The following is a 98,061-nucleotide window of genomic DNA, read 5'->3' as shown; positions in this document are numbered from 1 at the left end:
GTAACCGCCGCCGCCGCCACGGCCGCCGCCGCCGCCGCCGCCGAAGCCGCCGCCGCCGCCGCCGAACCCACGGCCACCGCCACCGCCGCCACCCTCACGCGGGGGACGCTCCTGGGCCTCGTTGACCTTGAGCGTGCGGCCGTCGAGCATCACGCCGTTGAGCTGCGAGATGGCGTTCGTCGCCGCGCTCGCAGAGCCCATCGTGACGAACGCGAAGCCGCGCGGCTGACCGGTCTCACGGTCGGTCGGCATCGCAATCTCGCGAACTTCACCGGCAGCCGAGAACGCCTGCTCGAGGGTCTCGCGGGTGGTGCTGTAGGAGAGGTTGCCTACGTAGAGACGATTTCCCATGACATGATGCTTTTCACGGCTTCCTTCGCGCGCTGGAGCGCCATCTCTGCCGACCATTCGACGAAGCCGTAGCGATCGAACGGGGACGTGCCGCGCGGGTCAGTCCGCGCCAGCACACGCTGCGTCTTCCAGTCGTTCGAGGCGAGCCACGTCCCCCTCCGAGTGGAGGGAGGAAAGAAAGCGTCGTGTCGAGGGCCAGTGACGTTCGTGAGGCGCCTACCGTACCCCGACGCGCCCAAGGTCGCAAGCCTGTCGCAGGCTTTTCTCTGGGACGCCGGAGGCCCCGTTCGGACGGAGAACGCAGAAGACGCGGAAAACCGCGGGGGGCGCCGAGGTGACGACGCCGCCTCGGAGGCGCGGGCCCGGGTTCGTCCCGGAACAGCGTTCGTCAAGCCAACCCCAGCCGCTCCCGGGCCCCCTTCACGCCGAAGATCGTGCCCCCACCCGGCGGCACGATCGGAGCGAGCAGGATCGACGCGAGGATCGCCGCGAGCGCGAGCGGCGCGTCGGGATCGTCCCCCTCGGCGACCTCGCTCGACACCTGCCAGACCCGAAGGCCGCGCTGGACGAGCACATCCATGCCCGCGCCGCCGATCGCCGCCGCGCCCGCCTCCGCGCAGAGGCGCGCCTCGGGCGCCTCCTCCACGGGCACGGTGACCACGTGCACGCGCGACGCGGCGCGGTGTCCCTTGCGCTGCACCAGCATGACGGCCGCGTCCGCCGCAGGCGTCTCGCCGTTCGGATAGGCCTTCGGCTGCTCGATCTCGAGCGTCACGCCGAAGAACGTGCGGGCCTTGTGCGCCCAGAGCGCCATGTCGACGCGGGCCGATGGCTCTTGCGCGAGGAGCGTGTACGCGCGCGAGACGGGGAGCGGCTCGACCCGGAAGCTCGCCCAGCCATTGCGGTCGACATCCTCGACATCCATGCCCGCACGATACGCCGTCCGCGACGGCCCGGGTATCGGCATTACGAACGCAACGTCGCTTCGTCCGATCGCGTCCGCGCGAGGTGGCGCTCGATCCGGGGCGTCATGACGTTCGGCAGGGTCCGCCCGATTTCGAGCGCGCGCTCGAAATGGCGCCGCGCCTCGGCCGTGCGCCCGCGGCGGAGCGCCGACAACCCCCGGGCCTCCATCACCTCCAGGCGCTCTTGCCCCACGGAAAACTCGCGCGAGCGAGCTTCGAGCGCGTCCCAGGTCGCGTCGTCCGTGTCCCGCGTGGCGAGCTCCAGCATGACGCAGAGCACGTCCTCCGCCGGCACCGGGAGCGCCGGGCCCGTCTGCGTCCGGATGCGCGCCGCCGCCTCGCGCGCGCCCTCGAGGTCACCACGAAAATGCCGCAGACGACCGTCGAGCAGGGCGATCACAGGTCGCGGCGCGCCGCCCGTATGCCGCACCTCGAGCGCGAGCGCGCGCGCCGCGTGAGGCTCGGCTGCGTCGAGGTCGTCCCATAGATACAGGTACTCGCCGAGGTTGTGGTACGCGAGGATCTCCAGCCAGTCCTGGCCGAGCTCGCGGCCGAGCCAGGCGACGCGTTCGAAGTCGGCGACCATGCGCGCCTTGTCCCCGACGAGCGCCGCGAGCAGCGCACGCGCGTTGATCACGCTGGCGAGGTGGAGGTCGTCACCGTGCGACTCGCAAAGCTCGATCGCGCGCTCGATCGCGCGCTCGGCCTCGGCGAGGCGGCCGAGCGCCGGCAGCACGAAGCCGAGCATGGTGAGCGAGACGATCCGCGGCTCGTACGCTTCGTCCCCGATCACGTCCGCCACCTCGATCACGTGCTCGAAGAGCGGGACGGCCTCGGCCTCGCGGCTGAAGCGGAGGAGCGACAACCCCTGGCCGAGCAGGAGGCGCGCGAGGAGCGCAGGCGGCCGCGCTTCCGGGAGGATCCCGACCGCCGCGACGACACGCGCGCGTGACGCCTCGTAGTCGGCCATCCAGTCGAGGACCGTGGCCTCATCGAGCAGGATCTCCGCCTCCGCGAGGGGATCACCTGCCGCGGCCTCCCGCGCGAGGGCGAGGTCGTCGAGCGCGTCCGGGTAGCGGCCGAGCCGATAGCGCATGAGGCCGCGTCCTCGGAGGGCGCCCTGGCGCAGATCGAGGGGTTTGCCCGGGGCCCCCGCGCTCGTGGTCGATGCCTCCAGGGCGCGCGTGTAGCAGCGCTCCGCGTCGAGCCAGTCGTGCCGCGCCCGCGCCGCTTCGGCGAGCACGAGATAGGCCCGCTCGCCGAGCGCGCGCTCGCCTGCGTTCGTCGCGTGGTGCGCGAGCTGCGCGAGGGGGCGCTCGTCGCCGCTCGGGGGCGATCGGCCGTCCCAGCCAGAGGCTTGCTGGAAATACGCCATGGCCGCGAGGTGGATCCGAGCGCGCTGGGTCTCCGGCACCGAGCGCGCGATCGCCTCGCGCACGAGCGCATGCCGGAACGCGTACCGGCCTGCGCCGTGGCGCGCGAGCAGCCCCGCGGCGACGAGCCGATCCGAGCCGATCCGCGCGTCGAGCGGGAAGTCTCCGCCGGCGCTCATCCGATCGAGCCGCCCGAGCACGCCGTGCATCTCGGCGACCGTCACCTCCGCGCCGAGGACCGCGGCCAGGCAGGCATGCGCGCGCGCCGCGGGCGGCAGCGCGTCGAGCTCACGGTGCGCGAGCCACTCGATGAGCGGAAGATCCGGCAGATCATCGAGCTCGTCGGTCGCGAGGAAATACCCGCTGCCCGAGGGGTGCTTCCGGACAATCCCTTGGGCCTTGAGCCCCCGCACGAGCTCGACGAGCAGGAGCGGCACGCCTTCGGCCCGCGCCGCGATCCGCGCGACCGCCGACTCGGGCACGTTCTCCGCGGGCCGTAGAAGCTCGCGGCAGAGCGCGGCGGCGCTCGTGGGATCGAGCGGGCCGAGCCGATGCACGGCGCGGCGATGCGCCCGCGCGCCCCACGACGGGTGATCCTCCTCGAACGACGGCCTGCCGAGCAGGCACACGAAGAGCGGCGCGCGCGCCTCGGCCCGCGCGGCGAGATCCAGGATCGCGAGCGTCGCATCGTCGGCGAAATGCGCGTCGTCGAGGATCACGCAGAGCGGCGCCTCGAGCGCCCTGCGCCGCAGCGCCTCGCCCACGCTCACCGTGAGCAGCGTGCGCAACGCGCCCGGCGCGGCCTCGATCGCATGCAGCGCGGAAGGGCGCGTGCTCGGCGCGCCGCTGCCCTTCGAGATCCACCCGAGCGAACGCGCCACGGTCGCGCCGGCCTCGACATGGCGCGCAGGCCCGAGCCTCGCCGCGAGCAGCTCCCGCCCGCCGTCCTCGGGGGCCTCGGCGGGCAAACCGAGAGCGCGTTGCAAGAGATCGCGCACGCTCCCCGCCGCGCCATGCACCGGCTCGTGCGCCGAGAACACGATGAGCCGCGTCCCCGGTAACACCTGCACGAGACGCTCCACGAGGGCGCGCTTGAGAAAACTCTTTCCGCAGCCCGCTTCGGCGAGCACGACGGCGACCGAAGGCAGCGCACCTTCGATGGCCTGCCGCCCGAGCTCCGTGAGCGCGTCGAGCACGCGCTCGCGCCCGGAGAGCGGGATCGCGGTGCGCGATGACGTGACGTCCGTGATCTCGCCCGATGACGTCGGCGGCGTCTCCTCGCCGCTGCCGTCGAGATAGCCGGGCAGCGGATCCGGCGCGACGCCCGAGGCTTCGAGCACCGCGCGGGCAGCCGCCGAGAGGGAGACGCCGCGCGGCGACGAGGGCTTCGGGAACCGGTCTTCGCGGGCGATCCGCGGCGCCAGGATGCGGCGGGATCCCTCGGGGCCGAGGTGAACCGCGACGGCCGCGAGATCGAGCCCGACACGCTCGCAGGCGCCCTGCTCCGTGAGCGAGCGCGCGGCTTCGAGGGCGCGCCGCGCGGGGTTCTCGTCGACCTCGTGACCGAAGGCCGCGACGTATCGGCCTGCGGAGGCGTGGACGATCTGCGCGCCGAACGGCTCGAGCGCGCGCCGCAGGGCGATCGCGTCGAGGCTCGACTCGAAACAGGCGATGCACACGACGCGCCGCTCGGCGCTCTTCGGCGCCTTCGCTCCGGGCGGCGGATCGAGCGTGGGCACCGAGAGCACGAGGTGCTCCTCGTTCGGCAGCGCGAGCGCGGCGGCGAGGCTCGCGCGCAGGTAGGCGGCCGACGGAGGGCGATCGGCGGGGGCCTTGGCGAGGCACCGCAGCACGATGTCCTCTACCGAAGACGGGATCGATCGCCCGAACGGCGGCGGCGCGACGGCTGAAGGGGGCGGCGGCCTCTGGCTCACGTGGCCCTCGCGCACGAGCGGCGCGGGACCGAAGAACGGCGGGCGCCCCGTGAGCATCTCATAGAGCAAGATGCCCATCGCGTAGATGTCGGCGCGCGTGTCCTCGCCGCGGTGTCCCTCGCACGACTCGGGGGCCATGTACTCGCTCGTGCCCACGATCGCGCCCGCCGCCGTGAGCGCGGGGGCCGCGGGCCAGACGCCGCACGTGATGCCGAAATCGAGCAGCACCGCGCGTTTGCCCTCGGCGTCGACGAGGATGTTTTCCGGCTTCAGATCGCGGTGCACGAAGCCCCGCGCGTGGAGGGCCTCGAGCGCGCGCAGCACCGCGAGCCCGAGCAGGATCGCCTCGCGGGCCGGCAGCGGCCCCGCGCGGGCGAGCAGGTGATCGGCGAGCGTCCTCTCGGCGACGAGCTCCATGACCACGTACGTGCCTGTGGAGGCGAGCTCCTCGCGCGCCAAAAAGGCCGGCACGTGGGGCGGGCCGACCGCGCGCATCACCTCCACCTCGCGCACGAGGCGCGGCGCGGCCTCGGGCACGTCCGGATGCGCGAGCTTGATGGCGACGCGCGCTCCGTCCTCGATGCGCCGCGCCGCATACACCACGCCAAACCCTCCGCGACCGAGCGTGCCGGACACCTCGTAGCCTGGAAACACCGGCGCGGGCGGCTCCGGTGGCTCGGGCGTGATCGTGTCCGGCGGGCCTGTGCCGTGCTCGGGACAACCGTCCACGGGTACGCGCCGCCCGCACGCGAGGCATCGAATGCCTCGCCGTGGGCCCAGGGAGACCGGGCCCTCGTCGAGCGGCGCGCCGTGAACAAACGTCATGGCAAGAACACCGTCACGACCTCCGTCGTCTTGCGAGGCGGGTTCACCGCCGCATCGTAGACGCATTTTGGACGAAATCCATTGTTCGTATCGAGCGGATCACATACGGCCTCGCAGGAGCCGCGCCGCTCGATGATCCCGCAGTTCTCGATTCCGTCGGGGCCGACGTGCCCCGCGGCGCAGTCGCGCTGGACGCTGCGCGCGTAATCTGTGTTCGGGACATATACACAGGAATGCAGGAACGGCGTCGGCGCGAACAGGTTCCCCCAGAAAGCCCCTTCCTCTCGAGGAAAGATGAATTTTTCGAGGGTCCCTGCATGCTTGATTGCGCTGTGGGAGGCTCGCATCGAGATCAGGACCGTCACACCATACCAATTCGTCCGGGCCGCGAGGCACGCCGAGACCCACCGTTGCCCCGTCTCGTCGAGGGGCCCGGTCGCCCAGGAAGGCGCGAGGCCGAGCTGGCCGACGTAGATCTCCGTCCGCTCGACGCCCTGGAGGTCGATCCATGTCACCGCGAACGATTGGGACGGATCGAGCGCACACCCCACGGCATAACGGAGGAACATCCGCGACCCATGCCCGGTCTCGCCCGGATCCTGCAGCGCAGCGAGCGTGTCCGGGCTGAAGGCCGACGGCGTGAGGGCGTTCGGCTGAATCGCGTTCGGCTGGATTGCGTTCGGCTGGATTGCGTTCGGCTGAATTGCGTTCGGCTGAATTGCGTTCGGCTGAATTGCATTCGGCTGAATCGCGTTCTCCTCGACGAGGCCCATCACCGCGACCCCCTCGACGGCCCCTTCCTTCTCTTCCAAGAACGCGTCCTCTGCGTCCCCACAGCCCACGAGCGTCCCCAACGAAATCGCCAGCCAAGCGAGCGTGTTGCTTCGCATATTGTCTTCCCCCACCCCTGCGCGAACATGAAAAATACGAAATCGAGAAGAAAGTCGGCAGTACTCTAGCACCCGGAAAGCACACACGAACCGAAAACGCAGCGGGTCGAAAAAGAATGACCCTGCGCGAGTCGTTCGAATCTGTCCGCGACGCGCGCCGCAGCGAAATCCGTCACGCGTGGACCTGCGAAAACGTTCGTTCACGGACGCGCGGCGACGCACGGGACGTGCTATCGTAGAAATATCTACGATTGATTGGTTTCCGCGGAGTCCGCCCCTTCGGGGCAGGACGGAAAGCAGGGGGCAGGCCATGGGGGGAATCAACGACATGACCACGCGGCCACACGTCAAGGCCAAGGAGAACGGGCGCGCGGGGGAGCTACGCGCGGGGACGAGCGTCGGCGATTATGTGATCGAGGATCTCTCCTCGTCGGGCGGGCACGGGTCGGTGTATCGCGCGCGCCACCGCGTCGACGGCGGCCGCGTCGCCATCAAGGTGATGCACCCGGCGCTCACGGCGCTGCCGCGCATGGCCGAGCGATTCGTGCGGGAGGTCGAGGTCATTCTGCGGCTCCACCACCCGAACATCGTCGATGTCCACGAGCTCGGCACGTTGTCCGACGGCACCCCGTATTACGTGATGGAATACCTCGAAGGCACGACGCTGCGCAATTATCTCGGCGCGCGCGGGAGGCTCGCGCCGGACGAGGTTCTCTCGATCCTCGAACCCGTCTGCGCCGCGCTCGCCTCCGCGCACGAGGCCGGCATCGTCCACAGGGACGTGAAGGCGAGCAACATCATGATCGGCGAGGGACCGCCGCGCATTGTAAAACTCCTCGATTTCGGGATTGCCAAGCTCCTCGCGCCCGAGCCGGGCCGGGGCGGGCTCACCTCGATCGGCCAGCAGCTCGGCACGCCCTCGATCATGGCGCCCGAGCAGATCCTTTGTGGTCCCATCGATGCGCGCACCGACATTTACGCGCTCGGCGCGCTCCTGCACGTCCTCTTCACGGGGCGCCCGCCCTTCGAATCGAGCATGCACGAGGGCCTCGTCGAGCAGCACCTGGCAGCGCCTCCGCCGCGCCCGAGCCAGCGCGCCCCCGTGAGCCCCGCCCTGGACGCCATCGTGCTCCGGTGCCTCGAAAAGAAGCCCGAGCGGCGATTCGAATCCGTCAGTGCATTCTTCGATGCGCTGCGCGAGGCCGTGCGCGACGGCCGCTCCGAGGAGACGGCCCGCGCCGAGGCGGAGCGGCGCGCGGTCGGCATCCACGTGGACCTGCGTTTCCCCGAGGGCGCGGACGAGGCCGACGAATCCCTCGTCACGGCGCTCGCGCAGACCCTCGAACGCGCCGAGGAGTGCATGCGCTCGGGCGGCTTCGTGCTCGCCACGGTCACGAGCACGCAGCTCCTCGGGGTCAAGTTGCTCTCGGCCGATCCGGTGCACGCGAAGACCGAACGCCGCTCCGCCGTGCAGTTTGCCCTGACGCTCCACGCCGCCCTGCAGCAGGACGAAGGGAGCGCGGTGCACGCGAACGTGGCCCTCCACGTGGACGCGGTGAACGTGCGCGTCGCCGCGGAGGTGGACATCGCCTCGGGTGACCTCGCGCGCACGGAGGCGTGGGCGCCTCGGGGCAACGTGGACGGGCTCGCGGCGACGGACGCCGCCATCGAGGGCTTGAACGGCAGCGCGGGCGGCTTCTTCCTCGAACCGGGCCCGTTGGGCACGACGATCGTCCGCCGGGCCGCGACACGCCACTCCAAACCCTCCCACACGATGGTCTCGGGTCAGGGCAGGCCGGGGACCTGAGCACCTTCCGGCGGGTCAGGATACCGCGCGCCGTCGCGCGACCTTCCATCGCTTCCCGCGCTCGACCGAGACGACGACGCCAACGGCGGCGAGGCCATCGAGCAGATCGGCTACGTCGGCCTTCTTCGCTCCCTTGAAACTTGCGGCGATGTCGTCTGCGCTGAACGCTCCGCGGAACGTGCCGAGGCGATCCCGGACCGCAGCGATCTGCTCGGGGAGCTTCTTCGGCCAGGCCTTCGCTTTCTGAGCCTCGACGGCCGGCGCTTCCTCGTCGTCGGGCGTCTCTTCAGCAGTGGCGATCGTTGTCTGTGTGGCGGCCTGCGCGCCGCTCGGGTTCTGGAACTCGGGGCGCAGCCAGCGAATGATCCCGCGCGCCTCCTCGGCGGCCCGCTCGGCGTTCAGGGCGACGAGCTTCTCCAGGATCTGCTCGTCGGGGAGGTCAGCGGGCCAGCCGTAGGCCTCGAAGACCGCGGCGTCGAGATCTTCATGCAGGCTCAGCAGCGTCGCCCCGAGGCCGGCCTCCCACACATTCTTGTCGCTCTCATTGAGGGTCCCCCCAGCGCGCACGACGTCGAGCGCCTTATAGAGCTTCGTCAACGTCAACGATGGATGCGACGCCTGCTGCTGCTTGCGGTGCGAATCCAACCGCTCGGCGAGATGCGCGATGCGCTTGCGGATCCGGGGCGATGCTTCGGGGAAGGGAAAGGGGTCGAAACAACGAGTCTTGTTGTACCGCGGGTCATGCCGGATCCCCAGGCGCCCCCCGGCAGCAAGAGCCCAGCACACGTGAACACGGCTGGACAGAACGCCCAAGAAGTAGGCATCGTCCACCGCGACTGCGACCACCATGTTGTCCGGAAGGATCTCACCATCAAGAAATAGAAAATAACGCCGCCGGGCGCTCTCGGGAGTTGCTATGTACCGCGAGAGTCCCCGGAGAGCTGCGCGCAACTCCGTATTCCTCCGGCCAAAGAGCCACCAGTTTTCGCGCCGGTAACGCTCGTTGTTGTGGTCCCGTTCCGGCTTCACCCGCTCGACGATCCGGTGGTACACCGCGGGGAACTGCGCCCTCACTTGCTCGGCGGTCAGTCCGTCGAGATCGAGCACGTACAACCCCCGCGAATGAGCGGCGAGATCGTTACCATTGCGGTACGGTCTGATATGCCGCTCGATGCCCCGAATCGAGCCCATGCCGAGCTTCTGTAGGTCCTTGGGCTCGACGAGGAAACCTGCACCATGGAGCTTCACGCCAGGCGAGCTCAATCCGAGATTCGAGCGTAGCGCAGACACGCCCGCAACATTCGCGCCAATGGTAAGATCGGTGTTGATCCGGCCGCTACACCAATCCAAATCGACCCGCACCTCGCCATTTTCGGCGTGAAACTCTCGGACCACTCGCCCCCTGAGCCCGTCCTGTTGTCCCGGAGCGAGAACCGTCATCGCGGTCCGCACTTCGGCGCCACCCGATGCCTGGTCGTACTTCGCGGTCGTCCAAGGGTGATCCGCAATCGCAAAAACCAGAGAAGCGGGGTTCTCCTCCTCCAGGTGCGCCTGCACGATCCGGCGATTGCGGGTCTGCGTTATGCTCGTTGTCGTGATGAGCCCGGCCCTCGAGACTGCCCCCCTGCGAACGAGCGCAGCGGCATGATGCCACCAATACATTACAAAATCAGCGGAGTCCGGCACTTCAGGATAGCTAGCGCGTAGCGCCTCGGTATAGCCGTTCCCCAGTTCAGTACGCATCCGCCAATTTCCTAGGAACGGCGGATTTCCGATAATGTACCCAGCCTGAGGCCATGCAGCCTCCCGTGGGTTTACGTACCGATACTCGGGCACCGTCGCCTTCTCATCCGGCACCATCTCCCCCGTGACGGGGTGCTTCTTCATCGTCTCTCCGTCCCATCGGGTCACGGGCTTGCCTTTCTCGTCGCGGACCAGCTCCTCCCGCTCCCACGCGAGCACAGCATCCCGGCATTCGATGTTCCGGAAGTCCTGGAGAACGGGCTCCGGCGGCGGCGTCAGCTTCCCATACGTGCGGAAGTGCCATTGGAGGTAACCGATCCAGAGCACGAGCTCCGCGATCTCCTTCGCCCACGGCTTCACCTCGATCCCGAGGAACTGCCCGGGCGACACGCGGATCCCCTCCGCATGCAAGAGCTCCTGACGCTCGCCAAGGTCATTGAGCAGGGCAAGAACCTCGCTCTCCAGCCGCTTGAAGAGGTCAAGCGTCACGTAGAGGAAGTTGCCCGACCCGCAGGCCGGATCGAGGACGCGCGTCTGCGTGAGCTTCGCGTGATAGGCGCGGATGGCCGCGCGTGCGTCCTTCTCCTTGCCGCTCTGGTAAAGCTTCCGTGCCGCCGTCTGCACGTTCTCCCATTCCTCGCGCAGCGGCTCCTCGATCGTCGGACGGATCAGCCGCTCGACGTAGGCGCGGGGCGTGTAGTGGGCCCCGAGCTTGTGCCGCTCCTTCGGGTTCAAGGCGCGCTCGAGGAGCGTGCCGAAGATGGCCGGGTCCACCTCGGACCAGTCGCGCCGCGCGGCCTCGAGCAGGAGCGCGAGCGATTCCTTGGAGAGCGGCAGGCCAGTCGGTTGCTTGAAGAGCCCGCCGTTGAACCGCAGGAGCTTGCCAAAATAAGAGAACGAGGTGCCCTCGTTCATCGCCGTCCAGAGCCCTTCAATGGCGGCGGGGAAGGCGCGAGGGTTCGTGATCCAGTGGTGCTCCAGCCCTTCCGTGAAAAGCCGCGACGGCAAGAGCGCCACATCCTCGGCGAACATCGTGAAGATGCAGCGCATGAGGAACTTGGCCACGGCCTCGGGCGGGTTCTTTTCAACCTCCAGCTTCTTCGCGAGCTCCGCGAGCTGCGCGGCGACCTCCCGCGTCACCCGCTCGGCGCGGCGCGAGGGGTCGAGGGAGAGCGGATCCGTGAAGACCGCGCGCAGGGTGTCCACGTGTTTCGCCAGATCGCGGAGGTAGATCCGCCGGTTCTGCGCGTTCGGGAAGGCCGGCCAGCGCCGCGTGCCGTCGAAGTCGGCATAGAGCTCGAACACGTACCCGATGTCGCAGACGATGAGGAACGGCGGAGGCTCGTCGAGCGCGCTCGCGTAGCCGAGGGCCTGCCCGCGTGCGTCGACCATCGCGAGATCCCAGGAGTCCGTCCCGCGCTGCGTCTTGCCGCTCTTTTTCGTCCCGACCGCGGCGGCCTGCTTCGCTTCGAGGAGGAAGCAGCCATGCTTGGAGAGGTCCGCGCGCTTGGTCGTGACCTTGCCGCCCTCCTGCGTCATCGGGATCGGCTTCTCGAACACGTACCGATCGCGGGCCGGGTCGCCCGTGGCCGGCTCAGGCCGGGGGACGCCCAGCACGTCGCAGAGCTCCGCGAGGAAAAGGTCCTTGTTGGCGCGCTCGGAGGCGCCGGAGGCGCTCCACTTTTCGACGAAGGCAGCGACGTCCATGGCGGGGGCGCGAGGCTAGCCCACGGACGCGCCTGGCGGGAGGGTCGATCGCGGCAGCGACGCGCGTACCAAATCCACCCAGCGCCCCCCGTTTGGGCCCCCTCCACCGACCGAAGCGCTCGATGAGGGCCTCCCCTGGGCGCGCCCCCTCATGCATCATCCTCCACGGGCCCCGCCCGCGGGCGCGCCCCCTCTTCGCCTGGCCTCCCCCCGCCCCTTGCATGACCGCTGGAGGTCATCGCTCCCCCGGGCGGCGGCTCGCCCTCACGCGCGGCGCTCGAGCCTTCGAGGTGTCGCAGGGGCTCTCCCGCGCGTGCCCTCCCGCGTGGAGGCCTGAAGGTGGGCCTCGCGGAGTCGCTCGCCGTCGCGACGAGACCACCGTGCGCCCCTGGGTCGCGCATCCTTGCCCGCGCCGAGCCCTCCCGGGCGTTTCCGCACGCAAGATTTCAACGTCGAAGGCCCTCCCCGAGGGCCACGTTCGCCTTGACGCGCCCGCCGTCTCCCAGCGACCATGCCGGCCATGCTCGCCAATCTCACGGATTTCTTCAATTTGGTGCGATTTCCAACCGGCCGCCGTGTCTACACGTTTCATCGCGTGTACGACATCGCGAAGGCCCTCCCCGCGCCTGCCATCGACGCGCTCGTCGCGGAGGCCATCGCGGCCGACGAGAAGACCTTCGCGCTCGAGCAGCGCTGGGCCACGAAGCGGCGGACCGGCAAGCCTTCGGCGAAGCAGGTTCGTGCTCAAAAAGCACTCCAGCGGCTCGACATTCAGCTCGACAACGCGCTTTCCGGCTTCCGCGGCGCGGGGGAGGCGCTCCTCAAGGGCGCCGACGAGGACGAGGACAAGGAGCTCATCGCCGATGTGGAGACGCTCCTCCACGCCGTCTTCCCCAATGGCGTCGCCGCGATCACGAACGCCCCCTACGACGTCGAGCTCATCGCCGTGCATGCGATCGTGGGGAAACTCCAGGGCGAGCTCGCGCCGCTCGTTCAGAAGCTCGGCCTCGGCGTCAATGCCGCGCGTATCACGAAGCTCGTCATGAAGTACGACGAGGCCTTGAAGTCCACCGACGACCTCGATTTTGGCATGGTGAAGGCCGCGCGCGAGGCCGGGCAGAATTACCTTTTGCGGATCGTGGCCAAGATCCTCGGCACGTACGACGAGCCGACGGGCGATCACGCGCAGAAGCGCGCCGCGCTGCTCGCGCCCGTGGTGAAGCAAAACGAGGCGATCCGGAGCCACATCCGCGCGCGCAGGAGCGCGCCCGATATCGATCCGAAGACGGGCGAGGAGCAGCTCCCGGAGGAGGCGACGGGCGGCTGAGCCGAGCGCAGGACGGCCGTGAAAGGCCAGCGCTTTCTCTTGACGAGGGCGCTGGCCGTTGGGGGGACCGGGCGGAGGCCCCTCGGCGGCGCAAAGGGGACGCCCAGCGCCCCATCGAAAGAAGGATTCCCATCGCCTTGCCCCGATGCACAGGCCCCCAGAAAGACGAAGAGCCTGGAGGCGCACGAGGTTGCGCGAACGCTCGCACGACGGGTCAAGCACGAAGGTGCGTACGTGCCATCTCCGTCCCTCTACGGGGAGTGATCCTGGCCAACCAACCCCGCGCCGAGCTCCCGCCGCGGGGGCAACCTCCAATCGATCTCGGGTTTTCCCAGCGAGCGAAGCGCCGCGTTGATGGCGGAGAACGGCCTCGTCCCGGAAAAACTCCGCACCGAGAGCGGCGAGGGGTGGCCTGTCTTGACGATGGGGTTCCTCGACGTATCGACGAGGCGCGCCTTTTTCTGCGCGTGCGCCCCGAAGAGCGCAAAAACGACCGGCTCCTTTCGCGCCGACAGGGCCGAAATCACGCCGTCCGTGAACGTCTCCCAGCCCTTGCCGCGGTGCGACCCCGCCTCGCCGGCCCGCACCGTCAGGATCGTATTCAAGAGAAAAACCCCCTGCGCCGCCCAGGGTTCGAGGCAGCCGTGGTCGGGCACCTCGAAGCCGGGGATGTCCTCGCGCAGCTCGCGGAACATGTTCGCGAGCGAGGGCGGGATTCGCTGGGCGTGACAAACCGAAAAGCAGAGCCCGTGCGCCTGCCCTGGGCCCACGTAAGGATCCTGGCCGAGCAGGGCCACGCGGACCTTCTCGTACGGGGTCTCCTTGAACGCATTCCACACCTCGTCCTCGGGCGGAAACACCAGGTGGTTTTTCCGCTCCTCGTCGACGAACGCGCCGAGCTCGGCGAACGAGGGGCGCGAGAGCTCGGCCGCGAGGACCTTTTGCCAGGAACGGGGGATATCGATCTTCATGGCTCGGACACGCCCCATCGTAGGGCGCCGGGATCGGTTTGGCCAGGTGGAACCGATGCAAACGCGCAAAACGCGTCGCCCTGGGGACCCGCCGCAGGGCGCGCCCGGACGAACCCGACCCTTTTTCTCGGAATGCCGGCGATCAAGCCCGCCTGCCGGGCGCGGTCTGGGTGATGAGCCACAGGATCCCGAACGCGTGTTCCATCGCGATCTGCGGCGATGGTTTCGCGGACGGCGCCGTCCTTGCCGAAACATCGACCCCTCCGTTACGATGCCCCTCCCCCGCGCTCCGCCAAGCGATGCCCCAGCTCAAAGCCCTGCTCGAGAACCTCCTCCGCCCCGACGTCACCGAGGTCGCCCTCGCCACGGGCCGAAATCCCTGCGTCAAGATCGGCGGCACCTACGAGATCGTCGACCGGAAGATCCTCTCGACCGACGACATCCTAGGGCTCCTCACCACGGCCGGCGGAGGCCGCCACCTCGAAAACCTCGGCCCGAAGCCCGTGCAGTGGGGCTGCCGCGTGGACGGCATCGGCGCGGTCGCCATCGCGGCCGTGCGAAACGCGAACGCCGTGCAAGCCCGGCTCATGCGGCTCGCCCAGGATCCGCGCAAAGACGCGTCCGCCGCGACCGCAGGTGGTGCCGTCCCGCCGCCGAAACCCACGCCGCGAAAGCCCGCGCCATCCGCGGGCGTCACGAAGCCGGGCGCGCCGCCGCCGGAGCTCATGTGGGGCGACCTCAACGAGGACGCGCCTCCCCAGGCGCCCGCCCCGCCGCCGCAGGCCACGCTGCCGTCCGCCGACAAGATCGCAGTGGCCCCTGGGATCGCCGCGTCGCCCTCGTTCGAGCTCGATCTCGACGAGCACCGCGCCCCGCCCGCGCGGAAGGACACGCCACGCCCGCGGAACTTCTCCATCACGCTCGACGATCCGGCCGATCCCACGCTCCTCGCGGCCGCGGCGAGCGCCGCCCATTTCGCCACGCTCGCGCTCGACGACGTCCTGCTCCGGGCGCGCGCGGAGGGCGCGAGTGATCTGCACCTCGTCGCGGATCGTCCGCCGCTCCTCCGCGTCTCGGGCAAGCTCGTCCCGCAGGGCCCGGTGGTCGAGCCGCAAGCCCTCGAGCGAATGCTGGAGTCGCGCATCCCCGAGCGCCTGCGCACCCAGCTCGCGCTCGACGGCTCGTGCGATTTCGCGCTCGACGACCCGCGCATCGGCCGCGCGCGCGTCAACGTCACGCGCCAGCGCACCGGGCTCAAGGCCTCGTTCCGCCTCGTCTCGCGGGAGATCCCGACCCTCGCCGAGCTCGGCCTGCCCGACGCCATCGCGCTCGCGACGCGCCACCACCAGGGCCTCATCGTGATCACCGGGCCCACGGGGCACGGCAAAACCACGACGCTCGCCGCGCTCGTCGACATCATCAACCGCGAGACCTCGCACCACGTCATCACGGTCGAGGACCCGATCGAGTACGTCCACCCGCGCAAGAAGGCCATGATGAGCCAGCGCGAGGTCGGTTCGCACACGCGGACGTTTCCCTCGGCCCTCAAAGCATCTCTCCGCGAGGATCCGGACGTCATCGTCGTGGGCGAGCTGCGCGACACGGAGACCGTGCGCATGGCGCTCTCCGCGAGCGAGACCGGGCACCTCGTGCTCGGCACGATGAACACGCCGAGCGCGGCGAAGACCATCGATCGGCTCATCGACCTCTTCCCGCCCGGCGATCAGCAGCAGGTGCGCGTGACGCTCGCCGGTGGCCTGCGGCTCGTCGTGAGCCAGCGCCTCCTGCCGCGGAAGGACGGCCCCGGCATGATCGCCGCCGCCGAGATGCTCCCCGGATCCGTGCCGCTCTGGAACCTCATCCGCGAGAGCAAGACCTGGCAGATCCCGAGCTTGCAGCAGCGCGGCAAGGGCTTCGGCATCGTGCGGCTCGACGACTCGCTCGCCGAGCTTGTCCGCGTGGGCAAGACCTCGCTCGAAGACGCGCTCCTCGTCGCCGAGGCCCCGGACGAGCTCGAAGCCACGATCGCGGGCAAGCGCGCACCGGCTTTGCCGCAGGCCCCGCCCGGCGAGCCCCCGAAGCCAGCCGAGCCCGAGGCGAACAAGGGCCTGCTCGGGCGCGCCGGCGCGCTCTTCGGCAAGAAGGGAGGCGCGTGATGGCCCGCATCGACCGGCTCTTCGACGAGCTGCTCGCGAAGAAGGGCAGCGACCTGCACCTCGGCGTCGGCTACCCGCCGCTCCTCCGCGCGCGTGGAGAGCTCGTGCCGCTGCGCGACGCGCCGATCGACGAGGCCGAGATGGAGGAGTTGCTCTTCGAGATCACCTCGCCCGAGGAGCGCACCAAGATCACGACCGAGCTCGACCTCGATTTCGCCTACCAGTACGAGGACAAGGCGCGCTTCCGGGCGAACTATTTCTACAAGATCACAGGGCTCGCCGCGGTCTTCCGCATCATCCCCACGAAGATCCTCACGCTCGACGATCTCGGCTGCCCGCCGGTCGTGCGCAAGCTCGCGGACAAACGCGCCGGGCTCTTGCTCGTCACGGGCCCGACGGGCAGCGGCAAGTCGACGACGCTCGCGGCGATGATCGATCACATCAACACGACGCGGCCTTGCCACATCCTGACGATCGAGGATCCGGTCGAGTTCGTGCACCCGCCGAAGATGTCGCAGGTCACGCACCGCGAGGTCGGGCCACACGCGTCGAGCTTCGCGACCGCGATTCGCAGCGCGGGCCGCGAGAACGCGGACGTGATCCTCATCGGCGAGCTCCGCACGAACGAGACCATGAAGCTCGCGCTCCAGCTCGCGAGCTTCGGCGTCCTCGTCTTCGGCACCGTGCACACGAACAGCGCGGCGGCGACGATCGACCGCATCATCAACGCCTTCCCCGCGGACGAACAACCGCAGGTGCGGGGCATGCTCGCGGAGAGCCTCGTGGCCATCGTGGCCCAGCAGCTCCTCAAGACGGCGGACGGCAAGGGGCGCGTCGCCGCGCACGAGATCCTCGTGGGCTCGTCGGCGCTCGCGGCGATGGTCCGCGAGGGCAAGACGTTCCAGATCCCGAACATCATGCAGGCGGGCCAGGCGCAAGGGATGCAGACGATGGATATGGCGCTCGAGCGGCTCATGCAAAAAGGGACGATCTCGCCCGAGGTCGCGCTCGAAAAGGCGATCGACAAGGAGAGCTTCCAGAAGGTCGTCGCGCAGCGGCTCGCGGGGGGATGATGCGCATCTCGAAAGCCGCCTTCGCCTGCGCGCTCACGGGCGCGTTGGTGTGGCCCGCGGCGTCCCACGCGCAGCAAGTCGCGCCCGCGCCCGTGCCCATGCCGACGGGGCCGTCGCAGGCCACGTACACGCGGTACCGCGGGCGGGAGGTCTATTGGGGCACGCTCGGGGTCGGCCCGCGGTTCGCGACGCTCTACAACATCCCGCGCGGGACGTTCGCGATGGGCGGGGGCGCGGTGATCCGCATGCACCCGCTCTCGTATCCGTCGAGACCAGCAAGCTACATGCCGCTCGAATTCGAGTTCGACATCGGCTACGACCGCTATCTCGGGGAGAACCATTACGAGCTCAGTTATGGCGGTTCGTTCCTTCTCCACCTCGCGTCGGGGAAGTGGCAGCCGTACATCCTCGCCGCGGCGGGCCGCTCGCTCGGTCAGGTGGACGCGGGGCGCGACACGCGGTGGCACATGGGTGGTGGATTCGGCGTCGGGTATCGGACGAGGACGTTTTTCCTGGGCGCCCAGGTGAAAGGCGGCGGGTACGTCGCGCCGGGAGGAGGCCCCCTCGGGGCCGAAGGGATCGTCGAGGCGAAGCTCGTGGGGGTCGTGTATGTCTTCTGAGCGCCGCCCTGGAAGCTTTTGTGTTCGCCTCTTGCCGGCGGTGATTGTCGTCTCGGTCGCGGCGACGAACCTGATGATCTCGGTGCCCGACGTGTATGCGACGGGGCCGATGGGCACGGGGATGAAGCCGCCTCCGCCCCCGCCTCCTCCGCCGGTCTATACACCGCCTCCTCCGCCGGTCTATACGCCGCCGCCTCCTCCGCCGGTCTATACGCCGCCGCCTCCTCCGGTCTTTACGCCGCCGCCTCCGCCTCCGCCTCCGCCTCCGCCTCCGCCTCCGGTCTATACGCCGCCGGTGACGCCTACCACGCCTGCGAAGAGTGGCCCTTCGCCGATCGGCGGGCCTGGGCCGGAGTTCGCCATGTCCGGGCGGTTCTCGTCGCTCTGGATCGTCAACCGCAATGAATTTGGAATCGGCGGCGGGGGCGGGCTCCGTATGTACGGCGGGTATCTCGAACTCGAGCTCGAAGCCGGGTACAACAGCTATTTCGAGATCGATCGCAAGGACATACCGATCCTCTTCAACGCCTTCATTTTTTATCGCGAAAACAAACGCCTCCAGCCCTACCTGACGCTGGTGACGATCGGCGTGAACATCTCGGAGGAGAACCAGAAACGGAACGTGCTCTTCCAGGGCGGCCTCGGGTTCGGGCTCGCCTGGCGGCCCAGGAACTGGATCGCCTTGAACGGGGAGATGCGCTTCAGCCTCGCCGATTCCGCGGAGCCGACCGTCGCCGGCGACGGGATCGCGGAGTTTCGGCTGTATTCGGTCCTCTATCCATTCTGACGAGCCCCCGCGCGGGAAGGCGTCACGTCACGGCTTTGCGGAAGCGGCCGGCGCGGGCGCCGGTGCAAGCAAACGCTCGCCGCGCACCGGCATGCTGAGCGTCGGGAGCTGGAACTCGACGCGGAAGATCGGGACGACGTCACTCCACACGGCGCCCTGGCCCTGCGTGGAGTCGAGCGAGACCTGCGTGCGAGGCCCCGAGCGCGCGCCCGTATCGCTGTAGCGTACGGCATACCGGAACGTGCCCAGGGCCTTGCCTCCCTCCTCGCCGAGGCCGTATCCGTTCATGCTCATTCCTTCGAGCTTGTCCTTCGAGTCATACACGGGGCGCCCGCCGCACGTCACCGCGAGATCCACGACGCGGCCGGTGTCGCCATTTCCTTCGAGGGTCGAATGCACGACACAGGAGGCGCCGGGCGCGAGCGGCAAGCCATTCGCGCGGGTGACCTTGCCCTCCCAGCGCGCGGCCACCTGACGCGCGGCCGCGGGCGGCGGCGCGGGGGACGTCTCCGGGCGAGGCGGCTCCACGACGGGGACGGGCGCGGTGGCGACGGCGGGGGATTCGACGGGCTCGTGCGGGGGCGGCAGCGGCTCCCTGGCGACCAGGAGCACGACGCCGCCGGTCATCGCGAGCAGAATCGTGCCGCCAAGGAGGAGGAAGGGCACCACGAGGGGGCTCTTTTTCGGCTGCGGCGGCGCGCCCCGGAGCGAGGCGAGCTCGCTCCGGAGGGCTTGCAGGTCCTGCTCCGCCTCGCGCATGCGGCCCTCGATCTGCTCGATGCGCGCGCGTTTCTCTTCGGCCGACTGCTGGGAACTCCGGGCGTCCTGGAGATCCTGCTCGAGGCCCTGGATCCGCCCGCGGAGGGCGTCTCTTTCATCGCGGTAAGTCATGCCTTCGTTCCTCGGAGGACGAGAGTGTACGCTTTGCAGCGCGGCTCGTCATCCGAGGAGCACGAGGGCAGCCACGCTCAGGGGCACTTGCCGGCTTCGTAATAATTCGGGCCGGTCTTGCGGATCCAGGTCGGCAGGACGTTGTTCAGGCCCAGGTTCTGATTCGATCCGACGGCGCACGCATAACTGTTGAATGCGCCGCACACCACCGCGCGCCCCTTCTGCACGTGGTAGTAGTTTCCTTCGTAAAACTCCTCGCAGACCGGGGTGGGGCTGCCGCCGCTGCCGCCGCTGCCGCCGCTGCCGCCGCTGCCGCCGCTGCCGCCGCTGCCGCCGCTTCCGCCGCTGGCGCCTGCGCCCCCGGTCCCGCCCGTCCCGCCCGTCCCGCCCGTGCCACCCGTCCCGCCCGTGCCGCCGGTCCCGCCACTCCCGTCCCCGGGCACGCCCTGGTCGAGGCCGAAGAATTGCCCAATGCGGTACGCCGAGCAGAGATTGACGTCGAGGATGTACGCACCCGCGGTTCCGCAGCCGCCCGCCGCCGCGAATCCGGGGTCGACCGGGGCCCCGTGGCCCATGTTCGGGATCGACCAATACTCCACGATGGTCTCCCCGTTCGCGTCGCGATACTCCTTCCGCGTCGCGCCGTCGATCGTCCACGTCGCGTCGGCCGTCGCGTCGGCGCCGTGCACGTTCGTCCATTGCTCGACGAGCTCGGTCGCGTTGAGCGGCTTCACGATCGTGTCGCTCGTGCCATGCCAGATCGAGACCTTCGGCCGCGGACCGGCGTACCCGGGCACCGCGTTCCGCACCACGTCGCCGAGCGCTGTCGCCGTGCGATCCACGCCGCCCATGCATTTCGTGAGATCCGCCTGGCCCGCGGCGCAGCGGTACGGAATGCCGCCGAGGAGCGCGCCGCCCGAGAAGACGTCGGGGTACGTCGCGATCATGACCGCCGTCATGGCCGCGCCCGCCGAAAGGCCCGTCGCGAAGACGCGGTCGTCGTCGATGGAGACCTGGCCCTTCATCCAGTCGACCATTTGCTTGATCGAGAGCGCCTCGCCCTGACCACGCTGGATGTCGCCGAGCTCGTACCAGTTGAAGCACCGCGTGATGCTGTTCGCCGATTGCTGCTCGGGGTAGATCACGTGGAACTTCCACGTGTCGGCGAGGCTGTTCCAGCCCGCCTTGACGTAATCGAGCGCCGATTGGGTACAGCCGTGCATCACGACCACGAGCGGCGCGTCCGCGCCCACGCCCGCGGGAGAATACGTGTACATCTTGAGGTTGCCCGGGTTCGAGCCGAAGCCGGTCACGGCCGTGAGGTTCGAGGCGTCGGTCGACACGGAATCGGCGAGCGATTCACCGTCGTCCGCGGCCGTGAGGCAACCGGCGCCGAGGGTGACGAGGGCGAGGGCAAGAGCAGTGCGGATCATCGAGCGCGGCATGGTTCCTTCTCCTGGGTGTCCGAGGCGTTCGGAGCGGACCCATGAGCAGGCGGCATGCCACGACGCAGCGCCGCGGTTTCCTCGCAAATGCGCGGGAAATGGCCCCGGGGCGTGTCACGCGTGTCGCACCGGATCCCGGCGCCGGGGGGCGTCACGCGTGACGCAGGGGGAAGGCCTCAACGCGCGCGCGCCACGACCTGGTTCGAAGGTGCGCTCGTGCCGAGGGAGTTCGCCGCGGCGACCACATAAAAATACCGCAGGCGCGTGACGATGCTCGTATCGGCCCAGCTCGTCGTATGGACGGTCGCCACGACCGCGTACGGGCCGCCGCTCGTCGTGCTGCGCCGGATCTCGTAGCGGCTCGCGCCGTTCGAGGCGACCCAGGACAGGTTGACGCGCCCTGGGAGCGTATTCGCCGTGAGCGCGGTCGGCGGCGTCGGGTTCGGGATGGGGAATGTCCGGGTCACGGGGGTGATCCAGAGGTTCGCGTTGCGCGCCTCGCGCTTCTGCTCGACGTGGACGAACGTGCCGGTCGTGGTCATCGGCTCGAGCGAACAGGCATTCTCGGCAGGAATCCCGTTCAAATGGCGCCCCTCGACGTTGTCGGTGGCATTCAAGCCGCACGTCCCGCTGCCGGGCAACGTGACCCTCCAGAGCGGGTTTGCCGCCTCGGCCTCGGCGTCGAGCCTGCGCACGGGTGCGTTCGCCGCGGGCGCGCTCGCGAGCCCGGGAGAGATGTACGCCGTGACGCCTTCGCAGGTGTCGGCCCCCATTCCGTGCCACTGGATCTGCGTGTGCGAGCGGGTGCCGTAGAACGCGGCGATCTCGCGCGAGGCTGCGAAGAACATGCCGCCCGTGTCGTGCGCGCAGTCGGCCTTGCGATAACCGCTGTCGCAGGCGCTTCCCGCGTTTGCATTGCGATGCGCGCCGCAGAGGAGAAAGCTCCGGGAGTCCGTTCGCTTGAAGATCTCGATGGCCTCGATCTCCGTGTCGAGGTCCGCGAGCGGGTGCGGCGCCTGGTGCGAGACCTCCCGCGAGGCGGACGGGTCGACGATGAACGTGCCCCAGCCTCGATCCACGTGGCCGTCCCCGTTCGCGTCGCCTCGTTCGAGCAGCACGCAATACCGCTTGCCGTTGTCGGCGTCCGTGAACAGCCGGAGCTCCATCACCGGCGCGATGTTCGCCCCGAGCGCGAAATCACAATGCCCGTTCAGCATGCGGGACACCGCGGTGCGGATCTCGCCGAGGGCCGCCGCGGACGGTGGGACGTATCCCTCGGAGCTCTGCATGGGCATCGTATCCCGGAGACAAACGGCGAGCGCCCCCAGCGTCGTCGCCGATCTGCAGCCGATCTCGAGCGCCTCGGCCGAAATGCCAGGGAGCGCCTCGTCTGGGACGTCGAGGTCCGTCAGGGAAAACCATTCCGCGTCCCCGCACGAAGCGACCATGATGGCCGCAACGAACAAACCCGTCCCCTTGCGAATGCCAAGCATACGCCCCTCCCCTCCAACGCACCGTCTACCACATCGACCCACGATGTGCTCACGGCCCGGAGATCCGCGCCTCGGGGGAGATTCTTTTTGTCGTGGGACGAAGCGTTTTACAGGAAGAACGACGTCAAGGCGTGCAGTACGGCCCCTGTCCGCCCACGAGAAGGCACATCCCCGAGACGAGCACGGAGCAGCTCCCCGGGCACGACGGCGTGCAGCCGGCCGCCTGGAACGCCTCGATCGCCGCGGCGAAGCCCTGCGCCTCGGCGCTCCCGCCGGTCTTCACGTACGAGCTGCACCCGCATTCGTCCGTGACCTTCTCCGCGCACGGGCCCGAGGCGCCGAGGACACACGACTTCGCCGCGATCCGCGCAGCCTCCAGATCGACTTGCAGGGCCGCGCAATCGGCGCCGCCGCCGCCCGCGCCGCCGGTCCCGGCGCCTGCGTCCGTCAAAGCGGGCGCGCCGACCTCCCAGTCGTATACGCAGCTCGTCGCGAACGCCGAAACCGTGGCACCAAGGAAAATCGCGCAGCGCGTTATACGAGGGACGGGGGGCACGAACGGGCAGGCTACCAAGAGAGGCGCAGAGCCGCCAAGGACGAAGCCGGGGCGTTGCCACGGCAAACGTTTCTCCGGGACGATCTTCGGGGAGAGGTCTTGTGGTAGGCTCGCGCCCTCATGCGACGCGATCGCTCGCACGGCCGGATGACCTTTGCCCTCGCCGCCGCCGCGCTCGTGCTCCTCTGCGTGGCCCCGAGCCGAGCCGCGGAGCCGGATCCCGCCACGACCGAGGCGAAAGCGGCCTACGACCGCGGCGCGGCCGCCTACGAGCGCGGGGACATGGCGACGGCCGCGCGCGAGCTCGCCCGCGCCGACGCGCTCCTGCCGAACCCCGTGGCGCTCGCGTCGGCGCTGCGGGCCGCGCTCGAGGGCGACGAGCCGGTGCTCGGAATGGAGCTCGCCGCGCGCGCGTCGACCCGGAGCGAGGAAACGAGCGTCGCCGAGCTCGTCCGCGCAGCGCGGGCGCGCTTCGGGAGCCGCGTGGGGAAGCTCCGTGTGATTTGTCCGGGGCCGTGTCGTGTTGCCGTCGACGGCGCGCCTTTCGAGGCGAACGAAGAGCGCTTCGTGCGCGCAGGTCCGCACGTGGTGGCGATCGAGCAAGGCACCACGCGCGAGGAGATCCGCGCCGACGTCCCCGCCGGCGCGGCCGTCACGGCCACGCCGAAACCCCCGGCCGAGGCGACGAAGGCCGCGGATCGATCGGGCGGCCTTTCGCCCGTGTGGTTCTTCGTGGGCCTCGGCGCGACGGCGGTCTCCGGGGCGGTGCTCACGGCGTCGAGCCTGCAAACCAAGGGCCTCCACGACGACTTCGTGGCGCGCGGGTGTCCCGGCCCCGCGGCCCCGAGGGATTGCCGCGGGATCGCGAGCGACGGAGAAGGCGCGCAATTGCGAACGAACGTGCTCGTCGGGGTAACGGCCGTCCTCGGCGCGGCCACGATCACCCTCGGCGCGCTTTCCCTCGGGCGCCGCGACGCGCCGACGGCGGCCCAATTGTCGTTTGAAACTCTGCCCGGCGGCGGCGTCGCCAAGGTCTCCGTGTCCCTGCCGTGAGAGCTGTCCCGTCTGCTGCATTCGCCGGCTCGCCTCGGTACGAGCCGCTCGTGAAAGTCGCCTCGGGCGGCATGGCGACGGTGTACGTCGGCGTGCTGCGCGGGCCCCTCGGTTTTCAGCAGCTCGTGGCGCTCAAGCGTCCCCACGAGCACCTGCTCGAAGACCCCGGCTTCCGCGAGGCGCTCGTCCGGGAGGCGCAAATCGCCGCGCGGATCCACCACGCGAACGTGGTCGACGTGCGCGACGTCGACCTCGCCGGTGCGTCGATCCAGCTCGTCATGGACTACGTCGAGGGCGCGTCGCTCGGCCAGCTCATGGCGGCCGCGGGGCGCGCTGGCCGGAGGCTCTCGCCGGGCGTGGTCGTGCGCATCGGGGCCGAAGCATGCGCGGGCCTCGCGGCGGCGCACGCGCTCACGGACGACGAGGGCAGGCCGCTCGGGCTCGTGCATCGTGACGTGTCGCCGCAAAACATCCTCGTGGGCCTCGACGGGGTCTCGAAGATCACGGATTTCGGCGTGGCGAAAGCAGAGGACGATTCTCGCGCGCCGACGACGGTGGGCACGCTCAAGGGAAAGGTCGGGTACATGGCGCCCGAGTACATCCGGGGTGAGCGTCCGGATGCGCGGGTGGACGTGTTCGCGATGGGTGTGGTGGTATGGGAGGCGCTCGTCGGCAGGCGCCTGTTCAAGGGCGCGAACGAGGGACAAGCGCTCGATCGTGCATTGCGGGAGGAGGCGCCGCTGCTCAGCACGGTGGTGCCGGATCTCGGGGATGCGCTCGACGCGGTGGTGGGGCGGGCGCTCGAAAAGGATCCGGCGGCGCGATATCAAAGCGCGGACGCGTTTGGCGCGGCCCTCGAAGAGGCGGCGCGGCGCGCAGGGTGTTTCGCGAGCGCGGCGGAGGTGTCGCGTGTCGTGCGGGAGACGGTGGGCGACACGCTGGCGGAGCGGCGAAAGGAGGTCCGCGCGCGGCTCTCGGAGCTCGGCTTGCCCGCGGTGCGCGCGTCGTCGGCGTCGATTCCGGAAGCTCGCGTGGCGCAGAACGAGGCGGCCGTCGCGGACGCGGCGACCCACGCATTGCCGGCGCCGGAGACAGCGGCGACGCCCGCGAAGGGGACGAGGCGCGTGATGGCGGTGGGGGTGGCGGCCGTGGGGGTGACGGTGGCTCTGGGTGCAGGGGTTTTCCTCTTTGGCAGGGCGAACCACGAAGAAACGGAGGCCGCGGGGACGACCGCTTCCGCTTCCGCTCCCGCTCCCGCTCCCGCTCCCGCTCCCGCTTCCGCTTCCGCTCCCGCTCCCGCTCCCGCTTCCGCTTCCGCTCCCGCTTCCGCTTCCGCTTCCGCTCCCGCTTCCGCTTCCGCTCCCGCTCCCGCTTCCGCTCCCGCTTCCGCTCCCGCTCCCGCCTCTGCCTCCGCTCGCCCCAAACCCCCGACGACCGCCACCACCAAACCAAAAAGCCGCCTGCCGCCGAACCCTTACGCCAAATGAGACACGCATGAGTGACTTCGACGATTTCGAGCAAGGCGCCACGACGCGTGTCCCTGCGCCGGCGACGGGGCTGCGGCTCCCGTCGGTCGACCTCGTCGTCGTCGAGGGCAAGGACCGGGGCAAACGCGTCACCGTGCAGGCCTCGCTCTCGCGGATCGGGACGGCGGCCCATTGTGATCTCGTGCTCACGGATCCCACGGTGTCACGCATGCATTGCGAGCTCCGGGTCCGCGCGGGGACGATGACCCTGAAGGATCACGGCAGCACGAATGGCACCTACGTCGGCGGGGCGCGCATGCGCGACGCGGACGTTCCCGCGGGCACGGTGCTGCGCGTGGGCGCGACGTCGATCCGGGTGGATGTGGGGGACACGCCTGCGTTCGTCGAAGTCTCGCCGCGGACCTCGTTCGGCGAGCTGGTCGGCGCGAGTTTGCCCATGCGGCAGCTTTATGCGGTGCTCGAGCGGGTCGCGCCGATGGATACGACGCTGCTCGTGACGGGCGAGACGGGCACGGGCAAGGACGTGGTCGCGCGCTCGGTGCACGTGATGTCACGGCGCAATGCGGGGCCGTACGTGCCGATCGACTGCGGCGCCATTCCGGAGACGCTCTTCGAGAGCGAGCTGTTCGGGCACATGCGCGGCGCGTTCAGCGGTGCGACCTCGGATCGGCGGGGCGTGTTCGAGGAGGCCGACGGCGGGACGCTCTTCCTCGACGAGATCGGGGAGATGCCGCTCGCGCTCCAGGCGAAGCTCCTCCGGGCGATCGAGACGCGCACGGTGCGGCGCGTCGGCGGCAATACGGCGAAGCGCGTCGACGTGCGGATCGTGGCCGCGACGAACCGGGACCTCGCGCGGCGCGTGAACGAGGGGACGTTCCGCGAGGATCTCTATTATCGGCTGGCCGTCGTGGAGGTCTCCCTCCCGTCCTTGCGCGAGCGCCCGGAGGACGTGCCGATCCTGGCGCAGCATTTCTACGACAGACTCTCGCCCGGCGCGGGCGCCTTGCCGCCGGATTTCTTGCGCGTCCTCGCCGCGCGTAGCTTCCCGGGCAACGTGCGCGAGCTTCGGAACTTCATCGAGCGGAGCGTCTCGCTCGGGTTCGTCTCGCCCCACGGCCCGCCCTCGGCGCCCCCGGCTTCGGTGGAGCGGCCACACGCCGAGGTCGACGACCTCGTGCCGCTGCACCTGCCGCTGAAGGACGCGCGGCAGGCGTGGACCGAGCGGTTCGAGGAGGTGTATCTGCGGGCGATGCTGAAGAAGACGGGCGGGAACGTGACGCGGGCAGCGGAGCTCGCGGGGGTGAGCCGCCGGTTTTTGCAGAGGCTCGCGGCGCGGCTCGGGATCCGGGCGAGCGACGAGGGCTGAACCTCGGAATCAGAGCGAGATCCCGACCCGCGCGAGCGGAGCGCGGACCGATTCTTCGATCGTGACGCGCGCGAGCTCCGCATACGCCGACGCCTCCATCCAGCCGAGCTCGCGCACGTGTTCCAGGAGAAACCCCTCGCTGGTCACGCCGTCGACGACGTGGCTCGGGCCGCGCTCCCATAACGAACGATAGGCGTCGAGCGTCTGCCGCGCCGCTTTCCCGAGGCGATCCCGCTCGGCGGGGCGGAGGTCCGCGCGGATCCAATCGAGGTAGAGGAACCCGAAATTGCCGTGGTGCGCCTCGTCCCGCACGATCGTCTCCAGGATGGAGCGGCTGAGCGGGTGCGAGGCGCTCCGCATCGCGCCCGAGAGCAGCGGGAAGCTCAACGCCTCGCCCACACAGCAGAGGCGCACGACGAGCTCATTGGATCGTTCGAGCGGGGTGAGCGACGGGTCGAGGTCGAAGACGATGTCCTCGGGATCGTAATGGATGGGCGCCCCGCCGCCGAGCCGCATGGCCATCCGCGCGCAGAGCTCGACGTGCAGGACCTCCTCGATCGCGAAGCGGCTCGCCATGCCGATGAGGTCGAGCGGCGCGCGCGCCTGCACGAGGGCCTGGAGCATCTGGCCCATCGCCGCGGCGGTGCAGAATTCGTTGAACGCATTCTCGGTCCACCCGACCCGCGCCCGCGCGAGGAGCAATGGCGGGTACCGCGAGGGATCGAGGCTCTGCCACGGGTATTCGTGCTCGATATCGCCGAGGGCGCGCTCGTGCAGGGTGCGCGCGAACCCGTTCGAGAAGGAGAGATCAAAGACCTCGCGCGCCATGCCTCAGCCGCGCCGGAGAAAGACGAAAGCGGCGACGGCGGCGAGCGCGAGCCCGCAGAGGACCAGGGCCAAGACCTTCCGGCGGCGGCTGCGACGTTCGAGGACGTCTTCGTCTTGTCCCCAGCCCGAGCCCGTCGTGTAGCGCGAGCCCTTGGGGTTGCCCATGAGGATGGGCTCCTGGCTCGGGCCCGTCGAATACCGCGAGCCCTTGGGGTTGCCCATGACGACGGGCCCCTGATGGATAGGCTCCGGCGATCCACGGTACCCGCCTTCGCTCGTCGTTGCGCTGGGGGGCTCGCCTCCTCCGCCCACGGGGTCGACCGGCCTGGGCACGAGGAGCGGCGTCGCGTCGCCCCGCGCCTGCGGCTCCTCGGGCGGATCGGTGAGGGACCAGGTCTTCTTGTCGGTCATGGGGCCACGTGGATGGTATCACGCCTCGGACACGGCTGGGATCGTCGCAGGACCGTTCGCCGGGTGGGGTGAGACCGTCTCCGGGAGGGGTGGGATGGTCTGCGGAGACAGAGGAGAGGGGCTTCCGGGAGGGTGAGACCCTCCTGCAAGAGGGGTGGGAGGGTCTTCGAGGGGGAGGAGACCCCCTTTCGGAGGGGGCGCGGGGGTCTCGGGGAGGAAGGAGAGTACCTCCGGGGAAAGACGATACCCTCCTGCAAGAGGGTCGCGCGTGTCCTCCGGGTGGAGAAGAACCCTGTCCCGGAAGGGACGAGGGGTCTTCGACGGGGGTCGGGAGGGTCTCGGAGAGGGTGGATGGTATGCAAGCAGAGGGACGAGAGCGTTCTCCGAGAGGGGTGAGAGTTTCTTGAAGAGGAATGGCGCTGTCATCGAACAGGGACGAGAGCGTTTCTCGGGGGGATGGGAGGGTCGTCGGGGAGGGTCGAGAGGGTCCTCCAAGAGGGTTCCGCGTGTCCCTCCGGGGATGCGCTGTTGGCCCCGGGACCTCGCCCGGGAGCGCTGCAACGATGATCTGTCTTGACGACGGCGTTCTGGCATCGGTGCCGCGGTTAGGTGACACGATGCGGGCTTCCTCGGGTTAGAGTACCTACGCCACGGAGGGCGCGATGCGGCGAGTGATCGTCATCTCTGATCTCCACATCGGTGGGGCCGAACATCCCATGCTTGGGCATCCCGAGCATCTGGTCGACTTCCTCGAGCAACTTGCGGCGTATGTCCCGGCGCAGGGCGAAGAAGTCGAGCTCGTCATCAACGGCGACTTTGTCGATTTTCTCGCAGAGAAGCCGTATGCGGGCTTCACGGCGAGTGAGTCCGAAGTCGTCGAAAAGCTGACCGCCATTCGCAGCCGACTTCCCGAGGTCTTCTCCAAACTGGCGTTCTGCGCTAATCGGCTTAGCCGCTTCACAATCCTCCTCGGCAACCACGATGTCGAGCTTGCCTTTCCGCGAGTGCGCGAATCGCTCCTGCGGGCGCTCGGCACCGAGCCACACCGGTGCCTCTTCGTCTGTAACAACGAGACCTACCGCGTGGGTGAGCTGCTCATCGAACATGGCAATCGGTACGACCCGTGGAACGCCATCGACTACGACGGACTGCGAGAGCTCGTGAGCTGCGCATCGCGTGGCGAGGTGCCGCCAAAGCCGCTTAGCATCTGCCCGGGCTCGCGGCTCGTCGAGGAGGTCATGAATCCGCTCAAGGAGCGGTATCACTTCGTCGACCTGCTGAAGCCCGAGGACAAGATCGTGACGCTTATGCTCTTGGCTTTCGAACCTCAGCTCCTCCAGGATCTACACAAGCTATTCAAGGGCGCGCAGCTCTACGTGAAGCAACATTTCCGCAAGGCCATCTGGAGAGCCTCGGGCGACGCGCCGAGGCCCGGACAGCGGCGATTCGTCGCTCGAAGCGACGAAGAAGACGTTTTGCCGCCTGACGTAGAAGACGCTTTTGCCGAGGAACTCGAGGTAGCCAGGGCCAATGCGGCGCGTCAACCCGTCGGTCTCTTCGAGACGCTGCGCAGAGCGTTCCTCGAGGATGAGACGGAGAGCCTCAAGGCTATCCTCGAAAAAGGCGACGACATCGGCACTCACCGGATCCGGCAACTACAAGTAGCACTGGCAAAAAAAATGCAAAACGATAAAACGTTCGTGGATGACGACAAAGACAGCGAAGCTTCCCGGCCCTATGTCGACGCGGCGCGACAGATGGTCGATGCAGGAGTTGCAAAGGTGGTCGTCATGGGTCACACGCATCTCCGGCGCCACATCCGTCTCGAGAACGGCGGTCGTTACCTGAATACCGGCACGTGGGCAGATCTCATTGTAGTGGATGACAGGCTTCTTGAGGAGAATGCAAAGAGCCGCGTCGATTTTATCGATTGGATTCGATGTCTGGCGACCAATCGACTTGAAGGCATCCGTGACTGCGACCCCACCTATGCAGACGTTCGCCTGACCGATGCAGGGCTCGTTATCGACGATGCACGACCCATGCTGCGCCGCCATCGCCGTGGAGACTCGTTCGCTTGATCTGTCGCCATGAACCGTAACGACCTGACGTCCGCGCTCGTCAAGATCCTCAAGGGCGTAGAGGTGATCGGCACCGGCTTCGTCGTTTCGCAGAGCCTCGTAGCGACAAGCGCTCACGTCGTCGAGGAGGCAGGTGCCGCGCCCGGTAGACGGGTTCGCGTTCGATTCCTGGCGACGGAGTCTAAGGAGCTCGTCGAAGCCCTCGTCGTGCCCGAGTTCTGGCGTGCGAGCGATGCGGAGGATCTCGCATTCTTGCGCATCGATGTTCCCCTCCCCGCCGGCGTCCGACCGGTGGAGATCGGCGAATCGACCGATATAGAGAACCGTAAATTGTGCGGTTATGGTTTCCCCGAGGGCGAAGGCAACGGCTTGTGGGCGGACGTCAACGCTCTCGGTAGGCTCCGGGACGAATACCGTATACAGCTCCAATCTCAGGAAATCTCCCCAGGGTATAGCGGCGGCCCTCTACTCGATGAGGCGCGCGGGAAGGTCGTCGCGATGATTCAAGCCATCCGGCCCAGTGATCCCTCAACTGGTCGGCATACGGCAACCGCCTTCGCAACCCGGGTGGAGGCTCTCCGAACCGCCTGCCCCGAACTGCTCACGCCGGCTCCACTGGCGAGCGCCGCCGCACGTCCCGATACGATTCATATCTTTCTCGGAGAGGCGGGCTTCGATGGCGGTCCCGGTGCTATCGCTGTGGGCGTAGTACTCTTGGAAGATCCCTCGCGCCTAACCAACGCGCTCGAAAATGCGCGGGAAGATCTGTTGCACGATCAAGCCCTCCTCGAGATTCCTGGCGTCGAAGATCGGCTGCGTCGGCGGGGTTTTCGGTACCGGGACGACGATCGCGACGTGCGCGCCCGCTTCGTCGAAATTCTCAAGGGGCAACTCTTCGAGGCGTATGTTTGCTGTGCGCCAAGGAAATTCTTCGGGGAGAAGCCCGAACAGCTCGTGTTCGAACAGCTCCTGGAGGGTGTGCTGGCGGATAGGCTGAGACGTCATGCCTCGCGCATCGTCTTCATCCATGCGACCTCGGGCACCCGAACGAAGGCGCTTCCCGGTGTTGTCTCAGCAATGGCAAGCCAAATCGGAATGAAGCGCCAAATCCGCAAGGACGCGCCGGCACTCCGGGAGCACGAGGTGTCGCTCGTCGAGCGCGCCGAGGCGTGCCATTGGGTCACCGATTACGTCTGCGAGATCGTAAAAGCGCGCGTCGATGCCGCGGACCCGCGCGATAGCCGCGAATTCGAGAGCATCCGGGACAAGGTGCGCCTGGTTCGGCGCCTCGACACGAACAGGTTCTTCAGTCGGAAGGCTCCTCTTCCGTGACTTCCTCCGAGGGGTCATCAGGAGACCCTGTGTGTCGGTTATTGAGCCGTGCTCGAATTGGATCCCACTCCGCGGAGAGCTTGGACGCCAGGTTGGGCTCGACGGAATGAAAGAAGGCTAGCCATCCATCGATTTTCGTCTCCGACAGCAACAAATCTGCGTGCTGCATTGCGCTCCTTGCCAACCGGAGGACCAAGCGGAGACGCCGCTTCATTCGGCGCGGGATCCGGGGCACGGCATCCTCGACGGACAGGCCGGTGACGTATTGCCCGTGCCCGCGCCGCTGCGTACGGCACGAGCCCGGTCGCAGCTCGAAGGCGTGCCGTTTCAGCAGGTTCTCGACACTCTCCGCGGGTGGTACGCGATCGCCCGAAAGGGTGATGTCGTCGGCATAACGGCTGTATCTGCAGCCGTAACTGATCGCAAGGGCGTTGATATCAGTGTCGAGATGCCGGCAGACCAGGTTGGCCAAGACGGGGCTTGCGCTCGACCCTTGCGGGAGGAAGCCATCGAGGGTGCAAAGCTTCGCCAGCAACGTCGCGACCTCCCTATTGCTTCCACAGGTCTCAAATGCATCCCGCACGCGCTCCAGCGTGATCGACTCGAAAAACTCATGTATATCGGCGTGCAGAAGGATCTTTTGACCGATATGGATCTTGGCATTTTTGTAAATCGAACGATCGGAAACGAAGCCCTGAACGTATTCGGGCAAGGGGTTCCGCTGAAGCAGGGTTGCAATGTTCTTCTGAAGGACGGCCAGCTCCCGGCAGGGCTTGTAAACGGTGCGGAATTCTCGGCGGCGTCGTCCCTTCTTCGGGATCCGCATCTCCTTGTAGAATTCACGCTGCCGGGACGAAATGTACTCTTCGAGCTGTGCGCGCTCGCAGCCCAGCTCCCTCGATAGGTCTTGGATGTTCCGCACGAACGCGAAATTGCGAAGACTCATCCACATCCCAGCACTGAAGGAGAAGCAAGGGGTCGCTTGGATACCAGCTTTGTGATTGACTCAAAGAGCGAGTACGAACACGTACTCTCGCAATCGTTATCCAGCGACCCCAGAAGGGAATTACACCCAAGTACGCCAGCAAGTCAAGCCCACCTCAACCGGCAGCAAGAGTATGCTGACGGGCGTGCTCCAAGGGTCTTTGGTGAATTGGATCACGATTGGCCCACCCATATTTAAGGACGCGCGTCCCGGGAGCGGGAGCGGGAGCGGAAGCGGAAGCGGTGACGCGGGCGGCAGCGGCGGCGCTCGCTCCGGCGGAAACCAGGTGACCGATCCGAGGGGCTGCGGAACCTGCTCCGCCGTCGAAGCCGGAGTCAGCAACGAACGCGGCCTCGTTCGTGCGCTTCGCCGCGATCGGCCTCCTCGACCGGCGCAAACGGCGCTACGCCTCCTTCACTTCACCCCGTGAAAGCCACGAACATGAGACCCCTGGCGACCGCACAAGAAGCATTCACGACGCTGGCGGAGTCCCTCTTGATAGCGTTCCGCTTCGAGCACGCTCCCAAGAGGTTTACGTTGGTGTGTGACTTCCCCCCGGACGAGGGGGCGCAACGCGCTTTCGTGGGTTTCCTCTTCACGGGCGTCCGTGGCTACACGAGGGAAGCGGGCGATCTCGCCGTCAACCGCAAGTTTCAAGAGTCCTACGAGACCCGTGAGAGTCCTCGCGCGGTCGTGGTGGAATCCATCAAGGCCAGTCGTCGATCCCAAAGCGGCAGCCTGGAGCTCTGGTTCGGCTTCAACTTCGGCGGCATTTCGTTCCAGTACGACCACGTGACGGCGTTCGTGCGCAACGCGCACGTCGAAAAGAGAGGGAACGACTGGATCTACAGGGATGCCCAAACGGGGGAGCGCTTCGACGACGCGGAGCCCTTCCCGCTGCTGCGAGGGAGCTCCACAGAATCAGGGTGACGCCCGCCCCGCCGCCGGGCGACACCTCCTCCGTCGTCACGGCCGCCGCGCTACTGGAACACGGCCATCGGGCCGAGCAGCCAGTTCCCGGGGGCGTTCGGGTCCGCGCTCAGGTAATACTCGACGATGGCCTGCCGGAACTCGGCATAACTGATCTTTCCGCTGCCATCCCGGTCGAGCCGCTTGAACGCCTCGGTGGAGGTCACCGGAGGGACGCCCAGCGCGTCGTACATCCGCACGTACTCTTCGAACGAAAGACTCCCGTCACCGTCACGGTCGAGGGCGCCAATCAACCCGTCGACGAGGCCGAGCACCGCATTCTCGAAATTCTGCGGGGCAATGACCGTGGCGGCCATGATGCGGATGAACTCCGGCAGCCCGATCTTCTCTCCCGCGTTGCCCTCCGTGGCCCCCAAGAGGACGCCCCACCAGTTCATGAAACCCTGCTGCATCGCCGTCCTGTTCTTCAGATCCTTCTCGTCCGCCAGGGCGGTGAACAACCCGGCGATCTTCTCGAAGTCGTCCCGGGTGAGCCATCCATCAGCATTCTGGTCGAACCAGGTGAATACGTAGGTGAATTTCTTGACCTGCAAATCAGTCGTCATGGATAGGCCTCCTCGTTTTTAGCTGCGTAGAATCGCGCACACTGAACGTCAATTGCTCCGTCCCGCCACCGCCACGAACGAGACCGGCACGAATCGCTCGCCGTCCCATTTCATGAAGCGATAGCGCGGCGAGCTCAGCGGCTCCGGGAAGGTAAAGCGCACTTTCAAGACCTCCCCCTCCGGCGAGACCTCCTCGATCGTCGCGCGATGCGTGCCCGGCTCGAAGACCTGCCCCGCTTGCCACGGCTTGCCCGTCGTGTAGAGCTGCTCGAAGAGCGTCGGGAAGAAATGGCCCTTCTTCGGGCGGACGGCGATCTCGTGCTCCGAGAGGACCTCCACGTCGACCTCGCCCACCACGTAGGAGAGCGAGTAGTAATGGATCCGCTCGCCGCCGAGGCCCTGGTAGAGCTTGTCGACGTAGGAGATGTTCGGGTTGTGCGTGATCGGCTTGTAATCGGTCACGCCCGTCGGGAGCACGCGGCGGAGGTAGAGGCCATAAAGCGCGGTCATCTCGCGCTGGTGCCAGTTCAGGAAGTAGACCTCGAGCTTGTCCTCGGGGAGGCGCTGGTAATCGATGGACTTCGCGAGCGAGTCCGCGATCACCCGGTAGCGGCCCTCGAACGTGGCGACGATGTAGATGCACACCTGGCAGAGCACGGGCGCGAGCACGAGGTGCAAGAAGACGAGCGTGCCGGCGACGGCGCGATAGGAGCGGCCCTTCGGGAACCGGGCGACGGCTTCTTCGAGGACCCGCGCGACCATGTAGGCGAAGCCGATCGAGGGCAAGAAGAGGTTGCGCGGGTCGGGGAAGCTCGTCGTCACGATGACCTGCCCCGCCACCATCGTGAGCACGAAGAAGCGCAGCGGCCTGTCCTGCCGCAACCAGCGCCACGCGAGCGCCCAGAAGCCGACCGTGACCGCGCCGAGCGCGAGCGCCGCGAGCGGGTAATCGCGCACGGGGGTGCTGGAGAGCACGTGCAGGGGCACGCCCGTCGCGAGGATCACGGCGTGGTAAAACCCGGACCGGAAGAAATGCTCGGCCCACAGGCCAGGGTTCTTCAGCGGGTTGATGTAATACACCGAGTTCGCGCCGTGCCCGAGCACCACGAAGTACAGGGCGAGGAACGCCACGCTGACCACGAAGAACGCGGCCAGCATGCCGAGGTGCGGGCGAATGCGCGCGAAAAGAGCTTGTCCCGGTCGTTCGGGGAAGACCACGACGTGCGCGAGCACGAAGAGCGGGAGCACGAGGCCCGACTCCTTCGAGAGCAGGGCGCAGGCATACGAGAGGAGCGATAAACCCGCGAAGGCGCGGCCGGCGCCCTCGCGGTACCGGATGAACGAGAGCAGCGAGGCGAGGACGAAGATCGCGCCCACGGTCTCGTTGCGGTTCGCGCTCCACACGATGTTCAGCGCGTGCGCGTCGTCGAGCGCGAAGACCGCGACCGCAAAGACGAGCGGCCAGCGGGACGGAGAGAGGAACCGCGCGAGGAGGCGGTGGACGAGGAAGACGGTGGCCGTGTAAAACCCGATGTTGATGAGGTGCGCGGCGATCGCGCTGTGGCCGAAGAGCTGGTACTCGAGCCAGTGCGTGATCGACGGGATCGGGCGCCAGAAGTTGATCCGCATGTCCGGATCGGTCCACCAGGGCGCCAGGCCGAATTTCTTGAATGCGGCGACCTCTTCGTTCGAACGGATGAGGCCAAAGAGGTTCAGGTGCTCGCGGAAGATGTCCGGGAACTGATCGAGCGCGAGCCGGTGCAACCAGTCGTCCGCGAAGAAGCCGCAGCGGAGCGAGGGCACGTAAAAGATCGCCGTGAAGAGCGCGACGAGCGCGACGGCGCGGCGCACCTTCGCCCGCGCGAGCGTCGCCTCCGAAGGCGCGGGTTTCTCCTCCTGGGCCGAGAGCGCCGTCGTCACGAAAGGACCTCGCCGGACTCCGCGTGCGCCGCGAGGACCCGGCGCTCCCATACGATCGCGACGATCGCGAGGAGCGTGAAGAGCACGATACGAAGCACGAAATAAACCTCGAAACGATCCAGCGCGATGGCGAGGACCATGAGGTCCATGTGCGGGGCGTTGCCGCAGAGCGCCCATAACCGCATGGGCGCGCGGTGCGTGGCGACGTACGTCTTGCCGAACGTGTCGTCCGCCGGTCGCTCCGAGAGGCGCACGCCGAGGGGGCTGACCTTGGCGAGCAGGGATTGCCGGTTGCCGAGCTGCCAGACGAAGACCGTCATGAGCACGCGCTGGAAGAGCGAGCCGCCCTGCCGCACCTTTTCCAGCGTCTTCTGCGCGCGTTCGCGATCGCCGCCCTGGTGCTTGCCGCCCGAGTAGAAGCGTAGATAAAGGGCGCAGTGGAAATCGTAGAGCATGAGGTGGTGCGCCCATGCGATGTGCGTGCCGAGGCCGAGCGCGGCCGCGAGGAGCGGCCTGCCCGAGGTCTGTCCGAGGTGGTAGACGGCCGCGAGGGTCGTGGCGACGTTGACCGCGTAGTCGGAGGCGCCGTCGATCGCGTGGCCCGTCTCGGACGAGGTCTTTTTCAGCCGCGCGATCATGCCGTCGACGCCGTCGAGGATGGCCGACGCGAAGAGGAGGAGCGCGCCCGCGAGCCGCACGTAAAGGCTGCCCTCGACGATGCAGGCGGCGGCGCCGAGGCCCGCGCAGAGGGACAGGAACGTGATCTGGTTCGGCGTGATGGAGGTCTTCACGAGCGGCCGCGCGAGCAGGAGCTGGAGCGGCCGGTGGACGTGGAGGTTCACGGGGTCCTCCACGTCGGGAGATTTGATCACGTCGCTGAGGCGGATGGTCATCGGTTGGAACGCAAAGGAGGAGAGGTCGGGCACGCGCCAGGGGAGGCGCGAGCGAGGCCCCATTTGGCATGAAGGACGAGAGAAAGAAACCGTTGCTGCACGCCTTCACGGTGTGAACGTGGTTCACGCTTCGCGAGACGGTGCGTAGGCAAGGTAGCGGCGAGCACATTCTCACCCGGAGCTTTCCGGCGCGCGGGCTTGCAGGGCCTCTCGCGGGCGTGCACTATCCCCGCGTCCCTCGGCCGTGGATCCCGCGCCGAGACGCGCTTTTCCAATGCACGAACGTACTTCCCCCCGGCCTTTCCGCGTCCTGGGTCGATTCCAGGCGCGCCGGCCTTTTCTGGTCCTTCTCCTGGCCCTGCTTTCGCTCGTGCCCGCGGGCTTCTTCGCGACGAAGATCGGCTTTCGGCCCGATTTCTCGGAGTTATTGCCCGACAACAAGGACAGCGTGATCGAGATGCGCCGGGTGTCGGCGCGGCTCTCGGGCATCACCACGCTGACGGTCACGGCGGAGATCGCGGACGGGAAAAACGAGGCGGCGCTCCGGGCATTCGTGGACGCGCTCGCGCCGAAGCTCCAGGCAATCGGATCGCCGTGGGTCGAGCAGGTCGACTGGAGCTCGCGGGAGACGAAGGCGTTCTTCGACGAGAACAAGCTGCTCTTCGCGGAGCTCGCAGACCTGCAGAAGGCGCGGGACGAGGTCGTCGCGCGGTACGAGTACGAGGTCCAGAAGGAGACGGGCGTCCTGCTCGACGAGTCGGATCCGCCGCCGCCGATCACGGCAGCGTCGCTCAAGGAGCGGCTGACGGGGAAAAAGGCGAGCGAGGCAAAGGCAAAACCGAAGCCCCAGGCGGAGATCGATCGAGGTCCGCACCCGAACGGGTATTACATGAGCGCCGACGGCAAGTTCGCCGCCGTCATCGCGCGCACGAGCCTGTCGAAGAAGGCGGACCGCGAGGAGCTGCGGCGAAAGATCGAGCAGGTCGTCGAGGAGATCGGGCCGAAGAAGCTCGATCCGACGATGGAGGTCGGTTACACGGGGGATCTCGTCATCAGCGGCGAGGAATACGACGCGATCGTGCGGGACCTCGGGGAGGTCGGCGTGGGCGGGGTGCTCGGCGTGCTCGTGCCGGTGCTCCTGTTCTTCCTGCGGGTGCGGACGGTGCTCGTGATGGCGGGCAGCCTGCTCGTGGGGCTCGTGTGGACGTTCGGCCTGACGTATTTCACGATCGGATACCTGAACAGCTCGACGGGCTTTCTGGTCTCGATCATCGCCGGCAATGGCATCAACTACGGCATCATGTACATGGCGCGATACCTGGAAGCGCGCCGGGACGACAATGCCGACGTCGAGGAGGCGATCGAGGCGGCGCACAAGGATACGTGGCTGCCGACGCTCTCGGGCTCGGCGACGACGATGCTGGCGTACGGCTCGTTGATGCTGACGGATTTCCGGGGCTTCAAGCACTTCGGGGTCATCGGCGCCTACGGGATGCTTCTCTGCTGGCTCGCGACGTACCTCTTCACGCCGGCGCTGCTCGCGGCGACGGAGCGGGTGCGTCCGGTGTATTTCCCCGGAAAGGAGAAGACGAAGGCGCGCGGCTATTATGGCGTGCTCTTCGCGAAGCTCGCGCAGGCCGCGCCGCGCACGCTCGGGGCGATCGGGGTCGTGATCGGGCTCGTCTCGGTGGGGCTCACGTATCAATATTTGACGAAGGATCCGATCGAGTACGACATGCGCAACATCCGCAGCGAGCGGCGCGACAAGAGCGCGGCGCTGTCGCTGTCGGTGCGCGTGGGGTACATCGTCGGCCGGATGTCGCAGGACGGAATGGCGGTCATGACGGACCGCCTGGAGCAGGTCCCGCTGCTCGAAACGGAGCTGCAAAAGCGGCTCGCAGCGGCGCCCGCGGACGCGAAGCCGTTCGAGAAGGTGGTGACGATCCACTCGCTGATCCCGAAGGAGCAGGCGGAAAAACTGCCGCTCATCGAGGACATCCGGCGCATCGTGCAGAAGGCGCGGAAGCGGAATTTGATCTCGGACGCGGACTGGGCCGAGATCACGCCGTACGTGCCCGCGGAGGAGTTGAAGCCGATCGCGATCCCGGATCTGCCCGAGACCGTGGCGCGGCCGTTCACGGAGAAGGACGGGACGCGCGGGCGGATCGTGTACATCGTGCCGAAGCAGGGCCAGAGCGTGTGGGACGCGCATTACCTCATCCGCTGGGCCGATAGCTTCCGGTCGACGACGCTGCCGACGGGCGACGTGATCAAGGGATCGGGCCGCGCGGTGATTTACGCGGACATGATCCAGGCCGTGGTGGAGGACGCGCCGAAGGCGGTGGGGCTCGCGGCGATCGGGGTCGTGGTGATCATCCTGATCGCGTTCCGCGGCAGCGCGCGGTCGCTCGGCGTCTTCGTGCCGTGGCTCTTCGGCGTATCGATGCTGCTCGGGTTCTTGTACCTGCGGGGTATCAAGCTCAATTTCTTGAACTTCATCGTCCTGCCGATCACGTTCGGGATCGGGGCCGAGTATTCGCACAACCTGATGCAGCGATATCTCTCGGAGGGCGGCGAACGGCTCGATCGGGTCTTCACGGAGACGGGCGGCGCGCTCGTGCTCTGCTCGATGACGACGTGCATCGGGTATTTCGCGCTGATGTTCTCCATCAACAAGGGGATCGCGAGCTTCGGGCTGGCGGCGGCGGTCGGGGAGATCGCCTGCCTGCTCTCGGCGGTGCTGATCCTGCCGGCGTTCCTCGTGTGGCTGGAGCGCCGTCGCAAGGCAGCGCAGAGCGCGGCCGCAGAGGCCGAAGGCAGCGGCGGCCAGGCCGCCTGAAACCCCCTCCTTCCTTCGATTCTCGTCCGATGCGTATCGTATATCTTGCCCCGAACATCCCGGTCCCGGGCACGCATGGCGGCTCGACGCACGTGTCGAACGTCCATCGCGCGCTCTCGAAGCGCCACGACGTGCTGCTCTATTGCCGCGCGGGATCGACCCAGCCGGGCGCGCTCGCGCGCGGGTTCAACCTGCACCCGGTGCTGCAAAAAGGCTTCCTGCCTGTGGCGTTCGCGCGGGTCGTCGGCGCGGTGCGCGCCTTCCGGCCCGACGTGATTTACGAGCGGTATTCGGCGTTCGGGCTCGGGCCCATGCTGGCGCGCGCGACGGGCGCGCCGTGCGTGCTCATGACGCTCGACCGGGACGCGAGCGCGCTCTCGTTCCGGTATTCGGACCGTATCGTGGCCACGAGCGCGGAGTTCATCCCCGAGGAATACCGGGACAAACTAAGGATCGTGCACTGGGGCGTGGACGTGGACGGGCTCGTCGGCAAGAGCGGCGAGGCCGTGCGGGCGCGGTATGCGCCGCGCGGGGAGCGGATCGTGCTGTACACGGGAAGCTTCCCGGACTGGCACGGGGTCGAGGTGCTGGTCGAGGTCGCGCGGTCGTGGGCAGGGCCGGATGTGGTGTTTCTGCTGGTCGGGGACGGGCAGGACAAGCGGCGCGTGGAGCGGCTGGCCGCGTCGCGTGGGGTCTCGGGGCGGGTCGTCTTTGCGGGGCGGGTGCCGCACGGGGAGATCGGGGCGTACATCGACGCGGCGGACGTGTGCGTGGCGCCGTATGCGCCGTCGAAGCACCCGATTTTCCGCGTGTACGGCATGAACCGGGACCCCATCAAGGTGCTCGAGTACATGGCGCTCGGGAAGGTGGCGGTGACGATCGACACGCCCCGAATGCGGGAGCTGTTCCAGGCGGACGAGGAGGTGCTCCTCTACCGGGCCGAGGATCCGGATGCCTTGCGGCGGACGCTCATGAACGTGCTCACGGACGCGGAACTCTGCGCCCGGGTCGGCTCGGCCGGCGCGTCGCTCGTTCGGTCGCGGTACACGTGGAGCCACCACGCGGAGGAGCTCGAAGCCGTGTTCGACGAGGTCGTTCGACGCTGACCGTCCCGCCCTAACGCGGCGCGTGACCTTGTTCTGGAAAAAGTCAAGGCGCGCTAAAAGAAACTTGCACGTGTGTCACCGTCCTGTAACAATCAGTCCTTCGACTTGACATGGAGGCGGCCATGATGCGCGAGCGTGTTCACCAAGTTCTGAAGTTCATGGGACTGGCCCTTGCCGTCGTCTTCCTCGGCCCGGGCGTGGAAATTACGTCCCAGGACGGTCAAGGCTGAGCGGGGGCGGGTCCTGGAAGGCCGGGGCCCTTTGTGACCTGGACGTGCGGGCGGGTCCCGCACGCGACGGTCGTGTACATTCGTTCCATACAGACTTGACCCTCGAGGAGGGTCAGCCTACGAGCGCGGAGAGATATCGACGGGGCGGCGGCGATGACTCTCCAGACGCCGGTGAGCGCGGATCGCGAGACCTTGACGGTCGGGACGCATCAGCTCGCCTTGGAGCCACCTGACATCGCGCTCGTGCGATTTGTGGGGGACTTGAGTGACGCGGACGTCGCGCGCATCCTGGACGCGTTCGAGCGCTTCGCGACGGCGACGGGGCGTGCGTACCTGCTGCTCGACGTGGCGGGCGTGGGGCACGTGACGCCGGAGGCGAGGCGCCTCGCGGCGATGCGGCAATTGCCGCCGGCGTATGCAGGGCTCGTGGTGTTCGGGGGGACGTTCCAGCAGCAGCTCGTGGCGAAGCTCGTGACGACAGGGGGCTGGTTTCTGCGAGGGCGGGCGCTCGGAAAACCGATGCCCGTGTGCGTGAAGGACGAGCGTGCGGCGCGGGCGTGGCTCGTGGAGCAGCGCGACGCGCATTGAGGCGAAAACCACAGGCCCACGCCGCTGTGGATTTCAAGGGCGCCCCGGGTGACGATGCCGGGCCATGAAGACCCGGTGGACGAGCTTGATCGTGGCCATGGCGCTGGTCGGCGTGGCTTGCGGCGACGGTGAGGGAGGCGCGGGCGGCAGTGGCGGCGCGGGCGGCGCGGGCGGCAGCGGTGGCGCGGGCGGCAGCGGCGGCGTCGGAGGAATGGGCGGCGCTGGGGGAATGGGCGGCGCTGGGGGAATGGGCGGCGCTGGGGGAATGGGCGGCGCCGGGGGAATGGGCGGCAGCGGCGGCGGCGGCGGCAATGGATTCGCGGCGATCGTCTCGAAAGAGGTCTACGACGCGATGTTCCTGCACCGGAACGCGCTCTACGCATATGAATCGCTCGTCGCCGCGGCGGAGACGTTCCCAGCATTCTGCAACGAGGGCAGCCTGGACGACCGGAAGCGCGAGGCGGCCGCATTCCTCGCGAACATCTCGCACGAGACCACGGGCGGCTGGCCCGCGGCCCCGGACGGTCCACATGCGTGGGGCCTCTATTTCACGCAGGAGGTCGGCTGCGAGAACGGGGGCTGCACGGGGTATTGCGACGCGACGAACCAGCCATGGCCTTGCACGCCGGGGAAGACGTACCACGGGCGCGGGCCCATGCAGCTCTCGTGGAACTACAACTACGGGCAAGCGGGCGCCGCGCTCGGGCTGCCGCTCCTGACGGATCCGGATCTGGTGACGTCGAATGGCACGGTGGCCTTCCGGACGGGCGGGTGGTTCTGGATGACGCCGCAATCGCCGAAGCCGTCCTGCCACGACGTGATGACGGGGACGTGGACGCCGTCGTCGCAGGATCAAATGCTCGGCCGGGTGCCCGGGTTCGGGATGACGATCAACATCATCAACGGCGGGCTCGAGTGCAACCAGCCGACGAACGCGAAGGTGGAGGACCGCGTCGGGTTTTACCAGCGATACACGCAGATGCTCGGCGTGGATCCTGGCCCGAACCTGTATTGCGACAAGATGCAGTCGTATTGAGGCAGGCTGGGTCGGGGAGGTGGGATTTGAACCCACGACGACGAGCACCCAAAGCTCGTGCACTACCGGACTGTGCGACTCCCCGGTGCGCCACCCGCTGTCGGGCACCGCGCGGCGGCACTCTAGACGACGTCCCGACCTAGAGCAAGGGGCTAGAAGGGGCTCGGCCCAGCTCGCCCGAGCCCCCTCCCCCACGGACACCTACCGCAGGTTCTCCGCGAAGTATTCGATCGACCGCTGGGTCGCGTAGAGGCGCGCGGCCGGCGCCCGGTAGCCGTGGCGCTCGCCGGGGAACACCATCAGATCGAAGCGTTTGTTCGCCGCGACGAGCGCGTCGATGAGCTCCGCCGTGTTCTGGAAATGCACGTTCTCATCCATGAGCGCGTGCAGGAGGAAGAGCTTGCCGCGGAGGTTGCCGGCGAGCTTCGTCAGATCCGCCGCTTCGTAGGCCTTCGCGTCCTCCTTGGGGCTGCCGAGGTACCGCTCGGTGTATGCGCTGTCATAGAGCCGGAAGTCCGTCACGAGCGAACCGGCGACGCCCACGTGAAACCGTTCGGGCGCCTTGAGCAACGCGAGCGCCGCCATGTACCCGCCATAGCTGTGGCCAAAAATGCCGACGCGGCTCGCGTCGACGTACGGGCGCTTGGCGATGGCGTCGAGGCCGGCGATCTGGTCCTCGAGCTCGACGTGGCCGACGTTCTTGTAGAGCGGCGCCTCGAACGCCGGGCCCCGCCCCGACGTACCGCGGTTGTCGAGCTGGAACACGACGAAGCCCCGATCCGCGAGGTGCTGCCACAGGAGGGACGGCGACCACATGTTGAGGACCGTCTGCACGCCCGGACCGCCATAGACCATCACGAGGACCGGATACTTCTTCCCGGGCTCGATCACGCGCGGCGGGAGGAGCGAGCCATACAGCTTCACGCCGCCGGGGCCGTCCACCGTCACGATCTCCGGCGAGCGCACGCCGAGCGAGGCGAAATCGGCATCCATCGGCAGCGTGAGATCGCCGATCACGGCGCCGCCGAGCTCGCGAATGACGACCTTCGGCGCGCGATCCTTCGCCGAATGGATGTCCATGACGATCTTCGCGGTCCGATCGACGCCCGCATAATGCACGCCGGGTTCCTCGGTCCAGCGCTTCGTCTCGCTGCCGTCGAGTTTCACTGAATAAAGCTGCCGGTCGAGCGGAGCCTCTTTGTGATCCGCGATGTAAAAGACACGCCCGCCCGCCTCGTCGACGCGGCCGAGGAGCTGCACGTCCCAGTCGCCCGAGGTGAGCTGCTTGATCGGCGCGCCCGTGGCAACGTCCCGGAGCTCGAGGTGGATGTGCCCCCCGATGTCGCGCGTCCACAAGAACCGCTTGGAATCGTCGAGCGGCTTGAACGAGGCCGGATCGAGCCACGTGGCCGAGGTCTCCGCGAAAAGCTCCTTCGTCTCGCCGCTCTTCGCGTCCACGCGCACGAGCGCGCGGCGCTTCTGGAGGCGATCGAGCGTCTGCAAATAAAGGGAATTGCCGTCGGGCGCCCAGTGGAAACGGACCATGTAGCGCTCGGCCTCGGCAGGCCATTTCAACCAGGTCGTCTTCTTCGTCTTGAGATCGACGATCCCCGCGCGGACCTTGGGGTTCTTGTCACCCACCGCAGGGTACTTCTGCATCATGAGGTCCGGCGTCTCGCCGCGATACCCGAGCACCGGATGCTCGGGGACCTCGCGCTCGTCCACTTCGAGATACGCAATCTTGTCGCAGCCCGGGGACCAGAAAAACCCGTGCGGCTCGTCGAGCTCCTCCTGCCCGAGGAAATCACTCTGCCCGCGCGTGGTCCCCGCAGGTCCGCCCGTCGTGAGCCGCGTCTCCTTGCGCGTCGCGACGTCCACGACCCACACGTCATCCGATCGGACGAACGCGACGCGCTCGCCCGAGGCGCAGATCTGCGGGTCGAGCTCGGGCTCCTTCGTCTCCGTGAGGCGCGTGATCGCGCCGTCCGTCTTCCGCACGAAGACGTCTCCCGACGAAGGCAAGAGCATGACAGGCGCCTTCTCGGCCCACTGGTACGCGACGATCCCCATCGCCCGCTGCCGCTGGCGCTCACGCCGGAGCTCCTCCTCGCGCGAGAGCGGCTTCGCGCTGCCCGGGAGATCCGAGGCGCGGAGGAGCACCTTCGACGTGCGCGTCGCGAGGTCGAACACAAAGAGCGACATGGTCATGTCCCCCGACTCGCTCGCGAGGTACGTGACGAGCTTGCCGTCGGGCGAAGGCATGGCCATGCGCGGGATGTTCCACCCGGGCTCCGGCATCTTCACCAGGCGCTCGTACGTGATGGCGCTCTTCTCAGGCCCGAGGATCGTGCCGCGCGTCGGATCGGCCGCGGGCGCCGCCGTCTTGGGCGCACCTTCCGCCGCACGATCCTTCGTCATCTCGTTCAAGAGCGGCCGCTTCGGCCACGGCTCGCCGGCCCCGCCGCAACCGGAGAGCACCCCCGCGAGCGCAAGCACGCCCGCCAAACCCTGTGCCTTGTGCATGCCCCCCGGTTAAACCGAGTGCGAGCCCGAGTCCACTCCGCCCATCACTCGGGCAGCGCGCCGCCCTCCGCCTCGGCCGCCGACGGTGGCGGCGGCGGCACCGACTTGTCCGTCGTGATGATGCGGACGCGACGCACGCGCCGGCCGACGACGTCGGTCACGACGAGCGTGTAGCCCTCGCACTCGACGCGATCCCCAGGCTCGGCCGGGTGTTCGAGCCGTTCGAGGATGTAGCCGCCCACGGTCTCGACGGTCTTCGCCTCGGGCAGGAGGACGATCCCCGCGTCGCGCTCGAGGTCCGCGAGGAGGACACGGCCGTCGACCTCCACGAGGCCCGGACCACGGCGATGGATCGGCGGGACCTCCTCGTCGTTCTCGTCCCGGATCTCGCCGACGATCTCTTCGAGCACGTCCTCGATCGTGACGAGTCCGACGAACTCGCCGGTCGGGCTCGTGACGATCGCCACGGGGATCTGCTTGGCCTGCATCTCCAGGCGGAGGCGCTCGACGGAGGTGGTCTCGCGGGCGAAGATCGGCTTGCGGAGGAGCTCGGCGACACGCGCGGCCTTGCGACGACCCGAGAGGACGTCGAAGAGGTCACGCAGGTGCAGGTACCCGAGCACGGTGTGGCCCTGGGCGTCGAGGACGGGATACCGCGAGTATCCGGCCTCCGCGACGATCTTCACGGCCTCATCGATGCTCATCGCAGCCCGGAGCGTCGCGGCCTCGCTGCGGAGCGACATGACGTGGCGCGCGGTGCGGCGGCGCAGATCGAAGATGCGCACGAGCATGCTGCGCAGCGCGGGATCGAGGCCGGCGGGGCTGCGCGTGAGGAGGATGCGGAGCTCCTCGGAGGTGTGGGCGATCTCCTCTTCGTGCGCGGGCTGGAGGCCAAAGAGGCGGACGAAGCCGTTCGCAGCGGAGTTGAGGACCCAGATGATGGGCCACATCAGGAGGAAGAAGACGTGGAGCGGCTGCGCGGCCCAGAGCGTGACCTTCTCGGTGCGCTGGATGGCGAGGGTCTTCGGCGCGAGCTCACCGATGATCGTGTGCAGCGACATGATCAGGGTGAACGCGACGCCGAGGGCGATCGCGCGTGTGGCCTCGGGGCCGACGCCGAACTTGAGGAGCGCAGGTTCGAGGAGGTGCGCGACCGCAGGCTCGCCGATCCAGCCGAGGCCGAGGCTCGCGAGCGTGATGCCGAGCTGGTTCGCCGAGAGGTAGGCGTCGAGGCGCTGCGACATCGCGAGCGCCCGCTTGGCCCGCGCGTCGCCGCTGCGCACGAGCTGCTCCAGGCGCGACGGGCGCATCTTGACGATGGCGAACTCGGAGGCGACGAAAAACGCGTTCAGCAGGATGAGAAGCGCCGTCGCGAGCAGATAGAGAATCGTCGACATCGTCCGAACCCCGTCCCCCAAGGAGCAGGAGAGCGCGCCGAGCGATGGCTCGTTCTCCCTGCGAAGGCGGCCCTAGATGCGAGCCCGCACGAGGATCTCGCGGCGCAGATCCGAGCTGGCTTCGAGGCCCTCGACGAGCGCGTCGGCAGGACACTGGCCCTTCTCGACAAGGCTGCCGAGGCGCGCGAGGTGCACGCGCTCGTCCTTGCCATTGCGCATCCGCGCCCGCCGCGCGAGCCCGCCCTCGGCGATCACGAGCACGCGCTCCGCGAGCGCCGCGAGCCGCTCGCCGCGGAACGTGGCCCCGAGCCCCTTCTCGGCGATCGCCGGACGGAGCGCTTCGAGCTCGGCATACGTGAAACTCTCGGTGAGCGCCTCGGCTTCGTCGAGAGCCCGATCGTCGTAGAGGATGCCCGTCCAGAGCGCCGGCAGCGCACACGTGAGCGCGGCCGACTGCGAGTCCGCGCCGCGGACCTCGATCGTGCGCTTGAGCCGCACCTCGGGGAAGAGCGTGTTCAGGTGCGTCTGCCAGTCGGTCGAGGTGGCGCGGGTGTCCCGGAAGCCGTGCTTCAAGAAGCTGCGGAAGGACTGGCCCGTGTTCTCGAGGACGGTCTCGCCGCGCTTGATGAGGAACATCGGCGCGTCGAGCGCCCACTCGACGTAGTCGACGAAGCGCTTGCCGCGCTCGAGCACGTTCTCCAGCAGCCCCTGCCGCGCGGGATCCACGCTGAGCCACGTGAGCGCGCGCCGGCTCTTGCCACCCCAGAGGCCGCCCTCGACGAACGGGGAGTTCGCGAACATGGCCGTGGTGACGGGCGAGAGCCGGAGCGAGACGCGGAGCGCGCGCATGGCGCCCTCCTCGCTGGAGTAGTCGAAGTTCGCCTGCACCGTGGCCGTGCGACGCATCATGTCGAGGCCGCCCGTGCCGCGCGTCGGCAGGTAACGGCGCATGATCCCGTACCGAGACTTCGGCACCCACGGCAGCTCATCCTGCCGCGCGAGCGGATGAAACCCGACGCCGAGCCAGCTCAGGTTGAGCTCGCCCGAGATGTCGCGCAGCTCCGCGAGATGACCGCTCATCTCCAGGCAGATCTGGTGAATGTTGTCGAACGCGGCGCCGGAGAGCTCGAGCTGGCCGCCCGGCTCCAAGGTCACGGAGGCGCCCGCGCGTTCGAGGGCGATGATCGGGCCCGTGGGCGATTCGCGATCGATCTTCCAGCCGTGTCGCTCGACGAGCGCTTCGAGCACCGTGAGGACGCTGCGCGGGCCCTCGTAAGGGAGGGGCGCCCCGGTCGTCGTGTCGACGCCGAACTTCTCGGCTTCTGCGCCGATGCGGTAGCGATCGCGCGGCTTCATCGCCGCGTGGAAGGGGATCAGGAGGTCATCGATGCCGCGGATGATCTCCGCCTGATTCGAAAGGCTCGCTTCGGCCATCGTTCGTGGTTCTCGGACTGTTCGAGGGGAGTTGGGGCGCAGACCAGGCCTAGACGGCCTGCGGCCACATCGGGGAGCGCTCCGAGCCGGAGCCCTTCGGGCCAAGCACACGCGCGAGGACTGCGACGTGTTTTGCCGTGGTCCCAGCACCACCGCCGACGAACCTCGCCCCTGCGTCCACCAGACGTTTGCACGCCGCGGCCCACGCTTCCACCGATGTCGTGGTGTCTGGTACGCCATGTTGGCACTCGGGGCTCGCCGCGAGCAGAACCCCGACGCGCGGAGCCCCCGCGCGCAGCACGATCTCCAGCGCAGCCTTGGCTGCGCTCTCGCTCGGTACGTCGACGAGCACGGCATGCACGCCCGCCTCGACCGCGGCGCGTGTCCCCTCTTCCAACGAGTCCCCATCGACGACACGCTCGCCGTCTGATGTCTCGAGCAACGCCCACGTCGGGAGCTGCGTCGCACACGCGCTCACGATGGCCGAGAGCCGCGCCATGCGCGCGAGCTGCGTGCCGTGCCGGAACGCCTCCGGCGAGAAACCGCGCGCGATGATGAGGTCGCAACCCGATGTCGACAGGCGCGTCGCGTGCATCGCGTACTCTTCGGTGATCCGCTCCGGCAGCGCCGGCGCGATCCAGCGCGCGCCGAGCAGGCCCGCCACCACGACGGGCCGATGCGCCGTGCCCACCGCCTCGATCGCGAGGTCGACCGCCGCGCCCGTGAGCGCGGCCGAGCGGAACGCCATCCCGATCTGCGCGAGCGCCCGCGGCATCGTCTCGTCCGTGACCGCTACGATCACATCCGATCCCGCGGCGATCTCCTGGCGGTAGTGCTCGGAGACGGCGGCGGGGTTCTCACGCACGGCGCGCCCGAGGGGCGCTGCGCCGGAGGTCTCCACGCCCCTCGCCGCGAAGGACGAGACCGGATCGCCACCCAGGACGAGCGGGCGCCCCGCTTCGAGGCGGGTCAGGAGGGCATCGAGAGAACTCACGTCATCACGCAGGGGTTCGGGGGCCGAGCTGGGAATGTCCAAGATCGGCCGAAGGTCGTCGACAGAAGGACGAACCTTCGTCCCCTTCTACCACTTCACCTGGAAACACGGAACCCGAGACGCGGCTGCCACGTGCATTTCCCGTCCGGGTCGGCGAGCAAGCCCGCACGTGCGCACCCCACAGCCCGCTCCCTCCGCGCATCAAGCCCCCCGCGCAGAGGCCGCTTGCCCGGACGGGCGCGCCCCGCGCTTCGGCAGGAACTTGCGATCGAACAGGCGAACACGACGGACGAAGAGGTCGAGGAGGAAGACCACGATCGCCGCGTACACGAAGCGCGTCCACAGCTCCTCGTGGTACGTCACCTTCTCGCCGGCCGGATCGAAGATCGCCTGCACGGAGGCCGGATCGACGGACGCACCCGTGGCGAGGGCTGCCTTCTCGAGCGTCGGGAGATCGGCCTCGAAGCTCGCGTACTCCTTCGGATACGGGTTCGACACGTGGCCGAAGCTCACGGCGACCTGCTTCATCGATCCGCCCTCGGCCTCGCGCATGTGCTCGGCGCGCAGCAGGAAGGAGCCGTACTTGTCGAGCGGCTCGTCGACCTCGTACCGACCAGGCGCCGTCTGCCGGAAGTCGACGACCTTCGTCTCGCCGCCGGGCACGATGATCGAGAGCTTCGAGGTCAGGTTGTTCTCGAAGCGCTCGTCGGCCCCAAAGGCGTCGACGGAGGCGCGCAGCCGCCCGCCCACGACCTCGGCCTTCATGTCGAGCTCGCGCCGATGCTTCTGCCGCATGTGCTCGTGCACGAGCTGGCCCCAGAAGCGCTCGAAGCCCGGCCACCGGAGCCACTCGACCGCCCAGCGCGACTTCACGTCGCTCGTCCACGCGAGCGTCCAGCCGAGGCCCACGCGCCAGCGCGCGAGGATGGGCTCCTGCGTGTCGCTCTGGAGCAGCTCCACCGCCGGCGGCGGCTTCATCTTCGTCGAGACATAGCCGTGCAGGTTCGGCGCGGTGCGCACGTCGATGCCGCGGAGGAAGGCCGCGTCGCCGACCTGCGTGACGGGGAACCACTCCTCGACCGCGGCGGCGCGCGCGATCATCTCCGTCTCCTTCGTGAAGACGCGCGGCAGGTTGTTCGCGTCGCCGACGGCGTGATACCGGCCGCCGCCGACGTCGGCGATCATCTTGAGGAGCTGCTCGTCCACGTCGCCGCCGAGGCCGACGGTCGTCACCGTGATCGACTCGGCGATCATGGCCGAGACGAGATCCCGGATGCCCGAGTTCGACGCCTTGCCGTCCGTCAACAAGACGACGTGCTTCTTGCGGGCCTGCGTGACCGTGAGGTCCTGGTAGGCCGCGTCGAGCGCCGGGAAGATCTCCGTGCCGCCGCCCGGCTGGATGCGCGCGATGTCGCCCTGGATGCGCGAGCGGTTCCTCGCCGGCTGCATCTTCACGTACCGCGTCGGCGCTGAGTCGAAGGCGATCACCTCGATCAGATCGTCGGACGAGAGCACGCCCGACGTGGCCTTCGCCGCGGCCTTCGCCATCTCCAGCGGCAGGCCGGTCATCGAGCCCGAGCGGTCGATGACGAGGACCATCGCGACGCTCGGCATCTCCTTCTTGCGCTCGTTGTCCATACGGACGGGCAAGATCCGCTCGATCGTCGAGTGATACCAGCCGCCGAGCCCGTAGCCCGCCTCGCCGCCCGCGAAGAGGAAGCCGCCGCCGAGATCACGGACGTACGTCTCGATGAGCTCCTGCGCCTGGAGCGACACGGCGTCCTTCGGCGTATCGCTCAGGATCACGAAGTCGAAGCGCTCGATCTCCTTGATCGAGGCCGGAAAACCCGCGGGCGGACGCACGTCGACGTCGAGCTGCTGCGCCGTGAGCGCGCTCGAGAGCGGCCCCGCGTGCTGCGGCGTGCCCTCGATGTAGAGCACCGCCGGGCGCCCGGGGACGTCGATCGTCGTGGAGAACTTGTTGTTCTCCTTGAACTTGTCGGCCGGGATCTCGTCGACCTCGAACGCGTACGTCACCTGGCCCGCGATACGCACGACGCTCTTGAAGATGACGTCGTTCGGGCCGGCCTTGAGATCGAGCTCCTTGATGCCTTCGAGCCCATTCAGCGCCTCGCCCTGGTAGAGCCGCGCGCGTGCCTTCGTCGCCCGCGTCGCGTAGATGTCGGCGTGGATCGCGAACGTCTCGCCGACCTTCACGCGCTCCGGCATCTTGAGCTCGCGCACGGCCACCTCGGGCGGCGCAGGCCTGCGGTACGGGATCGTGAAGAGCTTGATCCCGAACTCCTTGGCGCGGTTCGACTCGGCGAGGAGATCCCCCTCGGTCTGCACGCCGTCCGTGAGGAGCACGGCGCGCTTCAAGTAGCCCTGCGGATAAAGGCCGTACGCGAGCTGGAGCGCGGCCTGCAGGTTCGAGCCCGCGCCGAGCGACTCCGACTGCGCCTTGTCGGCGCTCTCGTGCCGCGTGATCGGCGGAGGCTTCGTGTTCTCCTCGCCCTCGGCCTCCGGCGCCTCCACGACGCGTGGCCGCTTGGCGAACGTGACGAGCTTGACGATGCCGTCCTTCGGCTTCTCGGCCCAGGCCCGCTGCACGGCCGCGCGCGCATCGTCGAGCGCCTCGTCCGTGACGGAGTCCGAGACGTCGACGAGGTAGACCGTGCAGACCTTCTCGGTCGTGGCCGTGCGCGCGAGGCGCGAGAGGCCGAGCGCGAGGAGCGCGACGAACGAGATGCGCAGCAGCACCGAAAGCACGCGCTGCGGCCACGGCAGATCGGCGAGCGACTGCGAGAGGACGGCGACGAACCACGGCGCGAGCAGGACCGCCCCGAGCATCTTCGGGTTGAGCAGCTCGTAGGTGATCCCATGGCGCACCCACGTCAGCGTGGGATCGGGGTGCAAGAGGACGAAGCGCCGATAGGCCCAAAAGAGGAGCCCTGCGAGCGCGAGGCAGGTCGAGACCCAAGCGATGACCCGAAGGCGCTTGTTCACACCGTCACCCTCCGATGGAACGTGAGCCACTCGATCGCGGTGACGAGGAGCACCGCGGCGAGCAAGTAGATCCAGATCTCGCGCCGCACGCCGACCTTGAACTCCCCGACGGGCCCCGCGGCGCGCCCCCCGACGACGAGCTCCGTCGCCGGCTTGATCACGCTCTCGGCCGGATCGACGAGGTTCGCCGCGAACGTCGTGGTCTCGTCCTGCCCCATGGACAGCTTGTAGAAGCCCGCTTGCTGGCCGAGGAAGATCGCGCGGCCGTCCTTCACGGGCACGCTGCGCCTCGTTCCGTCGGGCAACTCGAGCGTCGCGGTCTCCGCCGCGGACGAGGCCGGAATCTGCCAGACCGCGCCCGTGCGGAAGGAGGAGATGTACTGGACATCCTCCTCGACGAACTCGTTGATCGTGTTGAGCAGGAAGAGCGGCCAGGAGATCCGCAGCGGGAAATCGCTCTCGCGGACGTCGAAGCCGAGCGCGACGAACTTCACGCCCGCGCGGGTGCCGGCGATCAGGATCGGCCCCTTGTAGCTCTTGCCGATCACCTTGTCCTCCTTCTCGCCCTTCAGCGGACGCGCGCGCCCGATGTTGACGTCCGAGAGGACCGTGTAGCGGAGGATCGGGTGCTTCTCGTCGAGTTCGTCGAAGCCGAGCCGATAGTTCGGATCCGTATCTTCGACGGGCTTGCCCACCTCGAACGGCACGTTCTCGCCCGAGGGGTTCAGGTAGAGCAGGCTGCCGCTGCCCGCCGAGACGTTCGGCGTCACGCCGTCGAAGATGGTCACGTCGAAGTTGCCCTTGGCCGGGTACCGCGAGGGATCAATCGTCGTGACCTCGAGGTACTCGTCGAGCAGGAGCGCGGCTTCGAGGAACATGTTGCCCGAGGTCACGACCTGCACGCGGGACCGCCTGCGCTCGGGCAGGAGCGCGAAGGCGTGATCGTCGGCGGGCAGATCGTCGCGGCTGCCGTTCGCGTACGCGATCTTCGCTTCGAGCGTCTTCGACGCGCCCGAGAGGTTCGGATAGAAGCGCGGCAGCCGCTCCTTGGGCCCGAGCCGGATCTGCGAGAGGTCCGTGAGCTGCCCGTCGCCGAAGAGCGAGAGCTCGACGTCGACCGGCTCGTCGTTCGTGTTCGTGACCTCGAGCATCACCTCGTAGCGGCTCTTGTCGAGCGGGTACCGCCGCACGGAGAAGCCCGTGATCGCCACGTTCGTCGCGCGGGATCCGATGGGTAGATACGAGATCCGCACATCGCCGAGCTCCACGGGTCCGGCTGCGTCGACCGCGGGGCCGAGCGCGCCGTCCGACACGACGATGATCTCCGGCGACGAGAGGCCACGCAGCGTGTCGGCCCCGAAGCGCAGGCCACGCGCGAAGTCGGCGCTCGCGTCGGTCGCCTTGATCGACGCGACGGCCGCTTCGAGGTCGGGGATCTCGCTCGTCATCGTGGAGAGCGGCGTCACGGCCGCGTCCATCTGCGCGATGAGCATGCGATCGCTGCCCGAGAGGCCGCGGACCATGCGCTTGACCTCGTCCTTCGCGGCCTCGATGCGCGACGGCGAGACGTCCGTGGCCTTCATGCTCGCGCTCGCGTCGACGAGCACGATGATGTTGCGACCTTCGAGGATGTTCGCCGCGGGCCGCGGATCGCCGAGCGCGAGCAAGAGCAGCGCGAGGAGCGCGAGCTGCAGGAGGAGCGAGAGGAAGCGCTTCAACTGCGAGAAGAGGCTCGTCGCCTCCTTGTCGCGCAGGATGCGCTCCCAGAGCTTCTCGAAGGGGACGGCGACGGGGCGCCGACGCAGCTTCAGGATGTAGAAGACGACGACCACGCTGCCGGCGAGGGCGCCGATCTGAAGCAGGGTCGCGAGCGGGACGCCGACGAAATGCATGGCCTACCGGAGGAAGCCGCCGCGGCGGAAGACGCGGAGGATGAGCTCGTCGAAGGACACGTCGACGTCGGCGCGGAAGTAACTCACCTGGCGCGTCGTGCAGAACCGCTGCACCTCGTCCAGGTAGCCTTCGTACGCCTGCTGATATTTTTCGAGCACCTTGGCCGTGACCGTGACCTCGCGCTCCTGGCCCGTCTCGCAGTCGTAGACGCGCACGTCGCCCTTGATGTCGGGCCGCGCGTCGTTCCGATCGACGAGGTGGATCACGTAGGGCTCGAAGCGGTTGAAGCGCAGCGCATTGATCCCGCGCTCGAAGCCCTCCGGATCGTAGAGGTCGGTGAGCAACACGGCGAGGCCGCGGCGCTTGTGCTGCGCGACGAACGTCTTCATCGCCGCGCCGAGGTCCGTCGGGCCCTCGGCCTTCACGCCGTTGAGGAAGCGGAAGATGCGGAAGATGCGCGCCTTGCCGCGCGTCGTCGGCATCCGCCCGCTGACCTCGTCGGTGGCGGCGACGATCGCGATCCGATCGAGGTTCGCCAGGCCCACGTACGCGAGCGCCGCGCAGAGGCGCTTCGCCTGCCGGAGCTTCTCTCCCTCGCCGAAGCCCATCGACGAGGACGTGTCGAGGATGAAGTAGATCGCAAGATCCTCTTCCTCCTCGTAGAGGCGGATGAGGAGCCGATCGAACTTCTGGTAGGCGCTCCAGTCGAGGTAACGGATGTCGTCGCCGGGCGCGTAGTCGCGGTGATCGGCGAACTCGATGCCCGAGCCCGTCTTCTTCGTCCGGCGCTCGGCGCGCATCGCGCCCGAGAACACGCGGCGGCTCACCATCGCGAGGTACTCGAGCTTGCGCTGGAACTCGTCGTCGAAGAGGTCGTCTTCGCCCGCCGCGCCGCCGCGGCGCAAGGACGGCTTGTCGGGCCGGAGCCCCAGGAACTCGAGCACACCCATGGCGAGGACGGTCCCTACTCGGCGGTGTCGGGGAGCTGCTTCATGATCGCGAGGAGGACGTCGTCGGTCTTCACGCCCTCGGCCTCGCCCTCGAAGTTGAGGAGCACGCGGTGCCGGAGCGCCGGCAAACACACGCCCTTCACGTCGTCCACCGACGCCGCGAACCGCCCCTCGAAGAGCGCGCGGATCTTCGCCGCGAGCAGGAGCGCCTGCGCGCCGCGCGGCGACGAGCCGAACTTGACGAAGCGCTTCACGAGGTCGAGCGACTTGCCCTCCGGGTGCGTCGCCTGGAGCAGGCGCACCGCGTAGTCCTGGACGTGCCGCGCAACCGGTACCTCGCGCACGAGCTTCTGCATCGCGAGCAGCCGCTTCTTGTCGACAACCGGCTTCGCCTCGGGCGCGTCCATGCCCGTCGTGCGATCGAGGATCCCGTGCAGCTCCTCGCGGCCCGGGAAGGGCACGTGGAGCTTGAAGAAGAAACGATCGAGCTGCGCCTCGGGGAGCGGATACGTGCCCTCGCTCTCCAGCGGGTTCTGCGTGGCGAGGACGAAGAACGGCTCTTCGAGCGTGTAGCTCTGCTTCGAGACCGTGACGCGGTGCTCCTGCATCGCTTCGAGCAGCGCGCTCTGCGTCTTCGGCGTGGCGCGGTTGATCTCGTCGGCGAGCACGATGTTCGCGAAGATCGGGCCCTTGCGGAACGAGAGCGAGCGCTGCCCGCCCGCGCCCTCGTCGATCATCGTCGTCCCGAGGATGTCGGCCGGCATCATGTCGGGCGTGAACTGGATGCGCGAGAACTGCAGCTCCAGCGCCTGCGCCATCGTCCGGACGAGCATCGTCTTGCCGAGGCCCGGCACGCCTTCGAGCAGCGCGTGGGAGCCGGCCAGCATGCACGTGAGCACGCCGTCGACGACCATGCGGTTGCCGACGATGACCTTCCCCACCTCCTCACGCAGCTCGCCGATGCTCTTCTGAAAATCGGCGACCTCGGCGCGCGCGAGATCCTTGTTTTTCTCGGCCATCTCTTCCCCTATCGTTCTACTTGGAAAAACCAATCGTGCCCGCGCGCGCCGCTCACTCCCTGGGGCGAATGAGCTGGAAATAGCGGTGCACAAAGAAACGGTACCCGTCGGGCACCGTTTCTTTGTTGATTTGCTCCTCGGCGACGGTCTTGTACTGCGTGAAGACCTTCTTGTAGCCGCCGCCCCGGAAGCCCTTCTCGGCCGCCGCGAGGATCACCTCGCTGTTCGACGGGCCGCCGCCGCTGTCGAGGCCCTGGGCCTGCACGTCCTGCGTCCCCATCTTGGGATCGGTGCGCTTGCCGGCGATGTCGCCGTCGTGCCCCGAGCCGACGCCCTTGCCGCCCGGCTCCGTGCCCTGGCCGCCCTGCCCCTGGCCCTCGCCCTGGCCTTGCCCCTCGCCCTGGCCTTGTCCCTGCCCCTGGCCGCCGCCGCCTTGCGACAGGACGAGCATCCGCTTGCCGCCGGGGCCGATCACCCACTGTTTGCCCTGACCACCGCTCTGCTGGCCGCCGTTCTGGCCGTTCTGGCCCTCGCCCTCTTGGCCCTCTTGGCCCTCTTGCCCGTCTTGGCCCTGACCCTGCTGGCCCTGGCCCTGCTGCGGCTGACCTTGCCCCTGACCGCCACGCGCGCGTTTGCCGAAGCGGAGCATGCGGGACATGCGCTGCTTGCCCGATTGCCCCTGCTGCCGGAGCATCTCGCGCAGCTCTTCGAGCCGCTGCCGGAGCTCTTCCTTCTCCTTCTCGGACATCTCCTCCTGCTGCATGCGGTTGATGTCCTCGGCCGCTTGTTCGAGATCCTCGGCGGAAGCGCCGAGCTCGCGCATCAGATCCTCGGCCGCCTTCGCGAGCGCGCGATCGAGTTTGTCGAGCTGCCGCCCGACGCGCTCTTGCTTCTCCGCCTCGCGATCGAGCCGCTCGAGCTCGCGCTCTTTCTTCTTGAGCAGGCGCTCCTCTTGCTCGTCCGGCGGGCCGCCGTCCTGCTCGTTCTTCTTTTGCTTCTTCTTGAGCAGCTCCTCGCGGACCTCGGCGCGCTTCTCGTTGATCGCGGCGAGCGCGTCCTTCTGCCGCTCCGCAGCCTTCTTCAGCGCGTCCTTGAGCCGCTCCAGCGAGGCCTTGTCCGGCTTCTTCTTCGCGTCGCGCAGCCGCTCGGCGAGCTCCTTCAGGTCCTTCTTCGCCTTCTCGAGGTCCTTCTTCTTCAGCGACTCGCCGACCGGCTTCGAGAGCTCGCTCGATTCGAGGTCCTTGCCCATCTGCTCGAGCGCCTCTTCGAGCGCCTTCCGATCGGCCTCGGCGCCCTTCAAGAGGTCACGCTCGATGGCCTCCATCTTGCGGAAGGCCTCCGTGCGATCGAGCCGCTTGTTCGCGATGTCCTCGACGAGCTGGTTGAACCGCTCGATCGCGGCCTGCACCTCGGGCGTCTGCTCCTTCTTCGCGAGCTCCTTCGCGGCCTCGCGGAAGAGCTCCAGATCGTCGTCCGAGAGCGCGACCGCGTCGATCGTGCGGAGCTGCGGCGGCGCCTCCTTGATGGGCGTGCGGATCTCGAAGAGCGCGAGCGCGACGGCACCCACGCCGACCAAGAACGCCGCGAAATAGTCGGAGGGCAAACGAATCGGCGCGGCCTTGCCGGGCTTCAGATCCCGCGCGTTCTCGCACGCGTCATCGATGGCGACCTCCATGAGCGGCGTGCGGTCGGACGCCTTGAGGGCATCGAAGGCGAGCGCGTTCGTGAGCCGGTCGTGGAGTTTGTGATGACGATCGAGCGCGATCGTGCCGGCGCGCGGCGGGAGCTTGCGGAGGAGGCCCACGAGCGCGACGGCGACGACGGCCGCGGCGGCGCCGATCAGGATGTGGCGCGCGCGCTGCTCGGAGACGTGGTCGGGGAACAACTTGCGGCACGCGAGGGTGCCCGCGACGACGGCGAACGCCAACGTGAGCGCGTTCGGCAGGTAACGTACGGCCCGCGCGATGCGCAGCCGGAGCGAGACGATCGCGGCGGCGCGGCGGATGCGAGAGAGCCCTTGGGTACGGTGATCGCTCACGGTAGAAGTCGCTCCGATCGCCCCGGGAGGACCGATCGCCGGGAGGTGAGGGGCGTCATTGTAGCTGTTGACGTTTCGGGCGCCCGTAAGTTCCTACCCTCGGAACGCGCCGCGCAGCGCGATCTTACGCCCCACGCGCCGGGAGGATTCCCCCGAGGCGCGAGCGCGTTCGGGGCGCCCCCCTACCCGCCTCCAGGAACGTCACGGCCCGACGCAGCCACAAACGACGAAGGGCGCGTCGGACGAAGACCGTCCGCTGCGCCCTCCTCGTGCAGGCCTTCGCGCCGTCAGCTCGATCGACGCGCGGCCGCGCGCGGCTTCTTCGCCGTCGACTTCCGCCCCGCCGTCGCCTTCCCCTTCGCCGCCTTCTTCGCGGCCGGCGCCTTGCCCGCCGCCTTCTTCGTGGCCTTCTTCGCGGCCGCCTTCTTCGCCGGCGCCGCAGCCTTCGTGGCCACCTTCTTCGTGGTCTTGGTGGCCTTCGCCGCGGCCTTGCCGGCCTTCTTTGCGGCGGGCTTCTTCGCCGCCTTCTTCGTGGCCTTCTTCGTCGCCTTCTTCGCGGCGCGCGCGGGCTTCGGCGGGGGCGCGGCTTCCTCGATCGGCTCCTCGTCGAGCTCGGCGTCGTCGAGCGCGCGGCGCGGCGGCATGTCCTTGCCGTACTTCGCGAGCAGCTCGCTGATCTTCTCGTCGAGCCTTGCGAACTCGAACGGCTTGTCGAGCCAACCGTCGGCGAAGAGCGGCGAGGTCATCGCGTTCATGCTCTCGCCGATGCCCGTGAGCATCAGGACCGGCGTGTTCGCGAGCGTTCCGCCCGCGGCGCCCGGCGCCTTGACGAGCTTCGCGACCTCCCAGCCGCTCATCTGCGGCATCATCACGTCGAGCATCACGAGATCGGGATGATGCTGCTGCGTGAGGCGCCAGGCGGTCTCGCCGTCGGCGGCATCGTGGACCTGAAAGCCGAGGGTCCTCAAATGGCGAGCCACCAGGCTCAGCATGGCGGGCTCGTCCTCGGCGACGACGACGGTGAGGGGCTTCGTGCTGGTGCTGGCGGACGACATCGTTTCGGGATGAGAGTACGCGGAAGGGTGGAAGGTCAAGGCCTACATGCGCCGGGCACTTTCACCACAGCATCTCGGAGCCTCGGCGCAGGCGTCCCTGCCCCCAAACGACGAGGACGGCTGGACATTCCCGATATCTTCGTAGAGCGCTGCCCGTACACGCGGACACGCATCAGGAAGCGCCGGACGAACTTCGCCACGACGTACCTCGTTCCCTTGGCCGCCAACTCGGGCGAGCATGGAGGCGCACCATGACCACGCAGGACCTCGCCGCCGTGAGCGGCGCCACGGGATTCATCGGCTCGGCCGTCGTGCGCAAGCTGCTCGAAGAGGGCCGCAAGGTGCGCGCGCTCGTCGAGCCCGGCGCCAACCCGAAAAACCTCGAAGGTTTGCCCGCGGATCGTGTCGAGCGCGTCGAGGTCGACGTCTGCGACGCGAAGGGGATGCGCAACGCGCTCGAAGGCGCGGGCGCGTTTTACCACCTCGCGGCCATCTACAAGGTGTGGATGCCCGATCCGACGCCGATCCACCGCGTCAACATCGAGGGCACGTTGACCTCGCTCCTCGCGGCCCGCGACGTCGGCGTTCGCCGCGTAATCTACACGTCCTCGATCGCGGCCGTCGGCTTGAAGGACGACGCGAGCCCCGCCGACGAGTCGACGCCGTGGAACCTCTGGAACATCGCGAACGACTACATCGCCTCGAAGTACCACGCCGAGCGGGTCGTCATGCGCCTCGCCGAGTCCGGTTTTCCCGTGGTGATCGTGAACCCCGCGTTCCCCTTCGGCCCGCGTGACATCGGGCCCACGCCGACGGGCGGGATCATCCTCTCGTTCCTCCGCGGAAAGATGCCCGGCGTGGGGAAAGGCGGGTTCTGCGCGGTCGACGTGGACGACGTCGCCGCGGCGCACGTCGCGGCCGAGACCCGCGGGCGCTTCGGCGAGCGGTACATCCTGGGAAACCACAACATCTCGTTCCGCGCGTTCCTCGAGCTCGTCGCCGAGGTCGCGGGGAAGACGCCGCCGCGCCTGCCGATCCCCTCGGGCCTCGCGCGAGCGATGGCCTTCGGCCTCGAATCCTGGTCCGATCACGTGAGCCACGCGCCGCCGCTCGCGACGTACAAGAGCGTCCGCTACATGCAGGAGTACGCCTACTTCAACGGCGAGAAGGCCCGGCGCGAGCTCGGCATGCCCTGCACGCCGCTCCGGACCTCGGTCGAGCACGCGATCGAGTATTTCCGGACGAACGGGATGGTCTAAGCCGCGCGGGCGAGGCTGATCTTGTCGGATTGTCCGGCCGCGTAGAAAGAGCGGAGCGCGCGGCGCATCCGATCGAAGTGGCCACGCCGCGCGAAGCTCTCTTCGAGCCTGCCCGCGAAGCGCGCGGCGAGATCATTGGCGAGGCGGTAGCGATCGCCGCGCTCGGTGCCAGGCGGATGGAGATACGCCACGGCCTCGAAGAGGCGCGCGCGGATGCGGGCCGCGCGGCTGGGATCGAAGCGCCGCGCGGCGAGCGGGCCGTGCACGAAGAGCACGTACTTGTCGACCTCGGCCTGGAGCTCCAGCTCGAACTGCGTGACCGGGAGCTCTCGACGCGCGCGCTCGGCCAGGCAGAGGAAATGGCTCACGCCTTCCACGACCTGGCAGAGCAGATCAAACGACGGGCTCTTCGGTTCGAGCGCCGCGCGCGGCAAATGAAGCGCCATCGAGACGCCGTCCTCGTCCTCGCGCACGAAAAGGACCTCGCGGCCTTCGTCCTCGGACGCGTCGATCGGCTGGATGAAATCCTCCACCGAGGGCGCCTCCGGGATGCCGTACGTGCCTTCGAGCGCTGCCTGAATGCGTGCTGGCAGCGAGGGCGCCATCAGTGAACGCCCTCCTTTCCACGTGTCGCGACGAGCCCACGCGCGCCGAGCTCCTCCGCGATGCGCGACGAGCCCGTGCGGAGCCAGCGCTCGTAGAGCTTGAGCAGCCCGCGCTGGCCCTGCGCGCCCTGCGCGATGGCGCCGTCGGCGACCTCGTTCAGGACCTCCACGAATTGCTCGAAGCGATCGGCGAGCTCGGACAGGACGTCGTGGGTCGCGCGCTGGCCCGGCGTGCGCAGCATGGCCGAGGCGTTGTCGTACGCGGTCGCGCCGACGCGGATCACGTAGCCGCGGTCGATCCCGCGGATGTCGACGTGGCCGCCGAAAAAACCGATCCCGTAGAGCACGCCGTCCCCGAGCGCGCGCAGGCGGCGGAAGCGCGTGGTCCCCGAGGCCTCGAGCGCGTCGTGGAGCTGGAAAGCGAGGGGCCGGGAAAAAGCCGGCTCGTTGTCCTCGCTGGGGTGGGCATAATCACAGAGAACCCCGACGAGGTAATGCGACGCCGCCGCGGAGGCCTCGATCTTCCGCGCGCGCAGCGCATCGCCGACGGCGTCCATGAAGTAGTCGGAGATACTGGGAGAGATCGCGATATTGGTTGTACGGCTCACGGGGCACCTCGTCCTGGACGGGGCGCTTGGGACCGGGATCCAGCAGGCGCCACGCGCCCGGTTGAACAGCTCGTCCTCGAAAGACCGGCGGCAGAGGCTCGCGGACGGCGCGGGGCCGGACGCGGGCCTCATGAACGGAATCTACCGCAGCGGGCGCACGACGCCCAGCACACGGCAGACGGTTTTACGAGGGATTCCGAGGATTTGTGGCCACCCCGGGGGGCGGCTGCCAGCGATCGTTTCGGCCGCGAATTTCGGCCGCTTGACAGCCGAACGACCATGACTATCTTCCGGGCCGCTCGTTAGCACTCACCCTCCGTGAGTGCTAACAATCGAAAAACCGCAAGCTCATCGGGCATGTGGCGGGGGCGCCAAGCATGAATGCGCGCGCTCCGCGCCTGCCCATTGCGAATGGGATCTGGTGGCTCTCGGCCACCCCCGGAGGGTTTCACGATGGCGACGAAGATCAGGCCGCTGCAGGACCGCGTGATCGTCAAGCGACTCAAGGAAGAGGAGAGGACCAAGGGCGGGCTCTACATCCCGGACTCCGCCAAGGAGAAGCCCGTGGAGGGCACCGTCCTCGCCGTGGGCAACGGCAAGGTCCTCGAGGACGGCACCGTGCGCCGCCTCGACGTGAAGGAAGGCGACCGCGTCCTCTTCGGGAAGTACTCGGGGACTGAGGTGAAGCTCGACGGGGAAGAGCACCTCATCCTGCGCGAGGACGACATCCTGGGCGTGATCGAGGCGTGACGCGGGCCGCGGCCCCCTGAATTCTGGAGATATCGAGATGGCAGCCAAAGAGATCATCTACAACGAGTCGGCCCGCAGCATGATCCTCGCGGGCGTCAACGCCCTCGCGGACGCGGTGAAGGTCACGCTCGGCCCGAAGGGCCGCAACGTCGTGATCGAGAAGAGCTTCGGTTCGCCCACCGTGACCAAGGACGGCGTCACGGTCGCGAAGGAGATCGAGCTCGAGAACCGCTTCGAGAACATGGGCGCGCAGATGGTGCGCGAGGTGGCCTCGAAGACGAGCGACATCGCCGGCGACGGCACCACGACGGCGACGGTGCTCGCCCAGGCGATCTACCGCGAGGGCTCCAAGCTCGTCGCGGCGGGCCACAACCCGATGGAGATCAAGCGCGGCATCGACAAGGCGGTCGAGTCCATCGTCGCGAACCTCAAGGGCTCGGCGAAGCTCACGCAGGACGCGAAGGAGATCGCGCAGGTCGGCACGATCAGCGCGAACGGTGACCAGACAATCGGCAAGCTCCTCGCGGACGCGATGGAGAAGGTCGGCAAGGAAGGCGTCATCACGGTCGAGGAGGCGAAGAGCGCCGACACGACGCTCGACGTGGTCGAGGGTATGCAGTTCGACCGCGGCTACCTCAGCCCGTACTTCGTGACGGACGCCGAGGCGATGAAGTGCGTCATGGAGGACGCCTACATCCTCATCTCGGAGAAGAAGATCTCCAACATGAAGGACCTCCTCCCGGTCCTCGAGGCGATCGCGAAGAGCCAGAAGCAGCTCCTCATCATCGCCGAGGACGTCGAGGGCGAGGCGCTCGCGACGCTCGTCGTGAACAAGCTCCGCGGCACGCTGCACTGCGCGGCCGTGAAGGCGCCCGGCTTCGGTGATCGCCGCAAGGAGATGCTGAAGGACATCGCGGTCCTGACCGACGGCCAGGTGATCGCGGAGGAGCTCGGCCTCAAGCTCGAGAACGTCACGATCTCGGATCTCGGCCGCGCCAAGACCGTGATCATCGACAAGGACAACGCGACGATCGTCGGCGGTCAGGGCAAGAAGGACAAGATCAAGGCGCGCCAGCAGGAGATCCGCGCCCAGATCGAGCACACGACGAGCGACTACGATCGCGAGAAGCTCCAGGAGCGCCTCGCGAAGCTCGTCGGCGGCGTGGCCGTGATCAAGGTCGGCGCCGCGACCGAGACCGAGATGAAGGAGAAGAAGGCCCGCGTCGAGGACGCGCTCCATGCGACCCGCGCGGCCGTGGAAGAGGGCATCGTCCCCGGCGGCGGCGTCGCGCTCATCCGCGCGCAGGCCTCGCTCGCCTCGCTCGAGGTGAACGACGAGCAGCGGTTCGGCGTGAACATCATCCGCCGCTCGATCGAGGAGCCGCTCCGCCAGATCTCGGCGAACGCCGGCGAAGAGGGCTCGATCGTGGTCCAGAAGGTCCGCGACGGTCAGGGCTCGTTCGGCTACAACGCCGCGACCGGCGAGTACGGCGACCTCCTCGCGATGGGCGTCATCGACCCGGTGAAGGTCGTGCGCTCGGCGCTCCAGAACGCCGCGAGCGTGGCGAGCCTCATGCTCACCACCGAGGCGCTCATCGCGGAGCGTCCGAAGGAGGAGAAGGCGGCGGCGGGTGGCGCGCATGCGGGCCACAACCACGACTTCTGATCCGAAGCGCGTCGTGACACCCACGACGCAATCGTGAAAGAACAGCGAAGGCCGGCCTCGTCGGGGGTTTGGGGGCGTAGCTCGGAAAGCCCGAGCGGAGCCCCCAAGCATCAACGGGGTCGGCTTTTTGCTTTCCATGGCGCACGAACGCGACGACACAATGCGCCATGAAGGCCGGAGCCTTGCTACAGTACAGGCATGTGGGACCGGCGGCACCTCTCCGTGTTGGCGAGCTCCGCCTTCCGGGCGCTCGGCCGGTTGGTCCACTACCTCGATCTGCACGACGCGCCGCGGGCCGCGAGCGCCATGGCGTTCGACGCGTTCCTCAGCATCATCCCGCTGCTCGCCGTCGCCGGCTGGGCGCTGCATCGGCTGCGCGACGCGGCCGCGGAGCTCCTGGGATCGCTGCTCAGCGCGGCGCCTCCGTCCGTTTCAGCGGCGCTCGGCGAGGACTTCTTCCGGATCTCCGACGCGAAGGCCCTCGTGCTCGCGCCGCTCGGGCTCCTCGCCTTCCTGTGGGTCGCGTCGGGCGGCGCCGCGACGGCGATCGGCGTGTTCGAGACAATGTTCGTCTGCACGCCCCGTCCCTGGTGGAAACGGCGGCTCGTGGGCGTCGCGCTCGTGCTCGGCGCGATCCCCTTCGTCGGGATCGCCACGGCGCTGGGCATTCTGTTCACGCACGTGACCGGTTCGCTCGGGGGGGCCCTCGTGGCGGCGGCCGGGCCTGCGGTGATCGTGACGGCGCTGATCGCGGCGTTCTTCCGGCTCACGATCACGCGTCCGGCCACGGTGCGGAGGCGCGTCTGGCCCGGCGCGCTCGTGACCGTGTCGTTGTGGGCGATCGTCTCGACGTTGTTCTCGGTCTACGTGCGGAGTTTGGCGCGGTACGCGACGCTCTACGGCACGCTCGCGAATGTCGCGGTGCTGCTGTTCTGGCTCTGGCTCCTTTCGATGGCGCTGCTCGTCGGCGGTGAGGTGAACGCGCAGCTCGAGGGCGTGCGAGATCCACACGACGACGCGCAGGAGCGCTGGGCCTCGCCGAAGGCCGAGGGGCCGCGCTCGATTCAGCCGCCTCCGCCGCCGGAATCGGTCTTGCGACCGAAGAGGACCGCGTCGAGCGAATAACGGCCGCCGCCCGTGAGGGCGAGCGCGAGGCCGAGGCTCGAGAGCAGGAAGGGGTATTCGAATGACCCGCCTTTGGCCGTGCCGAAATGCGCGGCATCCGCCATGTGCATGGAGGCCCAGGCGACGACCATGTTGAAGGCCACGACGGCGCCCGCGGGGCGCGTGAGCAGGCCGAGCATCAAGCAAATGCCGCCGAGGAGCTCGGCGAGGGTCGCGCACCAGGCGAGGAGCGTCGGCGCGGGAAAACCCTTCATCGCGAGGCCCCCGGCGAGCCCGGCGGGGCCGGCCGCGAGCTTCGAGAACCCGTGCGCGGCGAGGAGCAGGCCCGTCACGAGCCGGACCACCAAGACGCCCAGCGAGCCCGTGCGATTCAGATCGGGGTACAGCAGGGATGGGAGCTTCATGCCCGTGACGTAGCACGCCAGGCGCCGCGCGAGATCGGGGAACAGGCGAGCGCCGCGTCGGGACGCACGAAGACGACGGAGGGGCCGCGCCGGAAACCCGCTTGGCGCGAAAAACGCCTTCTATTTGAGGATGGTCTCGCAGCCGACCTGGATGTCGACCTTCACGTCGGTGGCCGCGCCGAGGCCCTCGCAGGCCTTCCCCAGGAGCTGGACCTTGCCGTCCGGGGTGTAGTCCCAGCAGCCGTCCTGCGGGCAGAGATCCAGCGGATCCGTGCGCTTCTTCAGGTTTTGCAGCATGCCGTCGAGCGTGAGGTTCACGTTGACCTGGGTCTTGTCGATCTGCTCGCCGGGCGGCGGGGGCGGCAGGTCGTAGACGCAGCCGAGCGCCTTGCCGCGGACGTCGGCGATCGCCTTGGCCAACGCGTCGGCGTTGAACTGCGCGCCGTTCGAGAGATCGATATGGCAAGGTTTGGCAGGGGCAGGCGCGCCTTGCGTGAAGGCGGCGCCCTTGTCGCAGCTCGGATCCACGGTGTCCGGCGAGCCGCTCACGGCGTACGTCGAGAGCGCGAGGAGCATGTTGTAAGGCGGGGTGGCGAACCCGTCGACGTCGACGCCCGTGCTGTTCGACCCCGGAACGCCCACGATGAACGTGAAAATGGGCTTGTTCGGGTCGTTCCGGGCGCCCGCGATGAGGGCATTCACGCTGTCCGGATATTCCCAGTCGGGGCAACTGTAATCGTCGGCGTACCCGGGCCGGGCCGGGCTCGCCACGGACGTGCACGAGAAACCGCCGTCCGTGATGAGGACGAGCATACGCCGGGCGATGTTCTCGGTTTTCAAGGATTCGTAGCCAGCCTTGAGAGCGTCGTAAATCGGCGATCCGTCGTCGCCGTTGCTGAGCGGCGGATGGCCGACGAGCCAATCGTACATCTGGCGGCGTACGCCGGTCGGGGCGTTTGTCTTGTCTTTCCCGGCCGGCGCCACGGGCACCTGCGGGAGAACGGAGATGCCGCACGAGACGCCCGGCGCGAGCAGGGCATTGCATGTCGCCTGATCGAGCCCGACATAGGAGCAGATGCAGGGCGGCGGGTTGATGAAGCTCGCCGGGAAGACCGTGAGGCCCAGGGACATCGTGTCGAAGACGTCCTTGTCGATCGCCGATTTGATCGCGAGCTGCGCCGTCCCCCACTTGGACGATTTGTTCATGCTGGCGCTCGCGTCGAGCACGGTGAGCATGGCCGCGGGCGCTTGCTGGGCCTCCGCCGTGAATTTCGCGCAAGCCGGGCCCCCGCCGCCCACGCCGCCGCCGAATCCGCCCACGCCGCCGCCTCCAGGTCCGACGGGGCCCTGGTTGCCCGATCCTCCCGAGCCCCCCTCGCCGCCGTCCCCTCCGCTTCCAGGACGGTTGCTGCCTCCCGCCGCGCAGCCTCCCCCGAGCCCAATTCCAATCGAAACGAAAAGCCCCAGGCTCACGCCGAGCCACCGCAGAACGCGCCCCATCGTTTCCTCCTCAGTCGTAAGGAAAACGACCCGAGCGTATCAGAAGCCAGACCTCGAAATCGACCACGACGAGCGGCACGCAAACGCGCCGGGGCGGATCGCGTCTCCACGCCAGGAACACAAGCCAAAGAGAACGCTCGGTATCGGAACCCCCCCTTGCGCGAGAGGTAACTTGGCCCACCATTGTCTGCTCGATGGCGACGGCACGCAGCGCTCCGGACTCTTCGCCCCTCGGGACGCCTCCGGCCGAGCAATCGGCGCACGTAGGGCCGTTCACGAGGACGCACATCGACCTCGCCGCAGCCCGCGCCGGCGGAATCGCCCGCGGAGGGGTACGGGAAGGCGAGCTCTGCTTCCTGGGCTCGTTGCACGAGCTCGTGGCCATCGGGCTCTACCGGCCCGCGCTCGTGGCGCTCGTCTCGGGCGCCGGAGCACCGGCCCGCCCACCGATGGATCGGGCCTACCTGCTCAAGATCCTCGATGAGGAGGTGGGCCGGCAGTTCGGCCACCCGCTGCGGCCCGTGGTCGAGCTCGTGCTGAACGCGATCGACGCGACGCCCGAGCACCCCGCCCGCGTGGATGTGCGGGTGCGCGAAGGCGTGGTGACCGTGACCGACGACGGGATCGGCATGGATCTGCGGACGATCCTGTCGCGGCTGCTCGTGCCGTTCGCGACCGACAAGCGCGCCGGCGTGGACCTCGGGCGCTTCGGCGTGGGCTTCTTCTCGGTCATCGGCCTCGGGCTGCCCGATCCGACCAGCCTGTCGATCGAGGTGGAGACGGGCGACGGGACCTCGGGCTGGTCGCTCTCGGTGCTCGCCGACGGCCCCGAGCCCTCGTCGCTCGTCTGCGCGATCCGCAAGCTCACGCCGCGCGCCGGGACGCGTGTGCAGGTGCGCTCCTCCCTCATCGAGGCCGAGCCGCTCCGCGCGTACCTGCGCGACGCGCTGCACTTCTTCCCGAAAGAGCGCGCGATCGTGAACCTCGACAGCGCGCCGCTGAACGACGGCCGGTACCTCGCGGGAGGCTCGCACTTCACGGATGCGCTCTCGCCCGAGGATCCGAGCCGCGTCGCGCGCTTCTACGTGGGCGGCCGCGCGCTCGTGACCGGGATCTGCGCCGCGACCTACCACGCCGGCGTGAAGGTCGAAGGCTGCCTCGCGATCCCGGAGCTCGCGCTGATCGATTTTCCCTCCGCGGTGGAGCTCACCGAGGGGCGCGACGCGCTCAAGCCTTGCCGCAACTTCCGCGCGACGGCCGCGTCGTTCTACCGCAGGCTTGTGGACCTCGCCCGCGCGCCGGGGACGAGCCGCAAGGCGGCCGATCGCCTGGCGGAGGTCGCCGCGCAGATCAGCGCGCTGATGCTTCAATCCGCGGCGTGGAACGAGGTCGCGCCCGAGCTCGCGCGCGCCTTGCTCGGCCCCGATCGGTACCTCGTCGGGCCGGAGCGACGCGAGCCGCTGATCGGCTTCCTCGGCAGCAACGTGGAGAGCCGGCTCTTCGTCCCCGAGAGCTTCTGGGCCGAGCGCGAGTGGCAAGGCTTCATCCCCGGCGAGCGAGAGCTGCTCGCGCGCGAGCTCGAGATCGATCACGCCGAGAGCCTGTCGAGCCTCGCGCGTCGCCGCCCGGATCTGCCTGGGATCGTGGAGCTCGCCCGTCGATCCGAGCGGCCCGAGGCCGTCCCCGTGGCGCTCGCGCGCGGCCGCAAGAACGCGCCGGGCCCGCTGCCTTGCCTCGGGACGCGTCACGCGCTGCTCGTGCGCGAGGACGCGCCTGCGGTCGCGCGGCGCGTGGGCTGGTCGGAGCAGTACGCGCTGCGCGTCGCGTTCGATCGCGCGACGGGCATGCGTGAACCGGATCTCGAGCGGGAGCTCATCGTCAGCGAGCCCATCGGGGTCACGGGAACGGCTTGATCGAGCGAGCCTCGGGCGGTGGGGAAATCAGGGGGGAACCGATGACCGAAGTCTACGCTGGCCGTCTCTCGGACCTGCTCCTCGTGCGCGTGCATGGCCGCTCGGCGGCCTACCTCGCGGCGAGCCGCGCGGCCCGCCCGGGCATCGTGGAGGCTTGCCGCAGAGAGGCGACGGTCCCCGATCTCGCCGAGCGGATCCTCTCGCGTACGATCTACGCGCAGAGCGCCTCGCGCATCGCGCCCTTGCGCGAGCTCGTCCAGAACGCGCTCGACGCCTCACCGCGCGGGGCTGCGATCGACGTGCAGTCGGGGCTCGGCGGCACCGAGATCATCGTGACCGATCGCGGGCGCGGCATGACGGCCGACGAGGTCCTCGGCGATCTCCTCGTCCCGTTCCGCAGCGGCAAGGAGGGCGAGGAGCTCGCGATCGGCGAGCACGGCATCGGCTTCTTCAGCGCGCTCGAGATCGCGCCGCGGCTCGAAGTGAAGACGCGCACGCGCACCGAGGGACACCTCCTGCGCGTCGAGCCACTCGGCAAGGGCCCGCCGTATGCCGATTTCGCCTGGTCTCTCCGGCCGCTGCCGCACGTCGAGGGGTGGACCGGCACGTCGGTGCGGCTCCTGCTCGACGAGCCGATCAGCCGCTCGGTCCTCGCCTCCGAGGTCGCCGCGGCCGCGTCGTTCGTCGATCCCTCCGTCGCTCGGATCTACGTCGACGGTGTGCTCATCAACGTCGCCCGCACGCGCATGCGCCGCGTCGCGCGCGCGCACGTCGGGGGTCCGATCACCGGCCCGCTCGGCGAGATCTCGATCTGGGTCGGCCGCGGCGACGGCGCTCTGCCGCACGTCACGATCACGCAACGCGGCTTGCTCGTCGCGGTCCGTCAGGATCTCTTCACCGCGCCCGAGCTCTCGCTCCACCGCGACCTCGCGCGGGCGATCGTGTCGGCGGGCTTCGGCATCGTCGTCGAGCTGCCTGCCGAGGTGCCGCTCAACAAGGGTCGATCCGCGGTGGCCGCGCACGCCTCGGCGGCCATCGAGTCGGCGCTCATCGCGGCGTTCGAACGCTTCGTCTTGCATGACGCGCTCTACGATCGCGAGCTGCTCCGCGCCGTGGATCACAGGCTCTCCTCGGTCCTCGATCGGCTGCTTTGCGCCGCGCTCGCGGGCCAGCCCACGCAACCTGCGGCAGCGAGCGCGCCCGAGGAGCTCACGGAGGCAACACGCTCGTCGAAGCCCTGGCCGTTGATGACGCCGTCGAGCGCCGCGCCGCCGGAGTCCGAGCGACGGCCGCAAAAGCGCCCCACCGTGGCCGCGCCCGAGGAGGTCGTGCGGTTCGCGGATGCGCTCCTCGACACGCCGGCCATCCGCGTGATCACGATCGACGACGAGCACGAACAGCACCCGCGCATCGTCACCTTGCGCCATCTGCTTGGCGCTTACCGTGCGGGCACGCTTCGACCGATGGGAGAGCCGCTGCTGCCGGGACGCACGTACGTCTCGCTCGACGATCCGCTCGCGGACGCGCTCTGGCGGCGGCTCGTCGCGACGAGCGCGGCGGCTGCGGCGGCGGGCTCGCAGGACCGCCGGGGACGGCGCATCGGCGCGCTCGCGATGCAGCGCATCGATCGGGAGACGTTGCTCGCGACGGCGAAGGAGGTGCCGGGCGTCGACGCGCTCGCGGCGGCGATGACGGTGCTCGAGGGGATCGACGCGGCGATCTCGATCGCGGCGGAGCTCACGCCCTCGCCGATCTCGGTGCACCAGGATCTCTACGGCCCGGACGAGATGGCGCACACGGACGGCAGCGGCATCAGCGTCAACCTCGCGTCGGCGCGGGTGCGCGCGCTGCTCGTGTCCGTGCTTCAGCAGGACGATCCGGCGGCGTTCGGCGCGCTCGTGGATCTGATGCTGCACGAGAAGACGCACGTGTCCTTGGCGAGTTACGTCCCGCATGCGAACGCCGAGCACGGGGCGAGCTTCTACCGGCGCAAGGATCTCTTGCGGCGTCGGCTCTTGGAGTCGATGGCGCGGGGCATCGTGGGGGATCCGGCGTCATGGCTCCCGGCGGCGCGGCGTGGACTATCGTCGGTCGGCCTACCTGCGCCTGACGTCCTGGCGGCCACGTTCCAGTCCGTACCTTCGGTCGCCGCTTGACGGTTTTTCCTGTCCCCCCGCCTGGGCCTCGACCCTCGGAGGCCCATCCTCACACACTTCGGCACATGGACGCGCACGCGTCCGTGCGCCAACAAAGCATTCCAATTCACAACAACAGATCACAACCAGCATCCTGAGCGATCCAAACCACGGTTCGTCCGGTTTTCCAAACGGGTCTGTCGGACGTGATCGGCGTGCTGGATGGTTTCTTGTGATCGCATGCGATGCCGCGTATCCTCGCGGTGCCCGGAGCCCCTTGGCGGGGATTTCTTGGCTAGCATCGGGGTCCGTTTCAGTCTATCCTGCCTTGGTTCAAGGTTTCTGCGGAACCCGGGGCGGGTCCATGGACCGCCCCCGGCCCCCGCGACCTCGTAGGCACACGCCCCGGGGTGCAACGTCAACGCTTGGACTTCCCGCCGATTTTTCACGCGATGGTCGAACCGACGGTACACTCTGCCTCTACCCCGCCGAGCCGGCACGCGGGTCCGCCGCTGCCCTGCCTGCGCGAGGGCGTATGCAGGCGGTGGGTGGCGGGAGTCCCCGCGCCGGCCGCGCACGGTTTGGTCCGCCACACGGGGAGGTTGGTGTGAGTTCAGGTCAATCCAAGGACAATGAGGTGCTCTAATGGGTCTCATCCAAGAAGTCGCTCAGACCCACAGGCCGATTCTGGGAAACGACATTCCGTTGTTGGTCTTTCGCGTGTTCCGTCACTTCTCGGCCGGGTACGTCGAGGAGGTGCTGGGGCGCGGGGCGGCGGTCGTTTTCCAGAACGGCGGTAGGGAGCTCGGCAAGGAAGCCGGCCAGATGCTGTACAAGCCGAGCACGGACGAATACCTCAAGGAGGTCGTCCAGTTCGTGCGCGATTCACGTATCGGCATTCTCATCCCTCGCCAGCTTGACGACAAGCTTCTCGTGGTGGACCTGGACGAGTGCATCACGTGCGCGGGCATGGCGAGCATCTCGAAGCGGATTTGCCACTTCGAGGTCGGCTTCGTCGCCGGGATCACCGAGGTCCTGATCAAGAAGAAGCCGAAGGCGTACGAGACGAAGTGCGGCGCCAATGGCGAAGGCACGTGCCAGGTGACGGTCGAATTGGGCTAGACGATGCCGCCACGTAGAGGTGGCGGCCTCGCCCACGCGCCGGTTTTCCGAGGGGCCTCGGCGTAGACGGAGGCCCGAGGGACGCCGGAGAGCAGTGCGAGAGGGCAGAACATGTCCCGGACGCGGCGCCCGGGTTGATTATGAGCTCGAGTACGAACTCGGGCTCGGCTTGCCCGCACAGGAGGAGACGTGGCAGCTGGAAGTCGAGTCGAAAAAATCCAGGAAATTCTTCGCAATCTTCGTTCGGTATCGCCCGACATCATCGGGTCGGCCATGGTGAGCACCGACGGCTTCATCATCGCGTCGCTGCTCCCGAACGAGATCGACGAAGAGTTGGTGTCCGGTATGGCCGCCGCGCTCCTCGGTGTCGGTGAGCGTATCGCCCACGAGCTCATGGGTGGCGCCATGGAGCAGACGTACGTGCGTGGCCGTCAAGGCTACGTCATCCTGAACGCGGTCGGCGCGGAAGCGCTGCTCATCGTGCTCACGACGCCCGACGCGAAGCTCGGCCTCGTGTTCCTCGATATTCGCCGGCGCGTGACCGAGCTGTCCAAGATCGTATGACGGCGGCCTGATTGTCATGGCTAACTCGACTGGAAACGCTCGGCTGGCCTTTGGTGGGCTGTTGCTCCTCGGTCTCGCGGACCTCGGGCTGGTCAACCTCAAGCTCGCGCCTGAGTACGCCGAGGAGCAGGCGAAGCAGGCCCAGGTGACCGGGGCTCGGCCGGGGTCGACCACCTCGGCGCAGGCCTCGGCGCAAAGGCCTACGGCTACGCCTGGCCCGAGCGTCGCCGTCGCGCCGCCTCCCAAACCAACGCCTACGCCCGAGCCGCAAAACACGGCGCCCGAGCCCACGGCGACGACCTCCGCGCTGCCGGTGGTCTCGGTGGCCGCGGCGACCCCGCCGGCCCCCACGTCGGAGCCCGAGCCCCCGCCGGCTCCGAAACCGCCCCCGGCGGTGGCTTCTGGCGACAAACCCGCGGGAATCTCCGACGTCCTCTTCGAGATCGATTCGAATCTCTTGACGTTGTCGGCCAAGAGCACGCTCGACGAGGTCCTCAAGCAGCTGAAGGCGAACCCGAGCCTGCGCATCCATCTCCGGGGGCATTCGGATCAACTCGGATCGCGCGAGCACAACCTGGAGCTCAGCCGCAAGCGCGCCGCGGCGGTGGAGAACTTCTTCCACGCGAACGGCATTCCGCACTCCAGGATCACGACCGAGGCCGTGGGCGGCATGAAGCCCGCGGATTCCACCAACACCCCGACGGCCTGGGCCCGAAACCGGCGCGTCGAGATCGAGTGGCGGTAGCCGAGGACTTGAGGAAGGAATGGACCTGATCCAATCGATATGGCTTTCTTCCGCGGCAGGAGCCGGCCTGTTTTTCGGGGCCGGTCTGCTCGTGAGCAGGGCGTTCCCTTCGAAGAACGGCGCCGCCGCGGATCCGAGCCTCGTCCAGGCCGAAAAAGAGGCACGGCAGCAAGCCGAGGCCCAGGTCGCGGCCCTGCAGCAGCAGAACGCGGACCTCTCGCGCTCGGCCTCCGACTCCGCGGAGCGTGCGCGCGCCGAGGCAGCGCAGAAGGCCCAGGGTGAAGCGCAAAAGCTCCGCGAGCAGGTGAACCAGCTCCAGGCGGAGGTCAACCGCGCGCGGGCCGCTGCGAGCGGTCCTTCGCCCGCGGAGGCCCAGCTCCGGCAGGAGAACGCCGAGCTCCGGCAACGCGTGGCCGCGGCCGATCAAGCTGCCCAGGCCTTGCAAGCCGAGCGCGCACGCGCCCACGACCTCGAGCAACGCCTGCAAGCCGCGACGGCCCAGGCGCAAGCGGGGCGCGGGGACGACGGCGCGCGGCAAGATCTCGAGCGTCGACTCGCCGAATCGAACGCGCAGGTGCAAGCCGCGCAGGCGCAGCTCCGCGAGGCGCGAACGCAAGCGGACCAGCTCCGCGCGTCGGCGCAGCGGGCCGAGCAGCTCACGGCGGAGAACGCGCAGCTCAAGACGCGGCAAGGCGGCTCGGACAAGCTCTCCGCAGAGCTCGCGACCGAGAAGGCCAAGGTGCAGCAGCTCCAGACGCAGGTCGCCGCGCTGCAGAAGACGGCCGAAGGCACGAGCAAGCTCGCGCAGGACATCCAGGCCGAGAAGACCAAGGTGCGCGACCTCGAGCAGAAGCTCGCGGCGGCGCAGAAGTCCACGGGCGACGCGGGCAAGGTCGGTCAGGATCTCGCGGCCGAGAAGACCAAGGTGCAGCAGCTCCAGGCGCAGATCGGCACGCTGCAGCAAGCCGCGAACGAGGCGGCGAAGCTCGGCATGGAGCTCGGCTCCGCGCGCGCGAAGGTGCAGGACCTCGAGGCGAAGCTCAAGGCTGCCGCTACCAGCGCGCCCGCCGCGGCGAGCGGCGGCGGCGCGAGCGCGGCCGAGGCCGACAAGCTGCGCAAGGAAGCCGAGGCGCTCAACAAGAAGAACAACGAGCTCTCGCTCCGGGTGCGCACGCTGGAGCAGAAGGCCGCGGAGCTCGATTACTACGCCAACGAGAACAGCGATCTGCGCAGGCGGGTCGAGGAACTCGAGGCGATCGCGATCGAAGCGAAGAACCTGCGGCGCCGCATCATCGACCTCGAGGCGCAGGCCTTCGCCATGACGGCGGCGCGCTCGATGGAGAAGGCTCCGCCGAGCCAGGCGCCGATCAGCACGGGTCCGATCAGCTTCCGCAACACGGACAAACGCCTGGAGACGCTGCTCGAAGAAGGCATGAGCTCGCTGCTCCGCGAGGACACGGGCGGGCGTGCGGTCGTGCTGGCGGATACGCGTGGTCTCGTGATCGCGGCGGCCGGCGAGGTCCGGTACCAGAACGAGCTCGCGGCTGCGGCTTCGGTCGTGTCCGAGGTGAGTGATCGGGTGAGGAACCTCCTGCCGATCGCCGAGCCTCATGTGATCCACATCCTCGACGTGAACAACGTGGTCATGCGAACGCGATGGCTGCGGTGGTCGGACGAGACGCTGGCGCTCAGCGTGCTCGGCTTCCGCGACGAGGCGCCGGATCCGGCCGAGGAGAAGGTCGTGAAGACGGTCACCAAGCTCTTTGGCTACGGTTGACGTTGAGGCCCCAGGGGTGGCGCGAGCGGCGTAGCATGGACGATCGCTGCGCCTACGCTGCGCCGCCCCGCTCCAAATCATGAGGAAGAACCGTCCCAACGTACCGTTTTCATCGGGAACCACCCTGCTCGACGAGATCGGGGTGGGTGTCGTGATCGTGGACGAAGGGGGCGAGGTCGTCGTGACGAACCGCGTCGCCGACGACCTGATCACGCGGCGCGCGGGGGGTGCCCCGCTTATCAACAAGATCTTCGAGCACGTGGAAAGCGAGCGCGGGCGCGACGGCCCGCCACGCATGAAAGAGCTCACGGTCGAGGCCTTCGACGAAGCGGGCAACAAGACCATCGTCGGCTATCGCCTCTTCCGTTCGAACCGGCTCGGCACGATCATCTCCATGCACGACGTCACGGAGACCGAGCGCTTCCAGGCCGAGCGCAGGCAGCTCGAGCGGCTCTCCGAGGTCGGCAAGGCGTGCGCGATGGTCGCGCACGAGATCGGAAACCCGCTCGCCGCGATCAAAGCGACGATCCAGTCGATCGAGCACGAGGCCGCCGAGGCCGGGCTTGGCGACTCGCTGCACGCGGTGAACCGCGAGATCGACCGGCTGAACAACATGCTCGGCCAGCTCCTCGGGTTCGTGCGCCACAGGCCGCCGCGGCGCACCAAGGCCGATCTCCCGACCATCCTGAACCGCGCGCGCGGTGCGGCCGAAGGGCGGCTCAACAACATCCACTTCAGCACCCGGTACGGCCTGCTTCGCCCGCTCTGGATCGATCAGGACCAGCTCCAGCAGGTCCTCTTGAACCTCTTCATCAACGCGGCCGACGCGATGCCGGAGGGCGGAGAGCTGAGGGTCCACGCGGGCATCGAGGACGACCGGATGGTCCTGCACGTGGAGGACACGGGCAGCGGGATCCCCGAGGAGATCGTCGACAAAGTCTTCGACTCGTTCTTCACGACCAAACCCACGGGCACGGGGCTCGGGCTCTCGATATGCTATCGAATCGTGACCGACCACGGTGGCTCGATCGCGATCGGTCGACGGAGCGGAAACGTCTCGGGAACGTGCGTCACGATCACGTTGCCCATCATGACCGGCAGGTAGAACAGCCATGGCTCAACGACGCCACAGAGTGCTGATCGTCGACGACGAGGACGGGATCGTCCTCGCCCTCCATCGGTTTCTTTATCAGGACAACCATCGGTACGACGTCCTCTTGGCGAAGAACGCCGAGGTGGGCCGCCAAATCCTGCGCGAGACGCCGATCGACATCCTGGTGACCGACGTCCACCTGCCCGGCATGAGCGGCATGGACCTCGTCTGCTGGGCCGCGGTAGAGACGCCGGACACGCGGGCCATCGTGATGACCGCGTTCGACATCGCGACGATCCGCGACAAGGCGCACGCCGTCGGTTGCCTCAAGCTGCTGCGCAAGCCCTTCGACCTGCACGAGCTGCGCGCGGCGCTCCTGCAGGCCATGGATAAGCCCGATGGCCTGGGCGGGAGCCTCTCCGAGCTGTCCGCAGTCGACGTCATCCAGATGCTCTGCCTCGGCCGCAAGACGACGGCGCTGCGCATCGCGCGCGGGCAACTCTCGGGCGTGATCCTCATCCAGAACGGCGACATCGTGCACGCCATCTGGAACAACCTGGTCGGCGAGGACGCGGTGCATGAGATGATCGCGGTCGAGGACGGCGTCTTCAACATGGCGCCGTTCCCGCCGGACTTCGAGCGCACGATCAACGGCGACTACCAGCACATCCTGATGGAGGGCGTGCGCAAGCTCGACGAGAAGGCGCGTTTCGGCCCGTCCGACGACGAGGCGCCGCGGCCTTCGGTGCGGCCCGGCCGCATCACGCAGCAGCAGGGCAGCAAGGACGACTGGGACTTCGGGCCGGACCCCGGCTTCCAGCAGAAGGCGCAGATCCCGACGAACGCGCGCATGCGCCTCGACGCGCTCAACGCGCCGCCGGTGCCGCGCGACCTCACGCCGCTGCCGCCGCCGCCCCCGCCGCCTCCGCCGCCTCCGCCGCCTCCGCCGCCGCCCGAGGAGACGCCCGAGGAGATTGCGGCGCGCCTCAAGGAGCGCGAGGTCGCTTCGCTCATGGATCAGGGCTTCACGGCGCTGCGAAACGGCCAGCGCGAGGACGCGCGCAAGTTCTGGCAGCAGGCGCTGGAGCTCGACCCGGGCAACCGCCGCATCGAGCTCAACCTGAAGAAGCTCGACCAGGATCCCTCGAAGCGATTCTGAGAGATCCGTTCGGGCTCAAACCATTGGGCCCCAAATGAAGAATGGCCCGGCTGCCTGCGCCGGGCCATTCTCGTTTTTTGCGCCCGGGGGGACGGGGCGCGCGCCGCGGTTTACTCCTCGGCGTCGGCGACGGCCTGCGCGACCGCGCCTTCTTCCTTGCGCGGGGCCGGGCGGGCCGGCGGCTCGTTCTGGTAGGCGCGGCGCGTGAGGCCGTAATCCGTGAAGGCCAGCATCACGAGCTCGCCGTCGCCCGTGTTCTGCGTCTGGTGGAGGGACCAGCGGGGCACGAAGACCGTGTCCCCGGCCTTCACGTCGACGGTCGACTCGTTCACCTGGACGCGGCCGGCGCCCTCCGCGATGTGGAGGATCATCTCGTGGGCGTGCTTGTGCCGCTCGTTGAGCTTGCCGGGCGCGATGCGCACGATTCGGGTGTCGATGATCTCCGACTTGAAGGGCATTCGCTCGACCGTGGCCTTGACGTTCTGGCGCTCGGTCTCGTTTTCGTAGAGCGGGGCGCCGTGCTGGCCCGAGGCGAAGCGGATCAGGCTGGGATCGGGGTACTGGGGGGCGAGGGAGCGGCGCGCCTGGATGCGGCTCATCACGCCCTGGAGCTTGCGCCCCTGGATGGCGTCGTAGAGGCTCTCGAAGAAGCGGTGACGCAGGCTCAGCGCGTAATTCATCGACGACAGGCACGTGTTGTACCAGTCGGGCGTGTGCATGTAGGACACCATCATGTCCTCCAGCGTCTGCGCGTGCTCGTCGTCGCAACCGATGTGAATGCGGAAGAAGCTCAGGAACTCCTCGGGGATCGAGGCCTTGAGCATGCCCTCGACCATGATCGTATACATCCGCGAGACGATGCCCTCGGTGCCGAGCGACAGGAAGGCCGAGCCTGCGGCGGGGTGGGAGCGGAGGCAAAAATCGAGGAATTCGCGCACGAAGAAGCGCGTGGCGTCGAGATAGTCCGTCTTTTCGATGTCGATTTCGAGCGCTTCACGCAGGAACTTGCGGAAGATCTCGGCGTGGCGTTTGTCCGTCTCGAGGCCGCCGCCCTCCTCCCACAGGTTCTCCGACAGCCGCGCGCGATGGTAATCGTTGTCCGAGTTCGCCATCAGCGCGGCGAGGTATCGCGTGAAGTTCCGGTTGTAGAGGTAGTACTGGCCGAAAAAGAACTGAAAATCGGCCCTCGTCAGTTGGCCGGCGGTGCACGCCTTGAAGAAGCGGTTCCGCCAGAACGGGTGCTCGGCCTGGGCTTGCTTGAGGTTGAGCAGCGCCGCCTCGGCGCCCTTCCGATCAGGATCGTTCGCCCCCACCGGCGTCGTCACGAAGGCCGGCGCGCGCGACGAAGGCGGCATGGAATCCCAGCCGCCCACATGGTTGGTTTCTTGCTTCGCCTCTCCGGACATACACTTCTCCTCGATCGACCAGGGTTTGACGCCGCAGCGTCGGGACCCTCGCCCGCTGCGATGCGTCACGCGCCTCGTCCCGCCGCATTATCGGCTGGGACGAATGAATAGGCTCGAATCTATCCCGTTTGGGGTCGCGTAGCGAGGCGTTTCACGTCTCTCACCCGAGAAATACGCCGTCAACGGTTTGAACGGATACCGCCGATTGCATGGGCTCCCATTCTTTTCACAGAAATTCGCCCGTCAACGGTTTGAATGGATACCGTCAATTACATGGGCTCCCATTCTTTTCAATGACAACGCACAACTTCACGGCATTCACCACCAATCTGGTTGGTAAAACCGATGCAGTGCGCGGGAACGTGAGAATCGTGCCCGTGCCGGTGCAAGCACGTTTTTGGCGGGTCAGACGGTGCGCGGGGTGACGAGCGTGGCGTCGGCGCGCGAGAGCTTTGCGTTCGTTCGCGATTTGTTGTCGACGACGCTGACGACGTGAATGCCCTGCGGCGTCATCGACAATGAAACCATGCACACCATCGTCGCCGTGAGCCCCTCGCCGGCCACCGCCACGAGGGAGCCGGGCCTGCAATCCGCTGCCGATGGGCGGATGCGGCCGCCGAGCGGCGTATCGCGGAACGTGCGCACGGCGTGCACGAGATCGGCGGCCGTGCCGAGGACGACGATCGGGCCCTTGGACTCGAACTCGGCCAGCCACGCGGGGCCAAAGGGCTCGACCACGCGCGCCGGCGGCAAGCGCCGAAGGAGCATCGTGTTCGCCTGGACGACGAGCCTGTCGACGATGCGACCGTCGGCCGTGCCGCGCCATTTTTCGAGCGTCTCCAGGACGGGCTTGCCCTGTTCGAGCCGGATGAGGCGACGATCGATCACGCCTCCCAGCGTGGCCGCGCCCGAGTGCTCGACGATCTCCACCGTGCCAAGCTGGCTCCACGCCGTACGCGTTTGAAGCGCGCGCGCGAGCTCCTCGGTCCAGGCGAGGGCGGTGGGTTCGAGGTCCGTGGCGTTCGTCATCGGGGCACATCCTATCCAGGTTCGGGACGGATGGCGCGAGGTTCCGGCGTCCCCCGGGGCCGGATGTCGGGTGACTCCTGTCTTACATGCTAAGACTGCCGGCCATGACCGTCCTTCAGGTCTCCGGCCTCGGCTTCGGGTACGGCGCAAATCAGCTCTTTCAAGGGGTGACGTTCTCGCTCGCCCCGGGGGAGCGGGCCGCGCTCGTGGCGCCGAACGGCGCGGGAAAGTCCACGCTGATGCGGCTGATCGCGCGGGAGCTCGTCCCGGACGCGGGCTCGGTCGTGATCAAGCGAGGGACGCGGGTCGCGTACGTCCGGCAATCCCACGAACTGCCGAAGGTCGGCACGGTGCTCGAAGCCTTCCTGTCGGGGTTCGACGAGCTGCTTTCGTTGCGGAAGGAGCTCGACGAGGCCTCGCACGCGGCCGCGAGCGGGACGAAACAAGCGCTCGATCGGCTGGCGAACGCGACGGACAAGTACCACCTGGCGGGCGGGGATGCGCTGGAGCGGCGCGTGGAGATGCTCGCCGCGCACCTCGGCTTCTCGCACGAGGACATGGGCCGCGCGCTCGGGAGCCTGTCGGGCGGGGAGCGCGGGCGGCTGCACCTCGGCGTGGCGCTCGCGAACACGCCGGACCTGATCTTGCTCGACGAGCCGACGAACCACCTCGACATCGAGACGATCGCGTGGCTGGAGCGGCACCTCGCGGCCCTGCCGAGCGCGATGCTCGTGGTCTCGCACGATCGCGCGTTCCTCGACGCGCTCTGCCCGATCACGATGGAGCTCGGGCGGCGGAGTTTTCGCGTGTATCCGCTCGCGTACTCGCAGTACGCGGAGGCACGCGAGGAGGATCTCGAGCGGGAGCGCGAGCTCGCCGAGCGGCAAGAGGCGTTCGTCGCGAAGACCGAGGAGTTCATTCGGCGGAACATCGCGGGGCAAAAGACGAAGCAGGCGCAGAGCCGGCGGAAGATGCTCGACAAGCTGGAGACCGTCGACCGGCCGGAGGACGTGTGGGCGCGGGCGGAGAAGGTGGCCTTCCGCTTCGTGCAGGCGCCGCGCAGCGGAGACATCGTGCTCGACGCGCGGGGGCTCGCGGCGGAGCGCGGCGGGCGGCAGCTCTTTTCGGGGTTTGAACTGCTCCTGCGTCGCGGGGAGCGGATCGGCATCCTCGGCCCGAACGGGTGTGGCAAGTCGACCCTGCTGAAGATCCTCGCGGGGCGCGGGGCCGAGGAGGACCAAGGCGAGGTCAAGCGCGGCACGAACCTCTGCGAGGGGTATTTCGATCAGCACCTCGGCTCGCTCGATCCGAACAAGACGGCGGTCGAGGAGATCCGCAGCGTGCGGGGCGACATGAACGTGGACGCAGCGCGGCAGTACCTCGCGCGGTTCCGCTTCTATGGCGACGACACGCTGCGCAAGGTGGAAGGTTTTTCCGGGGGCGAGCGGAGCCGGCTCGCGCTGGCGAAGCTCCTGCTCGAACCACGCAACCTGCTGTTCCTCGACGAGCCGACGAACCACCTCGACATCCCGGCGGCGGAGATCCTGGAGGAGGCGCTCGCGAGCTTCGAAGGATCGGTCGTGCTCGTGTCGCACGATCGCCGCTTCCTCGACGCGGTGACCACGCGGATCTGCGCGTTCCACGGCGGCAAGATCGAGCTCTTCCCCGGCGGATACCGTGACTTCCAGGCGAGTTTGTCCCGGCCGAGCACCCCGCTCGAGGAGGACGACGGCGCCGACGAGGACGCGCGCGCCCAGGACGACGGGCGCGCGAAACGCGCGGTGAAGCGGAGCGCGTCGACGGTCGTGACGCAGGCGAAGGGGCCGGAGTCGCCGCTCGACAAGAAACGCGCGTTCGAGGCGGAGAAGGCCGCGTCGCGTGCGATCGAGCGCAAGCGCAAGCGCGTGAAGGAGCTCGAAGAGGAGATCGCGAAGGGTGAGGCCGAGCTCGGACGGATGCGCGAGGGCCTGAAGCAGGACCCGGGCGGGGACTGGGAAAAACTCGCGAAAATGGTGTCCGAGGAGCAAGCGCTGGCGCGGCGCGTGGACACGGCGATGACGGAGTGGATGACGCTCGGCGAGGAGCTCGCGGCTGAAGACGTGGGGAGGACGGCGTGAATCGCGCGGCGCTCTTCGCAATCATCGCGCTCTTCACCTTGCAAAACGCGGCCGCGTGTTCGAGCAAGAAAGAAGACGATGGCACGACGCCGCTCGCGACGACGGAGGAGCTGCCGGCGCTCGCGATCGGCGAGGACACGCCGAACCTCCTGCTCACGTGGATCGACGAGAAGGGCGACATGCACGTCGAGCTCAAGCCCGCGGACGTGCCGGCGGAGGGTCGATCGCTCGTGCGTGTCGTCGTGAGTGATCGCGAGGACGGGACGAAGCACCTGTTTTACGTCGTCGATCTGACGAAGAAGCGCGACGACGGGACGTACGCGGCGCGGACGATGACGCGGCGCGCGTGGGAGTCAGAGGTGGAGAAGCGGCGGAGCGCGTACCTCGCGAAGATCGCCCCTCCCCCGCCGCCCTCGCCGACAGGCGCGCCGAGCGCGACGCAAGGGGCGAAGCCGACGAACGAGCCGCCCGTCGTGGCCTCGGATCTGACGGTGATCGTCTACGGCGCGGACTGGTGCAAACCCTGCCACCAGGCGGAAGATTATTTGCGCTCCAAGGGAGTGCGCGTCGTGAAGAAGGATGTGGAGGCGAGCCCGGAGGCCGCACGGGAGATGAGCGACAAGCTCGAAAAGTCGGGCCAGCGCGGCGGCAGCATCCCCGTCATCGACATCCGCGGGCAGATCCTCGTGGGCTTCAGCACCCGCGCCGTCGACCGCGCGCTCGCGAAGGCGTCCTCGGGCACGGCGCTCTGACACCGGCAGAAGCCCAAGATCGTCGCTCTGCGCGTGCGCTCACGTTGCCCTCGCCAGGCGCAAGGCGTATACGAGCGGCCCCCCCGCGAGCCAGACCCGAAAGCGCGGGGATTTCCAGGAGCGAACTCCATGATCGACGTAGTCATGCCCCAGCTCGGTGAAAGCGTGGCCGAGGGGACGGTGACCAAGTGGCTCGTGCGTGAAGGCGACTTCGTGGCGCGGGAGCAGCCGCTCCTGGAAGTCGCGACGGACAAGGCCGACACCGAGGTCCCCGCTCCTTCCGCGGGGCGGGTCGAGAGCATCGTGGCGGCCGTAGGGGCGGTGGTCCCGAAGGGCGGGCTGCTCTGCCGCCTCGATGAGACGGCGACGGCCGGCGCAGACGTGGTGCGCCCCGCCATCCCCCCCGCGCCCGCCGAGCCGCAGGCGCCCAAAGAGACGAAGGCCGAGTCCACGGCGCAGCCGCTCGGCTCGCCCTCGACGCGCAAGCTCGCGCGGGAAGAAGGCGTCGACCTGAGCCAGGTGCAAGGCACGGGCGAGCACGGGCGCATCACGCACGACGACGTGCGCCGCGTGGCCCACGCCGCGCCCGCGCCCGCCGCGTTCGCCGTGCCTCCGCCGCCCGCCGCGCACGTGCCCGCCCAGCCGATCATGGCCGCCCCGGAGCTCGCGCAGCTCGTGCAGTCGGGTGGTGGATTCGTCCCGCCGATCCCGGGCGTCGGGTATGGCGCGTACAAGGTGCCGCCGTACACGCCGCGCCCGGGTGACGAGGTCATCCCGTTCTCGCGCCGCCGTCGCATCACGGCCGACCACATGGCGTACTCGAAGATCACGTCGCCGCACGTGGTCACGGTGGCCGAGGTCGATCTGCAGGCGACCACGAAGCTGCGCGACCAGCACAAGGATCGCTTCAAGAAGGAGGGCGTGCCGCTCACGTTCCTCGCCTTCATCTGCGCGGCGACGGTCCGCGCGCTGCGCGAGCACCCGCACCTCAACGCGCGCGTGCTCGACAACTCCTTCGTCGTGCTCAAGGAGATCAACCTGGGCGTCGCGGTCGAGACGCCTGGTGGTCTCCTCGTGCCGAGCATCAAGCACGCCGATCAACTCTCGCTCCGCGGCGTCGCGGCGCAGATCGACGAACTCGCGACGCGCGCGCGGGCGGGCAAGACCACCGCAGACGACCTCGCTGGCACGACGTTCACGGTCTCGAACCCCGGCCTCAAGGGCAACCTCTTCGGCGGCGCGATCATCTCGCAGCCGAACGTGGGCATCCTGCGCATGGGCGAGATCAAGAAGCGGCCCGTGGTGGTGACGCGCGACGGCGAGGACGTCATCGCCATCCACCCGGTGATGTACATGGCGCTCTCGTACGATCACCGGATCGTCGACGGCGTGCTGGCAAACTCGTTCCTCTGGCGCGTCGCAGATTTGCTGAGCCGCGGGGAGTTCGAAGTCGGATGACCGCCGCGACAACGAAGCCCGAGGGCCACCGCCCGCTCTCCGAGGTCGATCCGGAGATCGCCGAGCTCATCCGCCGCGAGGAGCGCGCGGAGGCCGACACGATCCGGCTCATCGCGAGCGAGAACTACGTCTCGCGTGCGGTCCTCGAAGCGACGGGGTCGGTCCTGACGAACAAGTACTCGGAGGGCTACCCGCAGAAGCGGTACTACGAGGGCCAGCAGCAGATCGATCAGGTCGAGGAGCTGGCCCGGAGCCGCATGAAGCAGGTCTTCGGGGCCGATCACGTCAACGTGCAGCCCTACTCGGGCAGCCCCGCGAACCTCGCCGTGTACCTCGCGTTCGTGAAGCCCGGCGAGACGATCATGGGCCTCGGCCTGCCCGCGGGCGGGCACCTGACGCACGGCTGGAACGTCAGCATCACGGGCAAGTTCTTCAACAGCGTGCCCTACGGCGTGCGCGCGGACGATCACCGCATCGACATGGACCAGGTGCGCGAGCTCGCCCGGACGCACCGGCCGAAGCTCATCTGGTGCGGCACGACGGCCTACCCGCGCACGCTCGACTTCCCCGCGTTCCGCGCCATCGCGGACGAGGTGGGCGCGATCCTCGCGGCCGACATCGCGCACATCGCGGGCCTCGTCGCCGGCGGGGCGCATCCGTCGCCGATCGGGATCGCGGACGTCGTGACGATGACGACGCACAAGACGTTCCGTGGCCCGCGCGGCGCGGCCATCCTCTGCAAGACCGAGCACGCCTCCGCGATTGATCGCGCGGTGTTCCCAGGCCTGCAGGGCGGCCCGCACAACCACACGACGGCCGCGATCGCGGTCGCCGCGCGCGAGGCGATGGAGCCGTCGTTCAAGCAGTACGCGGCGCGCGTGGTGGAGAACGCGCGTGTCCTCGGCGCGGCGCTCGAAGCGAAGGGCTTCCGGCTGATCACCGGCGGCACGGACAACCACCTCCTGCTCGTCGACATGACGCCGAAGAACATCGGCGGAAAGCCGTACGCGAAGGCGCTCGATCGCGCGGGGCTCGTGGGCAACTACAATTCGATCCCCAACGATCCGCGCAAGCCCATGGATCCTTCGGGGCTCCGCATCGGCACGCCGTCGATCTCGTCGCGCGGCATGGGCCCGAAGGAGATGGAGCTCATCGCGGCGTGGATGGCCGAGGTCGCCGACCATCCGCAGGACGAGGCGCGCATCACCCGGATCGCCGGCGAGGTGAAGGAACTCTGCCAGAGCTTCCCCGCGCCCGGCATCGTCTCCTGACGAAACGCCGCACAAAAAGCCGCGGGGGCGCGGCTCGCTTCGTCGAGCTACGCCCCCGTCGTCTTTGGGTTCGCCTCATTCCGAGGCGAATGTCACGTCACTTCGAGTAGAGCTGCGCCGCGATGACGCCCGATCCACGCGTCGCCTTGATGACGTACTTGGCCTGCCCCGCCATCGGCCACGGCCACTTGTAGCAATTGCCGCCGCCGCCGAGCGAGGCCTGCTGGCCGCTGCCGCTGTCCTGCGCGAGGACCGGGTTCATGCCGGGCACGGGCGTCGTCGCGACGAGCGAGATGTCGACCTCGCTCGGCCCCGCGCCGACGGCGAGCACCGTGTAGCACTTGCCCGGCTGCAGGTTGACCGGCTCCTCGAGGATGCTGCCCTCGGAGAAGTTGCCCGCGGCCACAGCGCCGTCGCGCTGCATGCCCGGGGCCGACTGCTGGGCGAACGCCGTGAGCGGCAGCGTGGCCGCGCCCGCGAGGTTCGGGTCGATGCGCTGCGCCTGCGCCCCGCCGCTCGTCTGCGTCGTGGTGCCGCCCGTCGTCGTCGTGCCGCCCGGAGCGGGGAAGCCGGGGATCGTGGGGAACTGGAAGCCGCCGGGCTGCGCCGTGGTGCCCTGCGGGGCCGGCTGCTGCGGAGCCGGCTGCTGCTGCGGGTACGGCTGCTGCTGCGGATACGGCTGCTGCTGCGGATACGGCTGCTGCTGCGGGTACTGCCCCTGCGGGTACTGGCCCTGCGGGTACTGCCCTTGCGGGTATTGCCCCTGCGGATACTGCCCCTGCGGATACTGCCCCTGCGGGTACTGCTGGTAGGGGTTTTGCTGCTGGTTGGCGGCCGTCTGGGCCGGCTGAGAGTCGTCGGACTTCTCGCAGCCGGTCGCAAGCGCGAGCGCGACGAGCAGCGCGGACGAGATGACAATGGATCGAATCAAGGCGACCTCCTCGGGAATCGGGCGAATCTGGGTCCTACCCTATCAATCAACGCGGGGAACCCGTGAAACTTACGTGTGCCTTTCCGACGGATTGGACGGGCGTCAAGCAACACCGGATCGTCGAAAGCCGTTTTTCGTCCCCACGCGCCCCCACGAGCCGCGCGCCGCGCCCTGCACACCTCGTTACAGTGAGGTAAACTACCTCATGGATCAGAGGAGCGGGGGACCGAAGGGGGCGGACACTCCGCCCGGGACGTTCGCGCGCTGGTTCCTGGACGAAGAGCTGAAGCCAGGCGCGGGGATGGGGATCGCGGCGGAGCGCGCCGAGTACCACCTGTGCCGGGCCATCGCGAACCTCGAACGCGGCATGCTGCGCGAGGCGCTCGACGATGCGAACACGGCCGCGCACCTCGACGAGTCGCTCCGGGCCCGCGCGCTCATCGTGGCCCGCATCTGCATCCAGCGAGAGATGGAGGAGCTCGGCGTGCCCATCCGATGACGCAGCCGGTCGCGCTTCGAACGGCCTCATCGCGATGTGGCCCCGGTTAGGGTTCGGGTGTATGAGCGCGACTCTGTCTCGCGCGGCGCGCATGCGCGCCCCTCGAGCTTCGAGGAGGGTCCGATGACGCGTTCGATGGTGTGCATGGGGGCCGCTGCGGCGGCCGTGTCGATGATGGTGATGGTGATGTCGGCGGGCTGCGGGAGCGAGCCCGAGACGCCGCCGCAGCCGGGTCCGGACGCCGGCTTCATGCCCCCGCCCCCGCCGCCGCCCCCGCCGCCCCCGCCCCCGCCGACGGTGGCCGCGTGTGACTCGGTGCAGTCGCTGGCGCTGACGACGATGCTGCAGGGGCGCGAGAAGGTGGAGGCGCCCGGCATGAAGGCCGAAGGTGGGCAGCTCTGCATGGTGGTGCCCGAGGGGCAGACGGCCTCGACGCCGACGATGATGCTGGAGCCGGGCTTCTGCTACACGGTGATCGGGCAGGGCGCGGGCGGCGTGACGGAGCTCAACCTGGCGATGACGCTCGACATGGCGACGGCGCTGCCGCCGCAGCTCGGCGCCCTCGCCGCGAACCCGACGCTCGCGGTGGACCAGGAGGCGGGTTCGTCAGCGTCGATCGGCCAGAAGACGAGCTGCTACGCGTGGCCGTGGCCGGTGCCCGCGATGGTGAAGGTCAACGCGACGGCGAAGACGGGCTCGGGCCCCGTGGCCATCCAGATCTACAAGAAAAAGAAGTGACGCCTCCCGCGGCGGCGCGGCTCTCCGCTCGCGGAGGGCTGCGCCGCGCTGCGGCAGATCGTTGGAGCCCCAAGCGCCTCGTCTTTTTGCTTTGGGACCACAAAAAACGAACGGCCCACGCGAACTCGCGGGGCCGTTCGTCGCGCGCTGCTGCCGCGACGGGAGCAGCGGTTTATCAGACGAGGGCGTCTTTGATCGCCTTGATCGGGCGCGCACGCACCGACTTGCTGGCGGGCTTCGCCGGGAAGGTCATCGGCTGCTTGGTGAAGGGGTTGATCCCCTGGCGGGCCTTCGTCGCCGGCCGCTTCACCACCCGGAACTTCGCAAAGCCCGGCAGCGTGAAGACGCCCGACTTCTTCAGCTCACGGTGCCCGACCGTGACCAGAGACTCGAGCACACTCTTGACCTGCTTGCGGGAGATCTCGTCCCCAGCAGCCTCCGTGATCGCCTGGATCAGAGCGCTCTTGCTCAACGACTTCTTCGCCCCGCCCCCAGCACTCTTCTTGGTCGCCATTGCAAATTCCTCCGAGCTCCGCGTCGCGCGCGGCCCCTCGCCGCGCGCTCAGCTCGGGTGAACCATACACGGCGTGCGTCGCGAAAAAAGCGAAATCTTCGGGGGAAATCGCGATTTCGACGCGGAGAGTCGCTCTACCAGGCGTCGAACGGGCCGGAACTGGGGCAAGCAGCCGAGGCGAAGGTCCCAAAAAGGCACGAAAACAGCCTGAAAACAGGCATCGGTGAGGGTTCGGCGCGGCGGCGGATGTGAAGGAGGAGGAGGGCGCGCGCCGCAGGGGTCCGCGGCGCGCTGTTTCAGAAGGGCGGAAAAGAAGCTGGATCAGTCGCTCGCGAGCTCGTCCGCGAGGTCGCGCGCGACGTCGAGGTTCGCGTCCTCGGCGAGCGCCTTCTCGACGAGGAGGCGCGCCTTGCCGCGATCCCCTTGCGCAACCGCGAGCCTTCCGAGGTGGAAATACGCGAGCGCGCGGCCTCGCGACGTCGTGCCCTCGGCCGAGCCCGGCGCCGTGATCTTCATCATCGTGACCGCACGAAGCGCGCGCGAAGCGACGTCGTGCTCGCCACGATCGACCGCGAGCTGACCGAGCTCGAGCGCGATGTCGGCGCTGCCGGCATCGTTCTCGAAGGCCTTCGAGAGCTGCTCGAACGCGACGTCGTCATTGCCCGACGCGCGCTCGACGTGCGCGAGCGCGCGGTGCGCCGCCGCGAGCGTCCTCGACCGACGTCCCTCGTACGCGGCGACGGCGTTCGCCGCGAGCGGGCGCGCCTCGTCGACGCGACCCGCCCCGACATATGCGTCGGCGAGCACGATGACGGGCTCCCACGCATCCGGCTGCCGGCGGCGCGCATCCTCGACGAGCTCGACCGCAGCGCTCGCGCCCTCGGGCGTCGCGAGGAGCAGGCGCGCGGCGTGGAGCAGGAGCTCGACCGCGGCCGCCCCCTCGACGTTCGCCGCCGCCGAGGCGATCGAGGCCGCCGCGAGCTGGTGATCCCCCATCTCGCTTTGAGCCCCAACAAGTTCGGCGACGAGCGCGCGATCCAGCGGGTCGATGTCGAGCGCGCGCTTCAGGACCTCGATGGCGCCCGGGAGATCCTGCTCCTTGTCGCGGAGGATCGCGGCGGCCTTGCGGAGGCAACCGAGGCGCTCTTCCTTGGCGGTCCGGCCTTCTGCCTCGATCTGGTAGACGTCCGCGATCTTGCGGAAATCTTCCCGGGACTCGAAGCGCTCCTTCAGCTTGACGCCGAGGACCACGCTCGTCGGGAACGCGCGGTAACCCGCTTCGAGGGCACGATCCACGCCGTCCTCGTCGCCCTGCTCGGCGCGGATCGCAGCGAGCCGCTGCGCCGTCGCCTCCGCGGCCTCGCCCTTCTCGGCACCGAGGAGCTTTTCGAGCGCGTCTGCGAGCTCCGAGGGGTCCTCGGCCTTCTCGCTGATGCGTACGATGGCGCGCAGCGCGTCGAGGTTCGTCGCGTCCCAGTCGAGAATGCCGTGGTAGGCGTCGCGGGCGCGAGCGGACTCGCCCTGCTGCTCGAGGAGCGCGCCGAGCCGCATGGAGAGCGACGCGACGCCGGCCGTGTCCTCGCGGTCCTTGGCGAGGTCGATACGGCGCTCGAGGAGCGAGGCGAGATCCTCGAAGCGGCCTGCGGCCTCCAGCAAGCTGGAGAGCAACGTGGCCGCCTCCTGGTTCGCGGGATCGTCGTCGAGCAGCTCCGTGAGGGTCGAGATCGCCTCGTCGGCGCCGCCGTCACGCTTCTGCGCGAGGCGCGCGCGTTCGAGGCGCATGCGCGAGCGGTCCTCGACCGTCTCGAGCAGCGGGACGACCTGCTCGATGACGCGCCCGAGGGCGTCGTCCTCGCCGAGGCTCCGATAGAGATCAGCGAGCGGCCCCCAAAGATCACGATCAGCAGGCTCACGCTCGAAGAGCTCGGCATAAAGCCGCGCCGCGCCGGCGAGATCGTTGAGTTTGTCACGGGCAATCGACGCCGCCGCGAGCAGGTGGCCCCGCTCGTCGCCGGGCGCCGCCACGCGACCCGCGCGCTCTTCGAGCGTCCGCGCCTCGGCCCAGTCCTCGGCCGCGGCGCGCACCTTGGCGAGCGCGACGAGGGCCCAGAGGTCGTCCGACGTATCGGCCACGCCCTCCTCGCGGGCGAGCGCCCGCCGCAGGACGGACTCGACGAGCGCCGAGTCCCCGAGCCCCTCGGCGACGGAGACGGCCTCGCGGTAGAGGTCGGCCCCGCGCTCGGGCGCGAGCAGGACGAGCGCGTCGACGAGCGCACGCGGGCGATCGTGCTGGCGCGCGAAACGCTCGAAGAGCGGGGCGATCTGCGCCGCGTTCTCTTCGCGCTGGAGGCCGAGCCGGAAGATGGCCTCGGCGCGATCGGGCGACGCGTCGAGCGAGAGAGCACGCTCGAGCGCGGGCACGCCGCGCGCCGCACCCCCGGGCTCGCGCAGCGCGAGCTCGGCGAGGCGGTAGAGGCCATCCGCGAGCTCGGCCGGCGGCGCGCTCTCGCTCGCAGCGGCGATCCGCTTTTCGAGCAGGGCGATTTGCCCCTCGCGATCCCCGCGCTGCTCGCAGGAGGCTTCGAGCGCGCGCCAGACCTCGTGGATCCGGCGATCACCCGGCCGCTCCAGCAAGAGCGTCTCGGCGCGCCGGAACGCCTCGTCCGCCTGGGCCGCGTCGCCTCCCTCCCCGGAGAGCGCACGACCGAGGTGGAGGAGGAGGTCGACGAGCGGAGGATCCACCGTCGTCGCCGCGACGAGTTTACGCAGAGCGTCAAGGTACTTCTCGACCGCGCCGAGGCGACGAGCGAGCCCGAGCGCCGAGCGGTGCGCGTCCCCGGAGGTCGGCCGCACGGCGAGCGCGCGGAGCCAGAGCGAGAGCGCATCCTCGGCGCGGCCGAGGTGCTGCTCGTAGAGCGCAGCGAGCTCGGCGAGCACGGGCGCGAGGGCCGCCGCGTCGCCGCCCGCGCCATCGAGCCGGAGTTCGAGCGCGCGCGCGAGGAGCGCGTGGTTCTGGCGGCCGCGGAGGGCTCGGACGAGGCGATCGGCCTCGTCGGGGCTCTCCCGCGAAGCCTCGAACGCGGACTCCACGTGCTCGGCGGAGCGATCGGGATCGCCTTGACGATCGGCGATCTCCGCGAGCGCGATGAGCACCTCGGTGCGGGTGACGGCCGGCGAGCCCTGCTCGTCGCGCAGGCGCCGCACCATCATGAGCAGCGAGCGGTACGTGCGCTGCGCCCGATCGAACTGGCCCTCGTCGAACGACAGGCGCGCGAGCGCGAGCAGGATCTCCGGGTGCGTCGGATCGATCTTGAGCGCGACGTCGAGCTCGGCCAGCGCGGCCTTGCGATCGCCCGACGAGAGGAAGACCCGCGCCAGGTAGTAATGCACGATCGCGCGGTCCTTCGGCCGGCGGCTGCCGTACGCGTCGATGATCTGGCGAAGGATGTTCGAGGCCTCGTCCGATCGGCCGGCGGCGCTCAGCGCGTCGCAGAGCGAGAGCTTGATCGCGCGATCGTCGGGCGTGAGCTGCGACGCCTGCTCGAGCAGCGGGACGGCCGCCTCGGGCTTGTTCCGCTTCGAGAAGTGCAGGTCGGCGGCCTCGCGGAGGAGCGCCGTGCGCTTCGCGGCGTTCTCCGTGTGCGCGGCCTCGATGGCGATGAGCTCGGCGAGCGGGCCCCACGCCTCGGCCTCGCGGTAGAGGACGGAGAGGCGCGCCCGGAGCGGCGCCGGGTCGGCGACGCGGCCCTGCGCCTCTTCGAGCCGCTGCTGCGCCAGCGCGGGCTCGCCCGAGGCGATGTAGGCCTCGGCGAGGCGCAGGACGGGGTGCGGCGAGGCGTCGGCCGGCGCGTCCGCGCAGATGGTCTCGAGGACCTCCGCGGCGGCCGCATGATCGCCGCGCGCCGTGAAGAGGCGCGCGAGCGCGTCGAGCGAGGCCATGTCGCGGTAGCGCGCGGCGCGGCGGTAATCGCTGATCGCGCGCGGGAGATCTCCGACGCGCGTCTCGGCGATGATCGCGGCCCTCCGCCAGAGCTCGGCGGCCGCGGTCGTGTCGCGATCGGCCTCGCGCCGCGCAGCCTGATCCTCCCAGAGCGACGCGAGCGCGCCGTGATCGCCACGCTCGCCGAAGAGCTCGGCGAGTTTGTCGACGGAGGGCGCGTGCGAGGGGCTCTCCTCGAGGTTCTTGCGGAGCGATCCGATCGCGCGATCCACGTCGCCCGACTCGACAAGCAGGAACGCGAGGTCGAGGCGCAGATCGACGCGCCCGAGGACCTCATCGGCCACGGAGATCTGGCGCTCGCGCAGGGTGAGCAGCTCCGCGCGACGGCCCTCCTTGCGATAAAGCTCTTCGAGGCGCGAGCCGACGAGCTCGTCGGTCGGATCCTCGCCGAAGAGCTCTTCGTAGATCGCGATCGCCGGCTGCGCGTCGGAGATCTCGGCGGCCGCGAGGCGGAGCGCGCGGCGGCGCTTTGCCTCGAAGGGCAGCTTCGCGCCGTCGAGGCAAAGCGCGACGACACGCACGAGATCGCCCTCTTCGCGGCAGATGCGCACGAGGACGTCGAGCGCCCACGCGGCGAAGGTGGCGGCCTCGCTGAGCGGGTCCGAACCCTCGCCGATCCAGCGCGCCTCGGCCTTCTGGAGCATGGCCTCGGCGATGCTCTTGGCGAGGCTCGGATCGCCCACGTGGTCGCTGGCGACGGTGACCGCCTCGCGGTGGAGCGGGAGCGCGTCCGCGGAGACCTCGCTGAGGCGCAGCAGCGCATCGACGAGGGGCTTGCCGGGCGCGTGGCGGCGCAGCTCGACGAGCGCCGCGAGCATCTCGGCGTTCGTCGGGTCGTACGTCAGCGCGCGCTCGATGGCGATCTCGGCGGAGCGCTCGTCCCCGCGGCGATCGCGGTGCCAGAGCGCGACGCTCCACCAGAGGGCACGCGCGACGTCGGGCGGGACGTCGCCCTGCGCCTCGATCGCCGGGAATGCCTCGGCGATGTCGGCCCAGCGATCCGCGATCGCGGCGAGGCGCAGGACCTCGGCCGAGAGCTCGGGTGTCTTCACCGCGGCAAACGCGCGCCAGACGGCGTCGAACGCCGCGGCCGGGTCGTTGCGACGGTGCTCGTGCAGCGACGCGGTCTCCGCGAGGATCGCCGTACGCTCGGCCGCGGACGTCGCGGCGGCGAGGCGCGGCTCGAGCAGGTCGATGGTGCGTTGCCAGTCACCCGAGGCCGCGTAGGCCGCCGTGAGGACACGGACGGCGGCGGCGAGGATGGGCCGGCGCGCCTCGTCGTCGAGGTCGATGAGCGAGAGCAACGATTCGAGGCCAGAGAGCGCGAGGCCGCCCGGATCGGCGCAACGAATCGCGGCCTCGTAGCTCACGACGGCCTCGGCCCACTGCGCGGTGCGATCACGCTGCACGTCGCCGAGGCGGCGGTAGAGTTCCGCCGCGCGGGCCACGTTGGTCCCGGCCTCGTCGGCCTGCGCGGCACTCGTGCCGAGCAGCGCCACGAGATCGGGCCAGCGCGCCGCCTTTTCGAGGAGCCGGGCGAGCGCGTCGCAGCTCTCGTCGTCGGCGCCGAAGCGGACACGCACGCCTTCCCACACGGTGATCGCGCGGGCGACGTCGCGGAGCTCGTGATCGCAGATCGCCGCGACGCGCACGAGATCCTGACGCGCGGCGTCGCCTTCCGTGAGCTCGGCGCGGCGCTCGAGGACCTCCGCGAGCTCGCCGAAGCGGCTCTCGGCTTCGAGATCGAGGGCCAAGCCGCCGAGCGCGTCGAGGTCGCGCGGCTCGTCTGCGAGGCGAGCACGATACGCCGCGATGGCGCGCGGTTTGTCGCCGAGCTCGCTCGACGCGATGCGCGCGACCTCGAGCAGCGTTGCGCGCCGGGCATCCGGATCCTTTTCGAGGCGCGCGAGCCGTTCGAGGACCTCGCAGCGCTCCGCCGAGCGGCCCTCCTCCGCGAGGAGGCGCTCGAGATCACGCGCGGGGCCGACGACGAGGTCGGGGTGCCCGGGTTCGAGCGAGAGGATCGTCCGACCGAGATCGATCGCGCGACCCCGATCGCCGAGCTTCTCGACGTAGATCGCCGACGCGCGAGAGAGCAGCTCGATCTTGAGCGCGCCGCCGGCGCCCTCGGAGACCCCGACGAGGACCTCCGCGAGTCGATCGAAACGATCGACCCGCGCAGCGAGGCGCTCGAGCTCGGCGCGGTGGCTCGGCTCGGCGGGCTCCAGCGCGACGAGCGCGGCGAGGCTCTCCAGCGCGCCCGCCGGGTCGTCGAGGACGTCGGCGCGCAGCGAGACGATCTCGCGCAGGAGCGCGCCGCGCGCAGCAGGATCGACCGCGGCTTCGAGGCGAACGGAGAGCACACGCGCGAGGTCCTCGTGGCGCTCCTCGCTGCGGTAGCGCCGTTCGAGGACGACGGCCGCGCGCTGGCGGGCCGTGTTCTCGGCCTCCGCGCTCGGGCGGATGGAGAGCGGCTCGGCCGAGACGGTGGCGGCGAGGACACGCTCCAGCAAGTCGAGCGCCTCGGCGCGCGACGGCTCGACCGTCAGCATCTCCTCGACGACCCGGAAGGCGGCGTCGGGCTCGACGACGCCTTCGAGCCAGAGCGTGGCGATCCGCGCGCGGAGCTTCTGCGCCGCCTCGACGTCGAGCGAGGCGAGCTCGTGCGAGAGCAGATCGATGAGCGGACGGTGACGGCCGAGGCGCTCGTAGAGGCGCTCGAGCGAGGTGCGGATCTTCTTGTCGCGCGGCTTGAGCGGCAGGAGCTGCTCCAGGTACCGCACGGCGCGATCCGGATCGCCGGCGAGATCCTTCGCCGACTCGGCCGCGTCCTCCAGGAGCTCGACGCGCGCGAACTTGTCGTCGGTGCGCTCGATGGCCTGGTCGTAGAGCGAGAAGAGATCGGCCCAGCGCTCGTTCTGGTTGTAGGCGAGCTTCAAGCGCTCGAAGGCCCACAACGCGTCGGGGGCGACGTCGACGACCCGACGCAGGAGCTTCATGACGGCGTCCTGATCGTCGAAGAAGAACTCCTCGTGGTAGTCGACCGAGCGCCGCCCGAGGTCGTCGAGCGTGTCGGGATCGAGCTCGCGCACGGAGTCGGATTCGAGCTTCTTGCGGTAGGCCTCGGCGACGAGATCGGGCCGGTCGGCATCACGGCCGAGCTGCTCGGCGCGATCCCACAACGCCGCGTCGTAGGGCAGCTCCTCGACCGCGCGCACGGCGAGGTCGAGCGCGAGCTCCGGCGCGGCGCCGGGCCTGTCGAGCAGCCGCGTGAACCAGCCCGCGCGGAGATCCACGAGGTCGCTCGCGTCCGCGGGCGTCGCGATCAGCAGCTTGAGGATCCGCGCGGCGATCGACTCGTCGTCCGTCGTGTCGCAAGCGCGCTCCAGCATCTCGGCCGCGCGACGGCGGGACTCCGGCCGCGCGAGCGCACGCTCGAGGAGCACGAGCGCGCCCTCGTTGCCCGGCTCGGCTTCGAGCACCGGCTCCACCGCGGCGAGCGCCTCGTCGACACGGCCGAGCCGATCGAGAAGGAGCGTCGCGAGCTCGAGCTCGAGCGCCGTCCGCTCCGCGCCCTCGCGCAGATCCCGGCGCGCCGCGATCATGGCCGCCGCGCCCTCGACGTCGCCTACGTCCAGAAGGAGCCGGCCGCGCGCCGCGAGCGCCGCGTCGTTCTGCGGATCTTGCTCCAGCACGCGGGCGTAGAGATCCGCAGCCGCGCGCGGCTCCTTGAAGACGTTCTCCTCGGCCGCCGCCCACGCGAGCAGCGCCTCGATGCGACGATCGCCTTCGGCGCGTTGCAGGCGGAAGCCGAGCACCCAGCGCCGATCCTCCAGCCGCGCCTGCGACGGCGGGCTCTGATCGAGGAACGCTTCGAACGCCTCGACCGCGGTCCAGGGCTCCGACGCGCCCTGGATCATGCTCCGGTAGGCCGCCGCGGCGTCCTCCTGGCGATCGGGGTCGGCCGCGAGCACACGCGCGCGCGCCGCCTGGAGCGCCTCGCGCGGACCGACGTCGAGCGCGCCCTCGTCCGCGAGGAGCGCGTCCGCCGCGCCCACGAAGCGCGTGGTCGCCTTCGCGTGGATGGCTGCATCCTCGAATGCGAGCAGTTTGTCCGCGCGCTCGGACGCGTCGGCCGCGGTGCGGAAGAGGACCTCGTAGACCGCGGGCAGCTTCTCCCACGCCTCGGAGCGACGGTAAAGATCGACGAGCCGCTCGGCGGCGTCGCGATCGTCGGCCGAGAGCGCGAGCACGCGCTCGAAGAGGCGCTCGGCGAGCGCGCCGTCCCCGCCGCCGTCGGCGAGGTCGCCGGCGCGCCGGTAGTCTTCGATCGCGGCCGCCGTGTCGCCGAACGCCTCGGCCTTCAGCGCGGCGAGGTGTTCGAGCCATCGCGCCTCGGAGAGCGGGCCCTCCGCCGTCGAGATGCGCCGTTCGAGCAGCACACGATAGAGATCGTTATCGCCCGCCTTCTGCGCGAGGTCCGCGATCCGATCGAGCGTCTCGTCCGAAAGCGTCGTGCCCTCGTCGAGCAGGCTCCGGTAGTGCTGCCGCGCGCGATCGATCCAGCCGCGCGAGGCGGACAGGTTCGCCATGCGCAGCGTGATCGCCGCGCGCTCCTCCGCGTCGGCCGCGCGCTCCACGCCGCCAATCAGCGCCGCGTAGAGGCCCTCCGCGTCCGAGCCTTCCTCCAGCACGTCGAGCAGCGCTTCGTACGCGCCCCGATCCCCCGCGTCCTCCTCCAGCGCGCGACGGTAGGTCGCTGCCGCCGCTGCGAGGTCGCGCAAACCGCGACGCTCGATCGTGCCGATGGAGTGGAAGATCTGGCGACGCCGCTCCGGATCCGTCGTCGCGGCCAGCGCGCCCTTGTACAGCGCGAGCCGCTCCTGCGCGTTGCCGTGCTTCTGCAGCAGGCTGTCGATCCGCGTGATGAGGTCGGGCGAGGACGGCTCGAAGGCGAGCGCGTTCCGGAGCACGGACAACGCGCCGACGAAGTCACCGTAAACCGCGAGCGCCTCGCCCGTGGCCTTGGCGAGCTCCGCGATCGCCGGGTGATCGACGTTCCGGTTGCCGAGCGCCTGGATCAGGATGCCCGCGCGGCGCGCGGCGTCGCCCCCCGCGAGGCGCTCCACGGTCGACAGCCACTCTGGCACGTCGTCGGCCATGTCGTTCGTCGCGATGCGCAGGCCGAGGCCCGCCAACAGCAGCGCGCGCTTCCCGTCCGCGAGATCCGCTTCCGCGATCTGCGTGGCTTCGCGCAGCGCGGCGAGCCGATCGGAGGCGTCCTTCGCGACGTCCCCGCGCACTTCGAGGATCTTGAGCAAGCCCGGAGAGGCCCCCTCCTCGCGGTAGATCGGTTCGAGGACGTCGGCCGCGCCGAGCCGGTGCTCGCCGCCGCCGAGCATGCGCTCCACGGCCTGCCGGCACGCCTTGTCGGAGCGATCGAGGTCGAGCGCCTGGCGGTACGCGTCGAGCGCGCCCGCGCCGTCGCCGAGACGACTGAGCCGTACCTGCGCGAGCTTCGCGAGGATGGCGATGCGCTCCTCCGAAGGCGCGAGGCCCGCTTCCGCGTCGAGGGTCTGCGCGAGCTCCTCCCAGCGCTGCTCGCGTTCGAGCAAGGGCAGGATGCGCGCGTGGATCTCGCGCGTCGGGCCATACGTCTGGAGGAACCTGCGCCAGCCGTCGAGCACCGCGCCGAGATCGTTCGAACGCGCAGCACGGAGATCGGCCGCGCGGAACGCGAGGTCCCGCGCCGCTTCCCTGTCGGTCTCCAGGGCCGCGCGACGTTCGAGGACATCGGCGAGCGAAACCTCGTCGCCTGCGGCCTCGTAGAGGCGTTCGAGCGCGGGGAGCGCGTCGCTCTCCAGCGACGTGCCGACGAGCTTCCGGTAGGCAGCGATCGCGCCCGGCGCATCCCCGAGTGTCTCCTCACGCAGCCGCGCAAGCCGCTCGGCCGCGCCGGCGCGCGCGTCGGGCTCCGGCTCGATGTCGCTCAGCCGATCGAGCGCCGC

The 98,061-nt window shown here is 68.8% G+C and carries 69 protein-coding genes and 1 tRNA gene (1 of these 70 only partly in view); 34 read left to right on the top strand and 36 right to left on the bottom strand.

Translation table 11 applies throughout. The features are described 5' to 3' along the window. The 4 genes from E8A74_RS16225 to E8A74_RS52300 all read right to left on the bottom strand — a co-directional run. The coding region (locus E8A74_RS16225; protein ID WP_136929912.1) for an RNA recognition motif domain-containing protein at positions 1-351 on the bottom strand (351 nt) is incomplete at its 3' end. A 388-nt stretch (positions 352-739) separates the two neighbouring features. Further along, the gene (locus E8A74_RS16220) at positions 740-1,276 is read right to left on the bottom strand and encodes a hypothetical protein (RefSeq protein WP_136929911.1); all 537 of its coding nucleotides are present in this window, start codon (positions 1,274-1,276) and stop codon (positions 740-742) included. Positions 1,277-1,317: 41 nt separating this feature from the next. Continuing rightward, entirely contained in the window at positions 1,318-5,448 is a 4,131-nt protein-coding gene (locus tag E8A74_RS16215) for a serine/threonine-protein kinase (protein ID WP_136929910.1), read from the bottom strand. After that, the gene (locus tag E8A74_RS52300; protein WP_170229161.1) at positions 5,445-6,338 is read right to left on the bottom strand and encodes a hypothetical protein; all 894 of its coding nucleotides are present in this window, start codon (positions 6,336-6,338) and stop codon (positions 5,445-5,447) included. Before E8A74_RS52300 ends, E8A74_RS16215 begins: the two co-directional genes overlap by 4 nt. Positions 6,339-6,648: 310 nt before the next feature. Here E8A74_RS52300 and E8A74_RS16205 point away from each other — a divergent pair, with 310 nt between their 5' ends. Next, positions 6,649-8,145: a serine/threonine-protein kinase gene (locus E8A74_RS16205; RefSeq protein WP_136929909.1), complete on the top strand. Its 1,497-nt coding sequence runs from the start codon at positions 6,649-6,651 to the stop codon at positions 8,143-8,145. A gap of 15 nt (positions 8,146-8,160) precedes the next feature. On the opposite strand, the gene E8A74_RS16200 is transcribed toward E8A74_RS16205, so the two are convergent. Beyond that, positions 8,161-11,595, bottom strand: coding sequence for a class I SAM-dependent DNA methyltransferase (locus tag E8A74_RS16200; RefSeq protein ID WP_136929908.1), 3,435 nt, complete (start codon positions 11,593-11,595; stop codon positions 8,161-8,163). A 520-nt stretch (positions 11,596-12,115) separates the two neighbouring features. Here E8A74_RS16200 and E8A74_RS16195 point away from each other — a divergent pair. Then, a complete protein-coding gene (locus E8A74_RS16195; protein WP_136929907.1) occupies positions 12,116-12,922 on the top strand; it encodes a hypothetical protein in 807 nt (268 codons plus the stop codon). A gap of 251 nt (positions 12,923-13,173) precedes the next feature. Here E8A74_RS16195 and ung read toward each other — a convergent pair whose 3' ends face one another. Continuing rightward, positions 13,174-13,893, bottom strand: coding sequence for a uracil-DNA glycosylase (gene ung / locus E8A74_RS16190; RefSeq protein ID WP_136929906.1), 720 nt, complete (start codon positions 13,891-13,893; stop codon positions 13,174-13,176). A 299-nt stretch (positions 13,894-14,192) separates the two neighbouring features. On the opposite strand from ung, the gene E8A74_RS16185 reads away from it, so the two are divergent. From E8A74_RS16185 to E8A74_RS52295, 4 genes are read left to right on the top strand one after another with little or no spacing between them, the layout of a single operon-like run. Continuing rightward, positions 14,193-16,049, top strand: coding sequence for a PilT/PilU family type 4a pilus ATPase (locus E8A74_RS16185; protein WP_136929905.1), 1,857 nt, complete (start codon positions 14,193-14,195; stop codon positions 16,047-16,049). Continuing rightward, positions 16,049-17,122 carry a type IV pilus twitching motility protein PilT gene (locus tag E8A74_RS16180; protein WP_136929904.1) on the top strand — a complete coding sequence of 358 codons (1,074 nt, stop codon included), beginning with the start codon at positions 16,049-16,051 and terminating at the stop codon, positions 17,120-17,122. The genes E8A74_RS16185 and E8A74_RS16180 overlap by 1 nt, the downstream gene beginning before the upstream one ends. Further along, the gene (locus tag E8A74_RS16175; protein ID WP_136929903.1) at positions 17,119-17,742 is read left to right on the top strand and encodes a hypothetical protein; all 624 of its coding nucleotides are present in this window, start codon (positions 17,119-17,121) and stop codon (positions 17,740-17,742) included. Before E8A74_RS16180 ends, E8A74_RS16175 begins: the two co-directional genes overlap by 4 nt. 31 nt (positions 17,743-17,773) lie before the next feature. Further along, positions 17,774-18,529, top strand: coding sequence for a hypothetical protein (locus E8A74_RS52295; RefSeq protein ID WP_170229148.1), 756 nt, complete (start codon positions 17,774-17,776; stop codon positions 18,527-18,529). Between the two features lie 27 nt (positions 18,530-18,556). On the opposite strand, the gene E8A74_RS16165 is transcribed toward E8A74_RS52295, so the two are convergent. The 4 genes from E8A74_RS16165 to E8A74_RS16150 form a co-directional block, all read right to left on the bottom strand. Next, complete coding sequence (locus E8A74_RS16165) at positions 18,557-19,420, bottom strand: hypothetical protein (protein ID WP_136929902.1); 864 nt, start codon at positions 19,418-19,420, stop codon at positions 18,557-18,559. Positions 19,421-19,497: 77 nt separating this feature from the next. Continuing rightward, positions 19,498-20,865 carry an extracellular catalytic domain type 1 short-chain-length polyhydroxyalkanoate depolymerase gene (locus tag E8A74_RS16160; protein ID WP_211365372.1) on the bottom strand — a complete coding sequence of 456 codons (1,368 nt, stop codon included), beginning with the start codon at positions 20,863-20,865 and terminating at the stop codon, positions 19,498-19,500. A gap of 176 nt (positions 20,866-21,041) precedes the next feature. Beyond that, entirely contained in the window at positions 21,042-22,358 is a 1,317-nt protein-coding gene (locus E8A74_RS16155) for a fibronectin type III domain-containing protein (protein ID WP_136929901.1), read from the bottom strand. 124 nt (positions 22,359-22,482) lie between these two features. After that, positions 22,483-22,914, bottom strand: a complete 432-nt coding sequence (locus tag E8A74_RS16150; RefSeq protein WP_136929900.1) for a hypothetical protein — start codon at positions 22,912-22,914, stop codon at positions 22,483-22,485. A gap of 120 nt (positions 22,915-23,034) precedes the next feature. Between E8A74_RS16150 and E8A74_RS16145 the strand changes: the two genes are divergently transcribed. The 3 genes from E8A74_RS16145 to E8A74_RS16135 are packed head-to-tail and all read left to right on the top strand — an operon-like array spanning position 23,035 to position 26,820. Further along, entirely contained in the window at positions 23,035-23,967 is a 933-nt protein-coding gene (locus E8A74_RS16145; protein WP_136929899.1) for a hypothetical protein, read from the top strand. A 50-nt stretch (positions 23,968-24,017) separates the two neighbouring features. Continuing rightward, positions 24,018-25,454, top strand: coding sequence for a serine/threonine-protein kinase (locus E8A74_RS53935; RefSeq protein ID WP_136929898.1), 1,437 nt, complete (start codon positions 24,018-24,020; stop codon positions 25,452-25,454). A gap of 7 nt (positions 25,455-25,461) precedes the next feature. After that, entirely contained in the window at positions 25,462-26,820 is a 1,359-nt protein-coding gene (locus tag E8A74_RS16135) for a sigma 54-interacting transcriptional regulator (RefSeq protein WP_136929897.1), read from the top strand. 9 nt (positions 26,821-26,829) lie between these two features. Here E8A74_RS16135 and E8A74_RS16130 read toward each other — a convergent pair whose 3' ends face one another. Then, positions 26,830-27,648, bottom strand: a complete 819-nt coding sequence (locus E8A74_RS16130; RefSeq protein WP_136929896.1) for a ferritin-like domain-containing protein — start codon at positions 27,646-27,648, stop codon at positions 26,830-26,832. 3 nt (positions 27,649-27,651) lie between these two features. Then, entirely contained in the window at positions 27,652-28,059 is a 408-nt protein-coding gene (locus tag E8A74_RS16125; protein ID WP_136929895.1) for a hypothetical protein, read from the bottom strand. Positions 28,060-28,721: 662 nt separating this feature from the next. Here E8A74_RS16125 and E8A74_RS16120 point away from each other — a divergent pair. Together E8A74_RS16120 and E8A74_RS16115 are read left to right on the top strand one after the other, a co-directional pair. Continuing rightward, positions 28,722-30,140 carry a metallophosphoesterase gene (locus tag E8A74_RS16120; RefSeq protein WP_136929894.1) on the top strand — a complete coding sequence of 473 codons (1,419 nt, stop codon included), beginning with the start codon at positions 28,722-28,724 and terminating at the stop codon, positions 30,138-30,140. 9 nt (positions 30,141-30,149) lie between these two features. Then, entirely contained in the window at positions 30,150-31,472 is a 1,323-nt protein-coding gene (locus E8A74_RS16115; protein ID WP_136929893.1) for a S1 family peptidase, read from the top strand. Here E8A74_RS16115 and E8A74_RS16110 read toward each other — a convergent pair. Next, positions 31,447-32,418, bottom strand: a complete 972-nt coding sequence (locus E8A74_RS16110; protein ID WP_170229160.1) for a reverse transcriptase family protein — start codon at positions 32,416-32,418, stop codon at positions 31,447-31,449. The genes E8A74_RS16115 and E8A74_RS16110 overlap by 26 nt on opposite strands. A 465-nt stretch (positions 32,419-32,883) precedes the next feature. Between E8A74_RS16110 and E8A74_RS16105 the strand changes: the two genes are divergently transcribed. Beyond that, positions 32,884-33,387 carry a hypothetical protein gene (locus E8A74_RS16105; protein WP_136929891.1) on the top strand — a complete coding sequence of 168 codons (504 nt, stop codon included), beginning with the start codon at positions 32,884-32,886 and terminating at the stop codon, positions 33,385-33,387. Positions 33,388-33,437: 50 nt separating this feature from the next. Here E8A74_RS16105 and E8A74_RS16100 read toward each other — a convergent pair whose 3' ends face one another. The 3 genes from E8A74_RS16100 to E8A74_RS16090 are packed head-to-tail and all read right to left on the bottom strand — an operon-like array spanning position 33,438 to position 36,805. After that, positions 33,438-33,992: an EF-hand domain-containing protein gene (locus tag E8A74_RS16100; protein WP_232379581.1), complete on the bottom strand. Its 555-nt coding sequence runs from the start codon at positions 33,990-33,992 to the stop codon at positions 33,438-33,440. Positions 33,993-34,040: 48 nt separating this feature from the next. Then, positions 34,041-35,912 carry an ArnT family glycosyltransferase gene (locus E8A74_RS16095; protein ID WP_136929890.1) on the bottom strand — a complete coding sequence of 624 codons (1,872 nt, stop codon included), beginning with the start codon at positions 35,910-35,912 and terminating at the stop codon, positions 34,041-34,043. Further along, positions 35,909-36,805 (bottom strand): CDP-alcohol phosphatidyltransferase family protein, encoded by an 897-nt coding sequence (locus E8A74_RS16090; RefSeq protein WP_170229159.1) that lies wholly within the window; start codon positions 36,803-36,805, stop codon positions 35,909-35,911. The genes E8A74_RS16095 and E8A74_RS16090 overlap by 4 nt, the downstream gene beginning before the upstream one ends. Positions 36,806-37,079: 274 nt before the next feature. Here E8A74_RS16090 and E8A74_RS16085 point away from each other — a divergent pair, with 274 nt between their 5' ends. The 4 genes from E8A74_RS16085 (at position 37,080) to E8A74_RS16070 (ending at position 42,604) form a co-directional block, all read left to right on the top strand. Beyond that, positions 37,080-39,644, top strand: a complete 2,565-nt coding sequence (locus tag E8A74_RS16085; RefSeq protein WP_136929888.1) for an efflux RND transporter permease subunit — start codon at positions 37,080-37,082, stop codon at positions 39,642-39,644. A 29-nt stretch (positions 39,645-39,673) separates the two neighbouring features. Then, entirely contained in the window at positions 39,674-40,750 is a 1,077-nt protein-coding gene (locus tag E8A74_RS16080) for a glycosyltransferase family 4 protein (protein ID WP_136929887.1), read from the top strand. A gap of 383 nt (positions 40,751-41,133) precedes the next feature. Continuing rightward, a complete protein-coding gene (locus E8A74_RS16075) occupies positions 41,134-41,568 on the top strand; it encodes a SpoIIAA family protein (RefSeq protein ID WP_136929886.1) in 435 nt (144 codons plus the stop codon). A 64-nt stretch (positions 41,569-41,632) separates the two neighbouring features. Then, a complete protein-coding gene (locus E8A74_RS16070; RefSeq protein WP_211365371.1) occupies positions 41,633-42,604 on the top strand; it encodes a glycoside hydrolase family 19 protein in 972 nt (323 codons plus the stop codon). Positions 42,605-42,615: 11 nt separating this feature from the next. Here E8A74_RS16070 and E8A74_RS16065 read toward each other — a convergent pair. From E8A74_RS16065 to E8A74_RS16015, 11 genes are all read right to left on the bottom strand, one after another. Further along, positions 42,616-42,689, bottom strand: a tRNA-Pro gene (locus tag E8A74_RS16065). A 116-nt stretch (positions 42,690-42,805) separates the two neighbouring features. Further along, complete coding sequence (locus tag E8A74_RS16060; RefSeq protein WP_232379580.1) at positions 42,806-45,127, bottom strand: S9 family peptidase; 2,322 nt, start codon at positions 45,125-45,127, stop codon at positions 42,806-42,808. Between the two features lie 44 nt (positions 45,128-45,171). After that, positions 45,172-46,524: a hemolysin family protein gene (locus tag E8A74_RS16055; protein WP_136929885.1), complete on the bottom strand. Its 1,353-nt coding sequence runs from the start codon at positions 46,522-46,524 to the stop codon at positions 45,172-45,174. Positions 46,525-46,596: 72 nt separating this feature from the next. Beyond that, a complete protein-coding gene (locus E8A74_RS16050) occupies positions 46,597-47,958 on the bottom strand; it encodes a glutamate--cysteine ligase (RefSeq protein ID WP_232379579.1) in 1,362 nt (453 codons plus the stop codon). A 49-nt stretch (positions 47,959-48,007) separates the two neighbouring features. Further along, positions 48,008-48,952, bottom strand: coding sequence for a homocysteine S-methyltransferase family protein (locus tag E8A74_RS16045; RefSeq protein WP_170229158.1), 945 nt, complete (start codon positions 48,950-48,952; stop codon positions 48,008-48,010). A 201-nt stretch (positions 48,953-49,153) separates the two neighbouring features. Further along, a complete protein-coding gene (locus E8A74_RS16040) occupies positions 49,154-51,958 on the bottom strand; it encodes a VWA domain-containing protein (RefSeq protein WP_136929883.1) in 2,805 nt (934 codons plus the stop codon). Then, the gene (locus E8A74_RS16035) at positions 51,955-53,850 is read right to left on the bottom strand and encodes a vWA domain-containing protein (protein ID WP_136929882.1); all 1,896 of its coding nucleotides are present in this window, start codon (positions 53,848-53,850) and stop codon (positions 51,955-51,957) included. Before E8A74_RS16035 ends, E8A74_RS16040 begins: the two co-directional genes overlap by 4 nt. A 3-nt stretch (positions 53,851-53,853) precedes the next feature. Further along, positions 53,854-54,801, bottom strand: coding sequence for a DUF58 domain-containing protein (locus E8A74_RS16030; protein WP_136929881.1), 948 nt, complete (start codon positions 54,799-54,801; stop codon positions 53,854-53,856). A 14-nt stretch (positions 54,802-54,815) separates the two neighbouring features. After that, the gene (locus E8A74_RS16025; RefSeq protein ID WP_136929880.1) at positions 54,816-55,820 is read right to left on the bottom strand and encodes an AAA family ATPase; all 1,005 of its coding nucleotides are present in this window, start codon (positions 55,818-55,820) and stop codon (positions 54,816-54,818) included. 52 nt (positions 55,821-55,872) lie between these two features. Continuing rightward, complete coding sequence (locus E8A74_RS16020; RefSeq protein ID WP_136929879.1) at positions 55,873-57,858, bottom strand: hypothetical protein; 1,986 nt, start codon at positions 57,856-57,858, stop codon at positions 55,873-55,875. Between the two features lie 287 nt (positions 57,859-58,145). Then, positions 58,146-58,913: a response regulator transcription factor gene (locus E8A74_RS16015; RefSeq protein WP_136929878.1), complete on the bottom strand. Its 768-nt coding sequence runs from the start codon at positions 58,911-58,913 to the stop codon at positions 58,146-58,148. A gap of 251 nt (positions 58,914-59,164) precedes the next feature. On the opposite strand from E8A74_RS16015, the gene E8A74_RS16010 reads away from it, so the two are divergent. Next, positions 59,165-60,172, top strand: coding sequence for an NAD-dependent epimerase/dehydratase family protein (locus tag E8A74_RS16010; RefSeq protein WP_136929877.1), 1,008 nt, complete (start codon positions 59,165-59,167; stop codon positions 60,170-60,172). Here E8A74_RS16010 and E8A74_RS16005 read toward each other — a convergent pair. Then, entirely contained in the window at positions 60,169-60,777 is a 609-nt protein-coding gene (locus E8A74_RS16005) for a hypothetical protein (protein ID WP_232379578.1), read from the bottom strand. The genes E8A74_RS16010 and E8A74_RS16005 overlap by 4 nt on opposite strands. Then, on the bottom strand, positions 60,777-61,385 hold the full coding sequence (locus E8A74_RS16000) for a hypothetical protein (protein ID WP_232379577.1): 609 nt from the start codon (positions 61,383-61,385) through the stop codon (positions 60,777-60,779). The genes E8A74_RS16005 and E8A74_RS16000 overlap by 1 nt, the downstream gene beginning before the upstream one ends. A gap of 453 nt (positions 61,386-61,838) precedes the next feature. Between E8A74_RS16000 and groES the strand changes: the two genes are divergently transcribed. The 3 genes from groES (at position 61,839) to E8A74_RS15985 (ending at position 64,926) form a co-directional block, all read left to right on the top strand. After that, positions 61,839-62,135, top strand: coding sequence for a co-chaperone GroES (gene groES, locus E8A74_RS15995; protein WP_136929875.1), 297 nt, complete (start codon positions 61,839-61,841; stop codon positions 62,133-62,135). 37 nt (positions 62,136-62,172) lie between these two features. Further along, on the top strand, positions 62,173-63,801 hold the full coding sequence (gene groL / locus E8A74_RS15990) for a chaperonin GroEL (protein ID WP_136929874.1): 1,629 nt from the start codon (positions 62,173-62,175) through the stop codon (positions 63,799-63,801). Positions 63,802-63,999: 198 nt separating this feature from the next. Continuing rightward, entirely contained in the window at positions 64,000-64,926 is a 927-nt protein-coding gene (locus E8A74_RS15985) for a YihY/virulence factor BrkB family protein (protein WP_136929873.1), read from the top strand. On the opposite strand, the gene E8A74_RS15980 is transcribed toward E8A74_RS15985, so the two are convergent. Next, a complete protein-coding gene (locus tag E8A74_RS15980; RefSeq protein ID WP_136929872.1) occupies positions 64,866-65,330 on the bottom strand; it encodes a DoxX family protein in 465 nt (154 codons plus the stop codon). The two genes, E8A74_RS15985 and E8A74_RS15980, sit on opposite strands and share 61 nt — an antisense overlap. A gap of 120 nt (positions 65,331-65,450) precedes the next feature. Continuing rightward, a complete protein-coding gene (locus E8A74_RS15975) occupies positions 65,451-66,830 on the bottom strand; it encodes a vWA domain-containing protein (RefSeq protein WP_136929871.1) in 1,380 nt (459 codons plus the stop codon). Positions 66,831-67,024: 194 nt separating this feature from the next. On the opposite strand from E8A74_RS15975, the gene E8A74_RS15970 reads away from it, so the two are divergent. The 8 genes from E8A74_RS15970 (at position 67,025) to E8A74_RS15935 (ending at position 77,338) form a co-directional block, all read left to right on the top strand. After that, positions 67,025-68,743: an ATP-binding protein gene (locus tag E8A74_RS15970; protein ID WP_136929870.1), complete on the top strand. Its 1,719-nt coding sequence runs from the start codon at positions 67,025-67,027 to the stop codon at positions 68,741-68,743. A gap of 41 nt (positions 68,744-68,784) precedes the next feature. Then, a complete protein-coding gene (locus E8A74_RS15965) occupies positions 68,785-70,899 on the top strand; it encodes an ATP-binding protein (protein WP_136929869.1) in 2,115 nt (704 codons plus the stop codon). Positions 70,900-71,583: 684 nt separating this feature from the next. Beyond that, the gene (locus E8A74_RS15960) at positions 71,584-72,000 is read left to right on the top strand and encodes a V4R domain-containing protein (RefSeq protein ID WP_211365370.1); all 417 of its coding nucleotides are present in this window, start codon (positions 71,584-71,586) and stop codon (positions 71,998-72,000) included. 189 nt (positions 72,001-72,189) lie between these two features. Continuing rightward, a complete protein-coding gene (locus E8A74_RS15955) occupies positions 72,190-72,564 on the top strand; it encodes a roadblock/LC7 domain-containing protein (protein WP_136929867.1) in 375 nt (124 codons plus the stop codon). A gap of 16 nt (positions 72,565-72,580) precedes the next feature. Continuing rightward, entirely contained in the window at positions 72,581-73,309 is a 729-nt protein-coding gene (locus E8A74_RS15950) for an OmpA family protein (protein WP_136929866.1), read from the top strand. Between the two features lie 19 nt (positions 73,310-73,328). Then, positions 73,329-75,086: a coiled-coil domain-containing protein gene (locus E8A74_RS15945; RefSeq protein ID WP_136929865.1), complete on the top strand. Its 1,758-nt coding sequence runs from the start codon at positions 73,329-73,331 to the stop codon at positions 75,084-75,086. Between the two features lie 79 nt (positions 75,087-75,165). Next, entirely contained in the window at positions 75,166-76,191 is a 1,026-nt protein-coding gene (locus tag E8A74_RS15940; protein WP_136929864.1) for a two-component system sensor histidine kinase NtrB, read from the top strand. 7 nt (positions 76,192-76,198) lie between these two features. Then, positions 76,199-77,338, top strand: a complete 1,140-nt coding sequence (locus E8A74_RS15935; RefSeq protein WP_136929863.1) for a DUF4388 domain-containing protein — start codon at positions 76,199-76,201, stop codon at positions 77,336-77,338. Between the two features lie 110 nt (positions 77,339-77,448). On the opposite strand, the gene E8A74_RS15930 is transcribed toward E8A74_RS15935, so the two are convergent. Together E8A74_RS15930 and E8A74_RS15925 are read right to left on the bottom strand one after the other, a co-directional pair. Beyond that, positions 77,449-78,744 (bottom strand): iron-containing redox enzyme family protein, encoded by a 1,296-nt coding sequence (locus E8A74_RS15930; RefSeq protein ID WP_136929862.1) that lies wholly within the window; start codon positions 78,742-78,744, stop codon positions 77,449-77,451. Between the two features lie 405 nt (positions 78,745-79,149). Then, positions 79,150-79,773, bottom strand: a complete 624-nt coding sequence (locus E8A74_RS15925; protein WP_136929861.1) for a hypothetical protein — start codon at positions 79,771-79,773, stop codon at positions 79,150-79,152. A gap of 104 nt (positions 79,774-79,877) precedes the next feature. On the opposite strand from E8A74_RS15925, the gene E8A74_RS15920 reads away from it, so the two are divergent. The 4 genes from E8A74_RS15920 (at position 79,878) to E8A74_RS15905 (ending at position 85,371) form a co-directional block, all read left to right on the top strand. Beyond that, on the top strand, positions 79,878-81,890 hold the full coding sequence (locus E8A74_RS15920; RefSeq protein WP_136929860.1) for an ABC-F family ATP-binding cassette domain-containing protein: 2,013 nt from the start codon (positions 79,878-79,880) through the stop codon (positions 81,888-81,890). Beyond that, the gene (locus E8A74_RS15915; RefSeq protein ID WP_232379575.1) at positions 81,887-82,642 is read left to right on the top strand and encodes a glutaredoxin domain-containing protein; all 756 of its coding nucleotides are present in this window, start codon (positions 81,887-81,889) and stop codon (positions 82,640-82,642) included. The genes E8A74_RS15920 and E8A74_RS15915 overlap by 4 nt, the downstream gene beginning before the upstream one ends. A gap of 129 nt (positions 82,643-82,771) precedes the next feature. Further along, positions 82,772-84,100: a dihydrolipoamide acetyltransferase family protein gene (locus tag E8A74_RS15910; RefSeq protein ID WP_136929859.1), complete on the top strand. Its 1,329-nt coding sequence runs from the start codon at positions 82,772-82,774 to the stop codon at positions 84,098-84,100. After that, the gene (locus tag E8A74_RS15905) at positions 84,097-85,371 is read left to right on the top strand and encodes a serine hydroxymethyltransferase (protein WP_136929858.1); all 1,275 of its coding nucleotides are present in this window, start codon (positions 84,097-84,099) and stop codon (positions 85,369-85,371) included. Before E8A74_RS15910 ends, E8A74_RS15905 begins: the two co-directional genes overlap by 4 nt. A gap of 97 nt (positions 85,372-85,468) precedes the next feature. On the opposite strand, the gene E8A74_RS15900 is transcribed toward E8A74_RS15905, so the two are convergent. Then, entirely contained in the window at positions 85,469-86,302 is an 834-nt protein-coding gene (locus tag E8A74_RS15900) for a hypothetical protein (protein ID WP_136929857.1), read from the bottom strand. Positions 86,303-86,507: 205 nt separating this feature from the next. Between E8A74_RS15900 and E8A74_RS15895 the strand changes: the two genes are divergently transcribed. Together E8A74_RS15895 and E8A74_RS15890 are read left to right on the top strand one after the other, a co-directional pair. Continuing rightward, positions 86,508-86,801, top strand: coding sequence for a hypothetical protein (locus tag E8A74_RS15895; RefSeq protein WP_136929856.1), 294 nt, complete (start codon positions 86,508-86,510; stop codon positions 86,799-86,801). A gap of 123 nt (positions 86,802-86,924) precedes the next feature. Then, complete coding sequence (locus tag E8A74_RS15890) at positions 86,925-87,539, top strand: hypothetical protein (protein WP_232379574.1); 615 nt, start codon at positions 86,925-86,927, stop codon at positions 87,537-87,539. A gap of 175 nt (positions 87,540-87,714) precedes the next feature. Here the strand turns inward: E8A74_RS15890 and E8A74_RS15885 are convergent, their stop codons facing one another. Both E8A74_RS15885 and E8A74_RS15880 read right to left on the bottom strand, forming a co-directional pair. Then, positions 87,715-88,053, bottom strand: coding sequence for an HU family DNA-binding protein (locus E8A74_RS15885; protein ID WP_136929855.1), 339 nt, complete (start codon positions 88,051-88,053; stop codon positions 87,715-87,717). A gap of 321 nt (positions 88,054-88,374) precedes the next feature. Continuing rightward, a protein-coding gene (locus E8A74_RS15880; RefSeq protein WP_136929854.1) for a tetratricopeptide repeat protein crosses the window boundary here: on the bottom strand, positions 88,375-98,061 show its 3' portion. The gene runs 1,347 nt beyond the window's last position; 9,687 of the gene's 11,034 nt are visible here — the last part of the coding sequence; its start codon lies beyond the right edge, outside the window; it ends in the stop codon at positions 88,375-88,377.

Source organism: Polyangium fumosum (assembly GCF_005144585.1).
Lineage (GTDB): Bacteria > Myxococcota_A > Polyangia > Polyangiales > Polyangiaceae > Polyangium > Polyangium fumosum.
The sequence above is the reverse complement of the archived record's forward strand: the minus strand, read 5'-3'. Positions and strand labels throughout refer to the sequence as shown.

Excerpts from the sequence above, each read along its gene's own strand:
- E8A74_RS16220 (WP_136929911.1), bottom strand. The coding sequence starts at position 1,276 with ATGGATGTCGAGGATGTCGACCGCAATGGCTGGGCGAGCTTCCGGGTC.
- E8A74_RS16215 (WP_136929910.1), bottom strand. The coding sequence starts at position 5,448 with ATGACGTTTGTTCACGGCGCGCCGCTCGACGAGGGCCCGGTCTCCCTG.
- E8A74_RS52300 (WP_170229161.1), bottom strand. The coding sequence starts at position 6,338 with ATGCGAAGCAACACGCTCGCTTGGCTGGCGATTTCGTTGGGGACGCTC.
- E8A74_RS16205 (WP_136929909.1), top strand. The coding sequence starts at position 6,649 with ATGGGGGGAATCAACGACATGACCACGCGGCCACACGTCAAGGCCAAG.
- E8A74_RS16200 (WP_136929908.1), bottom strand. The coding sequence starts at position 11,595 with ATGGACGTCGCTGCCTTCGTCGAAAAGTGGAGCGCCTCCGGCGCCTCC.
- E8A74_RS16195 (WP_136929907.1), top strand. The coding sequence starts at position 12,116 with ATGCTCGCCAATCTCACGGATTTCTTCAATTTGGTGCGATTTCCAACC.
- ung (WP_136929906.1), bottom strand. The coding sequence starts at position 13,893 with ATGAAGATCGATATCCCCCGTTCCTGGCAAAAGGTCCTCGCGGCCGAG.
- E8A74_RS16185 (WP_136929905.1), top strand. The coding sequence starts at position 14,193 with ATGCCCCAGCTCAAAGCCCTGCTCGAGAACCTCCTCCGCCCCGACGTC.
- E8A74_RS16180 (WP_136929904.1), top strand. The coding sequence starts at position 16,049 with ATGGCCCGCATCGACCGGCTCTTCGACGAGCTGCTCGCGAAGAAGGGC.
- E8A74_RS16175 (WP_136929903.1), top strand. The coding sequence starts at position 17,119 with ATGATGCGCATCTCGAAAGCCGCCTTCGCCTGCGCGCTCACGGGCGCG.
- E8A74_RS16165 (WP_136929902.1), bottom strand. The coding sequence starts at position 19,420 with ATGACTTACCGCGATGAAAGAGACGCCCTCCGCGGGCGGATCCAGGGC.
- E8A74_RS16160 (WP_211365372.1), bottom strand. The coding sequence starts at position 20,865 with ATGCCGCGCTCGATGATCCGCACTGCTCTTGCCCTCGCCCTCGTCACC.
- E8A74_RS16155 (WP_136929901.1), bottom strand. The coding sequence starts at position 22,358 with ATGCTTGGCATTCGCAAGGGGACGGGTTTGTTCGTTGCGGCCATCATG.
- E8A74_RS16145 (WP_136929899.1), top strand. The coding sequence starts at position 23,035 with ATGCGACGCGATCGCTCGCACGGCCGGATGACCTTTGCCCTCGCCGCC.
- E8A74_RS16135 (WP_136929897.1), top strand. The coding sequence starts at position 25,462 with ATGAGTGACTTCGACGATTTCGAGCAAGGCGCCACGACGCGTGTCCCT.
- E8A74_RS16130 (WP_136929896.1), bottom strand. The coding sequence starts at position 27,648 with ATGGCGCGCGAGGTCTTTGATCTCTCCTTCTCGAACGGGTTCGCGCGC.
- E8A74_RS16125 (WP_136929895.1), bottom strand. The coding sequence starts at position 28,059 with ATGACCGACAAGAAGACCTGGTCCCTCACCGATCCGCCCGAGGAGCCG.
- E8A74_RS16120 (WP_136929894.1), top strand. The coding sequence starts at position 28,722 with ATGCGGCGAGTGATCGTCATCTCTGATCTCCACATCGGTGGGGCCGAA.
- E8A74_RS16115 (WP_136929893.1), top strand. The coding sequence starts at position 30,150 with ATGAACCGTAACGACCTGACGTCCGCGCTCGTCAAGATCCTCAAGGGC.
- E8A74_RS16110 (WP_170229160.1), bottom strand. The coding sequence starts at position 32,418 with ATGAGTCTTCGCAATTTCGCGTTCGTGCGGAACATCCAAGACCTATCG.
- E8A74_RS16100 (WP_232379581.1), bottom strand. The coding sequence starts at position 33,992 with ATGACGACTGATTTGCAGGTCAAGAAATTCACCTACGTATTCACCTGG.
- E8A74_RS16090 (WP_170229159.1), bottom strand. The coding sequence starts at position 36,805 with ATGACCATCCGCCTCAGCGACGTGATCAAATCTCCCGACGTGGAGGAC.
- E8A74_RS16085 (WP_136929888.1), top strand. The coding sequence starts at position 37,080 with ATGCACGAACGTACTTCCCCCCGGCCTTTCCGCGTCCTGGGTCGATTC.
- E8A74_RS16080 (WP_136929887.1), top strand. The coding sequence starts at position 39,674 with ATGCGTATCGTATATCTTGCCCCGAACATCCCGGTCCCGGGCACGCAT.
- E8A74_RS16075 (WP_136929886.1), top strand. The coding sequence starts at position 41,134 with ATGACTCTCCAGACGCCGGTGAGCGCGGATCGCGAGACCTTGACGGTC.
- E8A74_RS16070 (WP_211365371.1), top strand. The coding sequence starts at position 41,633 with ATGAAGACCCGGTGGACGAGCTTGATCGTGGCCATGGCGCTGGTCGGC.
- E8A74_RS16060 (WP_232379580.1), bottom strand. The coding sequence starts at position 45,127 with ATGCACAAGGCACAGGGTTTGGCGGGCGTGCTTGCGCTCGCGGGGGTG.
- E8A74_RS16055 (WP_136929885.1), bottom strand. The coding sequence starts at position 46,524 with ATGTCGACGATTCTCTATCTGCTCGCGACGGCGCTTCTCATCCTGCTG.
- E8A74_RS16050 (WP_232379579.1), bottom strand. The coding sequence starts at position 47,958 with ATGGCCGAAGCGAGCCTTTCGAATCAGGCGGAGATCATCCGCGGCATC.
- E8A74_RS16035 (WP_136929882.1), bottom strand. The coding sequence starts at position 53,850 with ATGCATTTCGTCGGCGTCCCGCTCGCGACCCTGCTTCAGATCGGCGCC.
- E8A74_RS16030 (WP_136929881.1), bottom strand. The coding sequence starts at position 54,801 with ATGGGTGTGCTCGAGTTCCTGGGGCTCCGGCCCGACAAGCCGTCCTTG.
- E8A74_RS16025 (WP_136929880.1), bottom strand. The coding sequence starts at position 55,820 with ATGGCCGAGAAAAACAAGGATCTCGCGCGCGCCGAGGTCGCCGATTTT.
- E8A74_RS16015 (WP_136929878.1), bottom strand. The coding sequence starts at position 58,913 with ATGTCGTCCGCCAGCACCAGCACGAAGCCCCTCACCGTCGTCGTCGCC.
- E8A74_RS16010 (WP_136929877.1), top strand. The coding sequence starts at position 59,165 with ATGACCACGCAGGACCTCGCCGCCGTGAGCGGCGCCACGGGATTCATC.
- E8A74_RS16005 (WP_232379578.1), bottom strand. The coding sequence starts at position 60,777 with ATGGCGCCCTCGCTGCCAGCACGCATTCAGGCAGCGCTCGAAGGCACG.
- groES (WP_136929875.1), top strand. The coding sequence starts at position 61,839 with ATGGCGACGAAGATCAGGCCGCTGCAGGACCGCGTGATCGTCAAGCGA.
- groL (WP_136929874.1), top strand. The coding sequence starts at position 62,173 with ATGGCAGCCAAAGAGATCATCTACAACGAGTCGGCCCGCAGCATGATC.
- E8A74_RS15985 (WP_136929873.1), top strand. The coding sequence starts at position 64,000 with ATGTGGGACCGGCGGCACCTCTCCGTGTTGGCGAGCTCCGCCTTCCGG.
- E8A74_RS15980 (WP_136929872.1), bottom strand. The coding sequence starts at position 65,330 with ATGAAGCTCCCATCCCTGCTGTACCCCGATCTGAATCGCACGGGCTCG.
- E8A74_RS15975 (WP_136929871.1), bottom strand. The coding sequence starts at position 66,830 with ATGGGGCGCGTTCTGCGGTGGCTCGGCGTGAGCCTGGGGCTTTTCGTT.
- E8A74_RS15970 (WP_136929870.1), top strand. The coding sequence starts at position 67,025 with ATGGCGACGGCACGCAGCGCTCCGGACTCTTCGCCCCTCGGGACGCCT.
- E8A74_RS15965 (WP_136929869.1), top strand. The coding sequence starts at position 68,785 with ATGACCGAAGTCTACGCTGGCCGTCTCTCGGACCTGCTCCTCGTGCGC.
- E8A74_RS15950 (WP_136929866.1), top strand. The coding sequence starts at position 72,581 with ATGGCTAACTCGACTGGAAACGCTCGGCTGGCCTTTGGTGGGCTGTTG.
- E8A74_RS15945 (WP_136929865.1), top strand. The coding sequence starts at position 73,329 with ATGGACCTGATCCAATCGATATGGCTTTCTTCCGCGGCAGGAGCCGGC.
- E8A74_RS15940 (WP_136929864.1), top strand. The coding sequence starts at position 75,166 with ATGAGGAAGAACCGTCCCAACGTACCGTTTTCATCGGGAACCACCCTG.
- E8A74_RS15935 (WP_136929863.1), top strand. The coding sequence starts at position 76,199 with ATGGCTCAACGACGCCACAGAGTGCTGATCGTCGACGACGAGGACGGG.
- E8A74_RS15930 (WP_136929862.1), bottom strand. The coding sequence starts at position 78,744 with ATGTCCGGAGAGGCGAAGCAAGAAACCAACCATGTGGGCGGCTGGGAT.
- E8A74_RS15925 (WP_136929861.1), bottom strand. The coding sequence starts at position 79,773 with ATGACGAACGCCACGGACCTCGAACCCACCGCCCTCGCCTGGACCGAG.
- E8A74_RS15920 (WP_136929860.1), top strand. The coding sequence starts at position 79,878 with ATGACCGTCCTTCAGGTCTCCGGCCTCGGCTTCGGGTACGGCGCAAAT.
- E8A74_RS15910 (WP_136929859.1), top strand. The coding sequence starts at position 82,772 with ATGATCGACGTAGTCATGCCCCAGCTCGGTGAAAGCGTGGCCGAGGGG.
- E8A74_RS15905 (WP_136929858.1), top strand. The coding sequence starts at position 84,097 with ATGACCGCCGCGACAACGAAGCCCGAGGGCCACCGCCCGCTCTCCGAG.
- E8A74_RS15895 (WP_136929856.1), top strand. The coding sequence starts at position 86,508 with ATGGATCAGAGGAGCGGGGGACCGAAGGGGGCGGACACTCCGCCCGGG.
- E8A74_RS15890 (WP_232379574.1), top strand. The coding sequence starts at position 86,925 with ATGACGCGTTCGATGGTGTGCATGGGGGCCGCTGCGGCGGCCGTGTCG.
- E8A74_RS15885 (WP_136929855.1), bottom strand. The coding sequence starts at position 88,053 with ATGGCGACCAAGAAGAGTGCTGGGGGCGGGGCGAAGAAGTCGTTGAGC.